Origin of the sequence: Fluoribacter dumoffii NY 23 (genome assembly GCF_000236165.1) — a bacterium.
Lineage (GTDB): Bacteria > Pseudomonadota > Gammaproteobacteria > Legionellales > Legionellaceae > Legionella > Legionella dumoffii.
The window spans coordinates 2,364,500-2,479,842 of record NZ_CM001373.1 but is presented as its reverse complement, the minus strand read 5'-3'; the positions used below and the strand labels follow the sequence as shown (position 1 = coordinate 2,479,842).

Genomic DNA, 115,343 nt, shown 5'->3' with positions numbered 1-115,343 from the left:
GCCCGAAAGCGACACGTTTTGTAGCATAATCTCGAGCCAGTGCAAGGGCACGGCGCATATAACCGACAGCACAACAGGCATTGTAAATGCGCGTGATATTAAATAGAGAGGAAATCTTTTTAACCCCGTCCCCGGCTTCTCCAACGAGTAGGGCAGTGGCATTTTCCAGGGTCAATTCCGCAGTAGGCAGGGCACGAGTTCCTAGCTTTTCTTTTAGTCGATTGATACGGATTCCGTTTAATTTACCCATTTGATTCCGCAGTTCCAGATAAAACAAACTCAATCCTTTACTGCCTTCAGGGGCTCCTTCAATACGGGCAAGGGTCATAGCGATTTGTGAGGTTGTGGCAGAAGTAAACCATTTAACGCCGCTAAGACGAAAATGTGAATTTTCTGGTCTTGCAATTGTGGAGGTTCCACTGACATCGGAGCCGCCTGTACGTTCAGTCATCCATTGGCCCGAGGTCCAGAAGAAATTGGGATCTGAAGAAATTAGATGAGGAAGTGCATGTTTCTTTAATGATTCATCAGCGTGAAGTTCCAATGCACGTGCAGCCCCATCGGTCATGGCGAGAGGACATGTATAAATTGCTGATGAGGGATGGAACAGATACAATTTGGCAAATTGATGTATACGGGAGAAAGCACCGTGCTTACGTTCATACCCTATAGCGATTAGTTTCTCTTGCGCGGAGATTTTATCGAGTTCCTTCCATGCTGGGGATACTTGGATATGGTCAATGCGCTTTCCCCAGGGATCATAAGGTATATGTCGAGGCGGACAAGCTTCAGCCTCTTGGCCCAATTTAAGGATGTCTTCGATAACGCGTTGACCCAGATGATGCAATTCAGGTTGAATTTCGTTCAACATGGAAGAAGGAAGTTTCCATTCCAGATAAGACTTAAGTACCCGATCTTCTTCATATTGATTACCCAATTTCGGGGGAGTTTGAAAAAAATCACGCATCAATCCATTCCTTAGATTGTTTAATTACCTCTATCTTAACCGGCTTAAAGGCAGGGGGCAATCTGCTTTAAAGACAAGATTATTCCCCTAAGTCAAAGGAGTATAGCGGTAGCTTCTCTGAAACCTTGCTAATCATGGTTTTCTTTTTTTCAGGACCTCTAAAACGCCCCTCCTGGCTTAATTGCGAAGTATGCTGCTTAAGTCGGCGTAAATGCCTAATTTTTAAAAGAAAAAGTTAAAATAAATTTGAACTTTTCTCATAAATCTGACAAGGTAAGTGCGGGTTTTTTAAAATGAACTGCACTGAAAAGAAGAAAGGAGTCCAAGGTGAGTGATTCACGTTTATTAAGCAAGGAGTTTGCAGTTGCTGTTGTGATGTCTCAGTTTATTGTTGCTTTACCCGTATATGCGGGAGGCTTTCAGTTAAATGAAACCAGTCCCAGTTTGCAAGGTTCTGCGATGGCCGGCTCTGCAGCTGCTGCTAATGATGTCTCGGCCTTATTTAACAATCCGGCCACATTATCTGCATTACAGCAAAACCAAATATATGTCGCCGCCAGTGAATTTATCCCTGAAATAAGCATGTATGATGGAATGGCTACCCATACTTTTTTTGTTCCCGGCATGCCGCCCTCAGCTATTGTGGGCTCTGTGCAAGGAGACCCCGCAGAACACAACATCAGTAATGCAGTATTCATTCCTCAAGGTTATATGGGATGGCGTACCCCCATCGATAAGTTGACTGTGGGATTAGCCGTAGTTGAGCCATTCTATTTATATAATAAATACTCTGAAGATTCAGTGTTACGCTATGCGTCAGTAAAAACCGAGATTAACTCTGTTGACATTAACCCCTCACTATCTTACCAAATTCATGAAAAATTATCGTTGGGAGCGGGTTTTCAAGCTCAGTATTTAAAAACTATTTTCTCCCACTTTAATGGAATTAATACGGGGATTCCTCCCATTGATGAATTGATTGCAGCAACAGAACCAACTTATTTGAAGAGTGATGGCTGGGGTTATGGCTATACCGTTGGTGCCTTGTATCAAATGGATTCAATGACGCGCATTGGCGTGAGCTATCGGTCAGAAATCTCCACAAAACTAAGCGGCCACGGCGAGCAGTATACGATTATTGGTGATATTGTTCCGTCGCCTGCAAATACCTTTTTGTTTAATAGTGAAACTTCGGTGAGTCATACATTAAGAACACCAGGGGTTTTAACCATCGGTGTTGCTCGAGATATTCAACAATGGACTCTGAAAGCAACGGCCCAGGTGAATTTCTGGGATTACTTGGATGATATTTTGGTTTCAATCCCGGATGCGTATGAGCCTGTTTATAGAGTTCCCATGAAATGGCACAATTCCTTTTTTGGTGCTTTAGGTGCCGATTATCGTTATAACTCTTCTCTGACCTTACGTGGCGGGTTTGCCTGGGATCAGTCACCATTAGACTCTGAAAATCGTAATTCCTTATTGCCTGACTCCGATAAGTATTGGTTAAATTTGGGACTTAGCTATCTGGTAAATAATCATTTTTCCGTTGACGCAGCCTATTCGCATATTTTTATTCATAAACAATCTATAAACACCGCTCAGGTCAATGCAGGAATACCGGGTGTGGATGCACCTTTAGAAATAAATCAGGCCAGTGCCGATTACAAAGGGACAGAGAATATTGTATCACTGGGCTTACGTTACAGCTGCTAAGTCATTATAAGGAGATAATTGAATGTTAGCAAAAATAAGAAAAATGATATTACATGCCAAAACCCAATTGCTGGTGTTGGTCGGTATGTTTACGTTCTGTATTCTGCCTAATAACGCTCAAGCAGTGAAATTTAGTGAAATTACCCAGCTTGTATTTTTTGGTGACAGTTTATCTGATAGCGGTTTCAATAATACCTTTACACTTATCAATGGAACACCTGATAAAGCTCCAACTTTTACAACTTTTAATGGTTATACATGGTCCCAATATGTGGCGCATGATATCCTGGGTGTACCTCTTCTACCTCCAGGTACCTTGTTTCCTTCACTTAACGATAAGATAACCAACAATACAACTCCTCTCTATATTGATCCAAGCCGACCACCGCCACCCACGCCGGTGTTGTTACCCAAGGGATTTAATTATGCTTGTGGTGGTGCCAGGGTTGTCGCGGAACCTGGGGTGAATTTTTATTGGGCTCCATCCATTGCCCGGCAAGTTCAGAACTATTTGGCCACTGTACCCAAAAAGTTGGATCCCAAGGCGATGTTTTTCATTTGGGGCGGCGCGAATGACATGCTGTCAGGGATTGCCTCACAACTTAATCCAATTGCTTTCATGCAATTGATAGACCAAACGACTACTCAAATAGTCCAGCAGGTTGAAGCACTTAGTGCGCGAGGTGCTAAAAGAATTGTAGTATTGTCCTTGCCCAACATCGGAGTGACGCCTTTTATAACCCGATTGGCCGGCACAATAGGTAATCCATCGCTTCCAGCGGATATAAAAAATCTCAGTTTTATGTTTGATTCTTTGTTAAATCAAAAGCTGGGTGCTGTGATGAAGCGTTATAAACACCATGATGTAAAGATTTTGTATTTCGATACTTATATGGCTTTGGATAATCTAATCAGTAATGCACTGGCGGGCAGGCCTACAGTAGTAAATGGGATCTCTTTCTTATTTAAGAATGTTACCGATCCTGTTTGTACCGCTCCATTAGCCATTTTATGCCAGCAAACATCAAACAATTATCTTTTTGCTGATTCAGTTCATCCAACAGATATGGCTCATCGGGCATTATCATTGGAGATCGAAAATAAAATAAAACTATGGGCTTAAGGTTTTTCGTACTCCCCATGCGGTCTTCGGCGTGGTTGTAGAAAGTCTATGTCATTCCCGCTTTAGGCGGGAATGACACATTTACAGGTTGAAATAATAATTCGTACAATTATAAGGTGAGTTCTTTCTTTTCTTCGGAAATATCCATTTTATTCTCTTGTCTGTCTGGGGTTGAGAAAAATCCTAATTGGGTACATGTCGCTTCATAATATAGGCGGGCTCTTTGGTATTGTCGGCATATTACTTCTTGTACTTGGGTAGGCAGTATTCCTATGGTTCCATAGACTTTAACGTTACCCTCAGGTTTTTTGTCAGCGGGATATTGCTTCACGGCCTCTATCGACTCTTGCAGGTCTTTAATAAATTTATCTTCAAAGCGATCAACTAAAGTATGCACATGAGTCAAGCACAAATGGAATCCATCAGGTTTTTGTAGTGAATTCAGTTTCCAACCGCGCTTATCCAGCTCGTTCGCAATAAAATGAGGGTTCAAAGTATCACTCCGGAAACCCAGAACGGACCATTGAGGGTTTCCAAAAATATAGATGTCGCGCTTTCCTGATGCATCAGGTTTATAGAGTTCGGCAAACTTGTCTTGCAGACGTTGGCGCATTGTTATAATACTCCTGGAGATTTCCTGATATTGTTTACGTCCGTAATAGGAGAGAGTGGTATATATTTCTGCAACCCGTGCCCCACTGGTTGAACCGTCTAAAATACCGGGAGTAGTATAAAGCCCGCCTGACCAGTTTAGCGCAGCATATACTGATAAAACAGGGGAGTCTTCACTAAAAAGGCAAACAGAAGTGCCTTTAGGGCAATTACCGTATTTGTGCAAATCTGCTGATATGGAAGTAACCCCTTTCACGCGAAAATCCATAGGAGTTTTAGAAGTCTCCAGAAATGCAGTTAAAAATCCACCCAAGCATGCATCTACATGCAATGGGACACCCAATTCCTGAGCTACCTTCCCTAACTCAGGGATTGGATCATTTACACCATACATGAAAGAGGGAGCTGATCCCACAATTACGGCAGTATTGCCCGAAATGTATTTTCTCATTACATGTGCGTTAACAGCACCGGATTTTGGATCAACTGGAACGGTAATCAATCGGGCACCGGTCAAATCAGCTGCTTTTTTAAATGCTGCGTGTGCTGTTTCCGGTACCACAATTTCAGGATTTTTAATTCCTTTCGCCCGTGCATGAGTGACATAAGCAGCCATGGCTTCAATAATACTTGTCGTACCTCCATGGGTGATAAGTCCATAAGCTTCTTTAGAGCCGCCAAATAAATCCTGGCACCAGCGAATAATCTCAGCCTGCATGGCAACAATCCGTGGCCATTTATCGTGCAGGGGATTGATTAAAGAACTTTTTGCATAGACCTCTTTAAGTAATTCGGTAAGTTCCCGGGGATGAACTGCATAAAGCGCACCTGAATCCTTCCCATCTCCTTCCTTAACAGTAAATCGCCTGGCCTCGTCTCCCTCTTTTATACCAGCAAAATTAAAAAGACATTCTTCCGGAGCTATACCAAATTCTTTTAAAAGGAAAATTGCGGGTGTCTTTTTTTCAGGAATTTTATCTTGGAGGGTCATTTGTGCACGTAATTCCTTTAATTTGTCTTTAGTGTTCTGCAGATCTTTATTCAGTTCCTTATCCAAGTAGGATTTTACTGGTGGTAAATTTTTGCCCAAACTGTAGGCTATGTCAATTAAACGCTGTTTCAAAGTGGTGTTGTTTCGGGAACGATAGGCCTGCGTTATTGTAGGGTACTGTTGCCAAATAAAATAAAGTGCTGCTGTCGCAAAAACGATCTTATGGGCTGGGGTATCTTTAAATGTTTCATCGAATGCTTCAAGTCCACTATTTAGGAGTCCGGTAATGAAAGTAAACATATTTATACATCCTTTTATTTGAATCGGGGCGTGCATATTAAAACTCTTTTAATGATTTATGTCACGATCGGTTTTTGCTTTGAAATAAGAGTCAAGCTACACTGTATTTTTTTATAGGGTAAGTTTTGATGAAATCAAGATCACATAATCTTTTAGCCTGGATTCCCCATCTTTTCTTGTTTTATAAAGAAAAAGTTTTTAGAAAATTATTGCCGATTATTATCTTTATGATCGTTTATGCAGTGATCATTGCTTATTTTTTTGAAAAGGCCACCCGCTATAATTTAGGGCAGTTTCATCTGATTTTCAGCTTTATTCTCACTATAGTTATTGGATTTAGAGTGAATACCAGTTATTCGCGTTGGTGGGAAGGAAGGATTTTATGGGGTTCAATCGTGAATAATTGCCGAAATTTGGGCTTAAAATTCGATGCATTTGTGGGCCTTGATCAATACCCTGAATTTTATGAGTGGTTGAAAAAATTACCCATTATTATTAAATCTCACTTACGAAAAGAGACTAATGAGATTAATACAGAGTTACTGTCTTTGTGTATTCACGAGGCGGAGGGAAAAAATCCGGTACTGTTAGTGACAAAAAAAATGTATCAATTGCTAAATCAGCTACGAAAGGAAAACAAGCTGCACCTGGAACAATACCTAGCCTTGGACATTCATATAGCCAATTTAATTGATATGACTGGTGGTTGTGAACGAATTGCCAATACCCATGTTCCTCCTGCTTTTGCCTTTTTTGTCAAACAGGCATTACTCTTTTATGCAATCATGTTCCCTTTTGGGTGGGTAGATACTTTTGGATTCCTCATTATTCCCATGATGGTCATGATTGTGTATATCTTGTTGGGGTTGGAAATATTATCGGAAGAATTGGAAGAACCTTTTGGTAAAGATGATAATGATTTACCCTTAACCACAATTGCAACAAATATAGTCAAAAATATAGAACAAATAGCTGAACCCTAGAGGAAAGCAATCGGTTTTGTGCATAGACAGGTCAATTGTATCTGCTCTTGAAAAAAGTAGGTACTTGGGTTAATTTTTCAGTAAAAACAATTTATTACCCAATGGGTAAAATTCATTTAAACTGCAACACAGTCCATAGAGCAAACTTCATGTATCCCTGAAGCTGCAAATTCATCATGAGATAAGGAGATTCAAATGATAAGTGAAAATACAACTGTTCGAGAATATTGCCACATCCATCCAAATAAACGTATTTCTTGGACAGCTGTTTTGGCAGGGGCCCTAACTGCTTTAGGCTTGAGTTTTTTATTGAATCTTTTCGGTATCGCCATAGGCTTAAGCGTTTTTAAAACCATGAGTAATGGTTCTGTCTTGGCAGTTATAGGAGGAATGGTAGGAATTATTATTGGGGTGGCGGTGTCTACGCTTGTTGCAGGATTTACGGCCGGTTATCTCGGACGTCTTTACTGCCCCGAACATAATTTGGGAATTATCTATGGCTTTCTTACCTGGGTTGTGGCATTAATCCTTGGGGCTATGCTGGTAGGGCTGTTAAGTCAATCCGTAGCGACGTATACCAATTCCATTTCCCGTACTGTAGTGGCAGTTCCTGTAACAGTGAACCAAATTACCACCCCTGTGGGCACTACTAAAATCTCTTCAGCAATGAAAAATGGCCAGAATGAAGCAGTAGTAGAGGTTAATGTGACGCCTGCAAATCTTACTTCAGGTGCTTTTATCATGTTCACGCTCTTTTTCCTGGGGGCAATCTTCACTTGTGTGGGAGCAAGTTGGGGAATGCGTTGCCAGAGAGATGATGACACTCTTTAAAAATTGATGTACCTGCCTACAGCAATGTAGGCAAAGCTCCAAATTAATTGGAGCAATTAAAATCATAGGGAAATACTACAGAAACACTATTGTCGGGACCATTTAATACGACTTGTCCGGCTTTGAGTACACACTGGCCAATAGCTGGTCCTTGAAATAAAGAAGCAGTGGGGACTGAATATATAGTTGCACTGATGGTTAAAGGAGTTGGAGAACAAGGGATTTTCTCAATAAATTGAGGAGATTTCCCACCCATCAGGGTAAGAGATTTACTTAACCCAAATTCATTGGTCACATTAAATGCTACATTTTGATCCCATTGCACAGGGGGAGTCGCAACAGCAACTTCCACCTTGCAGCTAAAATCCTCATTCGCGTATGCCGGAAGAACGGCACCTAAATTGATTAGAGACAGAGTGGCTGCAATCATTTTTTTTAACATATAAACTCCTCATTGGTTTGAATTAATAGGTCCTAAGCCCATGCAACTTAAGGAATAAAGATCATTTTCAGAGTGATTTATCGAGAAGGAAGTGGATAAAGATTTATCATAAATCAAACATTAAATCCATAAATTTATCAAAATAGTTAATTAATAATTAAAGTGGGTGGGATGGATTGTTAATACGCCTTAAATTTTACTCGCATTTATATTGGAAAGTTTTATGAAACTGATATATTAATTCAATGAAACGTGAGGGTTAACAGTAATAAAAAAGGAAAAAATGGCCACCAAGACCATTCTTAAAGGTTTCCCATGGGCTCGGTATATTCTGGTATTAGTCTTTGGAATAATGTGTATGGGCCAAGCTTATGCCTTTTTACCCACTTCACACAAGCAAATCCATACAAGCTCTCCCTCAGTACAAGTGCAATCAGAACCGGCTCGGGAAATAGTGGTGCTAATCCATGGTTTGATGCGTACATCCCTGAGCATGTGGCCATTAAAAAATTATTTGAAGAGGCAGGGATATGAGGTTTACTCCTACAGTTACCCCTCTCCAAAATACAGTATTCAGGAACATGGGCTTTATTTAAACCAGTTTATAAAAAATTTATTGAAGAAAAACCCGGGTGTAAAAATTAATTTTATCACCCATAGTCTGGGAGGCATTATTACTCGACAGGCTTTATCCGGTTTACCGCAAAAACAATTAAAAAATATCGGGTGCCTTATCATGCTGGCCCCGCCCAATCAGGGATCAAAGCTGGCAAAAATGTCGACCAAAATGTTTCCTATGCTGACGACGCCAATAAAGCCATTGGCTGAGTTGAGCTCTGACCAAACTTCCTATGTACACCGTGTTCCGGTTCCGAACATAAAAATAGGCATTATCGCCGGGCGCTATGATGCGAAAGTTCCTCCTGATTCAGCGCGTTTGCAAGGGCAAAATGAGCCGGTTATTGTGAATTCCAATCATACATTCATTATGAACAACGCCAAAACCAGACAGCTCATCATGAGTTTCCTAAAAACCGGGAGCTTTGCGCAGGTTAGGGAGCGCGGGTTTAAAAATTCCTGATTCCTTTATTTAATTGACGACGGCAAGCAGATTACCCCTGAAAGATTTGGGTAATTAACACATGGTCATTGCCATATCCAGGTCTTTATCTTCAGTATCATCACCCCAATCGTAGTCGGTTCCTTCATGATAACCAATAAGCATTGAAGTTAACGTTCGTACAGCAAAAATAACCGGATGGATGGCAATACTGACTACACTGAGCGCAAAACCTACTAAATCATCGATAAGATTTAAGGTATGGCCTGGTAAACTGGGCCAGGAAAAGGGGTTTAAAAGACAAAAAGGCGTAATGAGTACGCGTAATAAGAATGCACTTAAATCATATAGGGCGCGTCCTATGTGACAGCAAAAGCTGGTAAGGGCGTGAAGATGAAACCCTGCGTTATAATAGGGGTAGAGTTTAAATTCAGCATAAATTGCCGAAGCTGCAATAGAAGTTGCACTAAAAAAAGTACTCAGAATAAGTTCTCCTGAGAAACAACAGACCGCCATCTTATCCCATTTTTTATTTTGAGGCTACTCATCGGAAACTTGGGGCTAGATAAAGATAATAGTGAAGGACTGACGCTGAACCAGACAAAAAACACATGCTCCCTTATTGCACTATTTCCAATTTCGAAACAATTAATTTTAAAAAGAGTATATTCTCAAAAAAGCAAGACCTGTGTAAAATAAGGTCAATCAGATTAAAATTGGGATTATGATATGAAAAATCGGACAAAAGCACTTAAATTTCTTAAACGACTTGAACAATTTATTGTGACCCAATCAAATCCTGAAATAATGAAGCAATTATTATTGGCACTTGGGCTGGATAAACTAACCACGGGTAATGAAGAATATAAATTTTTTGTGCAAACGATTAAAAGAAAAGCAATTGATCTGCAACCGTTAATTACTCAAATCAAATCGGGTATTTTAGAAAATGAATCGGTATGTGCTTTACTCGCTTATATTGAAACAAATGCATTAATCGATGATACTGAAATCGAGAATGCTGCCTCTACAATACAGATGCAAATCAATTTGTTATGCCTTTTAGAGGCAATAACAATTACTATGGCCAATAGTAACGATTTTGCTCATGATATTTACAATCATATAAGGAAACAAAGAGGAGTCGGCCCAACGGGAAATCCTTTTTACAATTTCTTATTTGGAACACCTTCTCACGCAACCTTATTTGAAAGATTAAAGCTGATTTCGATAGATCCAGGGTTAACCAGTATTATATTTCACCGAGTGATGGAAGCAAAACCGGAAACCCAGGCTGATCTGGATAATTTTGTAAATCAAAATCATTTATCTGGATGGAATGCTGATATCGAACTTGCTAATTTTGATGCCGTATCAACAAGTACTTTACCAGCCATGGGAGTCAATATTCTTGAAGCAGTTTGGGAAGACTCTACGGGCAACAATAAAAATACTGGTGGTATTTTAAATGCGCAAGCTGGCTTAGGATTAATTGGTATCATGGAAGAAAGAGGATATACCACCTCTTTTAAATTAGCAGAAACCATTTTACCTAAGGGAGCTACACTTGCTTCAGATCTAGGTTACTCACTCATATCTGAGTTAAAAGTAGATAACTCGGTAAAAAAAGTCTCACAGTTCCATATCGATAAGCAATGGATGGATTTATACAATAGTTGGAATTTATATTTTGTGATTGCCAATATTGATTCCGTATTCGTACCACTTAAATTGTTGATGCCTAGTGTTTTTTCAGCAGAATCAGCAAATTATAAAGAAATCAGAGTACTTACCCTATTTCTTGTTGCCAATCTTTTCTTGAATCAACAAACGGCTACTAATCCACTTTTTTCTAATAATTATTCTTTCCAAAATGGAGCTGCTATTCTAAAAAAATGGGGTGAAATCAATAAAAATCATGCACAAGAGCTATTGCAGCAATTTTGTGCAAAAGAATGCAAAGAGCCTAAGGCCCTATATAACCAGGTACTCGGCGAGCATCCCAATTTAAATTTTGGCTTAAAACTTCTATCGTATTTTCGTGATTCCCATGAGTTCAGACTCACTAAAAAAGCAAAACCAAGTGCATTGAATAATCATTCATTTTTCTCAAGTGATGATAATTTAGAACAAATGGATTCACCATCCCATTCCGTCCTGGATATATAAAAATTCTAAATCGCTTCATCAAATCACTGTCAGAAAGCGGGGGCAAATTAAGTAGCCTCCGACTTTTTTAAAAATTAGTTTTTTCTTTTTTAAGGAGGGAGCACGCTTTCCTTTGTAAACCAGCCATGTTGATGATTTACAAAGCCGTCAGATAGGTCTATACAATCTAAAAGGGCTAAAAGAAGAAAATTCTATGAATATTTTATCTTGTTTGAAAGGTTTTATTGCAACAGTTGATTGTAAAAGCTTTTCCAAGGCAGCGCAAAAACTATACACATCTCCCTCTAAATTGAGCAAACAAATAACTTGGTTGGAGGAGGAATTAAAAGTTACCTTATTAGTACGCTCTACAACCCGATTAATTGTGACTGAATCGGGTCATCGCCTCTATGAAAAGGCTTTACTGCTTCTTGAGAAATTAGATGAAATCAAGGTATTCGCAACTCCTGATCAGTCTGAAGTAAAAGGGGGCATTAAACTCTATCTTACTGTTACTCCCGCAATTCCCTACTTAACCTCATTAAGTATTGAGTTTATGAGACAATATCCCAATATTGAAATTGATATTATTGTAGGTTCGGACACAAAAGAGCTCTATTCCTCTACATTTGATCTGGCTATTTCATTTGATGATGTAAACCATTCAAAACTGGTTTGCAAAAAATTATTTTCAATCCAGAGAAAGGTCTTTGCTTCCCCTGGATATATTGCTCAACATGGACTTCCTCAAACTATCGATGATTTATCAAAACATAATTGTTTGATCAATTCGCTCTATGGCCTTCAAAACAAATGGGTTTTTAATAAAAAGATCATTCATGTCTTTGGAAATTTTAAAAGCAATAATGCGGGTGTTTTAAAACAAGCTGCAGTTGCAGACATAGGGCTTTTATGGGCACCGTATTTTTCAGTTTATGAAGAAATAAGAAATGAGACATTAATTCAAGTATTACCCCACGAATCCTCACCAGATATTAATCTATATGCTATTTCCCCCAAGTACGCAGTGGATGAACAAAAAGTGAATTTGCTCTTGAACTTTTTTTGTGAAAAAGCCTATTCAGAAACAATTGCGGCCTCATTTATTGATGAAAATAAATAAAAATAGTGTCGGAAATCCTGAATAGTTGCCAATCAGGGGGTGAAAGCTAATGCTTGATTAAAGGCTTACTCATGAACATAGGATCGTTACTGACTAATATCTTAAGCCTTATGAACAATTTTTATATCCCCAAATTAGGAACATTCGTGTGAGTTTTCTCAAAAATTAATTCAGAAATTTTTTTACTTAAAAGTTCACGTACTGCTTGTTTTTTTGATTCAGTAGGAAAATCAATCTCTGCAAACAAATTTTGGTATACTTCATGCTCATCACTCAATGAGTTCTGGCAAAAACCATTGATTTCCCGAAGTTTTTGACATAAGTAATGAACCGTATTTCCCTGATCATGAGGTAAAACATTTTGAAACTCATGTTCAAGTTCTGCAGGTGAGGCATAGGTTGCTAAAAGTAATAATGTGTCAAATACTTCAAGACGATTTTTTTTCTCTACTTCATCATTAGTTTGGGAGAAAATATCACGTATTTCATCAATAAATTGTTCTACTTTAGTTTTCACTCCATCGATCTTTTCAAGTAAGTTGTTATTCATTGAATGTCCTAAAAATGCATAATATCTCATTAATTTTCTACCCTATACAGAAAAAACGCAAATTGATGCTCAAAAAGACATGTCGCCTGTATTTAATCTTTCTGACGTTTTAACTTGGACATCAATTATTTGTTCTACAAGTGAATCGATATCCTCATGCATCAGGCATTCTTTCTGAACTGCTTTTAAATTACCAAGGTGCCCATATAATAACAACATTTGTAATAGTGGTTTTTCAGTTTTATTGTCGTGAATTTTATTTTTTAACTGTTCAGGATCGAGAATATCCATAATGAGTTCATTACCTTTTTTGGTAATGGTTAAACAAGGCTGGTTGTTCTCGCCCTCAAGTACTATCTTAAATCCATAGTCCAATACGGAAAACAATGAATCAATCTGATATTCTGGTTGCTTCATTTTCTCTAAAAAGAGATGTTGATCACTTTTTGCTCCTACATTTACGCGGGATTTATTAAAAAAGGAAGCTAAATACATCAAGGAACCTTTGTTTTGATGAATGGTCAGCGTTTTTTCTACGTGAGTATCAACCGTAGCAATTAAAGGAGGGGTTTCGCCACGAGGTACATTAGTATTATAAAAAGCAATAGTAGTGTTTGGGGCACAAAAAATTAATAAATTGAGACTTGCTGTTTTATGCATATGGAGCAAACTGGTTGTGTTCACGTATCGGCCTTTATCCGCCGAACCACTTTCCTCTTGCCTTGCCCGGTCATAACACCGTTTAACTACCTGCGACATGTCATCCAGGCACGCACAGACTACCACCGAATTATTATTTTTTTCTACCAAAGCCTTTTGTGAGGACTTGTAAGTCACCCCATCAATAATAACGTTGGGTCTTTTCTCCTTTTGTGCATGCATCCGCTCTTCAACGAGTTCACTGATCAAATAAGCGCTATCCTGGGTGCGTATAAAAACTTGATCCGTTTCCTGTTGTTCAAATTTCTCGGTGAAGGGCAGATAAATGCCGCGGTAATCATCAGTGGCCAGGGAGACATAGTTTTTTCGCTGTTCTTTTTTAATATATTGGCTAGAAATAGTACTCTTGCCGCTTGCTGCTGGACCTAAAAAAACAAAATCATGATTATCAGCCAAAGGGTAAACTGTTTTTTTCTCAAGTCCATATTCTTTTGTAAAAACATCAAGATTTTTATCCAAAAATTCTGACATCATTTTGTTTAGCATTTTTTTTTGAATTTTATTTTTTTCCATGATTAAACACGATGCAAATTTCAATTCGTATTCGTTACTGTTTTTGTTTAGTGTAGGGTAAATTTTTTCCATTCGGGAATGAGCCCTATGCACGCATTCATTATGTACAATGGGTTGACTGGTTGAATCAGAAACTTCTGACCCTAGATATAGAAGTTTGAGACAGCTTTCTTGAGAGTCTAAAATAGTTTGAAAAAGTTTTTGCGCTAATTCATTAACCTCTTCTGTATCCACTTGATAATCGGTAATTAATCGTGCCGCAATATGCAGCATCAATGCGGTTTGCAATTTAGGCACTAAAACATCGGTTAACCATTCTTCATGAGCTATGTTGGCATGCATCAATTGTTCCTGAATATTACCCTCCATAAAATTGGGCTGTAATATACGGTTATAAGTTTCTTGGAGTTTTCTTTCTCGAATACTCCAACGGTTGAAATCTTTGAGGGTTAAAATATGCCTCATGTTAAAGTGGGCTACAGCCGCCTCCCTTACTTCACTTAATCTTCCGGGAGTTACTTTAAACGTTCCCCCTGGAAGTGCAGTTTTTTCCTCTGGTGGTTTAATTGCTTTTACTTGCTGACTCAACGTTTCGATTTTTAGTATTTTATGTTGTTGATGGATGTTTCGGGTAATCCTGATGCTTTCATATATTTGGGGAGTTAATGAGGCATCAACAGCTGGGGCAGGGTATTCTTTTTTATGAGAATGAAGAATTTCAAGCAATGGCTTTTTATGCGGCAAATGAACGGTTGTCAGATGTTCTTGTCCAGGAGGGCTTGGTAGCTTCACTGAAGGTTTGCTACTTAATGATTTATCATTTTTTTGATTGTAAAAATCAACTCCGGCCGTAATTACTTGTTTGGTAAATCCACTTACTCCTTGAATTTCTCCGTTTAAATTACCGGGTATTACCTCAAGTATTTCATTATGGCGATCATATAAAATGGTCATGATGTAATCTTGAGGATTAACATGAGTGTACGCGATTTCACTTAATTTGGTTTTTCCTAAAATTTCTGCAAAAGGATGTGAATGGAATGACTCTTTACCACGGACAATATAAAGAATTTTAATATCTTTCATTCCGCCAAATTTGATGGCCACATCAAACTGGTCTGTTACCGAACGTGTGCCGTCCACACCTGTTGCAGCCAGGGTAATGGCGGTTCCGGAACGAACTTCATGTTTTTTAAGATTATTTTCTTGTCCTGCTAATAAATGGCCGTCAGCAGTATACTCCCCGGTACGAGTCATTTTTTTGGCAAATAGTGTGGTTTCGCCCAGGGAATCAGTTAAGTGGCCGCCTCTAAAAACTACAGGCGCTTGCGTGATGTTTAATTTATCATTTTGATAACTGTGTAGCGTATGATAGTGATGAACCTCATTTTTAAGATAAGCTGTCACTTGCTTTTTAAGCTGTTCTCTAAAAACAAGAAGAGGGGATAAAACAAACCCTTTTCCATCGGTCAGAAAGGAGTTATTAATTTTATTTTTTACATCACGAACTGCAACATAATTCCTGTCATTAACTAACCCATTAACCAATTCCAATAAGTTCAATTTCCAAATTTTATCTTCATCATTAAAATCTGAAATGTATTGCGTGAGTTTATCGCCGGATGAGTTGAATAAAATTCTTTTGACAAACAGTTCAAAATTACCTGTGGTGGAAGGCAATGGTTCATCCGCTTTCAAAAGTGGAGTTGCACTGTAGAGTTCCTTAACAGTTTTTAAATGGATAATGAGGCGGTTAATTTTCTCATCTAGTTCTTTATCTTTTTGCTGGATGTTGTCATCAAGAGAGGCAATTAAAGCGGTAATTTCTTTCATTAACCCACCTACAGCATCAATCTCTCTCCTGAATTCTTCGTTTATCTCTGCGGGAGCTTTCATTTGCGCTAACCAGAAATTGAGCTCCTGGTTATAGCGTTGGCAAGCTCCTGTCACTATAAAATCCTTGAAGCGCTCCAAATTTCCCTGATGTAACCACTCATAAAGAGTGAATTGGTATCCTTCATCTTTAACCAAATCTATTGCGGGTAAATGAGATAAAAAAAGACTTGTCCCTACATCGCTGTCCAGGAAAGCAATTCCTTTATCCCTTAATGCTGCCGTATGATTGAGGGCAATATCCCCTGTATGTCCCCTTTGGGACGTAATTTTTAAAATATGGGGTAAATGATTTTTTAACTCTTCTTCACTGCTTTTTTCGTCAATGGCAAAATTGCATTCATTGAAAGGGATTGTGGCGCTAATTTCATTACCGGAGAAATCAATTACAGAATATCGTAGCGTATCTTGAAGCAATTCCACATAAAGAATATTTGGCTTGAGTGGTTTTGGTTCTGGTGGCTGGAGTACCAAATCGTAACTAATGGAGTTGAAAAAAGATAAGAGTGTTTGATTATCAATTTCTTTTGGTGCCTCTATCTGGTTACTTTTTAATCTGTTTTTATTAAACTCGGCAGCGAGGTATTGGGTAAATGATGAAAGAAAAAACTCATATAAGGGTTCATTTGCCATAAAAGTAACAAATTGAAAATAATCATCTTCCTCTGTTATTTTTTTGAAATTAGGAAAACTTTTGGTTAATTTTTTTTGGGTAAATAGAAAACGGGTAAATATTTCATCAAATTGCTCAAGGCTGACAATGCCCGCTGTTTTTAAATGTTCCAAGGATAATTCTGCAGATTTGTTTGCACTGATATGTAAGGCTAATTTCTGGACAAATAAAGAGTAGTGAGGATTGCTGTGCAATTTTTGGAGGGCTCTTTGCAAACGCGCTTCATTATATTTATCTATTCCTATGCTTTGAATTAATTCCTCTCGAATGTCAATTTTTTGTTTTTGAGCATCTTGGATAATAACGAGCGCAATTTCAGGAGCAATATTATCCCACTGATAAACTATGCCCTCAGTTGATTGTTGTTGTGAATAGCTGCTGGCTGAAAGATCGATTGCACTACGAAGGGTACGGTGGTACTCGTATCGAGGCAGATCCATGCTCGTCAACGAGTCAAAATTTATACGTTTCTTCGTGTATAATTTGGGCATATATCTTTCAATATGTATTAATACTGAAGAGTAATTTAGCACAATATTATTAAGATTTTATTAATAAGTTCTCTAGTGTGACAGTAAGTGCAATTTATAGACTTTTCTTTGGTTAAATCGAGGAAAACAAAGGCATTTCTCAAATCCAGGCTCTGCTCTGAAATAGGCGCTGCAAATAATTGTTAGGCGGGTGTGGCGATATCTGGTGCATGCATCCCTGCAAGCGACCTTCATATCAAGAAAAATCAGTGAGTTATGGGTATTAACCTCTCACCAGTAATATGGGGGTTTTGGAGATCCGAATGACTTCCTCCGCCACGCTTCCGGTGAGCATGTGATGGAATCCACGACGACCATGGGTACCTATTACAATTAAATCAGCATTCAAATTTTTAGCTTCATCAATGAGTTTTTCTGCAATTTGAGGCTTGGAGGGAATTAATTCACACAGTTTCAATTCAAATTCCAACTTTGAACGACTCAGCAGTTTCTTCATGGAGTTTAAAACGTCCTGCCCTTGTTTTCGAGTCAACTCAACAAAAGATTCACGATCAACATCACCTTCGTAAAGCGTATCAATTATATGAATCACATAAAGTTTTGAATTTTGCGTTTTTGCAACTTTAATGGCTTCTTTTAATGCTAAAGTGGACGCTTTAGTATCATCCACGGCTACCATAATTTGTTTGTACATAGGTAAGACTTCCTTGCCAGTAAGATATAAATCAATAATACATGCGCTAGACCTGCTTGCAAAAAATTCATTTTACTTATCTGGACGCCTAATCCAGTTAATCTGCCATTTTCCAGCGTCTGTACGTTCAAGACAGGTAATAGTGCCCGGGACAAAAGCAACCAGAGATTTTTCCTCATCAAGAACAACAAGTTTACTAACCAACTTACCCAAAAAAGGCATGTGCCCCACGAGCATGATATCTTTTTGTTGTTGGTTTATTTCAGACACTATTGGATTAACATCATCCAGCGGATTTAATCCCGGGTGAATTTCACTCTCCATTAAAGACGAAAAATGGGATGCCAGGATGCTCGCAGATTGTTCGGCTCTGCGTTTACCACTATGAAAAATATGATCAATTTCTGTTTTGTTATGGTCAAGATATTGGCCTAATTTCTCAATATCATTTATTCCTTTTGGGCTAAGTGATTGCTGGGGATCCATTTCTTTATCCAGACTTTCCCCATGTTGCACGAGATATATTTTCATGAAGGTTCCTTCCTCACCGAAAGCCTAATTATAGCCAATTAAAAAACCTGGGTTTCCACTTCCCCCTTAAATCCCACCTTTTAAACCTATGCTCGCCAGTCCATTTTATCGGCTGTCGAAACCTAATTTTTTCAATATCTTTTCAAGGGGGCAAAACTGGGTAAATCCACTTTGAAACAAATTGGCTCCCACAAAAACAGTAATCCAAAGAAAATAGCCACTAAGATAAAACGGGCTTTGCGACACACCAACAGCTAGTGAGAGTAAAATAAAAGCCCCAGCAACTATGCGAACTATACGCTCGGTGTTCATAACTAACTCCCGGCCAAAGATGACGCCACTCCTTCCATCCCAAAATAAAGAAAATGAGTGGATTACTCTAAGTATAGTTGATACAAGAAACTGCTAAAGATTGGCAACCAACCACAACGGGAAAAAACTGGCAACCCGCTCTCCTTTTACTCTGTAGCAATGGTTAAATTCTGTCTAAAACACGTTGAAGTCGTGCTTTAACTTCCTGTGCCAGATGCTTGATTTCTGGTTTGTTAACCAATTGGAGTACGGCATCAGGATCCATAAATTCTATATGGACTTGTTTTGCATCATCCTGTCGGACAACAACGTTGCAAGGAAGCAATAAACCAATGGAAGGATCTGCTTCCAGGGCTTTATGAGCCAGCTCGGGATTACATGCTCCAAGAATTCGATAGGGCGGGATGTCTTTATTGAGTTTCTTTTTCATGGTTGCCGAAACATCAATCTCTGTAAGAATTCCAAACCCTTCTTTTTTTAATTCCTGAGCAATTTGTTCCAGTGCTTGTTCAAATGAGTAGTGGACTACTGTGCCGAATCCGTAAGCATTTTGCATGTCTTATCCCTGGTTTCAATGAATGGATTTAATTATAAAATGATTTCAGGCGAGCTGAAAGATAAGGTTATCATGAGTGGGGATATCCCCTCAAGGCCACGTCATTTATTGATCAATTATGGTCTGTTTATGACATCTGTACACGATTTTACCTGTGGCAAGCTCGATGATTTCGCCTTCAACCCCAGAGTGTTCCAAATCGCATTGCTCACTTAAATGGATTTTTAAAATTTCAATATTTGGTCCTGTGGTTTTCGAGATTATCCGGTTTTCTATTTTAACTCGGGCTTCAAAAGGATCTTTCTGGGTGGGTGAGTTCATATTGATACCTCAAATTCTTCCTTCCTCTATATAGTATAGTGCATCCTTATTTACCCTAGGTGCAAATAACCAGGATCTCCTCTGCTTCATAAAAAAATTAATCAACAGGAACATGGGGTATATCCGTTTTGATTGTACCTCCCCATGAAAGTCTTAACGCATTGATAATGGCAAGTGCATCAATTAATTCTTGAAGGATGGCTCCAGTTACCGGAGTTATAAAACCAACAGAGGCAAAACTCATCCCAATGAAACTGAGTAGCATTCCGCCAATAGCGCTCTGTAATGCGATTTTCCGGGTATTCAAACTTAAGTGGATTAATTCATCCACTTTTTTTAAAGTATTCTCCAGAATTACGGCACCTGCTGCCTCAGATGTGATGTTGCTGAATTGCCCGAACGCGATACCTACCGTTGCTGCAGTAAGTGCTGGAGCATCATTAATCCCATCCCCCATGAACAATGTAGGTGCCTTCTTTCTCTCTTCACGAACTATAGCAAGTTTTTGTTCAGGACTTTGGGAGGCCCGAATTTCTTTCAGATTTAACTGCGAAGCTAAATATTTCACTTCAGATTCACGATCCCCTGATACGAGCATTATTTTTGTAAATTGGTGTGAAGGCGTTAGATGACTGATAAATGATTTTCCTTCTTTGCGTGGTGCATCATGAAAAACTAATGATCCTGCAAATTGTTCGTCATGGATGATGATGCATTCCAACCCTGAACTTTCAGGGGGAAGCTCGCTGACAAATTCCGGACTATGAAGCAAAAACTTATTGCGGCTGGTAACATGAATTCGATGATGATCAATGGTACCCGTTAATCCATGGCCAGGTTTTTCTGAAACATGAATGGCATCAAGCAACTGTAAATGGCGCTCTTTAGCGGCATTGAGGATTGCGGGGGCAAGAGGATGTTTTGAATAACGTTCCAGGCTTGCGGTGAATTGCAAAATATTCTCTTCGGTAAGGTGAGTATTTTTTGCTAAATGAATTGCTGATAATGTGGGTTTACCATAGGTCAATGTTCCGGTTTTATCAAAAATTGCAGTTTCGCAGGTGGGTAATCGTTCAAGGACTGTTGGATCGCGAATTATTATACTTTGTTTGGCGGCCATGGAAATGGCACTAATCAAGGTAATAGGTATGGCGATGAGCAGAGGACAAGGTGTGGCGATGACAATTACTGCAAGAAAACGCATCGCATCCCCTGTGAGAAACCAGGCAGCACATGCAAACAGCAAGGCAACTGGGGCAAAAACCGCCCCAATTTGATCACCTAAGCGCCGTAAAGAGGGTTTTTTTTGTTCTGCTTCTTTAAGTACTCCAACGATCGCTGCATAACGGGAGTCCGATGGTAATTTGCTTGCCTTGATAGTTAACGGAGAATCCCCATTAATGGCACCGGAAATTACCGAAATTCCAGGGGCTTTGGAGATCATATAAGGTTCCCCTGTCAAATAGGATTCATCCATCACCCCATGTCCTTCAACGACGGTGCCATCGACAGGACAAACTTCATAGGGATAAATTACAATGTCATCACCAATACGGATATCGTCTAAAGTGATGTCTTCAAGTTGGCTTTTTGATTTTCGATGCGCTTTGGTAGGCATCCGGGCAGCAAGCGCCATCAAAACGGAAGAAGCCTTACCCATGGCATAGTGTTCCAATACTTGTCCGCCTGCCAACATGAGAATAATAAAGGCAACAGCCAGGTATTCCTGAAGAATGGTCCCTGTGACCAATGCAATGGCAGCCAATGAGTCTGCACCCAGATTGCCCTGAATTAATTTGATGATAATTTGCAAAAATAACGGAATGCCGCCAATGATTACTATGAGCAATAACGGAATTTGCGACCACGGGAGGTTCATTATTTTCATAATGAAGTAGAGAATAATTGCCGCCAATGTGAGAAAAACCAGAATAACTTTCCATTTTGACGCAATTGTGGAAGAGGAGAGGTTCATAGGGTTTTTAATTTTGAGGTTTATATTTTAAATAATAGTGAAGGGGTTAGGGGGATTCAAGAGCTGTATCGCTTTCTTCAATCTGTGAACATATGGACTGGAGAGCGCAGCGTAATCCGGACAAATGGGTGATTTATTCCTAGATTCCGCTGCTGAGGGGCTTACCCTAAAATTCAGTTACATCCGCTTTTATATGCCGCAACCAAACTGTTTGGATTGGAAACAGGCAAGTCGGTATCCCCACTCCACATGATTGCGCCCTTGAGTTGCTTGCTTTTAATAAATTTACATACTGCCTTAACCGTTTCTGGCGATTGATAGCCAATAAACTGTTTGGCAGCTGAGTTGTAAAGATAGGACCCCGTTATGAAAGAGTTACCGTTTTCATCAAGGGAACTTATGTGATACACCTTATAATGAAGTTGATTTATTACTTTATCTACAGCTTTATAGGGAAGCAAACCATCTTGTAGGGAATACTCCGATGCAAAATGACTTGCACCCGTCCAAGGTTGTTCAAAACCGGGAAGCTCGGGTCGTTCACCCGCCTCAACTCCGGAAAAACCTCGTCCGTAGGCAGCTAACCCCACCTGTAATTTTTCTTTAGGCATCCCGTATTCAAGAACTTGTTCTGTTATGGAGTCTGTTCCATAGTTAATTCCAAACTCCTCTTTATGAGAAGTATCCGGTTGTTTTAAATAGGCATGAACTGCTGTATACGGATCACTGCCTTGGGACCAGGGACCATGTAAATCATAGGTCATTAAATTCACACTGTCTGAATAAATTGCAATTTGTTTAAACCAGCCTCCCTCTACCGCTTGATTGATTTTTTCCAAATATTCTTTATTGACGGTAATAGTTACAGAGATATATGCCTCTGTTCCCAAGGTTGTGCGGCTTGCTTTAACTAAATCAAAAAGATGTTTGTAGTCAGCTAATGTCTTTTCATCAGCAGGTAATTGGCCTCCAGTTTGCAGATCAATAGGAGGTTCAAAATCATAATCAATTCCTTTTAAATTTTTAAAATGAGTCATCCAGGATTTAAATTGATTCAAGAACTTATCCTGATTGGCAAAGATCGCAGCAAAGGTTGCGGTGCTAATGGCTTTGTTTTCTATCGTGTTTGCCCCACCTACGGCAATGATGCGTTTTGCTGTATATTTATTTGAATTGATAAAGGCACCAAAACTATTGAGTTGGCCTACACCTTTTTGATCTGTGTAATTAAATAATTCTTTTTGACCGGTATTCCCATTCATTTGGATGGAGGTGCATGCCCCTTCATTGGCTGAACAGAAATCAAGAAACTCTTTAGTTTCGGGAGGTAGAGGGGAGATCCACGAGCCCTCTAAAGGTAATTCGCCCCAAAGATCGGCAAAATGCATCAAACCATCCCAACTTGAGGGAATTTGATATTGAGCCTGGTTTGGATCTTTGCTATTCCATACTTGAAGAAAACTCCAGGCGATCACGTCAGCTTTATTGAATTGTGCGACCATTTCCGGATTGTAAACGTAAGCTAATTGCCCATAGGGGCGACCTATTTTATAAGCGCCGTCATATTCGTAAGGGTTTTGCCCATACATAGACCAGTTAGTAGTATATAAAGTTAAAGATGCATTTGCTGCTACTGGAAACAATGACGCAGTAAGCAAGGTTAGGCGGATCACTTTCTTCAAAAAAGGCATTATGATTCTCCAATGAACAAGAAGGTAAATTTTAATTCTGTTACTTGGAGAGTAACTACTGTCAATTATGACAGGGGTCATAGGATTAATAATTGGTATTCCAATGCTTTGGCCAATGATTGATATTTGTTTTTTGTGCCTAATTTCTTATTGATTTTTTGAATATGGAAGTTGACAGTCCGCTCACTGATTTCAAGCCGCTGGGATATCTCTTTAACAGAGTGTTGTTGTGCAATTAACAGCAAACATTGAATCTCACGCCGGGTTAAATGAAAGGCATCTTTTTCACTGACTTGATCCAACAAATGAGATTGAATGTAATGATAATAGAGGTGTGCTGCAACAAAAAACTCATGTTGTGCTCCATTATCTTGCAAATTACATTGCTGATTTTGCATCTGTACCAATAACAAAATGGCAAAATTATTATGAGGACCATGAATAGGTATTGATAAACCCGACTCGGCGCCAAAAGCGATAGAGTCTTCACGCATTTGTCGCTCTGATTCGCTGGCAGCTTGTGCCAATTGCTGTTTTAAATTCCAATAAATCGGCAAATGGTTGCTGTAAACAAAACTAAGGGTGCTATCGATGCTGTGGTATTGTTCTGCAAGATAATGCTGATGCCATGATTTAAAATTGGCGGAACACATATCATATTTTAAATGATTTGCTGTGTTTGGGTGATAGGCATAATAAGTAAATGAAAAGGTTGTAATCCCTTTTTTACCTAAATAAAAACTCAAAGCGTGATCACATTCTGCAAGAGATTCTGCTTGGACCAATCGTTCCTCTAAGATTACTAACAAGTCAGTCATATTGATTCACCACTTTAAAAGTAATGATGAGAAGCAATATATTTGCTGCACAAATGTAAGCAAAAAAAACCGCATAACCGAGTTGCTGTTCTATCCAACCGCTAAAGGCACCAAAAAAAACAAAACTTAAAGCCATGATCGAGGTACAAACAGCGTACATGGACATAGGTAACTTACTTTTATTGGCTATTCCCAGAAGATAACTCATGTAAGTCCCATTGGCTAAACCCACAGTAAATTGGTTCAACAAAATAACTAAATAAAGCAGCGGGGAAGCTGTTTTAAAAAAGGGCCATAGAAGATAGAGTGCATGGGCAAGAATCAGGAGCACAGTTACTCTTTTGAGGCACTGTGTAAGTGGATATTTAGTGATAAGCAAGCCTGAAATAAAAATCCCGGACATAAGGAACATGCTACCGAAAATTCCATACAGTTGCCCGACCTGATACAAGTTAAGCCCTAAACCGTGTTGATCCAGCAAAAACAGAGGGATAATTTTTTGCATTTGTGCTTCAGAAAAATTATAAACAAAGATGAAGAATAATATGGGATAGATCTTTTTATCTAAAAGCAGTGTCTGAAACATCTGATAATATTTTGTAGGTACTGTCCGAGTATGGAGCTCTTTCTCCGGAATTTTAGCTTTATGGTAAAAGGTGAGAGAAAATCCCAAAACGAACAAGCTGAAAAAAAAGACTCGCCATACATTAAATGCATAATGCAATGCGAGAGCGCCAATAAGAGCTAATAAGCCTCCTTTTATAATCAACCGCCCCATTTGATAAAAGAAACTGCGGAAGGCGACATATTTTTTTTGCTCCTCCTGATTCAAATTAATTATATAAACACCGTCAGAAACAATATCATGAAGCGAGGAAAGAAAGGCAAGTAAGAAAAATCCCAATGCGCTGATTCCAAGAAAACAGGGGGCATCGACACAAAATGCCATGGCCATAAACAGCAGGCTTAAGGAAGCTTGAGCATAAAGGGTTAATTTTTTTTTCGTAGCCCGTTTTTCCAAAAATGGGGAAAATAGCGGTTTAATCGTCCAGGGCAACATAAATAAGCTCGTTAACAAGGCAGTTTCGCTATTGGGAACTCCATACTGTTGGTACATGATGGAGGCAATTAATGTGACTACTACATAGGGTAGACTTTGAAAAAAATAGAGGCTGGCTATCCATTGATAATTTTTTAGGGATATTGAAGAGGACACGAACTAATTTCCAATCTTTTGTTGGTCACATTGTATCATAATTATACATAAATGATAATAAAGAAATTAGAGGTGTGTCACGAATGCTTTGACTGCAAATAACAAAAATTTAAATGTGCAGAGGCCTGGCTTTATGTCGGTTGATATTCCAATCTATCATACTCTTCCAATTCGATCTGCATTCGGGACATGTAGGTCTCCAGGGATTGCTCCTGTTCTTCGGGATGTTGAGTTACTATTCTCTTTAATCGTTCTGAAGCATACATCATGTCTATAGCCCTTACGGGTTTAATTCTGTATTTAAAGCTAATATTCTCATTGATGTAGGAAATGATTTCCTGGATGTTTGCCGGTGTTTTTACTTCAATTATGGGGTTGGCACAATATAACTCGAGATAAATGCTTCCTTTTTCTGAATTGGAGACCCCAGGTTGAAGCAGCCTGGATAGTTTGTACAAATGTTCAGAAAGATTTGTTTTGCCTGAGCGGGCATCCATTAGCCAGGCGGCAAGAGAAAAAGAATTATCTTCCATGCCATAGGCTACATTGGATTGATAAATGTAGCCCATTACGCCTTCTTCTGTTATGTCACAAGCTAACATCACATAGGAATGTCCGGGTATATCAATGCGAATGATCTTAGGTAATTCTTTTTTGATTGCCCCCATGAGCTGATTAATGGAGAAGAATTCACCCTTTCCGGTTATCATAGGGTCGCTAGTCATTATTTTACAAAATGCGTTTGCGATATCACCACATCCCACTGGCGCGAAAATAGCTTCAGATACAGGGACATGCAATATTCCGCTATTTTTCATGGCTAAGAAAATTTTGACGGTGGACTCCAAATCTACCCCGCATAATGCTAAATAGAGCCGGGCATCCGCCACACTGTTAAAACGTTTCTCATAAGCATCTAATACCAGCTTTCGAAAATAGGAATCAAAATCGTCTATCGAAAAACGAGATGTGGAGGGGAAAAAAGCGAGTTTGCTTTGCATGGAAATGGAATAAATTTATATATTGTTATACAATATTGCAACTTTTTACTATTTGTTGCAAGAATCTTAATCAACGAACGTCATCATGCGCGAGCTTAAAAATTTTAGTTTTTTTACCGAAGTTAACACATTCAAGATCCATGCCCAAACGATCCTCAATCGATTGAGGAATCAAAACAAAATAACTTCTTTGGTTCCTGCTATTCAGCTTATTCTTGAGGGAAAATCTGATAATTCCATTTCTTGGGCTGACATTAATACTTTAAATTCTCTTTTGCACCATCCAGAGCGCTTTATCAAAAATATTGATCCGAAGGTTAAAGAAACCATTTATTTTGAAATGAAAGACATGCTGCAGAATTTTCTTACCGAGATTAATAATCAGGAGCTTTCTTACGTTAATTTGAAATGCAATTAAGAGGACTTTTTTTATTTATCATTATCTTCTTCAATCCAGCAATCAGGAGGGCCCCCAGAAGGCGTGGGCCGGTTTGGCAAGGGGGTTGGGTGAAATTTTGCACCTTTTCCACTTCTTGCATCGTCAATAACTTCTTTTTTTCGCTGAGAAGAGATAACCCTGTTTAAGGTTTCCATAAGACTCCGGTTTTTAAATAAGAAAAAAAGATCTTGATCGTGAAGAGCATCGTCTGATTCGCATTTACTGATTACGAAGAGATTGGCATCATTTTTATCATCAAAGCGAGCAATCTCTTTTTTTTCGGGAAAGTTTACGGGCTTGAACATAAGTTGGAATGGAAGTTGGACTAAATTAAGATCGCCATTTCCTTCTGCATATTTGGCATAAGCAACAGAGAGATGTTCTTTATTGAACTCCTCCAATAAATCCGAGTCTTCATAGAGCCGATAAATAATATTTTGTTTTTCCAGAGCCGATTTTTCACTTTTTTTTGCAATAAACAGACGCGCATCGTTTACTTCTGCCAATTCAGCAATAATTCTTTCTTCGCCGCGTGCAAATTGTGCGGTAACCTTATATTGCATCATAACTAGCGCTGCCAAATCTCCTGGTCTCATAAATTATATTAGTCGTTTTTGATGATCTGCACATAACTTTTTCCATCTTCTCCAGTGACAACACCATGGATTTCAGTGGTAAAACCGGGAAGTTCTTCGCCTATATCATCCAACATGAGTAAAAAATCAAGAATTATCTCGCTTTCTTCGGTAATTTGTTCGCCGGGCATAATTAAAGGAATCCCCGGAGGATAGGGTAAAATCATTGCGGCGGAAACCTCATTTTTTAATTGCGAAAGCGGAACAAGTTGTATTTCTTGCCGAATGAGCTTTTGGTATGCCTGATGAGGTGTCATAACCACTTTAGGCAGTTTATCAAATGCATGGTACATCACTCGCGGTAAATTATGTTTTTTCATTAAGTCATGGATGGTTTTAGCTAAGGATTGAATGGACATTTTTTCGTAAAACTCAGGATGTTCCTGGTACAATTGAGGGATTATGTTTTTAACAGGTACGTTTTCATCATAAAGTTGTTTAAATTTATTTAAAGCAGCAAGTAAGGCCATTGATTTGGCGCGAGTAATACCTAAACTGAATAAAAAAAGCATTGAATATGGGCCTGTTTTTTCCACAATAATTCCATGGGAGGCTAGAAATTTTTCCACAATTACTGCCGGGATGCCCCAATCATCCAATTCTTCATTTTTTATTCCTGGCAAAAGGACAGTTACCTTTATGGGATCTAAAAACAAATGATCCTCATCAACATTCTTAAAACCATGCCATTTTTCATTAGGCTTTAAGGGAAAACAGGCTATTTTTTTCTCTGATGCCGGTTGCCATACATCAAAATACCAATTGGAGCTTTGCTTTTTCAGGCGTTTGAGTTCCATGCGAAAATCCAGGGCGAGCTCAATGGCTTCATTGATTAAATCATATCCATGATTACCTGCCATCATTGCGGCAGATACCTCACAGCTTGCGACAATCGGATAAAAGGGGGAGGTACTCATATGCATCATATAATTGGCATTAAGAATGGCTTCATCAAAATGCCCTTTAATATGGATCATGGAGGATTGGCTAAAGGCGGCTAACAATTTATGGGTGGATTGGGTTTCAAAGATTACTTGATCTTTTTGAGGCGTTAGGCTGAGCCCGAATTTTTCAGCGTAGATAGGATGAAAATTGGTGTAAGGAACCCATGCACTATCAAAATGTAAATGTTTTACCCGGAGCTCATTTTGGATGTTATCCACTTTATAGAATATACCATCGTAGGTTGAATTGGTTATCACCGCATAAGTAGGCCAAGCAGTAGCTTCTGGATGCTCCTGAATTTTATTGCGAATTGCTTTTTCCGTATATTCCGATTTGGGTATCCCGCCGAGAATTCCATATGTATTTCGTGTGGGTTTGAGATAAATAGGGATAACATCGACCATCATTAAAAAATGGGCAATTGATTTATGGCAGTTACGATCGATAACTACAGTGTCCCCTGAAGTTGCCGAATACATACCTACTATTTTATTCGAGGTTGAGGTGCCATTAGTCACAATTAAGGAGCGATCACTTTTAAATACATTGGCAATAAATTGCTCGGCCTCATGATGGAGTCCGGAATGGTCAAGCAAACTTCCAAGCTCTTCAATTGAGATGGAAAGATCTGCCCGGAATACATTTTTACCAAAAAAATCATAGAAGGCGGCACTGGTGGGATTTTTTTGAAATGCGCTACCACCTAAATGTCCTGGGGTACAAAATGCATAATTCAATTCATGCACATAATGCATTAACGCTTTTGTAAAAGGAGGTAAAATTTGTTGTTGGTATTTTTCTATGGCAAGAAGTATGCGTTTAAAATCATCATGAGCCAAGTTGGCGTCATACTGCAAAAAGTCTAAATTGAGGTTAAAATCTCCAAGATTAATGTCAATGGAGTCATGCTTGTTCGCCATGGCAAAAACAGGCAGCAACTTGTTATGGTTCGCGAAGAAGTGTAAGTCTTCAAATCCAAAATCATCCCAATCATAAAGGATGCTAACAATTCGAGGATTAAGACTGCTTACATCATAAGCATCTTTTAAGGAAGTACATACAGTTAACTCATAATTTCTCTGCATTAAAAAATCTTCAAGCATGGTGATAAAATGCTTTTTGTATTCTTCAATTTGTTGTGCATATACAATAAGGATATGATTCATAGGTAATCCTTCACCTCCAATAGACCCTAATCGTACTTTAACCCAATATAGAGTAAATGGTACATTTTTTATGATCTTTAAAAGAAGTCGGGTATTTGGTGGAACATAGAATGTAGTTCTTCAGTTCGGAATGCATCTCATTCCAGTCGCCTTGCAGATACTTAGTTCAATAAAATATAAATTTCAGGGTATATGGCAATCGGTAATAAAGTAGTTCAATTTTTGTACTATAATCAAAAATGTCTATGTTGAACTAGAGGTATCCAGAGTGGTGTTACTTTGTCTCGATATTTTAGTTGCATTTGCAGTAAAAAGTTTAATTCAAAAACCAGTTTTAATTCCCTTCACGATTGCTGCTTGTCCTAAAGCGAGTAAAGTAAATTCCAAGTGCATGTATTGCCATGTTGAAACAATGTTTCTAGCTTTTTTTCGGTCTCCCAAGATATCTCGGATCTCATGCAGATGTTCAATTTCAGGAGAGAGGTAATTATCGGCTTTTTTGATTAAAAATTTCAAACCAATACTTTTAAACAAAAAAGATAATTTTTGTGGATTAGAGGAAAAACACTATGGCTATAGAACTGCTTTTAACTAAAATCCTCCACTATGCAGAAGTTCAACCCGAAAAAATCGCTTTAAAATTTTTTGAGGGAGACTATCTCTCTGAAAAGCAACTTAGTTACCGTGAATTAAAAGATAAAATAATAGCTTATTCGCAAATAATTACTGATTATCGTTTTACTAAACAATCCTCTGTACGCCAACAACCCATTTTATTAATTTTTGATTCCAGTCTGGATTATATCGTTTCATTTTTGGCCACCTTACATTCCGGAAATATTGCAGTTACCGCTTATCCACCACGCCAAACCCGTCATTTGGAGCGTCTGTTAAAAATAATTGAGGATTCAAAAGTCGAGCTGATATTGACTACTACGAAAGTTAAAAATTACTGCGACACAAATCATTTTATATTTCCACATGCGGACTTAATCTGTGTGAACGAGCTCAATACAAAATCTTCTATTATTGCCGTTCCATCAATTGCCAAACCGGAGGATATCGCCTTTTTACAATATACCTCAGGTTCTACCGGTTCACCCAAAGGGGTAATGGTCACCCATAAAAATCTTAATGCCAACCTGAATCTTTTGATAGAGTACCTGGGAGAAAATGCGATAAGTACTTGTGTTTCCTGGTTACCCATTTTCCATGACATGGGATTGATTGGTAACACCTTATTACCTTTGTATAGTGGAGGAACTTGTGCTTTTATGGCTCCACTGACTTTTCTTAAAAATCCATTTTTTTGGCTACAAAAAATCAGCGATGAGAAGGGCACTTATACCATGGCCCCTAATTTTGCTTATGATTTATCCATTGATGCTATGGAAAAAGATCCTGCTGTATGTCAGGGGCTTGATTTTAGTTCTGTTTATCACCTGGTTAACGGCGCTGAACCAGTAAAACCTACTACAGTGCGGCGGATTGAAGAAAAATTGCGAACTTTTAATCTGGCACCAGGAACGATGAAAACTGGTTATGGGATGGCAGAAACAACATTGGTCATTACCCTCTATTGCCAGGATCCCGAAGAACGATTTCTTCTAGTTGATAAAGAAAAATTAAGTAATGGTTTGGTGATATCTCATTCTGCTGAGGATAAAGCAGTTGAATTAGTGCGTTGTGGTAAAGTTTCTGACCATTACTCATTAAAAATCGTGGATCCGTCAACCTCCAAGGAACTTCCTGTAAATGTAGTTGGAGAACTTTGGCTGCAAGCAAGTTCAGTGGCTGCAGGTTATTATCGCAATTCAGAAAAAACAGCGGAAATTTTTAATGCCTTTACTGCATGTGGCGAAGGTCCTTTCTTACGCACAGGTGATTTGGCCTTTATAGATGAACAGGATTATTTGGTTATTTGCGGGCGTGTTAAGGATTTGATTATCATTAATGGGCGCAATATTTATCCTCATGATGTTGAATTGGCTTGCTATCAAGCTGATCCTGACTTAATTAAAAATGGTGCAGCTGCATTTTCCATCCCTGGCGAATCTACAGAAGAATGTGTGGTGGTTGCGGAAGTGAACCGGCATCTTGAGCCTGCAAAATATGGTGAAATTCTGGATAAAATAAAAAAAGCGGTTTTTGAAGCAACTGATATCGTCCCTTATGATATAGTGCTGATTCCACCAAAAAAAATACTGAAGACCAGTAGCGGTAAAATCCAGCGTAGCGCCTGTAAGCAAGCTTATTCTCAAGGTCAATTCGATTATCTTGCACGTTTATTAATTCCTGGGGAGACCAGCCGTGAGGAGATTGGCCCAATCTGGGTAACTGAGAATGACAAGGAAATTGTTAACTGGCTTAAACAATGGGTAGCAAATAATACCCATGTTCGTTATCAGGATGTTGATGAACAGCGTGCTTTTTCGGAGTTCGGCCTTACCTCCATCAAATTAGTAGCAATGATTAATGAGTTGGAACAATTTTTAAAGCACAATTTAGATCCATGGCTTGCCTGGGAGTGCCCCACAATTTTCGATTTAAGCCAACATATAGCTCAGAAAACTAACAAAGAGGATCGCTTAGCAGAAAAAAATTATGAACCGATCGCTGTTATTGGCATGGATTGCCGCTTTCCTGGCTCTCGCGAAACCCTGGAAAGTGTGGATGAATTCTGGGAGTTTCTGCAAGGCGAAGAGGATAGCATAAGGCCAATTCCAAAAGATCGATGGGATAATCGGCAATACTATGATGCAGATCCCCACAAAAAAGGAATGATGTATTCTACAGCAGGAGGTTTTTTAACTGAAATTAAGCGATTTGACGCTAAATTTTTTAATATATCTCCCATAGAAGCTGAATATCTGGATCCGCAACAGCGTTTGGCTCTGATGGTGAGTTGGCATGCCCTGGAGGATGCAGGAATTATTCCGGCTGATTTAAAGGGCACGCATACGGGCATTTACCTTGGGATCAGTACTCATGATTATGATGCTTTGATTCAAAAACAAGTTCCCCTGGAAGAATTAACCACTTATCAGGCAACAGGAACCTGTTTTTCTACTGCCGCTGGGCGTATCGCTTATTTCTTGGGAACACAGGGACCGTGTATGGCAATTGATACTGCGTGCTCCTCTTCCCTGGTAAGTATTCATCAAGCGTGTCGTGCTTTGCAGGATGGTGATTGCGATCTGGCCCTTGCAGGGGGGGTAAATGTAATACTTTCACCAATGAACAATATTATTTTTTGTAAAACGGGGATGTTATCACCCAAGAATCGTTGCAGCACTTTTGATAGTGAAGCTGATGGCTATGTCAGAGGTGAAGGCTGCGGTATGGTTGTTTTAAAACGACTAAAAGAAGCCCTTCGCGATCAAGATAAAATTTATGCTGTGGTGCGCAGTAGTGTGGTAAATCAGGATGGAGCAAGTAATGGTTTAACTGCCCCTAATTTACAAGCACAAGTTGAGGTGATGCAAGATGCATTAAAGCTTGCTCGCTTAACTCCCGAGCAAATCACGCATATTGAGGCCCACGGTACAGGAACGGCCTTAGGGGATCCCATTGAATGGGAAAGCATCCGCCGAGCCTATGCATGGGAACGGAAAACACCACTTTATATTACTTCTTTGAAAACCCGAATAGGTCACTTGGAAGCTGCTGCCGGTGTCGCCAGCTTTATTAAAACAGTTTTGGCAATTAAATACGGTCAAATCCCAAGTCATCTTCATCTTAAGCAGTTCAATCCCAAAATTACTCCGCAAGATACCATGCTTGTACCAACAAAAAGGCAAACCTGGCAAGGGGATGAACGTTATGCTGGTGTAAGCTCTTTTGGTTTTAGCGGTACAAATGCGCATATTATCCTGGAAAATGCCCCTTCTTTAGAATCACCACCCGAACAAAAAATGTATCCTTACTCTCTTTGGGTTGTGAGTGCCCGAGATGACAACACCTTAAAAAATTATTTAGAAACCTACCGCGAATACAGCAAAAACACTTCTGCAGATTTTTCTATAATTTGCCGGCAAATAATGGGCCAACGCACCCATTTTGCCAGTCGTGCTTTTATCGTTGCTAAGGATAGGTCTGAGTGGCGGCAATGTTTGGAACAGGGGTAGTGGGAACAGGGTCAAATCACTACCGATAATAAATTGGCGTGGCTATTTACCGGTCAAGGTTGCTTGCAGCCGCGTATGGCAGCTCAACTTTACAACACCTTGCCTTTATTCAAGGTAATTATTGATCAATGTTGTGCTCTCGCTAATCCTTTGCTTTCCTATGATTTGCAAGAAACATTACTCAATACTCCAGAAAACATTAATATTAACCATACCCGCTATGCCCAGCCCGCTTTATTTGTCTATGAATATGCACTGGCCAAATGGTTTCTTTCATTAGGGATTCGTCCGCACGCATTGATTGGTCATAGCTTAGGAGAATATGTTGCCGCTTGCGTTGCTGAAATCATGTCTTTAGAAGATGCCTTGCGTCTTGTTTGTATTCGTGCAGAGTTGATTGCCTCTTTACCTGAGAATGGCGCAATGCTGGCTATAGCCGAAAACGTCGAAAAAACAGAAAGTTTATTAGCGGATTTCCCGGGTTTGGTCATTGCTGTAAAGAATAGTCCACAGCAAACGGTTGTTTCAGGTCCTCGAGAGGTAATTGAGCTTTTAAAAATTTATTGTGCAGAAAACAATCTGCGCAGTACCGCCATAGCTACCTCTCATGCTTTTCACTCACCCCTCATGCAACCTGTTGTGGAAGATTTTTATCAAGAGGCACAAAAAGTAACCTACCATCAGCCTAAAATTGCCTTGATTTCCAATGTTACCGGGTTGGAATTAAAGCCGGAGGAAATGAATGCACATTATTGGTGTGAGCATTTACAACAAACAGTGAATTTTTATCCTGGGGTGCAAACCTTAATGCAGCAGGGGATCAATCTGTATCAGGAGATTGGCCCCAAACCTGTTTTAACCACACAAATTCAGCTGCTTGGTGATTTAACGGTATTGCCCTCGGTTACAAATACAGAAAATCCCTGGCCGAGCTTGCTTGCTGTTTTGGGGGAGCTTTATTTAAGAGGCTGGCCAATTCACTGGCCTGCGTTGTATATGAAACCATTATTTCACATCGAGTCTTTACCCAAATATCCTTTTGCCGGTAAGGATTATTGGCTACCTGCATTCAATCAGCAGCAAGATTCATTAAATGCTCAATGGCGAAAAAATTTATATCACTTGCAGTGGGAGGAAGTGGATTGGCAAACATCTCCTGTTTTTCCCCAAAGTATTGCTCTTATGGCTCGTCAGGAATCCAATATCGCACAGTTGATTCCTTTGTTAAGGCAACATGAGATTACCATCGTGTCGATTGACAGGGAGGCAAAGGAGGAAACTATTTTATCCAGGTTAAGTGGAGTATCGCATGTGGTTTACTGCTGTGACGCTTGTGAAGAGGAGGTTTTATCAGAGACTCATATCCTTACCAGGCTAACGCAGCTATTAATTAAAAATGAGGTGCATAAGCCGTTTATTTTCTTAAATCCCAACTCTTCTGTGGTCGCCAGCTCCTTACTCGCTCTGCTTAAATCCATTAAACAGGAGTACCCTCGTTGGCCTGTACAGTATCGGGAAGCCACTTTTGAGCCAGTTGATGAGAACTGCATTAATATTCTTTTCGGTGAGTCGGAAAAAGATTGGATTGTGCGTTATGAGAATAAACAATATTACTCGCCAAAAATTCTGCCGCTTATGCCTGAATTAATTTTAGGCAACAATACGGTTTACCCTGAATATACCTATTTAATTACCGGGGCTTGCGGTGATATAGGCCAGGTATTAATTGAAGAACTCCTGCAGCAAGGGGTAAAAAATATTGTTGCAGTAGGGCGTCGGAACAATCCGCGGATTTGGTCTCCGGTAATCCAATCGTACCTCAAAAAGGATGCACAAATTCATTATTATTGTTGTAATATTGCCGAAGTGCAGGAGGTCGAAAGACTGATTGCAGAGATTAACAAGCAGTTACCCCCATTGGCAAGCGTCATTCATGCAGCGGGGGTTGCTGTCGATAAACCCTGGCTTGCTGTGCAAAAGACAGATATCAGCCTTATTATGGAAGGCAAGGTCCTGGGGGCTTTGAATTTACATCGTGCAACCGCCGCATGCGAACTTAAAGAGTTCATTTGCATCTCTTCCATTGCCGGCATTTTAGGCAGTCAGGGGCAAGCGGTTTATGCAACAGCGAATGCCTTTTTAGATGCGTTATGTGATTTACGTCAACAGCAAGGAAAACCTGGTTTAAGCTGGATATTAGGCCCTGTAAAAAATACAGGTTTATTCAAAAAGAATGAAGAATCATTAACCAGTTACCTGGCTACATTAGGAATTGCTCCTATTAGCACGGAAGTAGTTCGTGCAGTAGTTAAAGAAAAAATGGGTATTAATAAGATTATTGTTGCAAATTTTTTAAGTGATGATGTGTCTGCAACCCAGGCAAAACAGGTGCATACGGAAACCCTACCTACAAACTCTCTCGACAAAATCCCGGCAACTGGCAAAGGAGAATGTAGTGTAGAAGAGATTCTGTATATGGTGCAGAAGATATTAAAAGCGGGTAAAAATGATTTATTGGAAAGTCATAATTGGTTTGAAGCCGGCATGGACTCGATTTTGGCCACCCAATTGGTGCATCAAATTAATAAAAGGTATGAAGAGAATATAGTATCGTTTAAAGATATATTTCAGTATGCCTCAGCGAAAGAACTGGCCAAACAAATTCAGGAAAGGTTAACTGGTTACAAAAAGCAAAAAAGCACTTCCCCTGCAGCAAATACGATTCCCTTATCATTGCAACAACTAGAAGTATGGAATTACCTTAACAGCTGTCAGGATAAAAGGGCATACCAAATTCCAATGGAAATAAAAATAGAGGGAGCTTTATCCAGAGAACAATTTGAATATGCTCTGAAAAAGACGATTCAACGCCATGATATTTTCAGTTACGGCTTTCACGAAATCTTGCATCAGGTCAATCAACATATTCATCAGGATACGCCTGTTTGTCTTGAATTTAGTGAACATTATGACAGCAGAGAGGTAGCTGAGTTTTTACTTGCTCCCATTGATTTGAAGCAGCCTCCACTTGTTCGCAACCGATTAATTCGTGTGAATGAGCAAGAGCACCGCTGGCTAATCGTTTTTCATCATTTGATTTGTGATGGTACTACAGTGACCGCCTTCATTCAGGAAGTGATGTTCCATTACGACAACCAGGAGTTGGAAGATACACCTCAGCAGTACCGGGATTATGTTTATTGGCAATGGAATAATGTTCTGGATTTGCTTGATGGCAGTCTAAAAGACTACTGGCTCAATCATTTAAAAGATATCCCTTTAAATGTTCCCCTTGCCTGTAGCACCCAATCTCCAATGGAGGCCCGGGTTATTTCAACCAGCATACCTCTTGATAATTTAAATGAGACATTGGCAATTCTTGAGAAAAATAAACTCTCACTAAGTAATTTTATACTTGCCAATTTATTTGACTTGCTCTTTAAGTTCTTTGAGAGAGAAAAACAAGGCATTGTGGTATTTTTTTCCGGACGGGAAGATGGCAATTTCACCTCGGTATTTGGAGATACCTCTAATGATGTTGTAATCACCTCTCATCAAAACAATGATATTTTAAAGCATGCGCAGACTATACAAGAGCAGATTGTATCTCGAATTGATAAGCAATATTTGCGCATGCCGATGCTCCCGGAAAATGGTCTTCAATTTCCAGAAATTTCTTTTGATTTTCAGCGCGGAATTGATGTAAAAGTAACTGGCTCGCAACTTACAGTGACGGCGGTAAAAAGTGGTAATGTACAAAATTATTTGTGGGGAGAAAACCCCAGGATTTTGTCTTTTAAGGCATCGCTTGAACCTTCAGAACTCAAATTAGCTTTAAAATACCGCGCCGATAAAATTAATGATGATGTTGCCCAAACCCTATTAATGCAATGGATGGAATTGCTTGCTCGCTTCATTCCGCAAAAAAATAAAAAAATTAATGAGCAACAGGATAATCTCACCGTCATTAGAGCTTCAATTTTACAACACAACTTGTGGCAGTTATTGAAAACACATCCTGATGGGATGCCGTATTATATTCCCCTTGTTAAAGAGTTAGGAAAAAATTTTGATCTGGCAAGATTAGAGAAAGCGATGCGTGTCTGCATCAGCAAGAATCCCGCTTTGAGAACTTATTTTTCCAGCGAAGGAGAAAAACTCGAGCTCATTCTCACTAGAAAAGAGTTCTCCTTGCCCTTAAAGCAGATAAAAACAGATAATCTCTACAAAACCTTGGGTGAATTATTAATAGAACCTATTGCTCTAGAGAGCCCCCCTTTATTGCGATGGTATCTTCTTTTATCTCCAGAAGAAAAACCCATCTTGTTGATTAGAATTCATCACCTGATTTGTGATGGCTTGTCTGCAGAAATTTTTTTACAACAACTCGAACATTATTTAGAACCTGGGGAAGAAACTGGCGAGGAGCATGACGCAAGTTATTTAAACCATATTGCGGAAGATTATAAAAATTATGAATTAAGACTCAATCAGTATGCAGGTTATTTGTCTTCATTAAATTTTGCAACGAAGCATGAGACATTTTTAGCGAAAGAAAGGTATTACGGTGGGATTGTTTATCAGAAAATAACGCAGGAACATACTAAAAAAATAACTGATTTTTGCCACGCTAATAAAATATCTCTTTATACTTTTTATCTCCATCTGTTCTGTACTGGTATTGCCAGGTTTTCAGGTAATAAGGAAGTTTATATGAGTATTGTCAAATCGAATCGTACTCATCTGCAGCATTATCGTCTCCTGGGGTATTATGCGGATAACATTCCTCTGCTTGTTTCGATAAATGATAACCAACTGATCTCCCAACTACAGGCCTTGCAATTAAAAATAGTAGAGTTGATTTCCCGATTTGAATTTCCTGTTCTACAACAGGATTTGAAGCAAATTAACTACAGGCAGCCTCCATTTCTTTTCAATCAATATTCGTTGAGCGATAGCCTGAAATTTACTCCTGCAGATTATGTGTTTGAAAATATCATTCAGGAAACAAAACAGGTAGCTCTTTGGAATTATCCGAACCCGGAACAATGTAATTTAATGGTAAGAAGTAGTTCTCAGGGGGATATCATGGGATTGATTTTTAATCCGGGATTGATAAATGAGGAGCAAGCTCAAGCCGTGATGAATATGATGATAAGCGAATTGCTGTCCAGGATAAAAGTTAGTTAAAATTCGCCATAGTATGCATGGTGGCATAATCAGAATGTCCTTATCCCTGATGCTGTCCCCATAAGCATAAAGGATTTGGGGGTTATTAATGCACTCGAGAACGCGTCTTAATTTTTCCTCGCTGTTACAGCTTTTTGTAAAAATTTCCAGAAAAAATGTTTCTCGTCAATAAATTTTAAAAAGGGGATAGTGGTATTTTTGTACGTTATGGTCCCATCAAAATCAAAAATGGCTGCAGTTTGCATTTTGTCTGTTTGATTTTGCGTTTCAGGAGTCATAATGAGAAAACCAATAAAGTAACCTCTTTTTAAGTTTAGTAACATTATGAAACCTGCGAGTATGCAACAACTCCCATTAGCTGGGTAAACTTTTGGAAGTACGTAGAGCAATCGCAATAAGAATATAGGTCCAACCACCCACAATCATATCGATTGCAATGAAGGTTCCAATGATCCACAACCCGCTCATAGGCCACTGCAGTAAAATGAGGATACCAAGAATTAAAGAGATTGCTCCTGCAAAAAGGATCCAGCCCCAGCCCTCCATCTCCCGTAACGAAATGGACATGCTGATACGGGTAATACCAATTACGATAAGTGTCCAGGCTAGTAAAGCTGTAATAATTGTAGAGGCTAACAAAGGATCATATAAGATAATGCCCGCTCCAATAAGGTACAATATACCAATGCATATTCCCCAAACGATGCCCTTTGTTTTTTTATACCTAAATGCATCCGCAAGGTGTGAGAGTCCGGAAACCAGAAGTAGGGCTGCAAAAAAATACATGCTCACTATGGTTAATGCCACTTCCATGCCTAAACCAATAAACCCCAAAATTAACAGGAGTATCCCGAAACCGAATAGCAATCCCCGGTGACGTTGCAAAGATTTTACATCGGTGTGATGAACAATATTATGTGTAGCCATGTCAATTCCTTTCGATCATTTCACTTTTAATATAGCTTATTTATACGGTTGATGCCTGCCTGCCCCTTAAATTAGTCCAGAAAACTTACGAATCAGTATGTGCTTGGATAAACGCTTGAATTTCCGGAATAATAATGTTGCGAAATTTCTTGCCATTAAACAATCCGTAATGGCCTACACCTTCAGCAAGATAATATTTTTTCATGGAGTCGGGCAAATTTTTACACAAAGTCAGGACTGATTTTGTTTGTCCAACCCCAGTGATGTCATCGCGTTCCCCTTCAATTGCCAAAATGGAAGTGCTCTTTATATCCTGTAAGCGGACATTATGTCCGCGCGATTTGTACCGGCCAGTGGTCAACAGTTTTTCCTGAAATACCGTATTTATCGTTTGCATGTAAAATTCGGCAGTCAGGTCCATCGTTGAAAAATATTCAAGGTAGAATTTTATTATCTTGAATGCTGCTTCTTTTTGATTTTCCGCATATCGGTCCACTGATTTTTGCAGGGACTCCATATGACGTTGGAAATTCATACTCATAAAACCTGCAAGCTGCATAAATCCTGGGTATACAAGCCGCATGGCACCTGGAAAACGAGAAGGTACAATCGAGATGACATTTTGTTGAAACCAGTCATCTCCCCTGGATGCAGCTAATTCGTTTACTGTGGTAGGTGATTGATTCGTATCAATTGGTCCCCCCAATAATATCGCTGTGCGAGGAAGATTGGGTGAGTTATTGGTTGACATTAAAGCAACCGCAGCTAAAACAGGAACGGTAGGCTGACATACTGCCATAACATTTAAATTGGGTGCCAGCAAGTTTAAGTAAGAAATGATGTATTCAATAAAATCATCCAGATCAAAAGAACCTTCAATCAAGGGCACATCACGGGCATTTTTCCAATCAGTAATGTAGATATCGTATAAAGGCAGTAAATTTCTAACAGTATCCCGCAACAGAGTGGCATGATGTCCTGACATAGGGGCGACAACAAGTAATTTGGGTAAATTTAAATGATTCGAATTAACCTTTTTAAAGCGAATCAAATTGCAAAAGCTTTTTCTGTCGATGAGTTCTTCCTGGACATCGTAATATTCATCCTCGATTTTGACTTCGTTTATCTCAAATTTGGGTTTGTCATAAACATTGGTCATCATATGAAATATATAGGAGTAACCAGCAAGCCTGCGATAATAGCTTGAAGTGGATTCTAATATTTTTTTCAGGGCTTCTTGCCCATCATCCGACATATAAGGAATTTTCACAGGCAGATTAATGTTGTCCGAAATTCTGCGAAAACGTCTCGCCATATTATCGAAATAGTCTGAATAAGGCTGAAGCAGGCGCATATTAAAATCGTAAATATTGTAAAGATAACGATTGTCGAGAGGATTAAAAAACATTTAAGTGCCTCGCAAATTGAGAAAGATACACGAAAATGGTGCATCGCAATAATAAAGTAATACACATAAAACTCTAAAATAGCAAATTCCAGCTAAAATGAGAGCCCAATTTTTTCTATTTATTTAACTTTTTATCCAACACTGGGAATGATAATAATAGTCCCTGATTTCATTTTGAATCTCAGTGGCTGCTATTCCCGCCTCAAATTGAAAAAGAAGTATTTTGGCACTCTGAAGGCGCTGTTGAAGGAGAGTGATCAATGCATGCGAGTTTTTATCTGCTCTTCCGTAAAACTCAGCATGCAAATGGGATTTCAACTCGTCTGCTTGTATTGAGGAATCCAATGTGATGGCGCTGAATGCCTGCGCTAAACTGTCTTCCAATAAATGAGGGTCCAGGGCCATATTTTTTTCTGCCGTAGTAATTGCTTCAGCAAAACCTTCCCGCATTGAACGGCTTAGGGGATCTTCTTGAGACATATCGAATAAATCAGCGATTACTGTGTGAGGTAAAAGTGGAGCAACCAGTTTATCAAAAGGTAAAGCAAAACCATGACGATAATGATCCCGATAGTTCTGCCCAAAAAATGAATAATTTACTTTTTTAGAAGGGGAGAATTCGGGATCATCCATTGCTAAGGTATCCGCATGTCTTCCCTTATAACTTAAAGTTCCACCACAGCCGAAATCAACAATGGCGGCACGTTTCACGTTATCTTTATCTGTACAATAGCCTGAATTGAGCAATTTTGAATTTAATAAATCCCATAAATTAAAAACCAGAGCCACTGCATACAACTGCCCCAGAATTCTGCCTTCTTCCAGTGTCAGTTCCAAATCATCACGTTTAGGTAATTGCTCCCTGTCAAACAAAGGTTCTGTCTTTGTTATTTCCTTTTGGGATAAAAACTCGCAAAAGCTATTAATAAACCTGGAAATCACTGCAATGGATTTATCTTGATCAACATGCAAATAGTTTTCAGGAGCAACTAAAATCCCTTCAAACAATTTTTTTGCCATACGAGGAATTAAAATTTCAAGGAAAGCGCCTTCAAGTTTTATTGAAAAAATATGCTTGCTGGCATCAAAGGAGGGATTTTTCAGTTCTTTTTGGGAAAGATATCCTTTAAATACGTCGTCTATTGTTAACTCATCAGGTTTCTTAAACAGATAATAGGTACCAAACTGATCCCTTAAAATTCTTTTCTGGGTAATTCCCTTTGTTAACGAGGAGGAGATATTATCCGGTAACTTTTCTTTATTCACTTCCACCAATTCAGTATTATGACGAAGCTTAGGCATGATTTATCTCCTCCAAAAAACAAAATAAACGTATTGTTGTTGATTATTTGTTCCATACAAAGATTTATCTTTAAATAAAAAATGCTTTCTTATTGTCATCTTATTACACAAAGAATGGAAAAGGCACTCTTTTAGTTCAGTAAGTTCACGAAGAGGAAATGCGACTTATCAAGAAAAATTTAAAAGATAAAAAATCTTTTAATAACAGTTATATGTTGTCGGAGGTGAAATGGCTGGAAGGTAAAAAAACCTACACATAGTGCCCCCCATTAATATCCAAATTGGAACCGGTAATGAACCCAGCCTCTTCACTTACCAAAAAAGATACCGCCTCAGCAATTTCTTCAGGTTTTCCAAGCCGTCCGACCGGAATGCTTCGATTAATCTTATCAATAACCTCTTTTTTCATAGCAGTGAGGATGGACGTTTCGATGTAACCTGGGGAAATTGTATTTACAGTAATCCCTTTATTTGCAACTTCCAAAGCCAAGCTTTTGGTAAACCCGAATAAAGCTGATTTTGCAGCAGCATAATTGCATTGCCCTGATTGTCCTTTTTGACCATGAATAGATGAAATACTGACAATTCGCCCAAAATTTTGTTCAATCATAAAGGGAAGCAGATTGCGGGTAATATTGAACGTACTTGTTAAATTGGCATCAATTACGTGTTGCCAATGTTGCGGTTCCATTTTTTTTAAACTGATCTCGCATACAGCTCCGGTGTTATTTACCAAAATATCAACGTGACCAAAGCGTTCTATAATTGAACTACTGATTGCTTCACAATCAGAAAAATTCACCAGATTTGCAAAGAGAATTTCAATATCAAAGCCGGATTTTTTTTGGAGTGTTTGCCATTGAAATACTTCTTCTTGACTGCCGTTTTTAAAATAACAAGCAACTACCCTATAATTTGCTGCAAGACGTCTGCAGATTGCAGTACCTATTCCTCCAATGCCTCCGGTGACAACAGCGATTCTTCTCTGCATGCATCCTTCTCCTGATGTAATTATGGCTTATCTTTATACTAAATGGTATATTTTGATATAAATCAGGATTTTATCGTATATGACTAATTAGAGTTTACAAAGCTGAGGTAAACCCTAATAACTTCAAAAAACTCTGTGCGTCACAATAGATAAAAAATAATGCTAAACTTAAATTAGACTGATTTTTGTGATGAAGGAACTGGAGTTTTCAAGAAAACAAAACATTCTCATTTGAATTAAACCGGGGAGATAGCAAAATTGCTGTCTGTGTTATTGTTTTCAACTTTACTCTATCACTAAGGAAATAGAGATGGATTTCACCGATGCAGCAGTTTTTATCGTAGATGATGATCCCGAAATTTGCCAAGCACTTCGCTGGTTATTTGAATCTGTAGATATTCCAGTATCCACTTATGAAAATGCCAAAGATTTTCTGGTTAATTATGATCCCAGACAACAGGGGTGTTTGATTATTGATGTGCGGATGCCCCTTATGAGTGGGTTGGAGTTATTGGAGCATCTTAATGCATCCAAAACTCAGCTTTCTGTTATCATGATTACGGGATATGGTGATATCCCGATGGCTGTAAGGGCTATGAAGGCCGGAGCAACCGATTTTATTCTAAAGCCGGTCAACCATCAGTATTTACTTGAAATTACCCAAAAATGTCTTCAAAAATCTTCCGACTATCCTGTTCAACCCCAGACCGATTTTTTCGAACGTATTGAACGATTAACCAAACGTGAGCGGCAAGTGATGGATTTGGTAATTGAAGGAAAATTAAACAAACAGATTGCTCACGAATTGGATATTTCTATATCTACTGTAGAAGTCCATCGTGCAAATGTAATGCGGAAAATGGAGGCCAAGACTTTGGCTGAGCTCATAAAAATTAATCTCATACAGACTCTTGGTGGTGATAACCCTAACTCTCTTGGCGAAATGCCATAAATTAGTGGTTGGTTCTTTTTTATTGTTTAAAGCTGACTCAGAAAAATCTCATCCCTCCAGCGCGTTTAAAATTGCTTGAAGTAAGTTTTTTAAATAATCAAGATGATAAAATTACTTTTGATTTGGTTAAAAAAAAGTTATTATTTTGATTTTTAAATTTAGAGAAAGAACTTATGTCCAAATTTCCCAATAAAACTTCAGGCGAGCTTCGCCGTTATTTTAATCAGTTTGACTTAGCTCAATTAAAGAAATTGAACAGTTCTTATATACCACATTTCGAGGCGCTGGAACGGCAAATAGAAAATTGTGAGGAAGAAGTAAAAGCTTTAAACGAGCGTTTAAACCTACTTACCCGTCAAAAGCATATGCATGAGCAAACCCGTAGCGAAGTAGAACGTCACGAAGCCATATTTCAGTCTAACTTGAGAAGTGTGCTTGAAATTTCCAGTAGAACAGACCGATATCTTGGAAGACAAGCGGCAGGTGATTCTCCGATGAACCTATATGAATATGAGTTATTTGCTATTAACTCAAATCTTGCAGATGCAACCTTGAGAAAGAAAAAACTGGAAGAAACTCTTGCCGATTTATCCACAAAGAAACAAGCGGCTGTTTCTGAAGTAAAAATTTTAAACGATGTTATCGAAGAAAAGGAGCATTATTTAGCCCCAAGGAACTTTGTGAGGCCTCCTGAACGCATATAATACCTGGCTTTTCAAACAAAGTATTTGGTTTTTAAATCAGGTACTTTGTTACATTGCCTATTGGCTTGGCGTCTATTCTAAAATATCTTCAGTATAAATAAAATTTTCTTTGGCTTTTTTCATTAATATTTTGAATTGCTGCACATGTTTTTCGGTTGTTGTTGCGGAATGTAAAACAAATTCCGAAACACATAATGCAAATATCAGCCTGCGGAGATCCCAAATTGTTTCTTGGAACATATCGACCTTTTTTTTGATTTCCGGGCTAATTTTAACTTCAAGCTTTAAGTTTTCGGCGCTAATGGCAATCGGAGCACAATGTTTAATCACTTGGCCTCGCAATTTTTCAACCAAAATAAAAGTATTAACCTTTTCAGTACGGCATGTGACTATTTGCTGAACTGTATCATTAAAAAAATTGTAAACCATCATTTGATGAAATAAATAAAGCTTTTGCGAATATCGCCATGCTTGAAATAAAAAATAATCGCCCACCAAAACAATAAAAATACCAATCACAGTACATATCCCGCGATTCAGTACCATTTCAAATGGACCTTCCGGGGAATTTGCATCAGTGGTTTGGGCTAAAAGCAAAAAAACAACAATGGTAATAAAAAAAACACTGATGTCATAACGTCTGGTATTCAATGCGGTAACTGCTAAGCCAATGATACCGAAGATAAATACTACCGGGATAAATCGGTAATTTATCTGCATTAAATAGATTAAAGGAATTAAAATTAATAATGCGGCAAAAGTACCGCCAATTCGATGAATGGACCGCCTGATAATAAGTCCAGGTTCAATTCCAGCACTAATCATAATTACCGTAAGCAAAACCCACCATTTGTGGGGAATGGTCGTAAACAGGTAGATCCACATGGCCACCATAAACATAACAGCCAATTGGGTAAAGCGTGCATAGTCAAGCTTCTTTTTTAGCTTTGCCGCAGTAAGCATAATTTATTCCAATGTGCAAAAGCTTTTTGCAAACACTCCCAAATATAATGTTGCAGTTGAGTTTGGGGTTCTATAGGCGAATCCGGGCCCCCACAGGGGGTGTAAGTGTTCATATTCATTCTGAGCAAGTAAAGATTATTCTTGACGCCATACCAGAATAATTCATTTTTTGCTTCATAGTATAAATTGTCCAAGGCATGTTGAATATTTCGTATATTTACCCCCATGCGATATGTTTGCATCGTGTATTTCTTAGGAAGCAATCGCCGGTAATTTCGTACCATTCCCAGGTGGAGAATCTCCTCTCCAGTATGATTTTCATGGGTTTTATTTATGGCAGACACAATATCTTTTTCAAGATATTGAATAAATTTTTGCAGCGCCTTATTCCATATGATTAAGTACATATTGGGAAAAATTCTCAAACAAATTAAGGCAAACGTCATGGACAGGGCAGTTGATGAAATAAATCCATAAGCTACCTCCAAATTGGCTGGAGGTTCCGTACTGAGTACTACCGCTCCGGTAGCAAGCAGTAACATGGCCAGGCTTTTTAATGCATAGAAATATTTTAATACATAGAAGTAAGTGACTGCGAAAACAAAAACAGAAAAAAAGAAAAAAATGCCGCGAAATGGATAGACAAGGTAAAAGGATACACTGATGAGCATCACTGCAATCGCAATAAAAATCAGTAGCCATTCTTTTTCTTTATAAGTAGAAAGAACCGGTGCTTCATACAGGGACAATAGAAAAAAAGGAGAGAAAAAAGCAAGAAAACTGACGGGCTGAAACAACCAATAAACATATACCTCTACAGTAGCAACAAAAAGACATTTATAAAGAGTAATTCTTTGTAATGAATAGGGGTCGACTTCATCAAGCCATTGCTTAAATTTTGATATAGACATAAGCACTGGTTCCAAGACGTAGCGGATATTTGGGATCAGGGTCGGTGATTCGAATAATTACCGGGAGTCTTTGTGGCAGCAAAATCCATTGATTTTCATTGATGACATTTTGCAACTGGGTACGGTTATCTACCAATTGCCTATTAGCAGACCAATAATCCGAATCAATGACTCCATGAAACATTTTTCTCCCTAAATACATCCTCGGGAAAACTAAAACTCTGGAGCCCCTACGTACCCGGCCCAAATCAGTTTCATTAAAGTTTGCCTGGATGTAAATATTATCCATATCCACCAAAGAAAAAAGAGGTTGATTTATATTTACCGGGGTCCCAACACTAAAAAACAAATTCTGGACTATTCCGTTACTTTGCGCATAAACCTCTGTTTGCTCCAAATTGACCTTGGCATTTTTCAAGCGCGCGCGCAGGGATTTAATTTCATTTTCTTGTACGGTGATTTGATGCTGATCAATTTCCAATAATTTTAAAGCAGCATCCCACTTATCTTTAGCTGCTTTGGTTTCTTGCTGAGAATTTTGTAAAGTTATCAGGGAGACAGATTTTAATAGATAACCCTTGTGATATTTTTGATCATCCAATTTAAGTTTAATGTAATTTTTTTGTTCGTTTTCACTGAGCTTGAGATCGCGTTCATAAGTTGCCTTTAATGCAGCGAGTTTTGCCTCTGCACCAGCCAAGTCTGCCCCAAGTTGTTCCAGGGCATAGATATAGGGTTCTTGAAAAACTGTAAAAAGTTTTTGGCCTTTCTTGACCGTATCCCCATTTTGCACATAAAGACTGGTAATATAACCATTAGCAAGAGCGGCAACAGGGCGCACATTATTGACGACAAAGGCATTATCAGTAAAGGGAAACAAGAAAGAAAAAAGATAGATAATTGTCGTTAACAAGCCAATAAAAATGATGATATTAGCCAACGTAACCCAGCGTCTTAGCCGGGAAAACCCTCTTTTGATGCTTATGCGGTATCTGACAAGATGTATCATATATATAGTGCTGTTAAATTATTATTTTTAGGAAGCTATTTACATCTTTTCTACAACTATCGATTATATGCATATCCACCTGCTAAATCCTGGTATAAATTGACCACTGACAGTGCAAGTTCGAGCTTTGCCTGGTTTGCTGAAAGGGCCAGGTTATCTAAATAGATTTTGCTTTGCACTAATTCTTTATAGGAAATTAATCCGGTTTTAAGCAAACCTTGTTGTAATTTGTATTTATGGAGATACTCTTGTTCAGCACGTAAATACATCCTAAATTTTTCATTCATTCGTTTATTAGCGGAAAAATCAGTATCCACTTCTTTTAAAATTCGTTTCACTGTTTTATTGAATTCAGCAATTTTTGCATTATAAGCCCCTTTACTTGCAGCAATTTTACCTAGGGAACTGGGGGTAATAGTCCAATTTACATAGGCATCGGCTGTTTGAGCAAACTTGCTTTGTGGTAAGTTTATATCCCCTAAGAAGTCATCCAGTTGTATCCCTGGGAAAAAATCACTATAGGCAAATTTGATTCCTTCGCGGGAAGCTTTTAATGCGTAGTACGCCATCTTCATATCAGGACGATTATTTAATACGGTAGCAGGTAAACTTCCGGGTTTAAAGCGTGAAAAATTGATTTTTTTGAAATTATTTTTGTTTTTAACTCTACCTGGATTAGTATTAACCAAATAGCGAAGCGCGTTTTCACTAAGGGTAATATTATACAAAACAGGTTTAATTTGCGCGGCCACTAGCCGCTCATCGGTTTGTAATTGAGCCAGGAAAATTTCATTTTCTAAACCAATCTGAATTTCGCCCTGAGCCAATCTTATCAATGATTTTAAATCGTTATCTAATTGCTCGAGTAATTTTAATTGTTCCAATTGGGCAATTAATGTGAAGTATGCGGATGCCACTTGGGCAATTATTGTCAATCGCATCCCTTCAATAGCTGCAAGCCGATATTGAACATTATATGTGGCTTGTTTTTGCTGTGTATAAAGTTTCATAATATTTATAAAATAGTAGGGCCACACCCCAAAAAATGTCCCTGGTGCCCCAAGTGCGGGGTTGGTGGAATAACCAGCAAATATTTGTACTAAAGGAATCCAGCTGAGCTTTACTTGCCGCAATTCGCCTTGTGCTTGTTGTAAGTTTGCCATGGCGATGTGTATGTCCATATTATTATTCAAGCCCGCCTCAATTAACTGATTCAATTCTACATCATCGAATTGCTGCCACCAAGCAAGGTAGGGCATATTGCTAACAGGTTTGTAATCATTTGAACTGGAGGGGAATTCAGCCGGCAAAAGGTTTTGCTGTTCAGTGCGCTTATTGCAACTTAACAACCCTATTGCCAAAAATAGCAAAAACATTAATTTTTTAAACATGTAGGGATCATCGTAGGGGATAGAAAATTTTTTCTCATTTTAATCAGCTTGTTATATGAGATATTATGTCTAATAATCCTTGATAAGTTTAGGTTTAGTCAACTGTGAGCTTCTCATAATAAGATTTTTCCATTATTCATTCCAGGTAGAATCACTTAAATGTTCGTCTAATGCTTTACCTGGGGCACAATCTTTTGAAAAATAGCCATCCTGACGTTTTAGATAAAAATCATTGTAATAATCAAGTGCGTTTTGTTTTGCTATGTCATCAGGGACGCCAAGCAATTTTGCCGTACGGTAGTTTCTTTGCACTGCCTCACATTCGGTTTTCGCTTCATTACGTTCCCCACGTGCATGCATACTTTCATGAGTAAGAATGTTCAGGCTGATAAGCTCTTGCAGGTTGGCTCCTGCAGGATGACGAAGGTAGTCCATCAGTAGTGAACATCGTGGGTATTGAATGACAATGTAACCGGTGTTAGGGTCGGCATGCCCATAAACCCGTGGCTCTTCATCGAAAAGGGTGTCAAATAAAGTATTGCAGTGTACTTTTGCAGGATGATCTTCGGCGAGTTGTCCTGCTATCGCTGTTAATAAATGCTCAAAGCGCCAATGGTGAAATGGAGGCCATGCAAATAACAAAGCAAGGCTTAGAACTACAGCAAGGTATCCTTTGGATATGGGTAGTCTGCCCGTGAGTTCTCTAAACACCAGCCAGAAAAAAAATAAAGAGAGCAGCGCCCAGAGCATAATAGTCCTTTTTAAGATGCCACAAATTGAATTTCACGTACCCGCATAAATCCATATAAATGATATAACATGAATCTCGCTCTAACTACAGATGATGGGAGGTAAGTATTCTCAAGGAGAAAAACCGTCCTTACTCTTTCACTCAAAGTAAGGTAAGGACGGTATTAAAAAGGAATGTTAGGCATGAAGGGTAAGGCTTAAAAATAATCCCTGGAACGAGAAGTTATTTGTCTCATTGGCGGCAATACGTTGAGGACCCATATTTGGAGCTCCGTTTACGCCAAAAGTTAAGCCTGTAACGCCCCTAACGGTATCCATTGCGCTTAGATATTCATTGATTTGATATCCGACTGCAGCAGTCCATGTAGCTGTATTGGTTAGCGTATGGGTATAATCCAGGCCGATTTTCCCGGTAATGTTATTCACTACACGATTACGTTTCGGCCAAGTAAAGCTTATAGTATTTCCCGCCAGAGTAACCTCGGAGGACGCATCCAAAGATCCCGCCATAAGTGCGTAATCAAAATATCCCAACAGGCCAAAACCGCGCCACAAATTGTAATGGCCATCAAGGCTGATCAAAGGACCCGCTCCACTGAATTTGCTTGTAATAAGTCCTGGTGCAGCAAAGGACATATTGTGTTTTACTTGCGCATAACGCACCCCCAAGGAAGGGCGAATACTAAAAACCCCGGAAACATCACTATATTTCCTGCCTGCCTTGACATCTGCCTGATCCACCCTGTAAGTCAAGTAAGCATCGCTAACGAAACCGGGGGTTGGAGGAATGAATACGTCGGTAAATAGAATGGCACCAAAAAATGAAGATCCATTAGCAAAACTATTCACAGCATGGGTTTTGTTTTCCAAGTAAAGATAATTGATTTCGATATTATTGGCCGACATGGGGATATCGTAACCTAAAGTAACGCTTCCAGCCCATTTATAACCTGGGTCAAAGGGTTTGCTTTGAGCCTGGGTTCCACCAGGAACGGTAAATAACCAGCTGTCAGTCACCAGACCTATGCCTGTTTCACTGGGTTGTACGTAATAGCCAGTACCGCCCACATAAAGGCCGCCAGGGCTTTTAAAAGCACAAAGCATACTCGAACATACAGGTCCGTCTTTGTCTATGTATTTAGGAAGCGGCGCTGCTGAGGCACTTGCAACAAAAAGACTTGTAGCAATCAATGGAAAAAACTTCAATGTCATCATTTACTCCTTGTTAAATTGACGTGCTACATTACTTTTTTTTTCAGTCCGAAGCAATAAGATTATATTTAAAATTTATAGGGTTAGCGGAAATTAAATAAAGGAAAAAATGTTCAATCGAGGTGATCCAATGGGAGCATGGTGGTATCACAAATGGTTCTCAAAATAAAACTGGATTGGACGCTGGTTACCCCATTAATCCGTGTGAGTTTGTCTAACAAAAATGATTGATATGCATTAAGGTCTGGTACAATGACTTTCAATACGTAATCTGCAGATTGTCCGGTAATTAAATAACATTGCACTACCTCAGGGAGGAAACGGACCGCTTCTTCAAACTGATGCATGACAGCGGGTTGATGGCTGTTTAAACCAACTAAAACAATCACGGACAACTTCAAACCCAGTTTTTCAGGTTCAAGCAAAGCAACTTTTTTTCTTATGTACCCATTATCCTCCAATAATTTGACGCGCCGAAGACATGGAGAGGGCGATAAAGCCACCATTTCTGCAAGCTCTTGATTGTTAATTTGGCAGTTTGATTGAAGGAGATCAAGGATTTTTTTATCAGTACGATCCATAACAACTAAAATTACATAAATAATTTATATTTTAGCATTTTATTCTAAAAAACCAAATTAATGTGAAATAAAAAGATAAATATCTTTCCTCAGCGCTTATCTTTGCAATAAAATTTCAAAACAAATAGATTAGAATAGATGATGCATAAGTTATAGTCATTGTGCGTGTTTTAGCCGCTGGATTTTTTAAGGATTTTTATGTCTACATCACGAGTTATTGCCTGGTTTGTATGGATTATTGCCTCAATTTTTTATGCCTACCAATATATTCTTAGAGTAATGCCTAGTATTATGATGAATGATATAACCGCGCAATTTCATATAGATGCGACAGTTTTTGGGCAATTTTCGGGAGTTTATTACCTCGGTTATTCTTTGATGCACTTACCAATTGGAATTTTGTTGGATCGCTTTGGCCCCAGAAAAATAATGACTTTATGCATTCTGCTTCCTGTTGTTGGCTTGTTGCCGCTGCTTTTTTCAGAACACTGGGTTTATCCGCTTATGGGAAGAGCATTGATTGGTATTGGATCTTCTGCGGCAATTTTGGGAACATTTAAGATAATACGGATGACTTTCAAAGAGCAGCATTTTTCCCGGATGCTAAGTTTTTCAGTCATGATAGGGCTTATCGGTGCCGTTTATGGGGGAGGTCCTGTAAGCTATATGTGCCAGGCTATGGGATATAAAATGGTAATTGAACTATTTATTGTTATTGGCCTCGTCCTGGCTTGTGTGACTTATTTGATTGTCCCTGATGAGAAGCCTACTTATCACACCTCGGTAATTGCCAATATCAAGACAGTGTTTGGCAATAAAAAAGTAATTTTGCTTTGTTGTTTTGCCGGCTTGATGCTCGGTCCTCTTGAAGGGTTTTCTGATGTATGGGGAGCGGGATTTTTAAAACAAGTATACGGTTTGAATTCAGCAACAGCAAACTATTTGCCCTCAATGATTTTTCTTGGAATGTGTTTTGGTTCGCCCATTCTGAGTTTAATCGCGGAAAAAACCGGATATTATTTAGGGACAATCATTGCTGCTGGAATCACGATGTGCCTGGTATTTACCGCACTCGTAGCGGGGATTCTCACCGTATCCAGCATCACAGTGTCTTTTATAATTGTTGGAATGTGTTGCGCCTATCAGATTTTGGCGATTTATATCGTTTCTACTTATGTCCCGGAAAACTTGGCTGGACTGACTACAGCTATTGCCAACATGATTATTATGATTTTTGGCTATGGGTTCCATACCGTTATTGGATATCTAATCAATGAGCATGGAGGGATTCGTGAAGCAGGGGCATTTGTTTACGGGATAGGAGTGATTCCGGCGACTCTGGCAATGGGAGTTATCGGTTTTAGCATCATTGCTTACCGAGAGAAGTATGCTCTATCTAAATACCTTCCTGCAGGCAGTCCGGGTTAAATGAATTCCGGATGAGACATAGTCTTATCCGGGTGGTTTTAATCCATCTCCCATTTTACTATTTTACCTTCTAGACAATTACGTTTGGACTTAAATCTGATGAGAAAAAAGCCTTTTTTTTGCATCTAAAATTATCATATTGCATTCAAGAAGAAGCCTATTTGAGAATGGCAAAAATTTTCTTTATCAGCTACTATTTTAAGTGGAACCAACAGGTTACCATTTATATTGCAAAACAAGGGGCCGTTAGCTCAGCTGGTAGAGCAGGAGACTCTTAATCTCTTGGTCATAGGTTCGATCCCTATACGGCCTATCAAAAAGTTATGGTTTTCTTAAAATCTCACCCATACTATCCATGTAAAATAAGAGGGAATTTATCAATGCAATTTTAAAATCGTTAGGATTCATATTTCGTTTATTCGTAATCTAAAAAACCTATTTTCGATGCACCTCTCATGTCAATGAAAAAAGATGTTTCTAATTAAAGTGGAAACCAGGTTTGGTAAGTGAGAAAGAGGTGATTTTTTTCAATTTAGATTAAGAGAAACAGGATTTGTTTGTTTGGAATACAAGATTTGATACTGAGGGGTTTTAGGGTGAAGTATTACGAACCGAACAGCCGAGCTGGTAAATGATTATGGGAAAATTATTCTATAATCAAGGTTAACAGGAAATTATAAAACAAGGAAAAATATTGTGCCTTGTCAAAAATGTGATTTAACGACACCCTATCATCTGGCAGGAACTTATCATTTGCTCATCTCAGCTCCGCGAACCCATTCTTATTCAAAGTTATTAAATTACCTGGCTGAAGATAATTATGATGTCAAAATAAAAGACGGTGCAATTATTGAGCTTATCTTTTCCGCAGAGGAAGCACAAGGGATAGGTCATGTTCTGGAGCGGTGTTTCTCACAGGTTGAACTTGAAGACAGCAAAGCTGTCTTATTGCCGATAAATATCACAGATAAAAGAATAGAAAAAGTTCTACATTATACTCACTCACTAAAAGAGATTGTCGGGTTGTGTTTATCACAATGGCTGGTTGGACTTATTGAAAATCACGGACTGTCAACTTTTTGTCAATCGATAGTCCATAATAATACACTTGAACCTTATGGTTTTGAGTGCTTATTAAGGGGGAAACTGGGTAATAGTATCATACCTGCATCAGATATATTCGGGGCGGCAAAATCTAGTGGCATGCTGTTTTTATTAGATAAGATGGCCCGTATATGCCATATTGAAAATATGAGTAAAATTGATATTTCTGATAAAAAAATTTTCATTAATTTCAACCCAACAGCAATTTATGATCCTGTTTTTTGCTTAAAAACAACAAATCTTGCCTTAAAAAGAACTTCTATTAAGCCCACACAAATTGTGTTTGAAGTCACTGAAAGTGACGAGGTTAAAGATAAAAAGCACTTGTTAAAAATAATGAATTATTACAGGGAGCAAGGTTACAGTGTTGCTCTCGATGATTTGGGTTCTGGTTATAGCTCTTTAAATTTACTTACTGAGTTACAACCTGATTACATCAAACTGGATCAAGAATTAATTAGTCAAATTCATGCAAATAAATATAAGCAAATCATATTGGAGAAAATATGTGAAATGGCTAAAAAGCTCAAGATAAAAATAATCTCTGAAGGGGTCGAAACAAACGAGCAACTGCAGATTATTAAAAATTATGGCATTGATTTTTATCAGGGTTTTTTATTTGATAAGCCTATGCCCTATGAAAAAATACCCGAATATTATAAAGTGAATAAATAATTGCTCTCTCCTTGATACTGAAAAGACTTTACCTTGCATACGCCGCTCAAGGGGCGATATAGTAAACATCTAATCCTGATATTTTGTATCTCATTTGCAATAAAATGGCTGGGGCGTGTGCTCGTTTTCAATACATTCACTCTGCTCCACCTGTTCTTGCCTTTTTTTCATCCAAATTTTATGACGTGCTTCAGCCTGTCTTTTTAGTGCCCATGCAAAATGTTTTGATTTATCAAAGAAATTAAATTGGCTCAATTCTTTAATATTGAGATCGGTAACAGGGTTGATACATACTTTTTTGGTTAGTGTATTGCGTACATGGGAAGATTGATACCACATCCCCCCAAGATGGCTGTATTTTTTTCTATCCAGTGCAGGGCCGCACAGGGTCCCTGCATAAAAATTAATGAATCCATGGAACAAGATTAAGTTCTGACTGAATTTTTCTGCTATAGATTTCTGATTACCCATATTGTTACAAAAATAAAGCTTAATCGTAAGAATTTGATGATGCAGGTAAACAAAATCATTATTAAAACGCTCAGCTAGTTTATCAATGCCAAGGTGGGTAGTTTGCTGGGTAAGAGGAAAATGGCTTGCCAGATGAAAATACTCGAGTAAATCATTTATCCCGTGTGCGAGAACATAGATTTTAAGGATTTTGTCCTCCAGTAATTTATAATTAATTTTTTTACCATGTTGAATAATAAGTATATTTTGATCCTTGAGTGTTTCCTTCCAATCCATGGCTTTGGGTATTAAATCATTTTCTTCACTGAAGGGGATATATAAAATGATCATGAATTATTCTCTTCTACTTTCCTTTTGTTTATAATTCGGACATATTAAGAAAGGGGGATTTCATCATTTTGATGATAAATTGTCTACACAATTCTAATTGCTCAAGAGAAACAAATTCATTTGCCCGATGCGCTTGTTCAATACTCCCTGGACCACAAACGATAGTAGGAATTTGCGCTTGCTGGAATAATCCTGCCTCCGTAGCATAGGCAACTTTTAAATGTTTTTCATTTTGACAAATGGACTGGGCAGCACGGACAAGGGGTTCTGAGATGGGGGTATCCAATCCGGGTGCTTCGGAAATCGTTTCCAAAATGACTTTTGTGTTTTTTTGTTCCTTGTGTAGTGCAGGCAGCAATTGAGTGTCTATATAATCGACAATTTGTTGATGGAGTTCATGCGGATTATCAACTACCAGGTTCCTTATTTCAAAAACAAACTCACACAAAGCGGGTATTGTATTATAAGCATTTCCCCCGTGAATAAGGTTGGTGGACAGCGTTGAATAAGGTACATCATAGGCCTCGTCCCTATGCCCTTGGGCTTTGAATTGGCAGGCAATGTTGCGGAGATAGCTAATGAATGATGCGGCATGCTCTATTGCATTACACCCTTGGGGAGTTAATGATGAATGTGCTGCTACTCCATGAATTTGACATCGATAGCATTGGATCCCTTTATGGCCTATTACAGGTTGCATGGAAGTAGGTTCGCCGACAATGCAGGCTTTGGGTTTATAGTTTAATTTTACCATCCTCTCGATAAGACTTGGCGCGCCGCGACAGCCAATTTCTTCATCATATGAAAAAGCGAAATGTACAGGAAACTGCAGATGAAGTGCTTTTAATTGGGGAATGAGACTCATGGCAACTGCGATAAAACCTTTCATATCACAAGCGCCTCGTCCATATATTTTTCCCTCTCTGATTGTTGCCTGAAAGGGATCGCTATCCCAGGTTTGTCCATCAACAGGAACTACATCGGTATGGCCAGACAAAATAAGACCCCCATTGAACCTTCCATGACAATCAGGGATTGAAGCAAGCAAATTTGCTTTAGGTGCTTGTTCATCATGAATTAAAATAGGGTTAATTTGGTAATCAGTAAAGGCATTAGCCAAGGTTTCTATCAAGGATAAATTGGAGTTACGTGAGGTAGTGTCAAACGAGATGAGCTTTTTTAACCAATCCAGGGCATCCATAATACTCCTTTTGAGGCAAGTGAGCTGTCATTGGGATTATACATCGTTATTAACGTGCAAATCATCAGTTGTAAATAGGAAACCATACTCCTTCATCGTGAAATTTCGCAAGGGTTGTCTAAAATCAAAATAGGAATTTGGAATCCGTAGGTGCCTGTGTGTGCGTCACTGCTCAGGTATTGAATTACTATAGGACATAATTATGAAAAAAATGAAGGCCGTACAAGTCAGTAAATCGGGTGAGTGGGAAACCATTCAAAAAGAGATGGTGATGCCCTCATTAAATCAAGTGCGTATTAAAGTTGAAGCATGCGGTGTATGTCATTCAGATGCTTTTGTGAAAGAAAATTTATGGCCTAATCTTCTCTTTCCCAGAATTCCTGGTCATGAAATTGCGGGTGTAATTGATGAGATCGGAGCTAATGTGACTCATTGGAAACCGGGACAACGTGTGGGGGTAGGCTGGGCGGGGGCACGCTGTGGTTACTGTCATCCATGTCGTCATGGAGATTTTATTTTGTGTGAGCACCATCAAATTACAGGCTTGGACTATGATGGTGGATATGCAGAATATATGATCGCACCTGTAGAAGCACTTGCTGCCATTCCAGATGAGCTTTCATTTGCAGAAGCTGCACCATTAATGTGCGCAGGCATAACCACTTTTAATGCATTAAGACACAGTGTTGCACGTGCGGGGGACTTGGTCGCAATACAGGGAATAGGGGGGTTAGGCCATCTGGCAATTCAATTCGCGCACAAAATGGGATTTAAAACAGTGGCTCTTTCCAAGGGTGCGGACAAAAAAGACCTTGCAGAAAAATTAGGCGCTCATATTTATATAAATACAGACGATAAAGACGGTGCTCTTGAGTTAAAAAAATTAGGTGGGGCTCGCGTTATTTTAGCAACCGCACCGAGTGGTAAAGCAATCTCCCCCTTGGTTGATGCCCTGGGTAATAAAGGAGAACTTGTCATTGTAGGAGCTTCTAGTGATCCAATTCAGGTAATATCGACGCAACTTATTGCCGCTAATCGTTCAATAAAAGGTTGGCCATCTGGCAGCGCTATTGATATAGAAGAAACTTTACAATTTTGTGCATTGGAGGGTATTCGTCCGATGATTCAAGAGTATCCGCTTGCAGATGCAGCTAAGGCTTACGACGGAATGATGACCAATAAAGTACGTTTTCGTGCAGTAATTAGGATGCAATGAAAGTTAAATTAAATGAAAGGAGAATCTTGTTCTATACTTAAATATAGTTTTGCAATTTTTTCAGGGAGTGAAATTATCATGAATAAATTATTACTCGCGTTTTTCTCGCTTATCTTGTTCAGTGCAAGTTCCTATGCCGACAAAATCGTGATTACTGGACAACCAGTTATTTTGGAAAAGCAAGGCGATGTCTATTATGTGCCCAATGATTACAAAACAACGGCATCTTATTACTATGTAACTGTAGAAGGGGCTCAGCGGGTATGCTATATAGAGAAACAACCGCAATTAACGGCCTTGGACACTTCGACTCTTGAAGTAAATTACAATGGATCCACGTTGACTTGGGTTTGTTATCCTTTTGACACCAATTATTTTCAAACCCCATAAAAACGGTTTATAGCCATTTAAGTAAAGCGGAACAAAATGGTTCCGCTTTTTCTTGCTTTCTATTTCAAAACTTAACGCGATAACATGAGGGTGTTTACTACTTCCTGAAGCACTTTTAAGGGAATAGGCTTAGTCAATATTTTATTCATTCCAATACTTAAATATTCTGTTTTAGCCTCTCCGGATGTGTTGGTAGTCAGGCCGATAATGGGTATCGGTTTCTTCTGCTTTTGTTCTTCCAGATTACGGATGCTCTGAACGAGATTTTTACCTGAACTACTCGGTATCCCCACATCGGTTATGATTAAATCAAAATCGTTTGATTCCAGTAATTCGATTGCATGTTCTCCATCAATTGCTGAATAAAACTGATAACCGGCTTGTTCTACAACGTTTTCAATCATATGAAGTGAAATGATATTATCTTCCACAAGAAGAATGAGCGGTGACTTGGCTGAGGGAGGTTCTTGTTGTGATTTGGTTTCCGGGAGCTCACAGGAAGGACTGAACTCATTGTATCCAATTTTCATGGTAAGGGTAAAATAAAAAGTGGCACCTTCCCCAACTTCACTGGTTAAATTGATTTCGCCGCCCAATAGGCTTAGGTATTTTTGTGCAACATGAAGTCCAACCCCATAACCGCTGTGCTGACTTTTATAAGAAGGGATTGCACGAAAGAATCGATCAAAAATCTTGCGCTGTAACTCACGAGGAATACCTATGCCGGTATCTATCACACTGAAACGCAGTTGAGTGTAGCTAATTTCCTGGGAAAGTGTTTCTACTTTAATGGTTACCGTACCGTTGTCTGTAAACTTAATCGCATTGCCAACCAGATTTAGCAGTACTCGGTGCAATTTTGTCCCATCCGTAATCACGGTATTAGGTACTGTCTCATCAATTTCAATATTTAATTGAATTTTTTTCATTTCCAGGGTGGGTTGTACGAGATGTGCAATATCCTTGATATTCTTGCGTAATTCGAATAACTCTTCACGGACATCATTTTCCCGGAGATTATCTGCTGCAACAATTTCCATGACCCCGTTGAGTAAATCAAGTAATTTTTCTCCACTTTCATGAATCCAGCGGGCGTATTGTTTTCTTTCGGGATCTTCAGCTGTCTCCTCTAACAGCCTGGACATCCCAACTATGCCACTTAACGGAGTATGGATATCATGGCTCATATTTTCAATAAATTCAGTTTTTGCCTGATTTGCTACCTCAGCGTTTTCTTTAGCCCGACGTAAGGCGACTTCCATTTTTTTTCGTTCGGTGATGTCCAGAGAAATTCCCAACACGCCTATAGTTTCATTATTTTGATTGCGTAAAGGAACTTTTTGGGAATAATAAATGCCCATCCCGTTGGCCATAACGGCATACTCTTCAGCAGTATGGGGAATACCTGTTTCCATGACTAATTGATTGAGTTTATTTAATTCTTCTGCCTGATCCTTCCATGGCATATCATAATTAGTTTTCCCAACAATATCTTTTCTTGACTGCAAACGCGCATTTTCAGCTTGTAAATCGTTACAACCCAAAAATACATTATTTTTATCCAGCCAATAAACATGACCCGGCATTAAGGCGATAATATTTTCATAATAATCGTGCGCCGCCTGCAATTCATTTTTAAATTTTAATCTTTCTTCCTCAAGAGAAAATTTTAATTGATTAATTTCGGCATCTTTTTGATTAATTATACTGTGTAAATCTTTTATTTTATCAGAATCCATTTTTCACCATGTAAATGTACTTAATATTAAACACTGTTCTAATTAAGTATAATTTGATTATTTAACTGACAACGCGTTCTTCTGGAGTTTAAGTGAGCTTATTATAAACTATTTATAAAAAAAATGGTTATTTTTTTTTCAAAATGAATTATACTATTGCTATATTTTTGGTCTGGCCATTCAAATCAGTTCATGTTTAATGGCTGCCATGGGTAACTAAGTACGTCATACCAATCCATTTGAGTAGATTAAAGTAATAGTTAGCGTACTTATAAGATAAATATTACGCTAAGGAATATTAGATGCCAAAAGTTAGAGGTTCGAAAACCGGTAAGTATGTTACCGCAACATTTGATTCAAAAGATAATAGTAAAAGCCGTTTCCCCTCATTAAAAACAACAAAAGATTTGATCCTTTTAAGCATTAAAGGAAATGAATATTGTGCAAATGAATATTTAAAAGCCATTGTGCAACAGGCAGTAAAAACGCATGAAACTGATGAGTCGTATTCTGGAGTAAAAGGGAAGGCTACATTTTTAATTGCTGATGAAATTTATTGGCATAATCTCAAAAATCCCTCTACTGTTAATGAAAATGAACTTAGAGGTAAAGCCCTACAAATGGGGGAGACTTTTTTTGAAAGTAATGTAACTGCTTTCCTGGCTCCTTTGGATATTGATCCCGTAGTTTTTATTCAAACCCATGCTGACAAATCCGTGGATGAAAAAATCCAGATCATTAATCAATTAGCACTACAAAAAGGAAAGAATTTTGAGATTATCCGTTGGCGTGATTGGATAGAGCAAAATAATTTTCACACAAAGCTCCCAGAAATTATGCCTCTTTATAATTCTGTAGAAGGTCTTAAATTTGCTATAGACCAATCCGTAACTGAATTTGCAAGGCGCCATGCCAATGATGAGGAAGGAAGTTTAGACCTTTGGCTTGCACGTTCTCGCGGCTATCTTGAACACGAAAGTCCTTCTATCATGTTACAGGCGGCGAGTCTGGGGTATAACTTTGTAATTTATCCAGGAAGTGTTCTTCCGCCATTTTTAGCAACAAAGGAATATTTTATAGTTGACAACCATGTGCCGCGCATCGAGAAAGGCAAGAGTATCCTGGAAGAATGTACCCATGATAAACATTGTCTTCATGTCGATAAACCTGCTTCTTTAGTCAATTGGCTGGAAGTTAATTTCGAGAGAAGGGATGAATTGGTGCCTCGTTCTCGTCGAATTAGCCCTGAGGGAAGGAACAAATTTAAAAAAGGTGACAAAGAAAGCACTTTGACTCTTGGAAGGCCTTCAATGCCCAGGATAAGCAGGGAGGGGATCACTTTTTTCAGTAATTCCCAGGAAACAGCACCTGCAGCATCTTCCGATTTGCAACAAGGGAATAATTCTACAAGTGGTGTGTCGGAGTTGACTGCTGAAGGACTAGAACATAGGTTGACACAAGTACCTAAAGACGAATTTATAGCTTCTTCAATATCGCAAGGAGTTGGTAGGGCTCTGCAAAATGAATTTTTATCCTGCAAGAAAGGTTTAACTGATCCAAGAGTGACTTCAGCCCCTCTAGCTAAAGTATTTGAGGGTATTACCCAAGGAGTTTTAGCTGCAGATATTCCTCTCTCTGAGAAAATTACAATTTTGAAAGCACTTATAGAGCCCTTTACGACTAACTCTCATTCAGCGAATATTTCTCCAGTGGAATCTCCCTCTGCAGAGATGGTTTTTTCAAAGTTAAGTGTGGCCTAGCTTTTTGCCCATAGTAATTTAAACTATGGGCTTTTATTTACTACCATCAATAAGTGGAATTTATTGCAACATCTCAGAATTAAAAACCTGTCCATTAATAATAATCTTCTGGTTTTCAATTTTGAATGACACTACATAATCATTACCTTCAGTCTTTAAGAGCCCTTTACTTACTAAATCCTGGACTAGTGTGTCTGCATTTTTCGCCGTATTATTATCTGAATCCATTGAAGTTTGCTCAGATTGGGTAATCGATGCAGGTGAAGATACGGGATTAGTTTGTTCATTGTCATTAGATTGTTCATTATTAGGAGACTCATTTTCCAATAATGCTTTGGCAATGGCCTTGACCGTTGCCATCGGTGCCCTAAAGGTTCCTTCACCATATATTTTTTGTATAATTTGCGATAAATCATTACTTTCATTTTCCGGTACTGCTATTTTAAAGTTACCTGTAATTTTTCCATCAGGCACATCCAGATTCATTTCTGAAAGTTCTATCATTGCTCCCTTGGCAAGGAGTTGCGGCAGCTCACTCATGAAGGACAGTGTGATCATATTGGGATCACTGTTATTTTGGATCATGCTGAATTCTTGCTGATTAATTTTCGCTGCAATATTGGGGTCCAAATTCCTTATACTCAAATGGAGCGTTCCTGGTCCATAATTGTGGTTATTGGTAAACAATTTTTGCAAAGACAGTTTAAAATGAATGTCCATTACCCCATGATTAATATCAGAACGTGCCAGAAAATTAAGTCCAGACAGTTCGAATAACTTATTACCCGCTATACTGATTGCTATTGCATTAGAATTAAAGTGCGAGTGCCCTGTCCATAACCAGTCCTGATAACGTTTTAGTTTAAAATCATAGTCAATTGCACCAATTTTAAAAGTCACGTTATTCTGAGGTTTGGATGGGTTGTTAGCAGCTCCGTTTAATCCTGCTAATTGAAAGTTTCCATCAACAAGATCAAGGTTTGAGGAAACACTGAGCAATGAAGTTAGTCCCTGCCATGCGAGTTGAAAGTCCCCTTCATTTTCTCCAATCTTACCTTCTATGGCCAAGGAAGGCAGTGTATAACGAAACAGCGTTCTGTTTAGGTAATTAATAAATGCCTCATAATGTGTTTCAGGTTGCGTTGTAATCAACCCCACTCCAAAACGAATGCCGTAATTTGTAAATATAAATGGCCCATGTTTAATGAGGAGTGGAATATCTATATCAAAATCTGCTGGAGGCTCTGTTTGGGGTTGCCCATTTTTATCGGTTATGGTTTGCGCAGGAATATGCATTTTGATTGACAAGATGGCCTTTGATGAAAACCAGCCGCAGTGGTATTGATGCAAATGAACATTAAAAGCGGAAGATTTTGGTATTGAATTTATATTCTTGTTTAAGGTGCTTTTAATTGAAAAACCAATGGCATAATAAGCCACAAGGATGAGTGCCACCAAAACAATGAAGAAACCAGTCCATTTTTTCATGAGTATTCTTATTGAAATTTCCCTTTTAATATTATGTAGCCTAAAAATTTTATTTTGTAAATTAAATAGATATTTATCTTTCGGGTAAGCGCCGCTCATAACTACAGGAATAAGACCAGGACACTCTGGTCTTATTCATTAGCACGTAAAATTGAAACAATTACCTGAGGATTCCGGAATGAGTTTAGGAATAGAGGGAGTAAAGAAGGAATGGCGGATAACTCCTCCCATATATTTCCGATACCCCTCAGATTCCTGTAAATTTTTTTGAAAAGCTTTTAGATGAGTGAGTTTGAAATGAATTCCCTGCTCCAGCATTTCATTGAACTCAGGATCGTCCTTGCTGGAATATAACTCACCTAATTCCTTCCATAGTTCTTCAGTAAGCGCGGATTTTATTGTTGACCAAAGGGGTTTTATATCACGTTCCAGCAGTAAAAATAATTGCAGTAACTGCTTGTACTCTTCCGCTGTCTGCGGATAGGTGAATGGTTCCAAATAATTCATTGCTATCTGCTCAATAATTTTATCGCGCCGGGAAGATACGGCATAATCCAATGCTTTTTCCAACGATAAAAATTCATCAAGCTCCGGTTCATATACCAGGATCTCACTTCGTTGCAAATCATAAAACCAGCCATGAATAGTGAGTTCATTTCGTTCCAATTTTTTAGCAATGAGCGGATAAGATTTTAAATGCTCCATCTGTGCCAGGACGTTCAACATAGTTGCTTTTCTTACTTTTAAATGAAAATCCTTATCCTTAGAGTCTTTGGCCCCATTAATTTTTTCTAATACAGAATGTGAATGTTTAAGCCAGGAGCCTAATTCAGGAATGAGTTCATTCACACTGGGGGTTAATAAACCCTCCATGGCGCCACAATGAGAATGGCCGCAAATAATAATATCTTTTATACTGGGGAGTTTGTTCAAAGCAAACATGAGTGCTGCTGCTTCACTTGAACCAACGCCGGAAGGGGGAATGATATTCCCTACATTGCGAATGAAAAATAAATTTCCGGGCTCTTTGTTTGGCACCAGGCGTGAATCAGAGCAAATAACAAATAGTGTCTCAGGTTCTTGAACTGGCCTGAAGCCACCTTCCATTTCTTTAAATAATCCCTCTTTAAATTTTGCAAGTTTCATCAGTTTACTTAACATACGTGCTCCCTATAAAGGTGAATTAGAGAATGCTGTAACACACATGTTCAGAGCAAGCATTCCGTTTTTTTATGCTATAAAATAATTTATTATTTCATAATCGTCAATTTATATAACAAAACTGTAAAGAAGTCGCGATTCAATTTTGGTGTTTTTCTTTAATCAATACTATATTTAAATATTAAGAAATTTAGTTAAGGGATATTTTTAATGGAATTCCCGGGCGTGACGGGTGAACAAATAGAACAAAAGCTCATAGTCCAGTCATATAAACATTATTACATTTTAATAATTGCTGATTTTGTAGCAACTTTTCTCTATGCTGCGATCATTTGGAATAATACAACCCGGAAACTTCCCATAATTATATGGGTCCTGGTCATGTTTATCTTCAATCATGTGTTGCGAGGTTTATTTTTATTTTATTATTACCGCCAAAACCCAACGGATAGTTCATTTAATTCCTCATTTTGGAAAAAATATTTTATATTGAATAACTTGCAATCCGGTATTTTATGGGGTTTTGGAGGCCTTTTATTTATTTATGTTGCCGATCCCATTCATCGCATGGCAATTTTTGTTTACCTTGTTGGGTTATTGGCAGCGCCTGCTGCTAAATTATTGACAATGCATAGTGCTTATGTCGCTTTTATGTTACCTATTTGGGTCCTCTTGCTTTTTTTATCGACATCCATCACTCCTTCTCTTTCCGTGATCTTATTTGTTGCGATATGCCTTTTTCTATTCACTTTGGTATATGCCACGAATCAATTAAGTCAATTTTTAATGAAATCCATTTACCTGGAAGTATACAGCTCAAATCTTTTATCGGATTTAAGACGCAGTGAAGAAAGGTTTCGCAATACCATTGAAAATGCACCCATAGGCATGGCTATTGTTTCTCCTGCAGGAATGTGTATTCATGCCAATCGTACCCTGCAAGAAATACTAGGTTATAGTGATGACGAATTACGTAACAAAAACATGCTCGAAATTACTTATCCAGATGATTTGGCCATGACTAAAGATGCTATGAACAAACTTCTTAGTGGGGAACTGCGTATTTCCCATATGGAAAAACGTTATATACGAAAAGACGGCAATATTATCTGGGGGATGGTTAGCTCGACTTTAATACGAGATGAACAGGGGGAACCATTAAATTTTATTATTCAAATGAAGGATGTAAGTGATCGGGTCCAGAATGAAGAAAAAATGCGTCAGTTGAATGAAAAAACAATGGAAACCTTAAATGAATTAAAATTACTCGAGCATGATGAAAGTTTGTTAAATAAGTTAAATCGTTCTCTGCAAATTTGTATTACAGCTGAAGAAGCCTATCCCCGCATCAATTTAATTGCCCAGGATTTGTTCCCCGACTTAAGTGGGGGTTTATCGATTTATAATAAAACAATCAATCAAATGGAAACTGTAGTTCAGTGGGGTAAAGAGCAAATATTACCGCAAATGTTTCCCACAATAGACTGTTTTGCAATCCGCGAAGCAACAACTCACGTAGTTGATGATCCTCATAAAACAGTACCTTGTTCACATTATCAGTCGCCTCCTCAAGGCGGATATATGGCATTACCCCTTATGGTTCAAAATGAATTAATTGGAGTGATCCATTTAACTGCAGCAAAAGACAAAAAGTTAACTCAACATCAACAAGACATGGCCAATTCTTTTGGGAATATTGTCAAGCTTGCTATTGCCAATATCAATCTGCGTGTTTCATTAAGTGAACTGTCTTTGCATGATCCATTAACCAATTTATATAATCGAAGATATTTAAACGATATTTTATCAAGGGAATTGATTCGAATTGCCCGTGAGAAAAAGTCATTATGCGTGGCGATGCTGGATATTGATAATTTCAAGATTTTTAATGATACGTACAGTCATTTAGCCGGTGATGAATTACTCAAAGCGATAGGGAAGTTATTAAAAGATACGTTCCGGGAAAGCGATATTTCTGTTCGTTTCGGGGGAGAAGAATTTGTAGTTGTTTTATTAAATACCACTTTAGATAAAGCCATGAACAAAATGGAGGAGCTTCGCGAAAAGATAAAATCGCTAACCCTTTATTTTAAGGGCAGCCTTTTGAAAAATGTTACCATTTCAATTGGGGTAGCAGAAGCCCTTAAAGATGGGGCTTCCATAGAGGAGATAATAAAGGCTGCTGACCATGCACTTTATGCCGCAAAAAAAGCAGGTAAAGACAGAGTTGAAGCCTACAGTAATAACTCGTAATTACCTCATTAAAACCATGCTAAAGTGAGGTGTGCTGTTAAATGTTCATTGTACTTATTCCCGGGGGTACTGAATCTCCGAGTTCCCCATTATAAGTTTTAACGAGAAGTTTTTTTATTTCTGGACAGGGGATACCCGTAATGGTGCCAATGTCCAATTGTTTCCCTATAAAATCAATTAAGTTGTTTATTGTGTTTTGCAATTTGGCTTTATCATTCATTAGCAAACTTTCCAATTGTGTCGTTAACTCTCCAATTGCATCAGAGAAAAGAGCTTTCGTTTCCGATAGGGTAATATTTTGTAAAACAGGGCTTGGGGGGGCATGGCTGAAGGATTGATAAGGCTCCAACAATGCCCTGTGCACAGTAAACAAATTTTTTATTTTATCTATAGCTCTGTCATGAGTGGCATGGATTTTAATCACCTGGTGATATAAATCAAAAGCTATGACGATCGCATTTCTTTTTTGAATCCCCTGCACTTTAAATATGGAGAAATGATCTGCTATCAGACACAGCAAGTTTGCTAAAAATTTTGGATTGCTTGAGTCTTTTATTATAGTTGTTAATGCCAACTCAAAGGCTCTACCATGAGCTAACTCGTCTATTGAAGATGTTGAGGGGGAAGTAGTAGGAGCAAAAAAACCATGCTGAGAGACAACGCCAAAAGGGTTGGGCGATACACTTGTGCATACTGATGAAAGACTAAGTCTTGTGCTGACTTTGTGACTGGATGCTGAAGAAAAGTCTGGAAACCCAGGTGCAGGATTTTCAACCGTCTCCGGTATTGCATCACCCTCTGGTATTGTATCCCCCTCCAGAAACTCGGGTGCATAATCCATGGAAGCTTCTATTTCCTTCTCCATATCAGCCGGGACACAGATCTCATTGGGCTCGTCTATTTTATCTGCTTCAGGTTCTTCTAAAAGATCACCCATTTCATCTTGAATTTTTTCAGGTACCAGACTGATTAATTCTTGCAGATCCTCGACGATAGGATTTTCTATATCTTCCTCCCCGAGTGTCGCATAAAGTGTTTGACATTCTAAAGTCAGTGCATCGATATTTTTATGATGAACAAGTGCTACTCGGATGACGTAACTGAGCAACTCAAGCTTTTTCAGGGACGACTCGATTGTCATCTCCAGAAGTTTATGATTCTTGATGTAGTCAGACATTTCCTGAAGTGAGTCGGTATTTCCCTCCTTTTTATATTGGAGCTCGAGTAAATTTAGAAAACCGAGGCTACTCGAGAGTTTGGGTTTGTTCTGTGTTTTTAGCTGAAAACTAATGGCTAATCTCATCCATTCAATCGCTAAAGGGAGCATATTTTGTTCGAGAGGGCTGTCTTCTTCCTCATCCAGGCTATCCGCTAATTCATCGCTTACGTCCTCACAAACCGCAGCAAGCGTTTTATGAACACCAACAATCACTTGATCCTTATTGCTATATGGGTAAGACAGGCCTGACAGGTGTTCCTCATGAATTAGTTCCATTTCACACAGCATGCTGAGAATTCCCTGCCAATATTTTGAGACAGCCTTAAAGTTCGAATCTTGGGCTTCTCGGCGTATGATCATAAGTTTAGTAGAGAGAATTTCGGAGAGGACATAAACTAGGGCATCATAATAATCGATATGTAAAAAAACTTTGGATGCAGCATGCAAGTTTAAAGTTTTTAACGCTTCTCCATAATGTTTAAGCGCTTCCTCATAATTTCCTTCGTTATATGCTTGATCGCCATGTTGCTGTCGGAAGGTATTAAAATAAAATCCCATGATTATCGCCTGAAATAAAAAATGATAATTGTATCGAAGGATTTTTTTTATTCAATAAGTAAATATATATTTCAAAAGTCAAGCAATATCCCTAGGTATGACCAATTAAAAATTTTTATTAGGAGTAGTAATCTGCACATTATTTTGAAATGATTAAACATAAATAACCTAACCTATGAAAATCTGATGTCATACAGCAACATGTTGGATAGTGAAAATAACTCCAATGTACCTGGCCGGGTTTACTTCCGTTCGGATACAAGATTGCCGAAAGATATTTTAAAAGAAGGTTTTGTTCCAAAAATTAAAGCATTTGGGAACAATTGGTGGAAAGAGGCAATTAAGTCCCGAGGTTATATCGACAATCGAGGAATTGACAATAAAGCTGTAGATGCTGATCCTGCGGTGTGCATTTGCATGAGTACCAAGCCTGAGAGTGCAGCAATTTTTCCACTCAATATAGAAGATACTTATATTTATGCCATTGCGCTTCCTGATTTTACAAAAATCGAATATAGTGAATTGGGGGGCGGACAAGTAAATTTGTTACGAACACCCAATACCCCAACTGACACTACAGAAGTAGTTGTTGATTTAAATGAACTCCAGACCGTTCAAACTCGAAATATTAATGAGTTTTTTAAGTCCTCAATGACCTTCAGCGCGGGTTGGCCACTTCATGCTTACGAAGCCTTAGCTTATCAGGTATTGCCTCATTCCATTATCGGCGCGATTAAATGCATCAGAAAAAATTCAGAAGAACAATTAGATGGTTCATCTATAAGTAAGAAAATCATGCTTGCAGGGGACTTCATAGAAAATCCCAGTTTTTGTAATGCGCAATTATTAAAAGTGGGAGCAAGTCATCGAATTCGACATGCCGTGATCGACTATAGTGCACAAAAAAACCAGGCGATCCAGATTATGAATGAAATGAAGCAAAAAAATGAGCATCAGACACCTAATATCTACTATGGATTTGGAGGCAAAACGTTTTAATTCTTAAGAGTGATTGGGCTGGTTTACAGCTGAGTCTCTTATCTCTCACTAGGGTTAAATAGAGACACTCTGCTTCGATGGCACTCCATCCTTTTTTATTGGTGCATCCATAACCTGGTTGAAAATACGTTTTGCAAGTCGTTTTAACGGTACATGATTGGTATTGGTTAGGATGATAATACTTACTTTGTCATCAAGATGACGCTCAATCCAGCTGCTGTAACCTCTAATCCCGCCATTTTTAAAGGCAATGCGTTTATCATTAACAGAAGTGATTTGCCATCCCAAAGCCCACGCCCAATTTTTATGGCCGGCGGGTTTTCCATTTTTTAACAAAACCGGGGTCCACATTTGTCGGTATGCTGCAGGGGTCAAAATTTTTCCAGCAGACAGAGCATTATCCCATTTTGCCATATCACTAATGTTTGAGACGATTCCCCCTGATCCACCCATTTGTTTCCAGGGTTTTTGATTCTGATTGGGGACAATTTTTCCCTGGTGAAATTTGTATCCTGCTGCTAAATTTGGCGGCAAGAGAGAATCCGGTATGCCGGTCTGTTCCATACCCAAAGGATTAAAAACAGTAAGGGATAGATAATTGATTAAGGGTTGATGGCTCACATTTTCAATGATCCGTCCTAGTAGGGCATAACCAAAATTATTATAGGTTATTGCCGTTCCTGGTGGAAATTGCATGGGTTTTTGAGCCAATTCATTCCATACCTTCATCCAGGGTAGATGGGGTCCCTGATGTTGGGGAATACCACTTGAGTGGGAAAGTAGTTCTCGAACAGTAACATTTCTCCACTGCTGTGGTGCTTTGCGGACATAGGCCAATATCGAGTTATCCAGATTGATCTTACCCTCCTGCACTAAGGTCATCAGCGCAAAAGCAGTGATGACTTTGGAAACCGACCCAATTCCAAATAAGGTCTCGGTATTAACAGGATCATTTGTTTCGATATGAGCATAGCCATACCCTTTTATAAGAAAAGGCTTGCCATCTTGGAGTACTGCAAGGGCCAGTCCGGGCACATGATTATTCTGCATAAATTCAGTAACTATATTGTCAATTTTTTGCTTTGTTATTGCCAAAGCGGCATTGGCAATTTTCACTGGAACAAGTAATGTCCAACAAAAAATAATTATGAAATTTTTTTTAAACATGCTTATTTGCCCCGTAATCCCTTTTGCAAAAAAGATATCACTACTATTAGGGCTTTGACAAAGAGAAAAGTACCCTAAGGTACTTTTCTCTAAAATATTATTGGAGATAGGAGAATTTAGGATCGTCGCTATGGTCGAATAGATAAGGTTTTTGGACAATCTCCGAAATTTGCTTTATCGCTCCCTGCATGTTGTGGTTTGCACAATAATTAACGATATATTTGGTTAAAAGATCTGTATCTTTTTTATCATGTATTGGATGTTTGCCATGTGAAACGTCAGATGCCAAGGCTGTAAGTGGACTACTCTTATGTTGGGCCTGTCTCAAGTAGGTTTGAACAATGGGCTGTCCCTTTTTCAATTGGGATTGATAATACGCTGAAATTACTTGCAAGTCTTCCTTAATCTTACACACGTCACCGAACAAAGTAGGGTAAAGCCTTTTTTCTATTATGGCTTTTTGTAATCTGGCAAAGCGAGAATCGAGATCGTCGATAAATTTTTGATTATCATTTATCCTGGAATTTGAAAGGGCATGAGAAGTTAGAACACTTTCGTCTTTACTCACTAATTGTTTAAAATTAAATATAATTCTTCCCATATTCTCTACATCATTATTATGAGGATCGCTTAATAAAGCAAAAGCTTCTTTGCTTGTTTTAGGGATAGGTTGTGGTTTATAAAATTTCGTTTGCATGATGTATCTCTCTTTTATTGGTGTTCCACATTGAAACAAGGTGGCGAAATATTACACCAAAACACAGTAATATGTCAATAATTTGAACAGAGTGATTTTAATTTGCATTGACAATGTGCAGTGAAACAGGGATGAAAGGAAAGAAAAAAATCTCCTCATAATTCCCGTGGACATGCCACGGGATATAAGAAAAAAGTAAGGAAGAATTGAGGTGCTTTCTCGGACATTATCTCAAGGTTCCCTTAAAAAGGGTTCGACAATTGACAGCCCAGACCAAAACATCCCATGCTGCTTGGTGGAGGCTTTTTGCAAGTCACTGGCCCGAAAGTAATGGAATAAGGAGGGGTCGCAGTAACTGCAGTGGCTGTAGTGGTACAGGATTGTCCGCTTGTGGGTGAAGAAACAGTAATTTTGGCTCCTTGATAGATTAGGAATTGTGGCCATGGCGTTACGGAATTGATGTTGGGGGCTAAGCCAGAATTAGCAGGGATTGAGGCTTTAACCGCAGGATGTTGCCCCGAGGAATAAGTAATTTGTACTGTAAATGATGGTTGAGTTGGCGGTGTTGTCCCAAAGATGGTTAAGAGGGTACCTTTGGTATAACCCTGGCATCCACTCGCTGACACCATTTTATTATTGGGAACCAGACCCGCAGCTTTTTGCATACAACCTGCATTAAATAACCCGTAATTTTGTTCTGCAGTTGGACCCGCCTTGGTTGGTTCATCGTAAGCCTCAAATGCCAAAACCCCCATTTTATATCCCGATGTTTGCAAAAAATTGCTGGCGCCCAATTTATAAAGAGTTTGGAAATAAGCAGAAGCATTTGCCACGGATGGAGCGCATGGACCCGGAGAATTGCATGCATATCCAGTCGTAGTACCGGCTGTTGCCCATCCTGTTTCTGCTGCCAGCAAGACACGACCCGCCGTATAAAATGGTTGCGGATTAGCAAAAGGTAAGGCCGGGGGGGTTGTTGAACCTACAACCTTAATATAATCCCAAGCTAGAGAATTGGTAGGTTGCACTCTTGAACTTAATGGGGGTGTCCATATTGCGGCTGTTGCGGGAGATACGCCGAATTGAAAGGGGTAAGGATCATAGGCTAAGGGCGCGGTGGGAGAATATGAGTTAATTAATGTTTGCATGTCAGCGGAAATTGCAGGACTTGGGGTGACAAAATTCCCACTAAGAACTGCGGAGCCTACAGGAGTGGTTATGCCTCGAGCAGCAAGGTTTGCCCGCAAAATCGACACGGCAGTCGTGAGGTAAGAAATATTTGAAGTTCCCGTGCATGGGGGGACCGTATCTCCTGCATTACAATAATTTTCATGTCCTGCTAAAACAAGAATGACAGTATTGTTGAATACTTCCGGACTAACCTGTTGAATGACCGTGTTTAAGGTAGCGGCTGCACAAGGAATATATTTTTGAGCGCCTAAAGGACATCCAGGGTAATTGGTATCTTGGGGAAGCTGAGGGATTACAGCTTCATAAATGACTTTCATTCCCAAAGCATTTGCCTGCTTAATAAGGTCTATCCAGCTGTAAGGTTCTGTTTGATATGAGCGAACAGTAGTAAATCCAGCGTTTTGCAGTTGCTGCAGCTCTGCGTAAACATTTGTGGCTGCCGGATTATTCAGTGTTCCGGTATAAAAAACATCGTGAAAATTAAAGGGGTAATTATTACTATAGTGGTTAGGATTGTAATCGACACCTATCAATTGGTTAAATGAAACATCCCGTACCGTAATTGATGTAGAGAGAGTATTGGAACTAAGGTTACCTATTAATTCAGCTGCTAAAGTGAATGAGCCATTTGCAGGTGAATTGAAAACTCCGGTAATACTGCATTGTTGACCACTTGCTAACGATCCGGTTGTTCCTGAGGGAATACAGCTGTTACTCGTAATTGAAAAATTAGGATGGTTTGGATTGTTATTTAGAGTGATTTTTTGGGTAAAATTTGTTGTCGTTGCCTCATAATTCGTAAATGTAAAGGTCACGGTATAATTTGTATTTGTAAATCCCTGGCTTGGTAAAGGTTGTGCAGAAGGGAAATTGGTTGTTCCTAGAAGACCTGCTGGATTTGTTGTTGCATCGGTTGTTAATGCGGGTTGAACATGCACCACATTATTGTCATATCCACCATATGCCAGTAGAACAGTTTTTCTGCCGCTGCTATTTGGCGTCAGGGTAATGCTGTAGGTGCAACTTTCCTTAGGCTGTAATTTTTTGCCTGTACATTGATCCTTGTATTTAAATTCAGCTTCGGTAGCCGTGCACTCCTGGTTAGGAGAGCTACAAAGGATCGGGGTGACCTGGAATGGTTTTCTAAAAGTAAAAGGAAGATTATTAGTAAAAGTATATGTTGACGTGACGCTTCCGCCTTGTGTGGAAATGTTTGAGGGGAAAGGTTTGTCTAAAGAATACAGGACAGGATTACCCGCAAGGGCCTGATTCAACACAAAAAACAAAGTATTTGCCATTATGAATCGATTCATTTTACACTAATTTCCTTTGTCAGTAGTAATAAAATCACAATAAGAAAAATATTCTCGTTTAGGGAGTTGCTTATTTTTTTACAAGACTGCTTTTTTTAATTTCTTTTATTATCAAGAAGATAAGTAATACTAAATAATGTCCCCGGAATTTACCACATATAAATCTTTAATCATAAATGAGACACAGATCTTTTTTTCTAGCTTGGCCGTGAAAATTTATGAAAGAGATGTCCATAAAATGTTCTCTATGCTATTATTCGCGCCTTTTGTTTTGAGATGATGGTGTTTTAATGGCACAGGAAAAAAAAGAAAAAAAGACGCTTTGGGATGCATATTCCTTTAGTATGGGTTACACAGCAATGACTACATTAGTAGGACATCCAGCAGAGCGATTGAAAGTAGCAATTCAAACGAACCTGTCCCTGAGTTCCTATTCCGTAACAAAGCAGTTTGCAAGTGCCAGTTTAAACCATTTCTCTACGGGCTTTTTGTCCTGTGTTATTCGTCAACAAGGAAAAGTAATATACCGGCCTTTATTGATAACCCATATGCCGAAAGAGGTAGATAAACTGCAGTATCCCATGATTGTTGGAGGTGTAGTCAAGGCAACCATTGCGAGTTCTTTTGATACTCTTGTCGTTAGTCCGATAGAAAATATCAAAACAGTACAAATGAAAACTGTTGCGAATCAGGAAAAACCCATCACCCCTATGCAAGCAGCACAAAATATTTATCAGAAAAGGGGATTGCCGGGCTTTTTTGCCGGTAGTGCCGCAACGCAGGGGAAGGCTTTCCCCAGTTGGTTTTATTTGTTTATGACGTATAATGCAATGAAGTCGAAACGTGAGAAACAATCATTCTTGTCAACGATTTTTTGGGCTACAGCCGCTTCAGCCCCGGTTGCTTTGGCAACAACACCCCTTGATGTAATCAAGAGCCAACAACAGGCTTGTACTAGTGGCTCCAGGCACTCAATTGGGGAAGTTACGTCACAAATATACAAAAACTATGGAGTAAGCGCTTTTTTTAAAGGATTTAATTGTCGTTTGGTTCATAAATCATTGTCGACAGCAGGTGCATATATGATTTTAGATATCGCCAATAAAATGTAATACAGGATTTATTAAGAAAGGGATTGATGAGGTTATGAATAAAACGATGCATGATGAACAGGAAGCTTATAGAGTTGTTGCGCAATTTAATGATTTAAATGCTTCACGGGCACCAATATCTGATTTTCTCCCCATAGTCGATGCTGAAGATTTAATTATAACCTTACGAGGCAGCGATATAGTTTTTCGGGGTATTGCGGGTTTTGCTGAGCACCAGATAGGCAAGCTAATTTATTTTGATCAACAATTTGAATGTGAACTCGTAGGGAGCGAAATTCAGGGAGATCAGATAATTTTGAGCACCAAAGGAGCATGGCATGCACGAATTTGGCAATCACCTGCTGCCTTCAGCCAACAGCTAATCGCCGATTTAGCCCACACTTGGACTCTGAAAAAAAACCACCAGGCAAAATACATTATTCTCATACATATTTGCGAACATTTTAAATATAGGGATGGGTTTTCTCCTCATGATATGGTAGAAGATTTCCATCTTTCACTGAACTAATCATCGGTTTTTTTGTGAAACATCTACTGTTTTTTTATATCAATTAATCATTTTAAGTGGACAAGGAGTTTAAATGAGAAATAAGTTTTATTTATTTGGATTAATCGCGGGTATTTTAAGTACTGATGCAGTAGCAGGAACTATGGGGGAGCCTGTTGCGCCTTTTAATTATGTTGCTGCGTTGAGTATTGGCCCCGTATGGCCAACAGGTGGGGATTCCCAGACTTTTTATTTGGCAGAAGGAATTGAGAAAACCTATGATGCGAACAACAATACAAATGCTCTCGCTGATTTTGAGGTATTCCTGGGTTTGCAACGCTCATTGACGCCCACATTTCTGGGGCAATTAGGTATAGCGGTTGCTGCAACTACTGATGCTCGCCTTACTGGTGATATTTGGGATGATGCCGATCCGGAATTTGATAACTATACCTACAGTTATAAAATCCAGCATACCCATGTGGCATTAAAAGCAAAATTATTGGCTGAGATGGGATTTATGGTAATGCCTTGGGTAAGTGGCAGTGTGGGTGTTGGTTTTAACGATGCTCATTCTTTCGACAATACTCCCAAGATTTTTGAAGCTGTGGCTAACCCCAATTTTAAATCACATACCGAAACAGCATTTACCTACACCGTAGGTGCAGGAATCCAAAAAGAGTTGAATCAAAATTGGCAAGTTGGCGTGGGTTATGAGTTTGCGGATTGGGGTAAAAGCAAACTGGCTCGTGCACCTGGTCAGACCCTCGGTGATGGATTAAGTTTAAATCATTTCTACACTAATGGGGTTATGTTCAACCTCACTTTTGTAGCATAAGACAAGACCAACGAGAATCGGGCTGTTCATACAGCCTTTTAAAGTCTGGGGAGGCAAGGCATTTAAACGCGAAATACCGGTTCAAAAAACTGCTTTACGAACCAGACTCCAAGATTAATCCATGGGATAATTGCAAAAATTTTTGACGCGAAAGAGAAAGAAAAAAAATCATTTATTGCCAGGAAAAAACCGAAAATATTATTCAATTTCAAACAAGGAGGGCTGGTGATAATCCTTATCTGCCAAAGGAAGGGCAAAATGAACTCCTATCCCAAGAAGTCGAATAGGTTTGGATTCATGGGGAATAATTTTTTTAAATAATTCGTTATAACGTTCCAAATTAATTTGGGTGCTTTTAATTTCGGCTGAAACTAATTTGAAATCACTCATTTTTATCTTGATAAACTGATTTTTTATCAACAAATCGGCCGCATTTTCCTTGATTCTAACAATTAAGGATTGATATAGCTCACTGATTACTCTCATCGCTTTTTGAGGATCATGAATATCGTATTGGAAGGTTTTTTCAACGCTTAATGATTTGCGCAAGCGATTGGGTTGCACTGGGCGATTATCAATTCCCCGGGCCTGATAAAACAATTGTTGCCCCATTTTTCCAAAGTGTTTGATTAAAAACTCCAAAGGATATTCCTGTAAATCATTACAAGTAAAAATATTCAGTTGATTTAGTTTTGATGCAGTGACTTTTCCTACCCCAAATAATTTATTGACGGGAAGAGTTTTAATAAATTGCTCTACGTGCTCGGGGGTAATGACGAATAAACCATTAGGTTTATTCCATGCACTTGCTATTTTTGCTAGAAATTTGTTAGGTGCGACGCCAGCAGATGCTGTAAGTTGGTGTTGTTTAACAATTGTTTCTCGAAGCGCTTGCGCGATATAAGTAGCACTACCTTGACAATGGGAAGAATGCGTGACATCCAGAAAAGCTTCATCAAGGGATAAGGGTTCTACCAGATCAGTAAATTGCCGAAAGATACTGTTTATTGATTGCGATACCTCTTTATATTTAGGCATGTTTACCGGCAATACAATTAAGTCAGGGCATAAACGCTGTGCCACAGCAGTTGGCATTGCTGAATGTACCCCATATTGACGAGCAATATAATTACACGTGCACAGGACGCCGCGTTGGTTTGCTAAACCGCCTACGGCAACAGGTTTATTGTTTAATAAAGGGTTGTCTCTTATCTCAATGGCTGCATAAAAGCAATCCATATCAATATGAATTATTTTTCGGGACATAAAACTATTCAGTGAAAAATGATAGGTATAATGAGCAAGTATAGCTTATACGGTACCATTAAACAGCGCTCCTCCAGGAAGCACTCTACTCTTAAAGTTCATTTTTTAGCTGTTGTTTATTGTTGGATTCATCACCCAAAAATTGCAATTCGACCTGTTTTCTGAATTCTTTATACAGTTTTTTCTGGTTCACGCCAAGGAAGGTATGGAAAATTCCTTTTTGGGGTTTAAGTTTGCTGTCTAATAGGGATAATAACAATGGAAATTCATCTTTTTCCCAAGAATTTTCTTGTGCCAGGTATTCCTTAACATGAGTCAGGCATTGTTGATAATGCTTTTTATTGCTCAGGTGAGGGGAGAGTCGATAATAGTGTAATAAGACTGCGTGCGTTTTATCAAGAACTTCTTTTTTGAATGTGGGTTTGAAATGGAGCTCAGAAAAACTGGAATCAATTTCTGTTTGTTTTACTTCCCTGGAAAGACGTTTAAATGCCTCATCCAAATTCGCCTCAGATTTGATGGCCATTTCAAGTTTAGGGAGTAGAAGCAGACGTTTTTGAGGATGGATTATAAAACATCGTATCAGTTCGTCCAGTTGATAGGGAACTCGATGGACGTTAATTGTCGAACAATCACCAACAGTACGTTTTTTCAGATCCTGCATCACAAATTCTAATGGAATTTCAACAGTGTTGGAATAAACGACCCCGTCATTTAAACCTTGATGAAATAGGATATCTTTTAAGGTATTTGCAGTTTTTTGCTGTCCTGTTTTATCCAGGTATGCCAACGCTTCACTGACAGTTTTTATAGATTTTTCAGGAAAATTCTGTTGTTCCATTTCAAAAATTAATTCTACCAAGGTTTGTCTTCGTCGAAAACTTTGAGACATGGCGTAGTTGGTGATGATTTGCGCTATGCTGAATGTGGAAGGGTATGAAGCATCACCCAATCCACCAAGCAAGTCTTCAAAGGATTTTTGATCCAGATTTAAATCCCGGTAATCTTCTGTTTCGGAAATTAAATGGGTTGCCAATTCACCCCAGATACCATCCGTCATTGAAACAATAATATCACCTTCAGTTAATGCAAGTGTTTTCCTGATAAGTACATTATCTTTATTAGCAGTTGAGGAAAACATTTGTACTGATGAGGGTGTCCAGGTATTAAAACCTCGGTAAATGTGGCGCGCGCATAAAGAATTTTTGATCTTGTGATGCTTGTCCATAATGACAATCAAGCCATCGCCTATATTGGCAAATTCGCCAGAATAATGTCCTTCTTGCTCATGTTTGTAAGTAAAAGCCGCCATTGAAGCATGAGCATCATAGTCTTTATGCTTTGAAGAGGTAGATGATCCAATTGAGGCTAATGTTGTTTCCATGTTTTCCTCAGAGCCCAAAAAAGCTTCACAACACCAATGTGATACTTTATGAATTTCTTTATCTTCTTCTGGATCGCCCGCTCCGCCCCCCAAACCATCATTAACGGTTACTCGTGCGCCATTAATAACTCCGGTTTTATCTGTTGTAACACATACCCCTGAACTATCGAGTATTCTATCTTCGTCTATATCCTTATCTTGATGAGAAAGGCTTGAGCCGATAACAATCGCACTATTATGACTTTGATTTACAGAATAGAACCTGTCTGATATAAAAGTGGATAGTTTTTTTGAATGATCTTTTGCCACCGAATGGGAAAAAATAATTTTTTTGCCAGTGATAACTTTTTCTCTCATAGTAATACTCTGTTTAATCCGTTCTGGGCCTTCTAAAGAAAATAGTAAAAATCCTCTTTAGAAATAGTTTTTACCTGCACCGTTTTTTTAATGAAACTCTACTTGCGAATCCTTTAATAACTCTTTATTTACCTCTTCTTGAATCAAGAATTTCCTTAGTAGCAAGAGGAAATTAAAAACAAGCTATTATGTCATAAAATAAAAAAAACAGGAAATATTTAAAACATAATGAGCTATTATTATAAATAATGGTGCGCGCTTTTTGAGTGTTTTATGCCAAATTTACCCGGGCTGATTTTTCTGAAGGCCTACCCTCCTGAGCAAATATGGAGATTATTGGTCGATGGGCGTTTTTGGGCAAAAGAACATGGCTGGCAAGGCTATGAATCCAGGGAAAGAGGTTCAATTAATGCAGCGTTAGAAAGTTTATGTTCCATTGCATTAGCAGTAAATCAAGATGATGAAGAATTTGAATTAAGTGTTCGTTTAATAAAGGAAATTCATAAAAAATGTGGAAGAAAGGTAGAAGAACTAGAAGATAAAAGTCCTGGTGAAACCAGGACGGATGAGCCTGTTTCCTTCGGTATTCCTGCAAGTCGTGCCTCAATAAAAGGAATTGAAGAATTTCTCCAGCTGTTTTTTCTTATTAAAGGGGGGGCGCAGTTCGGTCCTGGAAAGCAAGGACCTTTTGGACCTGGGTTTGACTTCGACTATTTTGAAGGTTTGCTCCCGGAAAAAATACCTGAGCTCGCAAAAAAAATATACGAAGACATGAGTGCGAGCGGGCACAATAACACGACTCATTTTTTTCTTGCTGTAAGAAAAAATGTTGATCTTTTTTTGGATGCAATAACCCAATCCTATAATAGGGAAATCAAGAACGCCAAAACACTGGATGAAAAACTTGAAGTGATAGCCAAACACATCCGCCAATACGAAGTATTGCATCCTTTTAAAGATGCAAATGGCAGGACCTTTGTCAATAATTTATTAAATATCCTGCTGATGCAACAAGGATTACCCCCAGCAACCTTTTTTGAACCTAATGTGTTTGATTTATACAGCAATGATGAGCTCGTAGTTGTTATTAAAGAAGCTATGTTTAACACCCTGCAAGTCATTGAAAACAATAAAAAAGGTATTTCCTTATATGGATATAGAGATACCCTGGAAGACAAAAGCAAATTTCTGGAGATGCTCGATAGCCCTTCTTACAAGAAAATTCAAGGGATTGACTTATCCCATGTAAATGAGAACAAACTATTAAAGAGAACTAAAGCCTGCCTTGATTCTTTAAACGGGAAATTACCCCTCCATAGAGCGGCAATTTATTCAAATGATCCTGCTGAGGTAAAAGAGTTAGTATCAACCAATGAGTCTCGAATTGATGAACAGATAAAACAAGGGGCACCGCCAATTTTTGTGGGTAAAACCCCTGCTCATTTAGCAGTAATAATGCAAAATATGATAATGATTGATGAACTTATTGCTAAAAAAGCAGATTTATCAATTCAGGATTATGATGGGAAAACGATTCTTCATTATGCTGCAGAATCCGGAAACATGGTCATAATGGGAAAAATCTTAACAGTTCTACTTCATCAGAAAAATGCCCTGGAGGTCCTACAACTGAAAGACCATGAGGGAAAAACAGCCTTCCATTATGCGGCTGAATTTGGAAGTCCGGAGTTAGTCTCTGCCCTAACTTCCACTGATATGATTGAAATAAATGAGGCAGATAAGGGTGGGGCATCCCCAATAGTTTTAGCGTATAAAAATCATAAATTGCATACCTTCGAAAAATTACTCGATTCAGGCGCAAAGATTAGTAAAGAGCTTTTAAATGAAATAGTGATCCGCAAAGATAAAGACACATTAAAAAAAATTATTGCGAAACATGAGAAACTGCTTTTAAGTAAAGAAGTGTTCGAGTTTGCTATTCGTCTGGGAAGTATAAGTTTAGTTAAAAAATTTTTAAAAGCCGGGATGGATATTAATCTCCCCATTACCAATGATAATGGAACCCCCTTGATGATGGCTATTGGAAATGGGGATTTAAGGTTAACTAACTTTTTATTGAAGAGAGGGGCTGATACAAATCTAACAGATAAGCGCGGATATACTGCCTTGCATTATGTTTTTTATGCGAGCCCAGAAAACAGATTGCACATGATAAAAAGCATTCTGAAGTATAATAAGAAAGTAATTGATACACCAAGTGAGATGAAGCAACCTCCACTATTTAATGCGATTGCAGTAAGAGATTTCAAGGCCCTGGCTCTCCTGTTAGATATGGGGGCGAGGGTTGATTACGAAAGTGTAGAAGGAAATAATATATTACATTCTGCCTTGACTGTATGTGATATTTCTATGATCCAGGAAATTGCATCCAGGGATAATAGGCTATTCCACAAAAAAAATTCTGAAGGAAGAACACCCTTTCATCATGCACTCAATGAATTCTCCAGGTTCCGGTATTCTCAAGATCATGAAATTAAAATGATAAAAATATGTGATTTCCTTTTTAAGGAACGAGTAGATTTGAATACAGAAGATGCAAAAGGAAAGACTATATTAGACCAGGCTTTATCAAGCCGTTATTATGGATTATGCGTGAAATTGTTGAAAGCAGGGGCTCATACCAATATTTCTGCAGCTGCAGATTTTCTCAAGATGAGCGAGGCAGATTCTATATTAAAAAATCCAGTGAGATTTAAGAAAGAATTGGGGACGATGCTCGATGAAAATCCTTTAATTGCAATGAGCCAACTCAATGATTTGTATATCCACATTAAACTCAATCAAATCAGGACCCCTAAAAATTATCTTCCACAGGGGGGAAGATTATTTTTTAAAGGAAAGTCAGAGGATGAAAAAGCCCACAATGAGACCTTATCTGTATTAAAAGAACTCTATGATACTAAACTTAAGGAGCTGCTCGATAACTACCAGGGTCAGGAAGAAGGTTTTGCAAAAAAACATCAAGCAATTGATGAAAATTTAATCTACTTAATAAAAAATCAAGCGCTTTCTAAAAAAATAGTAAAACCTTCCAGCCAGATTGTTGAAGGCGAAACTTATAAAATAAAATGGTAATTCTTTCCAGGTTGTTTACCTTAGGGAAAATAACCGCAAAATTTTTAAAAATGTGTGAGTCAAGACTGTTTTTTTATTTTTTATTTGTATAAGATAGCAACGTCTAATTCTTTACGTTATCCAAGTTCTGTGGATATTTATTCCGACCGTTCCAAGCCATAATTTCCCATACCTTGCAAAAGATCCTTGATCTACATGGGCTATCTTTCTTCCTAAACGAAATCTCAACCTTAAACTTATTCACATTTTCTGTGGATAAGTCTGTTTATAGTCTGTCAAACTTTCTGTAAAAATAGAAAATAGGGGGGTGATGAATCATTCTTCAGAGTGATTTTTGATTATTTGGAGGGCAGGCATTTAGTTCAATCAGAAGAGTAGAGGTGATGTTGCCAATTCTTAATGGTGAGATGCCGGTTTTTTTCTCAACGCTTTGAGTTCGCTGTGTTTCGATTTTTCATCCAAAATTTTTTGTTTGGCTCGTCTTGAACGCCTTTTCTTTTGGCGTTTTAATTTTTCGTTTTTTTGTTGTTCTTTGGTTTTCTCATCAGTTACCTGGGAATGTAACTTTTCACAAAGCCTTATTCTTGCAAAATATCGATTATCTTCCCGGCTTCTTGATTCCTGGCATTTAATTTCCAGGCCTGAAGGGATATGCTTTAAATAAACGGTTGAGGCAGTTTTATGTAGCTTCTGTCCTCCTTTGCCGCTGCCGATGATGAATTTTTCAATGAGATCTGTTTCATGGACCTGTAGTTTCGCCATAAAATCAGATAATTTCTCCCATTTTTCTTTATTAACCATAAAGCTTTTTTTCTTAATAAGTAAAGATTAAAAATTGAATTTTTCTAAATAGTACACCAAATTCAAAATTCAGTCTTTCTTTGTCAAGAATGAGCTTGAAGGGTTGGGTATGGGGTTAAAACAACAGGGCAAGGCTGGGTAGTTAAACCCCAACCTTGGAATAAGATTTTAATTAGATGGAGAATCAATGAATTCATCATCATCTGATTCATCGGGAGATGCCAGGAACTTGTCTTCATAATCTATAACAAAACCTGCAAAAATTCGGATGATGCGATCATCAATTTTTTCAGGATAATGAACAGAGACGCTCCATGTTTTATCGCCAAAATTTCTGTTGAGTTCAGCAATTGGATGTGGGTTGTTTGCTGAGGCTAAAATGACGAATCGGTCAAAAGTGGGATTTGCATAAGCAAAACCAATCTCAGTTGCTTTTCCTGACTCATCATAGTCATATATAGTAAATTTAGCAGACTCAAGGGTTGCCAGATTTCCATCGATAAAACCAATTTGCACCCCGCGAGTATCATAGATATCTATTTCCTTTGCCCAGGGATATAAAGAACCTAAAGAAATGATTCGAGTAATACCTGTAGCTTGCCATCCATCTTTATTGGATAAATCATAGTTTGTGCGGATTCGAAATGCGCTCTTTTTTATTGAACCGGGATATGTTTCTCTTTGAGGTGATTTTATCTGATATATTTCTGAAAACTTATAAATATCCTTTGTCATGACAAAATCATAAGGGTGATCTTCGTGAACACCGTAACTATTAGCTAGAGCTGCATAGGTTGTAAACAGGATAAACAGAAATGATCCCAATAATTTACGCATTATATGACCCCTTAGTTAAAAAAATTTGGCGATGCCCAAATGGCACCCAAAGCAAAATAAATAAAAAAAATAAATAATTCAATGTTTTTTTTACATTTTGAGAATTAGGTGTGCAGTAAATCCGATTTTAATTAGAGCCAATTTTTTCCCGGGGAGGTAAATTTTTTAGCCTCCCGCTAGTGGCGATGCTCTCTTGAAGCGTTTCTTAACAGCACCCGAGGAGGCAAAGTATTTATTTGTAATCAAAAATGGCGTGATTTTGAGGAGCATTTGCAGGGCTTTCCTCCAAGCTTTCAGGTTGTTCCATTTTTTTAGGAGCCGGGTCTAAAGAGTAAGGAGTGCTTTTACTGGTATTAGTCTCAAAAAAACGGTATTGAACCAGGCTTGAATGATGATCCTTTTTGTTGTCATCATTATTTTTTTCCTGAATTTCTCCCTCTTCTGAAAGTGATATGAGATCGATTTCTTCTTGTACTTCATCATATCCTCGATTCATTAGCGGCATTTTTTCTGTTAATGCAGAAATCTTCAAATTGAGTTCAGTACGTTCGTCTTTGAGCCGCCTAAGCTGTTTACTTAACTCTTTTTTCTCTTTCTTTTTAGTTGAAGAGTCTTGTTGTTGTTTTTCTATAACATCAATTTTGTTTTTTAGATTCAAGGATTGGTCCAGCAGGTTTTTCATCGAAACACTCACCATCTTTTTTGAAGCTGATCTCATATGTTCCAATTGTTCACGAATCGAATGATTGGTATTTGCCAAATTTTCCAATTTATCAGCATGACGTTCTTTAAACTCTTGATCCCATTTTTCATCAATAATGTAATTTTCCAATACAGATGTTAATTCACTTAAAAAACCACTCAGGCTTAGAAGGTCTGTAGACGGGAAGAGTCCAAAATCCTGGGTTAACCTGGGAGCCATAATTATCGCAAGATTATGAGGCGTCATGAGATTGCTTTCTTGAAATAGGCCCGCTTGATGCATTAAATAGCAGTAATGATAGAGAATTTCTCCTGCACGCTGATGATCGGCTCGCTTGGAAAGTAAGAGTTTATCAATAAAATTATCAAATAATTGCTTCGCTTCTTTTGTAATGTCTTTTGTCTGTTGGGTGTTTAATAACAGGTTCAAATTTTTAGAAAAATCAATCAGCAGGTTATCTCGGGGATCGATAAGGGTTCGATTTTTAACAATGGCTGGGATCATTCCTAATACGTCATGGAGATGATCGGTAATTACTTTATCTTTTTTTAGAACGTAATCACTTAAAACCTTCACACTAAACTGTTCACTAATGAGTTGATCAATTAATTTTGCTGTTTCCTCTTTTGCTCCCGCTACCCGAAAAACCCCAGGTGTACCTAATAATGCTGGATGTTGTGTTACTAATTGAATAATCGAGCGGAACACATTTACTATTATTTGGGTATTATAAGGACCAGGCATTTAAATTCTCCGAAATTTTAAACGAATAACACTTAGGCTTTGGTTCTAATTATTTTCAAATAAAGAGCAATTTGAGACGAGTTTGTTTTGGTTTATCTGGTTTTTCAGAGCAGATAATCCGTATAACTATATAAAATGCAGAGTTGATTTACAACGAAGGACTGTATTGAATAAATTGAGGTTTACTTGAATAGGAGGGCCATAGGTTGAGCGCAGCCGCCATTTTAAAGAGGTTTTGGCCCTAGTACCAAGAACTATGAATTTAAAAATAGAAGTAATGATTTCTGCACATGCATTCTATTTTCACTTTGCTTAAAAATTATAGAAGCAGGGCTATCCGGTAAGGTCACGGATACTTCTTTTCCCCGTTCCATGGGCATGCAATGCATAAATACCGCTTCTTTTTTTGCATGGGACATTAAGGACTCATTGACCTGGAATCCCTGAAAAACTTCATTGTTTTCCTGATCTTCAAAGCCCATACTAGTCCATACGTCAGTGTACACTGCATCGACATTTTTAACTGCGGTTTCAGGTTTGGAAAAATTATAAATCATGCCTGGCTTTTTGCTTTGTGCCTGCGCAACAATTAAAGCATCAGGCTGACGGGATGCAGGACAACAGTAATTGATTGTTATTCCTAATTGAGGCGCAAGCAGCATCAGACTATGCAAAATGTTATTCCCATCACCGATATAGGCAAGGGTGAGGCCTGCAAATGAACCGAATTGTTCCCACAGAGTTAATAAATCTGCCATAATCTGACAAGGATGGTGTAAGGCTGAAAGACCGTTGATTACAGGGACTTTCGCATAAGCAGCCATTTCCTGTAAAATCTCATCAGCATGGGTTCTTACCATAATAAAATGGGCATACCCATTTAGTACTCTGGCCATATCGGCTGGTGTTTCCTGTTTTCTTGTATTACCTACACTTTCAATGGCTATTCCGCCCATACTCTGAATTGCCATTGCAAAACTTAGGCGCGTTCGGAAAGAAGGTTTTTCGAAAATCATAGCCAGACTTTTATTCTCCAAAGCTTGACTATAGAGTGATGGGGTTTGTTTCAGGGCTTTGGCGTTCTTGAGGACAATGCTCACTTCTTCTGCGCTTAATTCGGTTCCAGTGAGAAAGTGCCTTAATTTTTTACTCGAGGAGGTACTGATTCCGTCGTTTGGATTGGTTGCGGCCACAAGGTTAGTTTCAAAATCAAATTGGGCCTGCTGTAAATTAATCACAAAGGTATTGGTTTTGACTTCACTAAACGGCAAAGTATGAGTCATTTCTGCTAAAGGGTTTTTATTGGAAATTGGAAGGGTCATTCATAGCCTCCTTATTAAATCAATATATGTTTATGCTTGATGCAACGATTTATTCGCTGATCTGGATGTCTCCAAGGATGTCGAAACGGCTCAAACCCTTTCTTTAACACCACAGTTAAATCCTGGATGAATTTATTCATAATGAATCCTTAAGCCAGATATCTTGCAGTTTCTGGATTTCTCCAGTTGCCTTAAGTTTTTGTAACGCTTTATTAATGTGAGGGAGTAATGGAGACCCTTTTTTAACGACTAGCGCATACCCATAATCTGACTTGCCCAATACAGAATAGGAAAGACCTGCATGTTTTTTGCTGTAGATCTTGCCTTGGGCTTCATCCATCAAAATGACATCCACATGTCCTGCAGCTAATGCCTCAATTGTTTGATTGTTGTTATCAAAAGCAGTAATTTGCACTTGAGGATATTTTTGTCGTAACCAAATCTCCATCATACTGCCGAGCTGTACCGCTACATTTTTTCCTTTAAGTTGATCCGCTGATTTAACCGGATGATTGGCTGGGTACACTGATGCCATGCCTTCAAAGTAATAGGGGTCAGAAAAGTCAAAATTGACTCTTCTCGCATCGGTGATGGTAATTGTCGCTATAGCAATATCATCTTGCCCGGAGCTCAAGGCGGGGAGAACGGTGCTGAATTGCATGTTGTCAAACACAGCATTCTTTCCGAGCTCCTTTGCAATCAATTTTGCCAAATCAATATCGAAACCTTTGATTTCACCATGTTCTGTATATTCAAATGGTGGATATTCTGCTGATGTGGAAAAACGTAAATAATTCTCATCGTTTTTTCTATCGCAAGATGAAATGGGAATTATAATGGCAATTGCAAAGACAATAAAACTGAAAAATCGAGGCATTTGAATTTGTATTCATTAAATATCCATAACGTGAATATATTTGTTTTTGACGCACGTGTCAAATCTAAAATGAATTCAATTTCATTTTTTTGAATATAGGTTCAATAAGACTATCTACCAACAGGGCTATTACCTGGGCATTAAGGATGTTTCATATAAAGAAAAATCACCGGTTGAACCAGAAATGCAGCTGATAATCTGCATCAGCCCTAACATGCAAAATCAAATTGCCTCCACGCTTCATATAAAACAACTGCAACGGCATTGGAAAGATTTAAACTTCGATTATTTTCCCTCATAGGGATGGATAGAGAAGGGTACTTTTTTAAAATCTCTTGCGGTAAGCCTCTGGATTCTGGCCCAAATAACAAAACGTCATCCGGGGTGTAGTGAACTTTCGAGTAGCATTTTTTTGCTCTCGCGCTAAATGCAAAAATATTTTTCTGATGATGCTGGTGAATAAATGTTTCCCAATTTTCATATTGGGCAATAGAAGCCCATTCATGATAATCCAGTCCAGCACGTCTTAATGCCTTTTCCTCTAAGGAAAACCCCAGGGGATGTATTAAATGCAATTTTGCTCCGCTATTGGCGCATAAGCGGATGATATTTCCTGTATTTGGAGGAATTTCAGGTTGATACAATGCAATATGAAACATAAATTTTGTAAATGAGTAAAAAAGTACCCTGGAAAAGAGGGTGCATGAGTATTTTTGAATTATAGCGCTAATCAGAAGTGTAAAACAAACTCAGCTGATCAAAAAAATATCCATCATTCAGGGAGCATATTTATTTTTTATGATTGCCAATCCGCAAAAAGGACAGTTCTTTTACATGCTTTTGAGTGGGTAAAAACTGGATACTCCATAAAGCAATTGCCGCATTGCTGTCCACTAGAAAGCGACCGTCCGCAAGCAAAAGCGGGTTGTTATTTACAGTAATAAGATAATTATCAGTGAACCAGTTAAATAGTTTAAAATCACGCAGTAATGAAGGGGAGTCACTTACATAATCAGGTAATTCCTGATAAGAAAAAGAGGGATAACTTTGTTTTAATTGAGTCTTTGATTCTTTGTTAAGAGGGGTTAAAACATCGATGATTTCCAGATGATTTGCATTTAAGGCAATGCCTCTCCATGCTGTTGAACTTAATAATTGCGGAAAGGCCCTAACTTTCATGGGGTTTACTCCTAGTTTAGCAAGTTCTGTGCGAACGGCGGTAAGAGCCCGTTGATGTTGAAAAATATTAAAGGCCAAAAATAAACTTACCAGTGCTAAGCCAATGATAACGGGTTGCCTTTTATTAAAGATGAGTGTGGCTATAATTCCTAAACATAAAGGAACGGTTACAAATGGATCAATTATAGAAACAATATCCCAACTTACCCTGATTTCTGAGAATGGCCAGAATAAAACAGTTCCATAGCTGGTACAGGCATCCAGCAGGCCATGAGTTGCATATCCAATTAAAGCTGCCAGGAAAGTAAATTGCCAATTGCGTCGAAAGCGTTTGAAAATGAGCAAAACTAAAGTACAAAGTATCGCCCCTGCCGGGATAAAAGCCAGGGAATGGGTAAAGTAACGATGATAGAGAAAAAACAGCATGGGATTGCCGGCTTCACGTATGAATATATCCAAATCAGGTGTCATGGCTACTAATCCGCCTACAATCCAGGCATTCTGTTTATCTTTTTTATACAAAATTGCCTGAGAGCAAGCTGCGCCTAAAACTGCGTGGGTTACTGGATCCATTTTTTCCCTTGGAAGAAGCATCTTAATTTAGAATAACTTTATTTAAAAACCCTGTCATTGAGAAAAGTCCTAAAATCGGCTATTTTGTGAAACCACTTTTTTAAGAGATACCTTTATTATTTAACAACTTATGTATTTCCTGCATTTGAAGGCTAAGAACGCAGGAGCAGCAATTATTTAATTTACTCTGCCAGGGATATTTATGATGAGACAAAAACCAGCGGATTTTTTCCCGCCCTCTTTTTCCATACGTTCTTTTTTTGTAGCTTTAAGCTCAGTAATTCTGGTTTCCACTACTGGATATGCCAAAGCTAATGAATTACCTTCCCCGTCAAAGCAAAAACCTTTAAGTTGGTTCCATCCTTTTGTTATTTTAACGGGTGGTGTCGCTGCAGCCAAGACAGGACATTCACAAACGATAACTAGGGAAGGGGATTTTACAATTTATCAATACACGTCTGATCATTCGCATTCAAATCGAATGTTATGGGGCGGATCCCTTGGTACCGAAATTCCGCTTGCTTCACAATGGGATTTACAGCTGGGTATTGGTTTTTACAGGCCTAATGATTTTTCAGGCAGTGGTATCTTGTTGCAAGGAATCGATGAGCAATCAACTGATGAGTTCGCCTATAATTATAAAGTAAAGACCAGCCAACTCTTTTTTGAGGGGAAATTATTACACTCTATTAAGGAAATTTTTCACCCCTACGTATCCCTTGGGTTGGGGGCTGCGTTCAATAAGGCTTCTGATTATGAAGTAGAGGTGCCGCCCTTCCTAACCTTTACCCCTGAGTTTGAGGATCATAACACCAGCAATTTTGCCTACAGCCTTGGCCTAGGTATGGATTTGGACCTGGGTAAACATTGGCGTTTAGGTATCGGGTATCGTTATGTGGGCTTGGGTGATGCGGATTTTGGTAGGGGAACCCTTGATGATCTGCCGTTCACCCCGACCCTGACATCAGGGCATCTTTACCTGCAGGAAGGTATTGTTCAAGTTAGTTATTTAATTTAGGAATTTACAAATGAAAAAGAATAAAAGGATGACCTCTTTCTTTCTGTTTATCGCGGCCACCTCGTTAAGTACTGTGAGCTATGGGGTTGCCTACAATGTGGTACCCAAGGCAGGAACTGTATTACCTACCCAACTGGTGACAGGAAATACTGCAACAGCATTATACACAATAACTAATAACACCCGACGTACCCTTCCAGGCGGTTTTGTTAAATACTTACCGCTCAATGTTACTCAAGTCGTCACCGATACAAAGTATCCTGATTTATGCGGCTTAAATTTTACATTGGCTGCAGGTGCCAGTTGTACGTTGAAACTTACGGTTTCTGGGGCAGTGAATCCACATGATCCGGATCCCAAACATCATATTTTTGTCTGTAGCCCTAATGTTCCTGCTTGTGCAGGAACAAACCAACCCCTGAATGTTAAAGCTTTGGAGGCTACAGTAAAAGGGAGAGTGCAAAGCGGCATTAACTCTGCAATCCCGCTTGTGAATGCTAATGTCACTATTTACAGCGTCAGTTCGACTTCTGCAATACCTATCGGTTCTGGTACTACGAATAGTTCCGGGCAATTTTATATTTATGTCCCTCCAGAACAAAGATCTAAAGCAAAGTCATTTTATGCAATCGCGCGATTGGGGAATAACACCAAATTGGCAACGATAATAGGTGGGACTCTTCTACCGGTTATCACCATTAACGAATTGACAACAGTAGGTGCGGCTTTCTCAATGGCACAATTTTTTAAGAACGGGGAAATTATTGGTTCGTCTTTGGGGTTAAAGATTGCCTCAGGGATGAATGATAATCTGGTTTCACCGGTTCTAGGTACTTTATCGCAAGTGATTAAAGCCTCGCCCAATGCTGATCAAACCAATACGATGCGCTCCCTCAACAATTTATCTAATTTGATTGCATCTTGTGTACGAAATTCGAGTGCTTGTACGTCGCTCTTCTCACTGACCAAAATCAATGGTTTTTCGCCTACCAATACCTTGGATGCATTGTTAAATATAGCCCATTATCCAACCAATAATTTAGCTGGTATTTTTATTCAATCAAATCTGCTTTCTCTTTATCAACCTACTTTAAAACTTAAACCTGATGCCTGGACTCTAGCGGTAAAATTTAATAATTCAGGCAGTCTGGCTGCACCTTTCGGCGGGCCTGCCAAAACAGTTTTTGATAAAAACGGTTATGCGTGGATAACGAATAATGTGATTCAAGGTACGCCCGATTCATCGCAATGGCTTATTGTTTTAAAGCCAAATGGCCAACCTGCGGATGGAATGAATGGAACTCCCACATCTCCCATTTTTGGCGGTGGCCTTTTAGGAAATGCGTTTGGAATTACTATTGATACAAGAGGGGATATATGGACAGGAAATTTCGGGTGGGGAAGTTGCGCTAACTGTTTACCTCCGGGAGGCGAGGGGAGTGTATCTCAGTTTTCCCCCACAGGTATCCCAATTTCAGGCTCCCTTGGCTATATTACAGCTTTATACAGGGTTCAAGGTACTGTTTCTGATAGGAATAACAATATTTGGATGGCCAGTTATGGTAATGACCGTATAGTCGTTTATTTAAATGGGGATCCAAATTCTGTAATATATTACCAGGAGCCTGCCAACAGTGGACCTTTCGAAATAGCTATTGCTCGAGATGGCTCTGCATGGGTGAGTAACAGCAAATCGGGTGCGGGTACAGGTTCTGTAATAAATAAATACATCATTTCTGGTAACCAACTAATAAAAACCCTGGACGTCCAGTTACCACCTGGTAGCTCTACCAGGGAAATTTCTTTAGATTCGCAAGGCAATGCCTGGGTAGCATCTACAGGAGATTCCACAATTTATAAAATTGACCCTAGCGGAAATTTTGTTGCTTACAATAATCGAGGGGGCATATCCGGTCCATGGGGGGTTACCGTAGACGGCGACGATAACATCTGGGTAGCCAATTTTGAGGGGAACGGCTTACCTCCTAAATATTCAATTTCTAAACTGTGCGGAATTAATACAGCCAAATGTCCTTCAGGACTAACTACCGGGGATGCCATATCTCCTTCCATAGGGTATACCTTACCAAGTGCCGGCAGTCAGGTTCTGCTCGCAGATGGTACTCCGCTTAATGGAGCAGGTGGACCTCCCAGTTTTAATCCTTTAATGCGCTTAACCCATGCTATTTCTGACCAGGCTGGAAATGTATGGTGTGCAAACAACTGGAAGCCGCTTCCTTATAGTAATAATTATTTTAATCCCGGTGGGGACGGGATGGTGGTATTTATAGGACTTGCTGCACCACCTAAAAATAGTTAATGCTTTTTCGAGGCCGTCAAATGGACAAGCGTAGGAATAACATTCTGCGCTTGTTTTTAGACAGTTCTTCTCCTTTATAGAAAATTACACCGTGGGAGAGGCGGGCTCCTTGTGGTTTTGCAGACAAGGTAAACTCATATGATGTACATAAATGATTTTCCTGAAAAGGAGAAATTCGAGAGCGGTGCTTAAGAGGAAAACTCCCCACTAAATTCTATTAGTGGGGAACACATGTTATTTACGAGAAGTTTGCCCACCTTTTTTACGATCTGCATCGCTTAAATGATGGCTAGTACCTGTGCTCTTACCAGGAGACGATATGCTGCCTTTTTTATTTAAATCTGATTTTTTTCCTGGATTGCTCGATTTATTTTTCATTTTAACCTCCTTATATTAATGAAATATAAATTTAATGAAGTATAGATAAGTATAGACCATTTTTTTCGAGTGTTTAATTCACGTAATTTGCACCCTATTAACACTTATACCTGAGCCCTTGGCCGGTTTGAAATTAAATGCCTTAGGTGAAGAAAAAATGGAGTTCTTCAACCCAGTTGCTATAGTTAACTTAACTGGTTTTTTTAGATTGAACTTCAAAATTCCTGTTTCTAATAAATAAAAGCGGCTTATGAATAAAGAGATAACCAGCTCTTTAATGTATGTAAAAAACATTCAGGGCATCCAGAGAAGAAAGCAGGGTAGGTCTTTTGTATATTATTCTCCTGCAGGAAAAAAAATAACCGATCCCAAGGTTTTAGAGCGTATAAAAACCCTGGCCATTCCCCCTGCCTACACCAAAGTATGGATTTGCCCTTACGAAAATGGTCATATTCAGGCTATGGGGCGCGACAGTAAAAACAGAAAACAATACATTTACCATCCCCTGTGGGTTAAACTGCGGGAAAATGTAAAATTTAGGTCTTTACTGGATTTTGGCCGCTCTCTTTCCTCTTTAAGAAAAAAGATAAATGAAGAAATAAAGAAACCCCCATCACTTGATAAAAATCAAATCATCTGCTCTGTCCTTTTTTTAGTCGATAATTATTCGGTCAGAATAGGAAATCAGGTCTATGCTAAAAAAAATAAAACTTTCGGGGTGACTACCCTTAGAAAAAAACACATGCAGCATAAAAAAAAATCAGTGACTTTTAAGTTTTTAGGTAAAAATAAGCATCTCTGGAATTTTGAAGTGGAAGAGAAAAATGTGGTGAAAATTCTGAAATGTTGTGGGCAAATCCCCGGATATGAAATCTTTAAATATTATAAGGAACATCAAGAACTTGGAGTGGTTACTTCCCAAGATGTCAATGAATATTTGTATGCTGTGACCCAGCATCATTTTACAGCAAAAGATTTCAGAACCTGGATTGCTACCCGGGAATTTTTTTCGCGCGCTTTAAAACTTCTGGAAATAAAAAATCTGCGCATGAAACATATTAAAAACAGTTTGTTGGAGGTTGCCAATCTCTTAGGCCATACTCCCACTATTTGCAAGGACAGTTATATTGCTCCCCAAATTTGGGAATGGCTCAATAATGGAAAATTGTTGCAATGGAAATATAAAAATAAAAAATTCATTCAAAATAAAAATTCGGAGGAGATACTGCTTCTTTGGTTAGAAACAGTCTATTCCTCCGCAAGTCAAAATGATAAATTTCCAAAGTATTCTTAAGGGCAATTAAATTGGTTGACTCCTTCCATCGCTACTTGAGTCAGCGTACTTTCAATGTTAGATCCGAACCAGTTCTTCTCCAATGTGTTTGACGGCGTCCAGTATGGCTTCAAGTTCTGCTGTTGTTTTTTTGACGAGATTGGAACTTAAATCAAGAAAAATGGGTTTGGTTTTTTTTTATTCCGAGATTATTTGGTCGGTTTGTTTATTTATTTAAAAGATTCAGGCGCATGAATAGTTTTCCTGTGTGAATAGGGTTTATTGAAAGCAATACTCATTGTCTTGGCAGGAGTTTAAAATAAAATCATTATTATTAAATTTTGCACATATTATCATTGTTTACGCACAGGGGCAGCCTGGAATACCTTGAAAACAATTAATTTTTAATCACAAATTAATTGAATGAACCTATACTTTTTATGTGGAATTAATGTAAATTTAAAAGTTATGAGAAAATTTAATTTAAAAATCAACACCCCAACTCATGCCAATTTAGCTCGTTTTTTGCAAGAAGAAGGATGGAAGCCAAGCAAGTTTTCTGCACTGGCCTCAGTCAATGAAAAATGGCTCCAGTTTTCAACCTTGGTTAGCAATACATTAGAATATAAACATCTTCTCGCGTCCTTTTTACAGGCAAATCATCTGGGATATTTAATGCCCGAAACCTTTTATATCGATGATCAGATTTGGCCCATTGTTCTAGACGATATTACACATTCCCCATATGCCCACTTGCCCTGGATATTAAAGCCATCGATGTTAAATAATGGACAGCATATTCATATCTTTCATGACTTAAACTCCATTGAATCTCATTTCCTTTCCCATCAGCGCATGGGCGGCCCTCAGGTTTTGCAACGCTATATCGTCAAACCGCAATTAATTCAGGGGCCTGAATTGGGTCATAAATTTTCTATTCGGGTATTGTTGGTTGTGTCCACACATATTGGCTCAGCACTATTTCCCAGCGGTTATTTGAATATTGCTTTGAAACCTTATCAGGAAAATAATTTCAATCAACTGGAAGCCCATCTCACCAATGAACATCTCAGTGATGAACGAATGAACGTAGTTCAACGGCTAAGTGATGAAATAGTGATTTTTCAGCAATACAAAATGGAAATTATTTCTACCTGTCAACTTTTATTAAAGGCATTGAAACAGCAATTTGTTCCTGTTTGGCAAGATAAGCAACCCCGTATTGCTTGTTTCGGCGTTGATTTTATGGTGGAAGCAAAAGGTAATAAGCTCTGGTTGTTGGAGGCGAACCATGGGCCTTGTTTTCCCGTCGATGATTCACATCCCTTATTTAATAGTTTGTATCGTCCTTTTTGGCAGCAATTAATCAAACGGTTTATTGATCTGGAACCTTCAATTTTTATCTCATTAGATTAAAAAATGAGAAATTTTTTTTAACATCCAAATCAAAAATTTACTTACACATGAGCAATGTCCCTTTTAAATTTTCATCAGTTTTTGCAACAGAATAATCCATTTTAAGATTGAAATTGATTGCTGTTGTTATTAAGATGTAAAAGAATCGACATACCGTTGATACGATTTTTTTTATTTTTCCCATTGTACTTAGTTATAAAGACTGCATTAGATTCTCTTCTAACATTTTGTGAGTATAGATTTTTATTTTCATTATTGTTACAGCGCGCATAGAAGATAATGAGATTTATTGTTCCGGGGGGCTAAATTGATTCATTGAGTTAATCAACCGAAACTTATTGCGAAAGGACTTATTTCTGAATAGATAAAAAATAATAAAAAGGAATTTTAATTATGTTTCATCGAGTTCATCATCCTAAAGCCCAGTATGCTAAAAGACTTAGTTGCAATTTGTTGGCCAATTCCTTTCAAGCTTTCTTGTAAATTCAAATCTATTTAAATCTAGAAAAAAGGAAGTTATCTTGTGTAAAATCTATAAACACCACGGGGTATTTTATTTTTTGTTGGTACTCCTTTTATTTTTTAAAAATGCATTTTCCAGGGAAGTGGATGATATTGAATTAAAAGTGACTCAATACATTGATAAGAGTTGGGATTTATTAACTCGGAAAGATTGGCTGCAATCGAGTTTTGATCCTAAATTATCAGTAGATGAACTTATAGTTTATTTACCTCCGGGAGAAAACCTCAAAGAAGTCGAAACAAAAAATCCAAAAATAGCAAACCATGTAAAATTCGCTTATTTATCTAAGGATGCTGTGCGGGTTAAAAAGCATGGGCTCCTTTATCTCCCTTATCCTTATGTAGTACCCGGAGGACGATTTAATGAGATGTATGCTTGGGATAGTTTTTTCATTGAGCTGGGACTGCTTGAAAATAAGCGGTTTAGTCTTGCCAGGAATATGGTGGACAATTTAATTTATGAAGTAATAAATTATGGGATGATTTTAAATGCCAACCGCACGTATTATCTGGGAAGAACCCAGCCTCCATTACTCACGGAAATGATATTGGCGTACTATGGTAAAGTCCCAGATAAGGATTGGTTAAAGTCTACATTGCCTGCAATTGAAAAAACTTACTGTTTGTGGACAACAGCACCGCATGCGATTCCGCATATTGGCTTATCCCGCTATTATTCAGGCGGGGAAGGGCGTACTCCTGAAGAATCTCCCTTGTATTACCAAAAAGTATTAAATTATTTTAAAACCCACGAGGTCTCGGATTATGATAAAAAGCTTTTTTATGACGGCACAAAAAATCGACTGACGAATTATTTTTTTATTGCCGACAGAACTATCAGGGAGTCTGGCTTTGATATTACTGCAAAATACGGACCATTTGGGGCAGGTATTCTGGATTATGCACCGGTAGATTTGAATGTTTTATTATACCAAATGGAATGTGACATAAAAAAAATACATGAACTATTAGGTAGTAATAAAGAAGCAAGCAAATGGCAGATGCGTGCACAAAGACGTGCGGACAATATAAATCGTTATTTATGGGATGAAGCGACAGGTTATTATCTGGATTACAACTTTAAAAAGAAAAAACGAAAGCATTATCCTTTTGCTACCACCTTTTATCCTTTATGGGCAGGAATAGCTTCCAAAGCCCAAGCTGCTGCCGTAGTGAAACATTTACCCGATTTACTCATGAAAGGCGGCATTGTAACAAGCACAAATGATTCGGGATTACAATGGGATGCACCTTTTGGTTGGGCTCCCTTGCAATACTTTGCAGCGATTGGCCTTGAGAAATATGGTTACGAGCAATATGCCATGGAAGTTGCCGCAAAGTTTATAAATACCGTAAATAGGGGATTTGAAAAGGATCAGGCTATATTCGAAAAATATGATGTGCATGCTATCAATACGCAAACTGATAATAAAATTAAGTACAGTTATAATACCAATGAGATTGGATTTGGTTGGACAAATGGCGTGTACCTGATCCTTTCAAAATATCTTAAAAAACATTGCGAAGTATGTTAAAGGAAAAAGATAAAGGTACTTTTAAAAACTCTAAAATCCGACTTGAACTTTCTGAAGGTAGCAGATGGATTACTGGATAAATCAATATCCCTGCGCCTTATTTTAAGGTATGTTTATTTAATAGAGTGATATCGGTAGAAACAATGACCATTTATTTTTTATTTGGTAAGACTGGCTCGGGAAAAAGTTATGTAGGCAGACTGCTCGAAAAGCAGAACATTCTCCATATTGATGGAGATAATCATATCACCCCAAGAATGTTAGACTGTTTAATTGAAGACGAACAAATGACTCCCGATATGATAGATGAATTTGTTGTTGTTCTGATTGATGTAATTAAAAACCAAAAAGAAAAAAATCCAACGCAGAGTTTCGTTATCTCCCAAGCGATGTATCTCGACAAACATCGGCTTAAGCTATTAAATGCCATACCTGATCTTAAATTTGTAATGATCGATGTTGCACCCAGGGTTCGCGAAAATTTCATTACCAGCCGCTTTCAAAATAAAGAAAGTAAAGTAAGTCCGCGATATGCCAAAGAAATGGATAAATTTTTTGAGACTCCTTCCCACGAAATAATTCTGTTGCAAAATAATCAGCAAGCAGATGAACTTCTGCTCCAACAAATCCAAGAAAAAATGCCAGCCCTTTTTAGTCATGTAGTGGAAAATGAATTAGATTCACATCTACAACTGGACTTCTATTAAATCCAGTTGTTGAAGGGGGATGAACCGGCCTTGGACTTGATATCCATGCAGTTGTTCCTAATATATTTGCTAAATAAGCCTGTTTTTATGTAGGAGAGGTTTTCGATTTTCCTAAATAATTAAAACCTTAGATCCGGGATTTGCTTTGACCCATTGAGCTACATATTCAATATAACTATTTTTGCCAACAGCAATACATCCACGCGTTGAATTGGGTAAATTGTTTAACCAACTTATTAGCCCAGAGTTTTGAGTTGGTCCATGGATACCTACATCTCGCCCAGTATACCCTGCCGCCCGTTGCTTGCTGGTTGGATAAAGAATTGGAATAAAGACTTTAAATTGACTGGATTTTCGAGGATAGGCTAATCCATATAAACCAATGGGGGTCTTATTATCCCCCGCCTTCTTTTTACCGACGCCTCTATATCCGAGAGCTACTTTAAAGGATTTGACTACTGTTCCCTTTTTACAAATATTTAAAACTCGCTTTGCAGTATGTACATTGATTCCGTTTGCTAAAGGACAAGTCCCACTAGCAAATAAAGCGACGGGGAAAAAAATAGAGAACATCAAAATAAATGCTTTAATTTTCATATAAGTAAACTAAATTTGCCAAAAATGGTCAATAATTATTCCATAATATTGGGTTTATGCATAGGGCAACAGGTTAAATTTTTACCACATACCTTGCGTGCAAAAATACAATTCGAGCTAACCTATTGTTTTAAAGAGGATTATTTTTAGGTTCCTATGACATTGATATATTAATTTGTCCACTTGCACTGGGGCTAATTAGAGCAAATAAATCCTTTTAAGGGACAATCCTGGCTTTATTAACGAGACCTGAACGCAGCCGGTCCTATAAAAACGATTGTGCAGTTTTATCCTATAACCAGGTATACTATTAGTGGAATACACAGGGAGGTTATATGACTTTTAATTTTAAGGATTTTTAAAAGACAAAGGTTGCCCCCTTTCCAAATAACGGTTTACCTGGAAAGAAATGGCAGTAATGCCGATTAGTAACCTTGATGAGCATTTACCCGAGTTCTAATTATTTTAATGAATGGTTTGGAGCTCGATGCCCTGTGTTGATGTCATCTCATGTTTTAACGCTCTCATCAATTAGCGGCAACAGCTGAGACCTCATAATGATTCAAAGTTAAATGTTCTTTCCCCTTTATACCCATAACCGGAGTATTTTTTAGGGATTACATGTATCACAATATTGAGGATCTGCTGATTCCAAACCGTCGTTTCGAGGACGGGTGCTGCGATAATCGCATTGGATGCAGCCCCATATTTCTTGCTGGTATAAGGAAGTTACAGAGCCACATTCCTTGCAAGCAAGACGACCGGAGCGTTCTTTAAACCCAAAACCAGGAGTACAACAACTAGGACAACAACATAGGATTCGCTCGACTAACTTTTGAGCGAGAACAGAAATTGCAGACATCCTTGTTGGGTTCATCATGGCTCTCATATCCGTTGCAAGTAGGAGCTCCTTAGTTTGTTTAAACCCAAGATGCAAGGCATTCTCGAGCGTCTTGATGTCTTTAATCCCTTTCGCAACAACGGTTTTGTCGCTGTCAATTTGCAGGGTTACTGCATGCTCGGGAAAACCTGCCTTTTCTAAAAAATCGTTGAGCTCTGTTTGAGGGGTTATGGTCATCACGCGGTAATTTGTTTTGGGCGTAATATATTGCTCTGCAATAATCCAATTGTTTTTGCGATCTAAAAACACCATAATTTCATGGTCACTGGGAATAAATGGAAACGCGGGATGAGGGCCAAAACTTCCCTCGCTCGCAATTGCCAGGTCGTACCCATAATGTTCTGCAGCGCGTCTTGCTTTTAAAACACAGGTATCATAGGCACTTAATGTCCTTGCTATTTCACCAGTAAATGTACCAAATTGGTCGGTATCAAATTCGTGCACATCAAGTGTGCACGAGAGTCTATCAAAAAATACACTGGAAATAGCCTTTTCTTTCTCATGTTTTGAAGCAAGTAAAATCGCTTTATTCTGATAATGCATGCTTAGGCTCCTGTGATTGAGTGAAAATAATCCATTCGCGCCACACTCACATCGGAGACAAACATAACCCCCGAATTCTGTTTAAATAAGGTTTTCATTCCTAAAGCGAGGGTTGCAATTACCTCTTCTGGAGCGACGGCTAGAAACATAATGAGTGAAGCCCTGTCATTGAATAATATTTTTCCTTCATGAAATCCATTATGGCCTTTACCTGAGATGTTTCTCAATAAAGTAAACCCTGTGACTTGCGCTTCTTCCATCATCGAGGTCACCAGCTGCTCATGCTCGCCAGAAACTATGATTTCTATTTTTTTCATGGGATGCAGGTTAATGCCAATATCTTTTCGTTCTTGAACTTTAATTACTTTCATTTTTTTCTCCACGTTTTAGTTGGCTAAAATCCAATTGCCTGTTTCATTCAGTTTGTAGGCTAAACCATTACTCGGATCAATGAGGACTAGATGAACCCATTGATTCAAAAACAAAGTTTTTAAAATCGCTTGCCGTTGGATGATGTTGGAAACGACTTCTTGTGGTGCGTAAACTAAAGCGAGCAAGCGTTGTGGCTGATGGTAAGGGCTTTCATCACTGCTCATCACGGACTGTAGGGGTAAGCCATGCATTAAATCGCTGCCATTACCTTGCATGATGCCAATTTTCCCTGTGACATTATGGGTGATCTTACTGCCGCTTCCGTAGGCAACATTATCAAGGGTTGAAAACAAATACTGGGTATTAATCCATTGGGCAACCACCATGGGTGCAGTAAGAATCGTTTCAAGGTAGGTTCCTTCAGGGTCTTGTTGCCAATCGTAAGAATGCAAGAAACATCGACCATCAAGATTGATGTTTTTGGTTAGTGTGCGTGGGGCAACAATAAAAGCAGCATTGCGGGCAAGACCCCATTCAGGTCGTGTTTCAGACCAATCCTGACTTCTTCGCCGAATGTCTTTTGCTGCATTCGTTGAGTTTAATTTTCGACATCTTTCTAAATTATTGTTGCTCCTTGCCTCTTCTAAATCCGCAAGTAACTGGTTTAACAGAGTGGGATAAATTACTTTGCTTGTTTTAAGATTATAAATTTCAATGGTGTCGGTAGTGGTATTGTGAAGCGCACCATAAAATACTGTGTCTAGAGGAATATGAATGCCTTTATCCTCTAAAGCTCTTCGTACATCTGTTTTATTAAGAATCGCGGCTAATAATTTAGCATTCATACCCCCATGATTCCCGCCACAGGCACCACAATCCAGAGCTGAAGCATAAGGATTATTTGCTGTAGTACTTCCATGGCCGCAAAGAATGATGAGTTTTGCAAAATCTGAAGTGAGCCCCATGAGTCTTAATACAGTTTCTGCATAGTCAATCTGCTCGCTTAGGGCAATTCCATGTGCCAAATCGGTCTCATCTAATTCAAATGAAGGTTCTGTTTGGATTTTCGGGGTAAAGTAATGGTTTAAAGTTTTACTGGTTTGCCTGGTAAAACTTGGAGCAAGTGATTGAAATAACATCTTCAAGCCACACCAGGCGCCAAGGGTTTCAGCTAAGGCAAAAGGTGTTGCAACATTATATTTTAATTCTTGATAGATTTTGCTTAGGCTGGATTTTATTTCTCTCCCTTGCTGGTATTTTTCTATGGAACTCGCATTTGCAGCACTTGGTTTTTCATCAATACGATAACGTGGCTTCAATAATACAGGGCAGCAATCTTTCATTTTACCACTCTCAAATTCCTGTACGCGGATAGGTAAACCAAAAAAGCCTGCAAATCCTAGAGTTTGATAATTGCCTAATTTTTCTATGGCCCGTCGGATGGGTTCGGAGCGTACATCAATACAAAATACCAGTTGTGCCTCGGCTCTTTGGGTCCTGACTGCCAATCTCTTGACCTCAGGCAAAATTGTTTGTAGCAATGCCTGTTCATAATTTTTTTCATTTTCTTTTAAGTGCTCAAGAACTTCTTGAACCAAAGAACCATCTTCTTCGTTTTTTTTTTCTTGGGCTGCTTCGGGACATAGCAAACAGGTAATCACCAGGCGGACCGCAAGAAAATCAGTTAATGTAACTGGTTGTTTGTCTCCTGCCGTTGAATTTTGCCAGTGAGTTTTCCATTTAACAAAACCAGCCCAACCGGGTAAATGGAGGAAGGTTTGGGTGATGAATTCTTCTGCTTTTTCTTTAGGTACCTGAAGTTTTTTCAGGCAAAGAGTAATCGCTTCTTCAGCAGATTCAGGGAGGTTCAATAACCACTGTTTTACTTCTTTTTTATTCTGATGAAGCGTTTTATCAAAACTAGCTAATTTTAAGAATCCAAAATAAAATCCTTTGTCACGATGCGGCATTTCTATAACCCCTTGTCCTGCATCGAAAAAACCTCCACACCATTTAATCATGTGCAAATTAACATTTTCTAAAGCACGATTGCGTGGAAATTCTTTTCTTCGAAACCCGCCTTTTGCTATGGCTTGCTCAAAAGTTTCTGCCTCAAATCCTTGGAGAGGATTACACGCTATAAAAGTTTCTAGCGGCCAAACGGGGGCAATCTTTTTGGCGGCATTGTCCACCAATGCCCGCACTTCAAGTCTCGTGTTCAGGGCTTTGACTGAAGTATTTGTGTTTTTAGAGAGATCTTGTATTTTTTCTTCGTTTACTATTTCTCTTGCTGTACTCATGTTCACTCCTCAGGATAATTAGTATTTGTAATCAGATCGAAATGCGGTGAGAGTTTTTGCGGAAGGCTGGCTTTGGTTGAATAAATTCATATAGAGCCAGCACCAGAAATTGGACTCTTTTATTCTTTCCAGTACTCCAAGGTTAAGCAGAAGCCAGGGCAATATGAAAAGAACTAAAGTACTCAGATGCAGCATCGATAATTTAGGTAAGTAAAGCGGGATCAGATTAGGAAGCAGCGTTTCAATCAGGTGTATACTTGCACCATAAATCAAACCGGTTAAGGAACTCGCCAATAATCCGATTATTATATTTTTGATAGACAAATGAGTGTTGATCAGCGTCAACATCAGTTGAGTTCCTGCAATGAATGCAAATGCCAGTAAGAAGGTGGTTGCTTGTAGAGATAAAACAGGCTTATTGGTCATGAATGCAAAAACAAGCATCCCCAAAAAACCGCTAATACTTGCAATTAAGAAAAGGAGAGGAGGGTATCCATCGACTTTGAGTTTGTTACTTCGTTGCGCAATGACTGAACCTGAGCTTAAAAACAAATATGCCTTAAATAAACCATGCCAACACAAGTGAGCAACAGCAGCAGCAAAAAGTCCCAAACCACATTGCATCATCATAAATCCCATTTGCGCCAGTGTGGAACAGGCAAGCATTCTTTTGATGTCATACTGCATGAGCTTCCAAAATGTTCCTAAAAAAGCTGAAACAGCGCCAAGAACAAAGATAACCATGAGGAAACTAGTGGACGCTGCAAAGAGAGGCGCAAACTTTACAATAAGGATTCCACCGCCATTCACAAGACCTGCATGCATCAGAGCAGAAACAGGAGTGGGCGAGTTTAAAGAGCTCATAAGCCAGCGATGAAAGGGCCAAATGGCGGACTGAGTTAATGCGGTGAGCGTTATCAAAGCCATGGTTGCCGCAAAAACAGGTGAATTGATAAATTCTTTTACGTTTAAAGCTTGAATAGAGGCAGTTTGAGTATTTAACCCGATTAAAGTAAAGGCTGCCAGTAAACTGAGACTTCCCACCAATAAGGTATTTAGCGTGAGCCAACCTGAGTTTTTGGCTGCAATCCATTCTTTTTTGTGAACCATCAATGTAATAAGGAAAAGGTTGCTTAACGACCAAGAAAACCAAAATAGAAAGAGGTTATCTGCAAGAACCATGATCACAGCACTCAACGTAATGGCTGCCAAATTTAAAAAATAACGTGAATAGAGCCGGTCGCCCTCCATGTACTTTAGGGAAAATCGATGAACGATAAAGCTCACCAATAAAATCAGACTACATAATAACAAACTTAGGGTGTTAAAACTCAGAAGCACATAAGTCACAGGTTTTTTTGATAAGCTCAAATAACTGAGTAAACCAATACTGATTATCAATCCAAAACCAATAAATCGACTTGCCCAAGAAGCCGCAGAGACAGCTCGTCTCTTGATGCTGCAACAGTTTATGAGCAGAGCAAGAGTTGGACATACCAGAAGCGCACCATAGAAAAAAATTATTGTCTTATTCACAGTATTCCTCATTAGAAATTGTTTTGTTACAATGAGAATATATAAGATAAACTAATATAAGTGAAATTAATAATTTTTATGATTTTAATTAGGAATTCTAATGAGTCTTGATACAGTAACCTTGCAATGCTTTTTGGCGGTCGCAGAAACGCAGAGTTTTACCAAAGCAGCACTTCGAGTAGGGCGCACCCAATCTGCGATTAGTCAGCAGATTGCAAAACTCGAACAGCTGATTGAAAAACCATTAATTCTTCGTGGCCGTGAGTTATCTTTGACTCCTGATGGAGAGATTTTTTTAGGGTATGCAAAGAGAATTTATGAACTTCATCGTGAATCCCTGGATCGATTTAAAGCGCCAGAGCTGCATGGGGAGCTTCGTTTTGGTTTGCCTGAGGATTTTGCTTCAATGATTTTATCCGATGTGTTAGTGGAGTTTTCACGCCTTCATCCGCGGGTGATGCTCAATGTTGAATGTGAGCTAACTCTTAATTTAATTGAGCGCTTCGATAAAGGTGACTTTGATTTGATTTTAATCAAAACCAACCAGAGAAATCAAATTGCTGAGGGTGTAAATGTTTGGAATGAAACAGTTGATTGGGTGGGTAAGAGGGAACTGCTGACCCATTTCAACAAAAAATCCCCCATCCCTCTAGTCCTTTCCCCGACTCCGTGCGTTTATCGCGGTAATGTGATTGATTGTTTAGACAAGCACCACTTAAACTGGCGTCTGGCATTTAGCAGCCCCAGTTATGCTGTGAAAATGGCTGCTGTACGCGCAGGATTAGGAATTACTGCAATACAACGGAGCATGATCCCAAATGATCTTGACCGCCTTGATGAGGATTTTTTACCTAAGTTGAGTGATATTCATGTATCCTTGTTAAAAAGAGAAAAACACAATAAGGCTATTGAGTCGCTTGAGTTTTTTATCCTGAAAAAATTAAAACACTGATGTTCTTAAAAAAGAAAGGGACTAGGAAACATGAATTCGATTAAGGATGTTTTAGATAAACCCACACTTTTATCCATTGCACTCATTAGTTTGGTAGCCAGTCTATTAACTTTGAGCATTCCAATTGCAGCACAAACATTAATTAACCTGATTGCCTTTGGAAAACTGCTGCAGCCAGTAGTTACTTTAAGCTTTATAGTGCTGATTTTAATGTTGGCACTGGGCGCATTAAATATATGGCAAACGATCATCTTGGAGGTAATTCAGCAAAAACTGATGGTGAAGATAAGTCTAAATCTCACAAAACAATTCACCAATCTCTCTTTGGAAAATTTCTCAATACACAATGGGCCGGAGTTGGTTAATCGTTTCTTTGAGGTAGTAACCATCAATAAATCACTTTCGAGCCTTTTAATGTATGGTGTTAATTTAGGACTTCAACTTTTTTTTGGATTATTACTTCTTCTCTTTTACCATCCATTATTCCTCATCTTTGATGGGTTTATAATCCTCAGCATCCTATTGATAGTTTTCATTCCCTACCGTAAAGGTCTCGCCAGCGCAAAAGAAGAGTGTGCTCAGAAGCATCAGGTAGGCTCCTGGCTCGAGGAGCTTTTAACCAATCGGTTTCTGTTTCGGTTTAGCAAGTGTAGTCATTATGCTACGTTCCAATCAGATAAGCGATTAGTTTCCTTTTTACATATAAGGAATACTCATTTTAGGCAGCTGATAAAGCATCAAATTGGATTTTATGTGCTTTCTGCGCTATCCAGTTGTCTTCTTTTAGGACTAGGCGGGTATCTCGTTATTAAAAATCAACTCAGTTTAGGCCAGTTGGTGGCTGCTGAAATTGTCCTGGGTGCATTGATTTATGCATTTAAGCGCTTTGGCGTACTTCTAGAAAATTATTACGATTTAATTGCCTCAGAAAGTAAGATTGACACAGTGCTTAATTTATCAGTAGAGGAAATTAAAACGGACCTTAATGCTCTATTTTTGCCGATGAAAACGATAGAAATTAAATTTCCAAATCAGATGCTGGCAACTGCCGCTTTGGAAAAACCTCTGTTTATTTATTCCCAAGATGCAGAAAGTTGCAAAACTTTTTCTGAGTCGTTTCTGGGGTTTGGAAAAAAATATTCCATGGACATTTTAGTGAATCGAAGTTTGTGTAATGAAGCACATCGGGCAGCACTTCGTCAATTCAGTTTATTGTTGCAAAAACCTGAGTGTTTTGCCGGAAGTATTTATGATAATTTGGTACTCAACCATAAGAATACACCTCTAAAAATAATTATTGAGCATTTAAAATATTTCGGGCTTTCTGAAAAAATAATGCAGCAGCCTCAGGGGCTAAAGACGATTATCTATGATTGGCAAAGTGAGTTTACAGAACTTGAGCTTATTGCCCTTATGATTATTCGTGCGGTCTTGCTCCAACCGCAGTTAATCATAATTGACAGGATGTTTGATGGATTAGAGAAAGAAAAAAGCGAACTCTTCATCGCCCCATTGCTTAACTTAAAAAATACGATTTTGATTTTTGTTACTCAAAATCAGGAGTTTAAAAAAATGACAAACCATGTGGGGCTTTTATGAAATTACATGCTTATTCAATGATAAAAAAACTACCCCAGCCTCAAAGAATAGCAAAAATTATTTTTATTATTGCCTTGGTTATCACTCTATTTTTAGCGTTTACGCCATGGCAACAGTTTGCACTTGGCAACGGCAAAGTGATTGCATTTTCTCCGACCGAGAGGCTTCATACAGTGAATTCTCCAATCAATGGGCGAATCAAAAAATGGTATGTCGATGAGGGGATGAGTGTAAAAGCAGGAGATCCCTTAGTTGATATTACTGACAACGATCCCAAGTTATTGACACGATTAGAGTTAGAAAAAAAAGCAATTGCCCTGCGAATAGAGGCAGCAGAACAATCGATTGTGGCGGGGAAATCTAATCTTGAGCGCCAAAAAAGATTGTATCAACAGGGTATTAATTCAAAGCGTCAATATGAATTGGCACAAATTGAATATTCCAAATACCAAAGCGAGTTAGCGCAAGCAAATATTGACATGGTGGATATTGACGTTCGTATCGCCCGCCAGCAATCACAACTTATAAAAGCACATGTAGCAGGAGTAATTTTTAAACGATTGACAGGGCAGGAGAGTGTGGTAGTTAAAGCTGGCGATGTTTTGGCACAAATCATTCCCCAGACTCAATCACGAGCTGTGGAACTTTGGATCGACGGCAATGATATTCCTTTTGTTCGAATCCATCAAAAAGCTCGATTGCAGTTTGAAGGATGGCCTGCGATCCAATTTAGGGGCTGGCCTTCAATTGCTGTAGGAACTTTTGGGGGTACTGTTTCATTTATAGATCCTACAGACAATGGTACGGGATTATTTAGGGCAGTCATTGTTCCAGATGAGCCTTGGCCACAACCACAATTTTTAAGACAAGGCGTACGGGTACATGGATGGGTTCAATTAGGGGAAGTGCCATTATGGTATGAACTGTGGCGTCAATTTAATGGTTTTCCGCCCGAAAGTACTTCAGAGAAGACTCAGAAATGAAGGGATATTGTACTTGTATGAGATTTAAGAATCAGTTTATTTTAGGATTATGTTATTTACTCCTTTCTTCCGTATGTAGTGCAAGTGAGACAGATAAATTAACTTTGCATAAGGTATTGCATAGAGTAAATCTTTATTATCCAAAAATTAAAATTGCACGTTTGGAAATTACCAAAGCTCAAGGTACTCATTTGAGTGCGTTGGGAAAGTTTGACCCTTCTCTTGATGCAAGCACCCGATCACAACCTGCCGGTGGCTATATTAACAATTATGGCGATACCCAGCTGACTGTTCCTACCCTTTATAATGGAGTCAAATTATTTGCTGGTTATCGAAATGGGAATGGAAATTGGCCCATTTATTATCAAAATTACTTAACCAATTCAGGCGGGGAATATCGAGCAGGACTTTCACTGCCTTTGCTTCGGGATCGATTAATTGATAAGGAGCGCACCAATTTATTAACTACCGCGGAGTCGATTGAAATGAAAATACACGATGCGGAAGCGGTAAAAATTAAAATTTATCAGGAAACAATCAAAGCCTATTGGCAATGGGTTGAAGCGGGATGGCAATTAAAAACATTCAGACACCTGCTGGAATTGGCCAAAAAGCGACAACATGCTATTGAGCAGCAGGCAAATCAAGGTGACCTTCCGAAACTTGCGATTACTGAAAATTTGCAACAAATAGTCCAGAGGGAGCAATTACTCAACCAGGGGAGAATGATATTTGAACAGGCTGGAATTAATTTATCATTGTACTATCGGGATGCACAAGGAAATCCTCTAATCCCAACCGAAAGTAATCTTCCTTCGCAGGTGTTAAATAATCCAAGACAGTTGTCCCCAGGTTTATCGCAGTTAACACAACATCCCTCCCTTAAGAGACTTCAAAATTATTCAAGAATCATCAGGCTTAAGCGAGATTTAGCACAAAATGAGTTGTTGCCTAATTTGGATGCTACCGCATACACGTTTAAACAAAATGGGACTGGAGGATATCCTTTGCTCATCCCTGAAGCAGCGTTTGTAGGAGTTTCTTTCAAATTTCCTGTACTTCGAAGAGAAGCAAAAGGTAATTTAATTCGTACTCAAAGTGAGCTGTATCAGATAAGAGCGGAAAAAAAGTTGCTGTATGATCAGCTTAAGAATGAACTTACTAATCTTTATATTGGGATAAGAAGAATCCAGCAGCAGGTAGCTTTCCTAAAAAAGGAATACCATTTGGCGCTTAAGGTGCAACACGGAGAGACACAAAAATTTCATGCGGGGGATAGTACATTGTTCCTGGTGAATCAAAGAGAGCAGGTGACTACTCAGGTGCAGCTTAATTGGATAAATGCCCAGGTACAACAGGAGGAATTAAAAGATCTAGTGCGTTTCTTTTCCTCTACTGAACTTGGAAAGTGAGATAAATCAGGATGAATGCATGCCAATAGCAGTTATTATTCTTTTTATAGTTTTAGTTGCTATTGCTTTGCGACGTCTAATCAAGATGATCATCCCAATTTGGGCAATTATGGCAATTGGTGCCCTGGCATCCGTTGTATTTCAACAAATATCCCCCTTTCATGCACTCACTGCAATCGAACCCGAAGTCATGTTTTATTTATCTGGTGTATTCTTGATTTGCCAGGCAACTGAGGAAAGTGGTTATTTGGAGCGCATAACTGATGGAATTTTTTTTCATGCGACAACGGGAAAACATGCTTTATTGATTATTATTTTTGTCCTTGGTTTCAGTGCCGCTTTATTGATGAATGATACTATCGCCATTGTGGGTACCCCCATTATTTTACAATTATGTAAATCACAAAAACACATGGTAAAACCCTTACTTTTTGCTTTAGCATGTTCAATTACTATTGGTAGTGTTGTAAGCCCAATAGGCAATCCCCAAAATTTACTTATTGCCGTAAATGGGGGTTTATCATTTCTTAATTTTATTAATCCATTGATAATCCCGACACTAATTAATTTAATTATCGCTTATTTCTATCTTTATCTTATTTACAGGCATCACTTAAACAAGCCTATTGAAAAACCAAACGCTGGCGCGATTAACCATTATCCAACAGTAATGCTTGTCAGAATAAGTTTGCTTATTATGTTATTTTTAGTAGCTGCTAAAATAACAACTGATATGATGCACACATCGCTGCGCATTAACTTTAGTTATATTGCTCTCATTGCTGCCTTACCGGTTTTATTAAGCAATCAGCGATGGACACTGTTAAAAAAGTTGGATTGGGGGACGCTTATTTTTTTCGCAAGTACGTTCATACTCACACAAAGTGTATGGGATAGTGGTTTTTTTCAAGAAACCATAACTCATTTCCACTTAACTGTAACCCAAATCCCCGTCATTCTTGTTATCAGTATTATCCTGAGTCAATTTATCTCGAACGTTCCTTTAGTAGCTTTATACTTGCCTTTATTAATCAATCATCATGCAATGGATCCGCAGTATCTTGCGTTAGCAGCAGGTAGCACCATTGCAGGCAACTTTTCAATCCTAGGGGCTGCAAGCAATGTCATTATCATTCAAAATATGGAGAAGCGGGGAGTGAAAGGATTTGGATTCCTTGAATTTATAAAAATAGGTGCCCCCCTGGCTTTAATGAATGTTTTAATCTATACCTGTTTTCTTTACAGCTGAATCATAAAAAGCCCTACACAGTTTTAGTTACGTATAGTCCAAATTTGGTCCATAGGCACAGCAAAATGCCTTTTGTATGAGGCGTTAAAAAATTATCTTCCTTGCCCAAGTAAGTTTTTTGTTCGGCAATGGTCACTTTGTATACATATTATTTTTTTCTTTGTATAATTATTACAAAAATTTACTTAAATGATACATTTGAAGAGGTAATCCTAGAAATGAGTCATTATTTATATATCCCTTTTAGAAAGAAAGAAGTGCCGCCAAATTATAAAAAAATCATCGAAGAATGGTTGTCATTAGAAGAAAGGCAAGAGAGCAAAATTACAGTCTGTTATTACGGTGAAAAAAAATTAAAACAATTACCCTTAAACAGCAAAATTTCTGTGATATTTCCGGGCAAGCCTGGCAAAAAATCCCCCCTTCATGGAATTGAGGCTGTGGCAACTGAAACGTTAAGATTTTTTGAAAATTTGTCCTTGCACTTAAGGGTCACTGATGAGAGCAAAAATTCAATCTTGATTCCCGAAGTAGCCGATAAAATGCAAGAGGATGGTTTGCTTGATGCGTTTGATGGCCGACTCCAGATTAAACTTATTTATCTTGATGCAAACGCAAAAGAAGCATCTATAATGACCAGTTCATTTTTAAACTCACTCAAAAAGTACAAAGAACATGAGAGAGGGGCAATTAAACTTCAATTCCTCTCCAATAATCCAACAACAAATGCAAATTTGGATCAAACTCATAAAACCAAAAAAACTAAATTAGAGTCATTCAGAGAACAAGCTGAGCAGGGTAGGCACTGTATTTATAACCTCAAAGAGCATTATCCTAAACTTTCACTTGGTGAAGTGGCTCATGTAATTAGAGATTACTATCAGTATAAATCGTCAAGATGCTGTGGTTTATCGGGTTTGCTCAGTTTAAATTGGCTCTTTTCAAGTACTGAAAGTAAGGAAGCCATTAATTATCTCAGTAATGATCAAATCTCTGATGTCGATAGATTTGCTTATGCTTCCCGCTTCCTAAAACGCTACAAGGAAAATCATTTAACACAGATTCTTGCACCCGTACTTGAAAAAGCATTAATACAACACGAATCAAATTGGGAAACTGAACTTCACTCTCGTGCATTACAGTTTGAGCTTTGAGATTTTTGTTATTTAGAGTACTGAATAAAGAGATGTTAGGGTGTAGCATCAGATAAATTAATTTTTACTGAAATTATCGATTGAATTTGCAGCGAAAATGGATGCATGCTGTAAAGTTTCTTGCATCTCTATTAAATTTTTAGAGAAGTTGTTAAATTAGAAGATTACCTATTGCGTGAGATTTGAATGACTGTTGCACTAGTCTGGTTTCGATACGATTTAAGATTAAACGATAATCCTGCATTTATCGAGGCTTGCTCACATCATCAGTTTGTGATTCCTCTGTACATTTATGATGGAAAAAATAGTGTTTCAGGAGAGGCCCAGGACTGGTGGCTTCACCATAGCCTTACGTCCCTTAGCGAATCTTTAGCGCAACTTGGATTGAATCTCATTCTTCGCAAGGGCGATCCCTTTGAGATCATTTCAGATTTGGTTAAGAAACTTTCCGTGAGTTCAGTCTATTGGAATCGCTGTTATGAGCCAGCTGCTATTTCACGTGATAAAAAGATTAAAGCAGCTTTGTTGGAGCGGGGAATTGAAGTACAAAGTTCAAATGGAAGTTTGTTGCATGAACCTTGGACGATTAAAAATAAAAACGGCGATTACTTCAAAGTGTTTACTCCCTACTGGAAACACTGCAAACAACATCTCAATATTCAACCGTCTATGTATTTGGAGAATCGTCCAGCTGGAATTGAAGTGCAAAGTGAAGTACTTAAGGATTGGAAATTATTACCCGCCATTAACTGGGCCGCACAATTTAGTGAGTATTGGACCCCAGGAGAGGCTGGGGCGCAACAAAAACTTCATGAGTTTATCGAGCATCATCTTAATGATTATAAAAAAAATCGAGATTTTCCTATAAAAAATGCGACTTCGCGCTTATCACCTCACTTGCATTTTGGCGAAATCAGCCCCTGGACAATTTTAAGGGCAATAGAGCTTGCAAAGCTTAACCCAAATTGTGATTTATCCTCAGCTGATCATTTCCTTTCAGAATTGGGGTGGAGGGAGTTTTCAGTATATCTTCTTTATCATTTCCCCAAACTTCCTTATGAAAATTTCCGAAGTGAATTTGATGCGTTCCCCTGGCATAATGATAAAGAATTACTAGCCCGCTGGCAAAATGGCTTAACCGGCTACCCAATAATTGATGCAGGAATGAGGGAATTATGGGCAACGGGCTACATGCATAACCGTGTCCGTATGATTGTTGCTTCATTTCTAACAAAGGGGCTGTTGATTGATTGGCGTTTAGGTGCTGATTGGTTTTTAGATACCCTTGTTGATGCAGATTTAGCAAATAATAGTGCGAGTTGGCAATGGGTGGCAGGATGTGGTGCAGATGCAGCACCTTATTTTCGTATTTTCAACCCAGTACTCCAAAGTCAAAAATTTGATCCGGATGGACATTATATTCGTCATTGGGTTTCAGAACTTTCTCATTTGCAAAGTCAATACATCCATGCACCTTGGGAATCTGCTGATTCTGAGCGCATTTATTTAACTACTCATTATCCCAAGCCGATTATCAATCATCATGAGGCAAGAACAAGAGCGCTAAAATATTACAATCAGTTAAAAAAGAAGTAAAAAATAAAAAGGAATAACATCATATCGGTACACTTTCCTTTTTTTTCGCGAGGATTGATATAAATATGGAGAGAAGATTTTGAGCAAACAAAATGTGATTAAACTGATTATTTGGATTTTATGTTTTCAGTTGATAGGATTTTTTTTAGGAATAATGACACAGGCAAACATCCCGTCCTGGTATAATGGTCTTCATAAATCAACTTTAACTCCACCCGGATGGGTTTTTTCTCTCGTTTGGTCACTGTTATATGCACTTCTTGCGATTGTTGGATTCATGTTATGGCAAAATCGCAGCAAGCCCCAAATTAAAACGATACTTAATCTCTATCTAGTACAACTCATCATGAATTGGGCATGGACCCCTCTGTTCTTTCATCTGCATTGGATAGGATTCAGTTTTTTATGGATATTATTGATGATTGGCTTGAATGCACTCATTATCCTAAAGGTTAAAAATATTGAGAGAGTGGTCGGGTTGCTCTTAACCCCCTATTTTTTGTGGCTCATTTTCGCCAGTTACCTTAATGGGGTAATATGGTTTCTTAATTCACAGGTCTAGAGACGCCCTGAATCTAAATATGCGAAAACTTCTTGTACTTTATTATGAATGCCTTCTTTTTTGTCAGGATCCATCTTTTGCCAATTCATATAAGCATAGTGAAGCCGAGGATTATCTTTGAGTTTCTCTTCATGTTGTTTAAGAAAGTTCCAGTACAATGAATTAAAGGGGCAGGCTTTTTCTCCCAGTAAATCATTCGGGTTATAAGCGCACGATTTACAAAAATTACTCATGCGCTGGATGTATTTTCCACTGGCAGCATAGGGTTTGCTTGCCATCAAACCACCATCGGCATAAAGCGCCATGCCTAAAGTATTAGGAAGTTCTACCCACTCATAGGCATCTGCATAAACAGCAAGATACCAGTCACAAACTTGTTGCGGATTTATGCCTGCAAGTAAGGCAAAATTCCCGGTTATCATGAGTCGTTGAATATGATGCGAATAAGCCTCTACCGAAGTTTGGCGCACTACTTCCTTAACACAAAACATTTTAGTATCCGCTCCCCAGAAAAGGGCAGGTAAGTCTCTTGTTGCATGAAAGTGATTCATTTCTTTGTAAGCAGGCATAAAATGCCAATAAATACCGTGATGTGGTTCAATTGATTTAGACACTCCAGTTAAGAGAT

At 38.5% G+C, this 115,343-nt stretch carries 93 protein-coding genes and 1 tRNA gene (1 of these 94 cut by a window edge); 38 read left to right on the top strand and 56 right to left on the bottom strand.

Translation table 11 applies throughout. The features are described 5' to 3' along the window. Window positions 1-967: the 5' portion of an acyl-CoA dehydrogenase family protein gene (locus tag KYQ_RS11145; protein WP_019350084.1), read on the bottom strand. The gene continues 731 nt to the left of window position 1, outside the view; 967 of the gene's 1,698 nt are visible here — the first part of the coding sequence; the start codon lies at window positions 965-967; its stop codon lies beyond the left edge, outside the window. A 327-nt stretch (window positions 968-1,294) separates the two neighbouring features. Here KYQ_RS11145 and KYQ_RS11140 point away from each other — a divergent pair, with 327 nt between their 5' ends. Together KYQ_RS11140 and KYQ_RS11135 are read left to right on the top strand one after the other, a co-directional pair. Beyond that, a complete protein-coding gene (locus tag KYQ_RS11140; protein ID WP_010654348.1) occupies window positions 1,295-2,683 on the top strand; it encodes an OmpP1/FadL family transporter in 1,389 nt (462 codons plus the stop codon). 22 nt (window positions 2,684-2,705) lie between these two features. Continuing rightward, window positions 2,706-3,806, top strand: coding sequence for an SGNH/GDSL hydrolase family protein (locus KYQ_RS11135; protein ID WP_019350083.1), 1,101 nt, complete (start codon window positions 2,706-2,708; stop codon window positions 3,804-3,806). A gap of 109 nt (window positions 3,807-3,915) precedes the next feature. On the opposite strand, the gene KYQ_RS11130 is transcribed toward KYQ_RS11135, so the two are convergent. After that, complete coding sequence (locus KYQ_RS11130) at window positions 3,916-5,709, bottom strand: pyridoxal phosphate-dependent decarboxylase family protein (RefSeq protein ID WP_019350082.1); 1,794 nt, start codon at window positions 5,707-5,709, stop codon at window positions 3,916-3,918. Window positions 5,710-5,837: 128 nt separating this feature from the next. On the opposite strand from KYQ_RS11130, the gene KYQ_RS11125 reads away from it, so the two are divergent. Then, window positions 5,838-6,692, top strand: a complete 855-nt coding sequence (locus KYQ_RS11125; RefSeq protein ID WP_010654345.1) for a bestrophin family protein — start codon at window positions 5,838-5,840, stop codon at window positions 6,690-6,692. Between the two features lie 195 nt (window positions 6,693-6,887). Beyond that, the gene (locus KYQ_RS11120) at window positions 6,888-7,523 is read left to right on the top strand and encodes a hypothetical protein (RefSeq protein ID WP_019350081.1); all 636 of its coding nucleotides are present in this window, start codon (window positions 6,888-6,890) and stop codon (window positions 7,521-7,523) included. A gap of 43 nt (window positions 7,524-7,566) precedes the next feature. Here KYQ_RS11120 and KYQ_RS11115 read toward each other — a convergent pair whose 3' ends face one another. Beyond that, the gene (locus KYQ_RS11115; protein WP_010654343.1) at window positions 7,567-7,965 is read right to left on the bottom strand and encodes a hypothetical protein; all 399 of its coding nucleotides are present in this window, start codon (window positions 7,963-7,965) and stop codon (window positions 7,567-7,569) included. Window positions 7,966-8,248: 283 nt separating this feature from the next. Here KYQ_RS11115 and KYQ_RS11110 point away from each other — a divergent pair, with 283 nt between their 5' ends. Then, window positions 8,249-9,046, top strand: coding sequence for an esterase/lipase family protein (locus KYQ_RS11110; RefSeq protein WP_010654342.1), 798 nt, complete (start codon window positions 8,249-8,251; stop codon window positions 9,044-9,046). Between the two features lie 54 nt (window positions 9,047-9,100). Here KYQ_RS11110 and KYQ_RS11105 read toward each other — a convergent pair whose 3' ends face one another. Beyond that, entirely contained in the window at window positions 9,101-9,541 is a 441-nt protein-coding gene (locus KYQ_RS11105; protein ID WP_010654341.1) for a hypothetical protein, read from the bottom strand. Between the two features lie 213 nt (window positions 9,542-9,754). Between KYQ_RS11105 and KYQ_RS11100 the strand changes: the two genes are divergently transcribed. Both KYQ_RS11100 and KYQ_RS11095 read left to right on the top strand, forming a co-directional pair. Further along, window positions 9,755-11,194, top strand: a complete 1,440-nt coding sequence (locus tag KYQ_RS11100; protein ID WP_010654340.1) for a hypothetical protein — start codon at window positions 9,755-9,757, stop codon at window positions 11,192-11,194. A 193-nt stretch (window positions 11,195-11,387) separates the two neighbouring features. Further along, on the top strand, window positions 11,388-12,296 hold the full coding sequence (locus KYQ_RS11095; RefSeq protein ID WP_010654339.1) for a LysR family transcriptional regulator: 909 nt from the start codon (window positions 11,388-11,390) through the stop codon (window positions 12,294-12,296). Window positions 12,297-12,417: 121 nt separating this feature from the next. On the opposite strand, the gene KYQ_RS11090 is transcribed toward KYQ_RS11095, so the two are convergent. The 12 genes from KYQ_RS11090 to KYQ_RS11035 form a co-directional block, all read right to left on the bottom strand. Then, window positions 12,418-12,846, bottom strand: a complete 429-nt coding sequence (locus KYQ_RS11090; protein ID WP_231294548.1) for a hypothetical protein — start codon at window positions 12,844-12,846, stop codon at window positions 12,418-12,420. A gap of 69 nt (window positions 12,847-12,915) precedes the next feature. After that, a complete protein-coding gene (locus tag KYQ_RS11085; RefSeq protein ID WP_019350080.1) occupies window positions 12,916-17,136 on the bottom strand; it encodes a zeta toxin family protein in 4,221 nt (1,406 codons plus the stop codon). 262 nt (window positions 17,137-17,398) lie between these two features. Next, window positions 17,399-17,830, bottom strand: a complete 432-nt coding sequence (locus KYQ_RS11080) for a universal stress protein (RefSeq protein WP_019350079.1) — start codon at window positions 17,828-17,830, stop codon at window positions 17,399-17,401. A 72-nt stretch (window positions 17,831-17,902) separates the two neighbouring features. Next, window positions 17,903-18,361, bottom strand: coding sequence for a phosphohistidine phosphatase SixA (sixA, locus tag KYQ_RS11075; protein WP_010654335.1), 459 nt, complete (start codon window positions 18,359-18,361; stop codon window positions 17,903-17,905). A gap of 105 nt (window positions 18,362-18,466) precedes the next feature. Continuing rightward, window positions 18,467-18,673: a YgaP family membrane protein gene (locus KYQ_RS11070; RefSeq protein WP_010654334.1), complete on the bottom strand. Its 207-nt coding sequence runs from the start codon at window positions 18,671-18,673 to the stop codon at window positions 18,467-18,469. Between the two features lie 163 nt (window positions 18,674-18,836). Further along, complete coding sequence (locus KYQ_RS11065) at window positions 18,837-19,229, bottom strand: DUF302 domain-containing protein (RefSeq protein ID WP_019350078.1); 393 nt, start codon at window positions 19,227-19,229, stop codon at window positions 18,837-18,839. A 105-nt stretch (window positions 19,230-19,334) separates the two neighbouring features. Next, a complete protein-coding gene (locus tag KYQ_RS11060; protein ID WP_010654332.1) occupies window positions 19,335-19,550 on the bottom strand; it encodes a hypothetical protein in 216 nt (71 codons plus the stop codon). Between the two features lie 97 nt (window positions 19,551-19,647). Then, window positions 19,648-21,525 (bottom strand): heavy metal translocating P-type ATPase, encoded by a 1,878-nt coding sequence (locus KYQ_RS11055; RefSeq protein ID WP_010654331.1) that lies wholly within the window; start codon window positions 21,523-21,525, stop codon window positions 19,648-19,650. 173 nt (window positions 21,526-21,698) lie between these two features. Next, window positions 21,699-23,216 (bottom strand): glycosyl hydrolase family 18 protein, encoded by a 1,518-nt coding sequence (locus tag KYQ_RS11050; RefSeq protein ID WP_019350076.1) that lies wholly within the window; start codon window positions 23,214-23,216, stop codon window positions 21,699-21,701. A gap of 77 nt (window positions 23,217-23,293) precedes the next feature. Next, window positions 23,294-24,034 carry a helix-turn-helix transcriptional regulator gene (locus KYQ_RS11045; RefSeq protein WP_010654329.1) on the bottom strand — a complete coding sequence of 247 codons (741 nt, stop codon included), beginning with the start codon at window positions 24,032-24,034 and terminating at the stop codon, window positions 23,294-23,296. After that, window positions 24,027-25,250: an MFS transporter gene (locus tag KYQ_RS11040; protein WP_010654328.1), complete on the bottom strand. Its 1,224-nt coding sequence runs from the start codon at window positions 25,248-25,250 to the stop codon at window positions 24,027-24,029. The genes KYQ_RS11045 and KYQ_RS11040 overlap by 8 nt, the downstream gene beginning before the upstream one ends. A gap of 131 nt (window positions 25,251-25,381) precedes the next feature. Beyond that, on the bottom strand, window positions 25,382-26,251 hold the full coding sequence (locus KYQ_RS11035; RefSeq protein WP_010654327.1) for a hypothetical protein: 870 nt from the start codon (window positions 26,249-26,251) through the stop codon (window positions 25,382-25,384). Between the two features lie 85 nt (window positions 26,252-26,336). Between KYQ_RS11035 and KYQ_RS11030 the strand changes: the two genes are divergently transcribed. Then, complete coding sequence (locus KYQ_RS11030) at window positions 26,337-26,669, top strand: hypothetical protein (RefSeq protein WP_010654326.1); 333 nt, start codon at window positions 26,337-26,339, stop codon at window positions 26,667-26,669. Between the two features lie 11 nt (window positions 26,670-26,680). Here the strand turns inward: KYQ_RS11030 and KYQ_RS11025 are convergent, their stop codons facing one another. The 3 genes from KYQ_RS11025 to KYQ_RS11015 all read right to left on the bottom strand — a co-directional run bounded on the left by KYQ_RS11025 (window position 26,681) and on the right by KYQ_RS11015 (window position 29,952). Then, window positions 26,681-27,256, bottom strand: coding sequence for a hypothetical protein (locus tag KYQ_RS11025; protein ID WP_010654325.1), 576 nt, complete (start codon window positions 27,254-27,256; stop codon window positions 26,681-26,683). A gap of 38 nt (window positions 27,257-27,294) precedes the next feature. Further along, window positions 27,295-29,436 (bottom strand): lysine decarboxylase LdcC, encoded by a 2,142-nt coding sequence (ldcC, locus tag KYQ_RS11020; RefSeq protein WP_019350074.1) that lies wholly within the window; start codon window positions 29,434-29,436, stop codon window positions 27,295-27,297. Window positions 29,437-29,757: 321 nt separating this feature from the next. Continuing rightward, window positions 29,758-29,952, bottom strand: coding sequence for a hypothetical protein (locus KYQ_RS11015; protein WP_231294547.1), 195 nt, complete (start codon window positions 29,950-29,952; stop codon window positions 29,758-29,760). A gap of 53 nt (window positions 29,953-30,005) precedes the next feature. On the opposite strand from KYQ_RS11015, the gene KYQ_RS19535 reads away from it, so the two are divergent. Both KYQ_RS19535 and KYQ_RS19530 read left to right on the top strand, forming a co-directional pair. Then, window positions 30,006-33,563 (top strand): beta-ketoacyl synthase N-terminal-like domain-containing protein, encoded by a 3,558-nt coding sequence (locus KYQ_RS19535; protein WP_019350073.1) that lies wholly within the window; start codon window positions 30,006-30,008, stop codon window positions 33,561-33,563. Window positions 33,564-33,596: 33 nt separating this feature from the next. Continuing rightward, complete coding sequence (locus KYQ_RS19530) at window positions 33,597-38,753, top strand: SDR family NAD(P)-dependent oxidoreductase (RefSeq protein WP_256596256.1); 5,157 nt, start codon at window positions 33,597-33,599, stop codon at window positions 38,751-38,753. Between the two features lie 107 nt (window positions 38,754-38,860). Here the strand turns inward: KYQ_RS19530 and KYQ_RS11005 are convergent, their stop codons facing one another. From KYQ_RS11005 to phbB, 5 genes are all read right to left on the bottom strand, one after another. Further along, the gene (locus KYQ_RS11005; RefSeq protein WP_019350071.1) at window positions 38,861-39,076 is read right to left on the bottom strand and encodes a hypothetical protein; all 216 of its coding nucleotides are present in this window, start codon (window positions 39,074-39,076) and stop codon (window positions 38,861-38,863) included. 31 nt (window positions 39,077-39,107) lie between these two features. Beyond that, the gene (locus KYQ_RS11000; protein ID WP_010654320.1) at window positions 39,108-39,680 is read right to left on the bottom strand and encodes an HdeD family acid-resistance protein; all 573 of its coding nucleotides are present in this window, start codon (window positions 39,678-39,680) and stop codon (window positions 39,108-39,110) included. An 85-nt stretch (window positions 39,681-39,765) separates the two neighbouring features. Beyond that, the gene (phaZ, locus tag KYQ_RS10995; RefSeq protein ID WP_010654319.1) at window positions 39,766-41,088 is read right to left on the bottom strand and encodes a polyhydroxyalkanoate depolymerase; all 1,323 of its coding nucleotides are present in this window, start codon (window positions 41,086-41,088) and stop codon (window positions 39,766-39,768) included. A 123-nt stretch (window positions 41,089-41,211) separates the two neighbouring features. Next, window positions 41,212-42,390: a hypothetical protein gene (locus tag KYQ_RS10990; protein WP_010654318.1), complete on the bottom strand. Its 1,179-nt coding sequence runs from the start codon at window positions 42,388-42,390 to the stop codon at window positions 41,212-41,214. Between the two features lie 250 nt (window positions 42,391-42,640). Continuing rightward, entirely contained in the window at window positions 42,641-43,381 is a 741-nt protein-coding gene (gene phbB, locus KYQ_RS10980; RefSeq protein ID WP_010654317.1) for an acetoacetyl-CoA reductase, read from the bottom strand. A gap of 310 nt (window positions 43,382-43,691) precedes the next feature. Between phbB and KYQ_RS10975 the strand changes: the two genes are divergently transcribed. Beyond that, entirely contained in the window at window positions 43,692-44,333 is a 642-nt protein-coding gene (locus KYQ_RS10975; protein ID WP_010654316.1) for a response regulator transcription factor, read from the top strand. Window positions 44,334-44,506: 173 nt separating this feature from the next. Continuing rightward, window positions 44,507-45,037 carry a coiled-coil domain-containing protein gene (locus KYQ_RS10965; RefSeq protein WP_019350068.1) on the top strand — a complete coding sequence of 177 codons (531 nt, stop codon included), beginning with the start codon at window positions 44,507-44,509 and terminating at the stop codon, window positions 45,035-45,037. A gap of 72 nt (window positions 45,038-45,109) precedes the next feature. Here KYQ_RS10965 and KYQ_RS10960 read toward each other — a convergent pair whose 3' ends face one another. The 7 genes from KYQ_RS10960 to KYQ_RS10930 all read right to left on the bottom strand — a co-directional run bounded on the left by KYQ_RS10960 (window position 45,110) and on the right by KYQ_RS10930 (window position 51,854). Then, a complete protein-coding gene (locus KYQ_RS10960) occupies window positions 45,110-46,000 on the bottom strand; it encodes an FUSC family protein (protein ID WP_010654314.1) in 891 nt (296 codons plus the stop codon). After that, complete coding sequence (locus tag KYQ_RS10955) at window positions 45,979-46,911, bottom strand: hypothetical protein (protein ID WP_010654313.1); 933 nt, start codon at window positions 46,909-46,911, stop codon at window positions 45,979-45,981. The genes KYQ_RS10960 and KYQ_RS10955 overlap by 22 nt, the downstream gene beginning before the upstream one ends. Further along, window positions 46,892-47,920, bottom strand: a complete 1,029-nt coding sequence (locus KYQ_RS10950) for an HlyD family secretion protein (protein ID WP_010654312.1) — start codon at window positions 47,918-47,920, stop codon at window positions 46,892-46,894. Before KYQ_RS10950 ends, KYQ_RS10955 begins: the two co-directional genes overlap by 20 nt. A 56-nt stretch (window positions 47,921-47,976) precedes the next feature. Then, window positions 47,977-49,311 (bottom strand): TolC family protein, encoded by a 1,335-nt coding sequence (locus KYQ_RS10945; RefSeq protein ID WP_010654311.1) that lies wholly within the window; start codon window positions 49,309-49,311, stop codon window positions 47,977-47,979. Window positions 49,312-49,443: 132 nt separating this feature from the next. Continuing rightward, on the bottom strand, window positions 49,444-50,061 hold the full coding sequence (locus KYQ_RS10940; RefSeq protein ID WP_010654310.1) for a hypothetical protein: 618 nt from the start codon (window positions 50,059-50,061) through the stop codon (window positions 49,444-49,446). 177 nt (window positions 50,062-50,238) lie between these two features. After that, a complete protein-coding gene (locus KYQ_RS10935) occupies window positions 50,239-51,276 on the bottom strand; it encodes an Lpg1974 family pore-forming outer membrane protein (protein WP_231294546.1) in 1,038 nt (345 codons plus the stop codon). A 110-nt stretch (window positions 51,277-51,386) separates the two neighbouring features. After that, complete coding sequence (locus tag KYQ_RS10930; RefSeq protein WP_010654308.1) at window positions 51,387-51,854, bottom strand: Lrp/AsnC family transcriptional regulator; 468 nt, start codon at window positions 51,852-51,854, stop codon at window positions 51,387-51,389. Window positions 51,855-52,052: 198 nt separating this feature from the next. Here KYQ_RS10930 and KYQ_RS10925 point away from each other — a divergent pair, with 198 nt between their 5' ends. From KYQ_RS10925 to KYQ_RS10915, 3 genes are all read left to right on the top strand, one after another. Beyond that, entirely contained in the window at window positions 52,053-53,282 is a 1,230-nt protein-coding gene (locus KYQ_RS10925) for an MFS transporter (RefSeq protein WP_010654307.1), read from the top strand. A gap of 240 nt (window positions 53,283-53,522) precedes the next feature. Continuing rightward, window positions 53,523-53,595, top strand: a tRNA-Lys gene (locus tag KYQ_RS10920). A 383-nt stretch (window positions 53,596-53,978) separates the two neighbouring features. Further along, window positions 53,979-55,061, top strand: coding sequence for an EAL domain-containing protein (locus tag KYQ_RS10915; protein WP_010654306.1), 1,083 nt, complete (start codon window positions 53,979-53,981; stop codon window positions 55,059-55,061). 90 nt (window positions 55,062-55,151) lie between these two features. On the opposite strand, the gene KYQ_RS10910 is transcribed toward KYQ_RS10915, so the two are convergent. Together KYQ_RS10910 and argE are read right to left on the bottom strand one after the other, a co-directional pair. Then, window positions 55,152-55,862 carry a hypothetical protein gene (locus KYQ_RS10910; protein ID WP_010654305.1) on the bottom strand — a complete coding sequence of 237 codons (711 nt, stop codon included), beginning with the start codon at window positions 55,860-55,862 and terminating at the stop codon, window positions 55,152-55,154. 28 nt (window positions 55,863-55,890) lie between these two features. Beyond that, window positions 55,891-57,063 (bottom strand): acetylornithine deacetylase, encoded by a 1,173-nt coding sequence (gene argE, locus KYQ_RS10905; protein ID WP_010654304.1) that lies wholly within the window; start codon window positions 57,061-57,063, stop codon window positions 55,891-55,893. A gap of 202 nt (window positions 57,064-57,265) precedes the next feature. Between argE and KYQ_RS10900 the strand changes: the two genes are divergently transcribed. Then, the gene (locus KYQ_RS10900) at window positions 57,266-58,279 is read left to right on the top strand and encodes an alcohol dehydrogenase (RefSeq protein ID WP_010654303.1); all 1,014 of its coding nucleotides are present in this window, start codon (window positions 57,266-57,268) and stop codon (window positions 58,277-58,279) included. Between the two features lie 78 nt (window positions 58,280-58,357). Next, window positions 58,358-58,669, top strand: coding sequence for a hypothetical protein (locus KYQ_RS10895; protein ID WP_231294545.1), 312 nt, complete (start codon window positions 58,358-58,360; stop codon window positions 58,667-58,669). A 71-nt stretch (window positions 58,670-58,740) separates the two neighbouring features. Here the strand turns inward: KYQ_RS10895 and KYQ_RS10890 are convergent, their stop codons facing one another. Beyond that, window positions 58,741-60,408, bottom strand: coding sequence for an ATP-binding protein (locus KYQ_RS10890; RefSeq protein ID WP_010654301.1), 1,668 nt, complete (start codon window positions 60,406-60,408; stop codon window positions 58,741-58,743). A gap of 302 nt (window positions 60,409-60,710) precedes the next feature. Here KYQ_RS10890 and KYQ_RS10885 point away from each other — a divergent pair, with 302 nt between their 5' ends. After that, on the top strand, window positions 60,711-62,168 hold the full coding sequence (locus tag KYQ_RS10885; protein WP_010654300.1) for a hypothetical protein: 1,458 nt from the start codon (window positions 60,711-60,713) through the stop codon (window positions 62,166-62,168). Between the two features lie 60 nt (window positions 62,169-62,228). Here KYQ_RS10885 and KYQ_RS10880 read toward each other — a convergent pair whose 3' ends face one another. Both KYQ_RS10880 and KYQ_RS10875 read right to left on the bottom strand, forming a co-directional pair. Next, window positions 62,229-63,656, bottom strand: coding sequence for a YdgA family protein (locus tag KYQ_RS10880; protein WP_010654299.1), 1,428 nt, complete (start codon window positions 63,654-63,656; stop codon window positions 62,229-62,231). Between the two features lie 138 nt (window positions 63,657-63,794). Further along, window positions 63,795-64,817: a carbonic anhydrase gene (locus KYQ_RS10875; RefSeq protein ID WP_010654298.1), complete on the bottom strand. Its 1,023-nt coding sequence runs from the start codon at window positions 64,815-64,817 to the stop codon at window positions 63,795-63,797. Window positions 64,818-65,027: 210 nt separating this feature from the next. On the opposite strand from KYQ_RS10875, the gene KYQ_RS10870 reads away from it, so the two are divergent. Further along, window positions 65,028-67,070, top strand: a complete 2,043-nt coding sequence (locus tag KYQ_RS10870; protein WP_010654297.1) for a GGDEF domain-containing protein — start codon at window positions 65,028-65,030, stop codon at window positions 67,068-67,070. Window positions 67,071-67,107: 37 nt separating this feature from the next. On the opposite strand, the gene KYQ_RS10865 is transcribed toward KYQ_RS10870, so the two are convergent. Continuing rightward, window positions 67,108-68,847, bottom strand: coding sequence for a hypothetical protein (locus KYQ_RS10865; protein ID WP_010654296.1), 1,740 nt, complete (start codon window positions 68,845-68,847; stop codon window positions 67,108-67,110). 186 nt (window positions 68,848-69,033) lie between these two features. On the opposite strand from KYQ_RS10865, the gene KYQ_RS10860 reads away from it, so the two are divergent. Beyond that, a complete protein-coding gene (locus tag KYQ_RS10860; protein ID WP_010654295.1) occupies window positions 69,034-69,846 on the top strand; it encodes a hypothetical protein in 813 nt (270 codons plus the stop codon). 54 nt (window positions 69,847-69,900) lie between these two features. Here KYQ_RS10860 and KYQ_RS10855 read toward each other — a convergent pair whose 3' ends face one another. The 3 genes from KYQ_RS10855 to KYQ_RS10845 form a co-directional block, all read right to left on the bottom strand. Next, window positions 69,901-71,013, bottom strand: a complete 1,113-nt coding sequence (locus KYQ_RS10855; RefSeq protein ID WP_010654294.1) for a serine hydrolase domain-containing protein — start codon at window positions 71,011-71,013, stop codon at window positions 69,901-69,903. Between the two features lie 97 nt (window positions 71,014-71,110). Further along, entirely contained in the window at window positions 71,111-71,710 is a 600-nt protein-coding gene (locus tag KYQ_RS10850; protein WP_010654293.1) for a hypothetical protein, read from the bottom strand. 242 nt (window positions 71,711-71,952) lie between these two features. After that, on the bottom strand, window positions 71,953-74,214 hold the full coding sequence (locus KYQ_RS10845; RefSeq protein WP_010654292.1) for a hypothetical protein: 2,262 nt from the start codon (window positions 74,212-74,214) through the stop codon (window positions 71,953-71,955). A gap of 290 nt (window positions 74,215-74,504) precedes the next feature. On the opposite strand from KYQ_RS10845, the gene KYQ_RS10840 reads away from it, so the two are divergent. The 3 genes from KYQ_RS10840 to KYQ_RS10830 all read left to right on the top strand — a co-directional run bounded on the left by KYQ_RS10840 (window position 74,505) and on the right by KYQ_RS10830 (window position 76,651). Beyond that, window positions 74,505-75,326: an MC/SLC25 family protein gene (locus KYQ_RS10840; RefSeq protein WP_010654291.1), complete on the top strand. Its 822-nt coding sequence runs from the start codon at window positions 74,505-74,507 to the stop codon at window positions 75,324-75,326. Between the two features lie 34 nt (window positions 75,327-75,360). Further along, window positions 75,361-75,834 carry a hypothetical protein gene (locus tag KYQ_RS10835; RefSeq protein ID WP_010654290.1) on the top strand — a complete coding sequence of 158 codons (474 nt, stop codon included), beginning with the start codon at window positions 75,361-75,363 and terminating at the stop codon, window positions 75,832-75,834. A 73-nt stretch (window positions 75,835-75,907) separates the two neighbouring features. Continuing rightward, window positions 75,908-76,651, top strand: a complete 744-nt coding sequence (locus KYQ_RS10830; protein ID WP_010654289.1) for an outer membrane protein — start codon at window positions 75,908-75,910, stop codon at window positions 76,649-76,651. 198 nt (window positions 76,652-76,849) lie between these two features. Here the strand turns inward: KYQ_RS10830 and dinB are convergent, their stop codons facing one another. Next, on the bottom strand, window positions 76,850-77,917 hold the full coding sequence (gene dinB / locus KYQ_RS10825) for a DNA polymerase IV (RefSeq protein WP_010654288.1): 1,068 nt from the start codon (window positions 77,915-77,917) through the stop codon (window positions 76,850-76,852). Window positions 77,918-78,008: 91 nt separating this feature from the next. Continuing rightward, window positions 78,009-79,658 carry a hypothetical protein gene (locus KYQ_RS10820; RefSeq protein ID WP_010654287.1) on the bottom strand — a complete coding sequence of 550 codons (1,650 nt, stop codon included), beginning with the start codon at window positions 79,656-79,658 and terminating at the stop codon, window positions 78,009-78,011. Between the two features lie 273 nt (window positions 79,659-79,931). Here KYQ_RS10820 and ankX point away from each other — a divergent pair, with 273 nt between their 5' ends. Then, window positions 79,932-82,754 carry a Dot/Icm T4SS effector AnkN/AnkX/LegA8 gene (gene ankX, locus KYQ_RS10815; protein ID WP_010654286.1) on the top strand — a complete coding sequence of 941 codons (2,823 nt, stop codon included), beginning with the start codon at window positions 79,932-79,934 and terminating at the stop codon, window positions 82,752-82,754. A 396-nt stretch (window positions 82,755-83,150) separates the two neighbouring features. Here the strand turns inward: ankX and KYQ_RS10810 are convergent, their stop codons facing one another. The 7 genes from KYQ_RS10810 to KYQ_RS10775 form a co-directional block, all read right to left on the bottom strand. Further along, window positions 83,151-83,555, bottom strand: a complete 405-nt coding sequence (locus tag KYQ_RS10810; protein WP_010654285.1) for a peptide chain release factor family protein — start codon at window positions 83,553-83,555, stop codon at window positions 83,151-83,153. A 168-nt stretch (window positions 83,556-83,723) separates the two neighbouring features. Next, a complete protein-coding gene (locus KYQ_RS10805) occupies window positions 83,724-84,392 on the bottom strand; it encodes a hypothetical protein (RefSeq protein WP_010654284.1) in 669 nt (222 codons plus the stop codon). 232 nt (window positions 84,393-84,624) lie between these two features. Beyond that, window positions 84,625-85,839, bottom strand: a complete 1,215-nt coding sequence (locus KYQ_RS10800) for a Rho GTPase-activating protein (protein WP_010654283.1) — start codon at window positions 85,837-85,839, stop codon at window positions 84,625-84,627. Between the two features lie 254 nt (window positions 85,840-86,093). After that, entirely contained in the window at window positions 86,094-87,161 is a 1,068-nt protein-coding gene (argF, locus tag KYQ_RS10795; protein ID WP_010654282.1) for an ornithine carbamoyltransferase, read from the bottom strand. A gap of 136 nt (window positions 87,162-87,297) precedes the next feature. Beyond that, window positions 87,298-88,038 carry a substrate-binding periplasmic protein gene (locus KYQ_RS10785; RefSeq protein ID WP_010654281.1) on the bottom strand — a complete coding sequence of 247 codons (741 nt, stop codon included), beginning with the start codon at window positions 88,036-88,038 and terminating at the stop codon, window positions 87,298-87,300. A gap of 209 nt (window positions 88,039-88,247) precedes the next feature. Further along, entirely contained in the window at window positions 88,248-88,697 is a 450-nt protein-coding gene (locus KYQ_RS10780; RefSeq protein ID WP_010654280.1) for a tRNA (cytidine(34)-2'-O)-methyltransferase, read from the bottom strand. Window positions 88,698-88,827: 130 nt separating this feature from the next. Beyond that, a complete protein-coding gene (locus tag KYQ_RS10775; protein ID WP_010654279.1) occupies window positions 88,828-89,790 on the bottom strand; it encodes a metal-dependent hydrolase in 963 nt (320 codons plus the stop codon). Between the two features lie 202 nt (window positions 89,791-89,992). On the opposite strand from KYQ_RS10775, the gene KYQ_RS10770 reads away from it, so the two are divergent. Both KYQ_RS10770 and KYQ_RS10765 read left to right on the top strand, forming a co-directional pair. Further along, entirely contained in the window at window positions 89,993-90,808 is an 816-nt protein-coding gene (locus KYQ_RS10770) for an outer membrane protein (protein WP_019350064.1), read from the top strand. 10 nt (window positions 90,809-90,818) lie between these two features. After that, on the top strand, window positions 90,819-93,128 hold the full coding sequence (locus KYQ_RS10765; RefSeq protein ID WP_010654277.1) for an NHL repeat-containing protein: 2,310 nt from the start codon (window positions 90,819-90,821) through the stop codon (window positions 93,126-93,128). Between the two features lie 234 nt (window positions 93,129-93,362). On the opposite strand, the gene KYQ_RS19155 is transcribed toward KYQ_RS10765, so the two are convergent. Then, on the bottom strand, window positions 93,363-93,506 hold the full coding sequence (locus KYQ_RS19155; protein ID WP_019350063.1) for a hypothetical protein: 144 nt from the start codon (window positions 93,504-93,506) through the stop codon (window positions 93,363-93,365). A gap of 250 nt (window positions 93,507-93,756) precedes the next feature. Here KYQ_RS19155 and KYQ_RS10750 point away from each other — a divergent pair, with 250 nt between their 5' ends. The 4 genes from KYQ_RS10750 to KYQ_RS10735 all read left to right on the top strand — a co-directional run bounded on the left by KYQ_RS10750 (window position 93,757) and on the right by KYQ_RS10735 (window position 98,959). Continuing rightward, window positions 93,757-94,800 (top strand): DNA topoisomerase IB, encoded by a 1,044-nt coding sequence (locus KYQ_RS10750; RefSeq protein ID WP_231294544.1) that lies wholly within the window; start codon window positions 93,757-93,759, stop codon window positions 94,798-94,800. A 447-nt stretch (window positions 94,801-95,247) separates the two neighbouring features. Next, window positions 95,248-96,195, top strand: coding sequence for an ATP-grasp domain-containing protein (locus KYQ_RS10745; protein ID WP_010654274.1), 948 nt, complete (start codon window positions 95,248-95,250; stop codon window positions 96,193-96,195). Window positions 96,196-96,716: 521 nt separating this feature from the next. Then, on the top strand, window positions 96,717-98,252 hold the full coding sequence (locus KYQ_RS10740; RefSeq protein WP_010654273.1) for a trehalase family glycosidase: 1,536 nt from the start codon (window positions 96,717-96,719) through the stop codon (window positions 98,250-98,252). A 143-nt stretch (window positions 98,253-98,395) separates the two neighbouring features. Then, window positions 98,396-98,959, top strand: a complete 564-nt coding sequence (locus tag KYQ_RS10735) for a hypothetical protein (RefSeq protein ID WP_010654272.1) — start codon at window positions 98,396-98,398, stop codon at window positions 98,957-98,959. Window positions 98,960-99,070: 111 nt separating this feature from the next. On the opposite strand, the gene KYQ_RS10730 is transcribed toward KYQ_RS10735, so the two are convergent. The 5 genes from KYQ_RS10730 to KYQ_RS10710 form a co-directional block, all read right to left on the bottom strand. After that, entirely contained in the window at window positions 99,071-99,556 is a 486-nt protein-coding gene (locus KYQ_RS10730; protein ID WP_010654271.1) for a L,D-transpeptidase family protein, read from the bottom strand. 610 nt (window positions 99,557-100,166) lie between these two features. Further along, on the bottom strand, window positions 100,167-101,000 hold the full coding sequence (locus KYQ_RS10725; protein WP_010654270.1) for a DUF6671 family protein: 834 nt from the start codon (window positions 100,998-101,000) through the stop codon (window positions 100,167-100,169). Between the two features lie 2 nt (window positions 101,001-101,002). Beyond that, window positions 101,003-101,371, bottom strand: a complete 369-nt coding sequence (locus KYQ_RS10720; RefSeq protein WP_010654269.1) for a P-II family nitrogen regulator — start codon at window positions 101,369-101,371, stop codon at window positions 101,003-101,005. Between the two features lie 15 nt (window positions 101,372-101,386). Next, on the bottom strand, window positions 101,387-103,672 hold the full coding sequence (locus KYQ_RS10715) for a DUF2309 domain-containing protein (protein WP_010654268.1): 2,286 nt from the start codon (window positions 103,670-103,672) through the stop codon (window positions 101,387-101,389). An 18-nt stretch (window positions 103,673-103,690) separates the two neighbouring features. Further along, on the bottom strand, window positions 103,691-105,220 hold the full coding sequence (locus KYQ_RS10710) for a proton-conducting transporter transmembrane domain-containing protein (RefSeq protein ID WP_409365747.1): 1,530 nt from the start codon (window positions 105,218-105,220) through the stop codon (window positions 103,691-103,693). 88 nt (window positions 105,221-105,308) lie between these two features. On the opposite strand from KYQ_RS10710, the gene KYQ_RS10705 reads away from it, so the two are divergent. The 8 genes from KYQ_RS10705 to KYQ_RS10670 all read left to right on the top strand — a co-directional run bounded on the left by KYQ_RS10705 (window position 105,309) and on the right by KYQ_RS10670 (window position 114,715). Then, the gene (locus KYQ_RS10705) at window positions 105,309-106,160 is read left to right on the top strand and encodes a LysR substrate-binding domain-containing protein (RefSeq protein WP_010654266.1); all 852 of its coding nucleotides are present in this window, start codon (window positions 105,309-105,311) and stop codon (window positions 106,158-106,160) included. 30 nt (window positions 106,161-106,190) lie between these two features. Further along, window positions 106,191-107,759: an ABC transporter transmembrane domain-containing protein gene (locus KYQ_RS10700; RefSeq protein ID WP_010654265.1), complete on the top strand. Its 1,569-nt coding sequence runs from the start codon at window positions 106,191-106,193 to the stop codon at window positions 107,757-107,759. Then, a complete protein-coding gene (locus KYQ_RS10695) occupies window positions 107,756-108,742 on the top strand; it encodes an HlyD family secretion protein (protein WP_010654264.1) in 987 nt (328 codons plus the stop codon). Before KYQ_RS10700 ends, KYQ_RS10695 begins: the two co-directional genes overlap by 4 nt. 17 nt (window positions 108,743-108,759) lie before the next feature. Beyond that, window positions 108,760-110,154 (top strand): TolC family protein, encoded by a 1,395-nt coding sequence (locus tag KYQ_RS10690; protein WP_010654263.1) that lies wholly within the window; start codon window positions 108,760-108,762, stop codon window positions 110,152-110,154. Window positions 110,155-110,173: 19 nt separating this feature from the next. Then, window positions 110,174-111,403: an anion transporter gene (locus KYQ_RS10685; protein WP_010654262.1), complete on the top strand. Its 1,230-nt coding sequence runs from the start codon at window positions 110,174-110,176 to the stop codon at window positions 111,401-111,403. A 128-nt stretch (window positions 111,404-111,531) separates the two neighbouring features. Next, a complete protein-coding gene (locus KYQ_RS10680; protein ID WP_010654261.1) occupies window positions 111,532-112,557 on the top strand; it encodes a hypothetical protein in 1,026 nt (341 codons plus the stop codon). Between the two features lie 186 nt (window positions 112,558-112,743). Further along, window positions 112,744-114,153: a cryptochrome/photolyase family protein gene (locus tag KYQ_RS10675; RefSeq protein WP_010654260.1), complete on the top strand. Its 1,410-nt coding sequence runs from the start codon at window positions 112,744-112,746 to the stop codon at window positions 114,151-114,153. 79 nt (window positions 114,154-114,232) lie between these two features. Beyond that, window positions 114,233-114,715, top strand: coding sequence for a TspO/MBR family protein (locus KYQ_RS10670; protein ID WP_010654259.1), 483 nt, complete (start codon window positions 114,233-114,235; stop codon window positions 114,713-114,715). Here KYQ_RS10670 and KYQ_RS10665 read toward each other — a convergent pair. After that, window positions 114,712-115,343 (bottom strand): cryptochrome/photolyase family protein (locus tag KYQ_RS10665; protein WP_489886121.1); only part of this gene is annotated, 632 nt, incomplete at its 5' end. The genes KYQ_RS10670 and KYQ_RS10665 overlap by 4 nt on opposite strands.

Excerpts from the sequence above, each read along its gene's own strand:
- KYQ_RS10950 (WP_010654312.1), bottom strand. The coding sequence starts at position 47,920 with ATGATACATCTTGTCAGATACCGCATAAGCATCAAAAGAGGGTTTTCC.
- KYQ_RS11110 (WP_010654342.1), top strand. The coding sequence starts at position 8,249 with ATGGCCACCAAGACCATTCTTAAAGGTTTCCCATGGGCTCGGTATATT.
- KYQ_RS11135 (WP_019350083.1), top strand. The coding sequence starts at position 2,706 with ATGTTAGCAAAAATAAGAAAAATGATATTACATGCCAAAACCCAATTG.
- KYQ_RS10865 (WP_010654296.1), bottom strand. The coding sequence starts at position 68,847 with ATGGGATTTTATTTTAATACCTTCCGACAGCAACATGGCGATCAAGCA.
- KYQ_RS11120 (WP_019350081.1), top strand. The coding sequence starts at position 6,888 with ATGATAAGTGAAAATACAACTGTTCGAGAATATTGCCACATCCATCCA.
- dinB (WP_010654288.1), bottom strand. The coding sequence starts at position 77,917 with ATGTCCCGAAAAATAATTCATATTGATATGGATTGCTTTTATGCAGCC.
- KYQ_RS10710 (WP_409365747.1), bottom strand. The coding sequence starts at position 105,220 with ATGAGGAATACTGTGAATAAGACAATAATTTTTTTCTATGGTGCGCTT.
- argF (WP_010654282.1), bottom strand. The coding sequence starts at position 87,161 with ATGACCCTTCCAATTTCCAATAAAAACCCTTTAGCAGAAATGACTCAT.
- KYQ_RS11000 (WP_010654320.1), bottom strand. The coding sequence starts at position 39,680 with ATGGCTACACATAATATTGTTCATCACACCGATGTAAAATCTTTGCAA.
- KYQ_RS11050 (WP_019350076.1), bottom strand. The coding sequence starts at position 23,216 with ATGCCTTTTTTGAAGAAAGTGATCCGCCTAACCTTGCTTACTGCGTCA.
- KYQ_RS10770 (WP_019350064.1), top strand. The coding sequence starts at position 89,993 with ATGATGAGACAAAAACCAGCGGATTTTTTCCCGCCCTCTTTTTCCATA.
- KYQ_RS10690 (WP_010654263.1), top strand. The coding sequence starts at position 108,760 with ATGAGATTTAAGAATCAGTTTATTTTAGGATTATGTTATTTACTCCTT.
- KYQ_RS10810 (WP_010654285.1), bottom strand. The coding sequence starts at position 83,555 with ATGGTTAATAAAGAAAAATGGGAGAAATTATCTGATTTTATGGCGAAA.
- KYQ_RS11060 (WP_010654332.1), bottom strand. The coding sequence starts at position 19,550 with ATGAACTCACCCACCCAGAAAGATCCTTTTGAAGCCCGAGTTAAAATA.
- KYQ_RS10725 (WP_010654270.1), bottom strand. The coding sequence starts at position 101,000 with ATGCATTATCAGAATAAAGCGATTTTACTTGCTTCAAAACATGAGAAA.
- KYQ_RS10730 (WP_010654271.1), bottom strand. The coding sequence starts at position 99,556 with ATGAAAATTAAAGCATTTATTTTGATGTTCTCTATTTTTTTCCCCGTC.
- KYQ_RS10705 (WP_010654266.1), top strand. The coding sequence starts at position 105,309 with ATGAGTCTTGATACAGTAACCTTGCAATGCTTTTTGGCGGTCGCAGAA.
- KYQ_RS11035 (WP_010654327.1), bottom strand. The coding sequence starts at position 26,251 with ATGCAAAGCAAACTCGCTTTTTTCCCCTCCACATCTCGTTTTTCGATA.
- ldcC (WP_019350074.1), bottom strand. The coding sequence starts at position 29,436 with ATGAATCATATCCTTATTGTATATGCACAACAAATTGAAGAATACAAA.
- KYQ_RS10925 (WP_010654307.1), top strand. The coding sequence starts at position 52,053 with ATGTCTACATCACGAGTTATTGCCTGGTTTGTATGGATTATTGCCTCA.
- KYQ_RS10940 (WP_010654310.1), bottom strand. The coding sequence starts at position 50,061 with ATGCTCTGGGCGCTGCTCTCTTTATTTTTTTTCTGGCTGGTGTTTAGA.
- KYQ_RS10910 (WP_010654305.1), bottom strand. The coding sequence starts at position 55,862 with ATGATCATTTTATATATCCCCTTCAGTGAAGAAAATGATTTAATACCC.
- KYQ_RS11005 (WP_019350071.1), bottom strand. The coding sequence starts at position 39,076 with ATGTTACTAAACTTAAAAAGAGGTTACTTTATTGGTTTTCTCATTATG.
- KYQ_RS11130 (WP_019350082.1), bottom strand. The coding sequence starts at position 5,709 with ATGTTTACTTTCATTACCGGACTCCTAAATAGTGGACTTGAAGCATTC.
- KYQ_RS10785 (WP_010654281.1), bottom strand. The coding sequence starts at position 88,038 with ATGCCTCGATTTTTCAGTTTTATTGTCTTTGCAATTGCCATTATAATT.
- KYQ_RS11125 (WP_010654345.1), top strand. The coding sequence starts at position 5,838 with ATGAAATCAAGATCACATAATCTTTTAGCCTGGATTCCCCATCTTTTC.
- KYQ_RS10945 (WP_010654311.1), bottom strand. The coding sequence starts at position 49,311 with ATGTTTAAAAAATTAATGTTTTTGCTATTTTTGGCAATAGGGTTGTTA.
- KYQ_RS10830 (WP_010654289.1), top strand. The coding sequence starts at position 75,908 with ATGAGAAATAAGTTTTATTTATTTGGATTAATCGCGGGTATTTTAAGT.
- KYQ_RS11065 (WP_019350078.1), bottom strand. The coding sequence starts at position 19,229 with ATGCAAAATGCTTACGGATTCGGCACAGTAGTCCACTACTCATTTGAA.
- sixA (WP_010654335.1), bottom strand. The coding sequence starts at position 18,361 with ATGAAAATATATCTCGTGCAACATGGGGAAAGTCTGGATAAAGAAATG.
- KYQ_RS10775 (WP_010654279.1), bottom strand. The coding sequence starts at position 89,790 with ATGGATCCAGTAACCCACGCAGTTTTAGGCGCAGCTTGCTCTCAGGCA.
- KYQ_RS11055 (WP_010654331.1), bottom strand. The coding sequence starts at position 21,525 with ATGAACCTCTCCTCTTCCACAATTGCGTCAAAATGGAAAGTTATTCTG.
- phaZ (WP_010654319.1), bottom strand. The coding sequence starts at position 41,088 with ATGTTTTTTAATCCTCTCGACAATCGTTATCTTTACAATATTTACGAT.
- KYQ_RS10780 (WP_010654280.1), bottom strand. The coding sequence starts at position 88,697 with ATGTTTCATATTGCATTGTATCAACCTGAAATTCCTCCAAATACAGGA.
- KYQ_RS10890 (WP_010654301.1), bottom strand. The coding sequence starts at position 60,408 with ATGGATTCTGATAAAATAAAAGATTTACACAGTATAATTAATCAAAAA.
- KYQ_RS11105 (WP_010654341.1), bottom strand. The coding sequence starts at position 9,541 with ATGGCGGTCTGTTGTTTCTCAGGAGAACTTATTCTGAGTACTTTTTTT.
- KYQ_RS19155 (WP_019350063.1), bottom strand. The coding sequence starts at position 93,506 with ATGAAAAATAAATCGAGCAATCCAGGAAAAAAATCAGATTTAAATAAA.
- KYQ_RS11085 (WP_019350080.1), bottom strand. The coding sequence starts at position 17,136 with ATGCCCAAATTATACACGAAGAAACGTATAAATTTTGACTCGTTGACG.
- KYQ_RS10960 (WP_010654314.1), bottom strand. The coding sequence starts at position 46,000 with ATGCTTACTGCGGCAAAGCTAAAAAAGAAGCTTGACTATGCACGCTTT.
- phbB (WP_010654317.1), bottom strand. The coding sequence starts at position 43,381 with ATGCAGAGAAGAATCGCTGTTGTCACCGGAGGCATTGGAGGAATAGGT.
- KYQ_RS10750 (WP_231294544.1), top strand. The coding sequence starts at position 93,757 with ATGAATAAAGAGATAACCAGCTCTTTAATGTATGTAAAAAACATTCAG.
- KYQ_RS10975 (WP_010654316.1), top strand. The coding sequence starts at position 43,692 with ATGGATTTCACCGATGCAGCAGTTTTTATCGTAGATGATGATCCCGAA.
- KYQ_RS10800 (WP_010654283.1), bottom strand. The coding sequence starts at position 85,839 with ATGCCTGGTCCTTATAATACCCAAATAATAGTAAATGTGTTCCGCTCG.
- KYQ_RS10935 (WP_231294546.1), bottom strand. The coding sequence starts at position 51,276 with ATGATGACATTGAAGTTTTTTCCATTGATTGCTACAAGTCTTTTTGTT.
- KYQ_RS10900 (WP_010654303.1), top strand. The coding sequence starts at position 57,266 with ATGAAAAAAATGAAGGCCGTACAAGTCAGTAAATCGGGTGAGTGGGAA.
- KYQ_RS11095 (WP_010654339.1), top strand. The coding sequence starts at position 11,388 with ATGAATATTTTATCTTGTTTGAAAGGTTTTATTGCAACAGTTGATTGT.
- KYQ_RS11070 (WP_010654334.1), bottom strand. The coding sequence starts at position 18,673 with ATGAACACCGAGCGTATAGTTCGCATAGTTGCTGGGGCTTTTATTTTA.
- KYQ_RS10880 (WP_010654299.1), bottom strand. The coding sequence starts at position 63,656 with ATGAAAAAATGGACTGGTTTCTTCATTGTTTTGGTGGCACTCATCCTT.
- KYQ_RS10855 (WP_010654294.1), bottom strand. The coding sequence starts at position 71,013 with ATGTTTAAAAAAAATTTCATAATTATTTTTTGTTGGACATTACTTGTT.
- KYQ_RS10875 (WP_010654298.1), bottom strand. The coding sequence starts at position 64,817 with ATGTTAAGTAAACTGATGAAACTTGCAAAATTTAAAGAGGGATTATTT.
- KYQ_RS10695 (WP_010654264.1), top strand. The coding sequence starts at position 107,756 with ATGAAATTACATGCTTATTCAATGATAAAAAAACTACCCCAGCCTCAA.
- KYQ_RS10845 (WP_010654292.1), bottom strand. The coding sequence starts at position 74,214 with ATGAATCGATTCATAATGGCAAATACTTTGTTTTTTGTGTTGAATCAG.
- KYQ_RS10850 (WP_010654293.1), bottom strand. The coding sequence starts at position 71,710 with ATGCAAACGAAATTTTATAAACCACAACCTATCCCTAAAACAAGCAAA.
- KYQ_RS10955 (WP_010654313.1), bottom strand. The coding sequence starts at position 46,911 with ATGTCTATATCAAAATTTAAGCAATGGCTTGATGAAGTCGACCCCTAT.
- KYQ_RS10720 (WP_010654269.1), bottom strand. The coding sequence starts at position 101,371 with ATGAAAGTAATTAAAGTTCAAGAACGAAAAGATATTGGCATTAACCTG.
- KYQ_RS10895 (WP_231294545.1), top strand. The coding sequence starts at position 58,358 with ATGAATAAATTATTACTCGCGTTTTTCTCGCTTATCTTGTTCAGTGCA.
- KYQ_RS10820 (WP_010654287.1), bottom strand. The coding sequence starts at position 79,658 with ATGAGAGAAAAAGTTATCACTGGCAAAAAAATTATTTTTTCCCATTCG.
- KYQ_RS10700 (WP_010654265.1), top strand. The coding sequence starts at position 106,191 with ATGAATTCGATTAAGGATGTTTTAGATAAACCCACACTTTTATCCATT.
- KYQ_RS10840 (WP_010654291.1), top strand. The coding sequence starts at position 74,505 with ATGGCACAGGAAAAAAAAGAAAAAAAGACGCTTTGGGATGCATATTCC.
- KYQ_RS10765 (WP_010654277.1), top strand. The coding sequence starts at position 90,819 with ATGAAAAAGAATAAAAGGATGACCTCTTTCTTTCTGTTTATCGCGGCC.
- KYQ_RS10835 (WP_010654290.1), top strand. The coding sequence starts at position 75,361 with ATGAATAAAACGATGCATGATGAACAGGAAGCTTATAGAGTTGTTGCG.
- KYQ_RS11045 (WP_010654329.1), bottom strand. The coding sequence starts at position 24,034 with ATGACTGACTTGTTAGTAATCTTAGAGGAACGATTGGTCCAAGCAGAA.
- ankX (WP_010654286.1), top strand. The coding sequence starts at position 79,932 with ATGCCAAATTTACCCGGGCTGATTTTTCTGAAGGCCTACCCTCCTGAG.
- KYQ_RS11030 (WP_010654326.1), top strand. The coding sequence starts at position 26,337 with ATGCGCGAGCTTAAAAATTTTAGTTTTTTTACCGAAGTTAACACATTC.
- KYQ_RS11115 (WP_010654343.1), bottom strand. The coding sequence starts at position 7,965 with ATGTTAAAAAAAATGATTGCAGCCACTCTGTCTCTAATCAATTTAGGT.
- KYQ_RS10680 (WP_010654261.1), top strand. The coding sequence starts at position 111,532 with ATGGTCACTTTGTATACATATTATTTTTTTCTTTGTATAATTATTACA.
- KYQ_RS10715 (WP_010654268.1), bottom strand. The coding sequence starts at position 103,672 with ATGAGTACAGCAAGAGAAATAGTAAACGAAGAAAAAATACAAGATCTC.
- KYQ_RS11090 (WP_231294548.1), bottom strand. The coding sequence starts at position 12,846 with ATGAATAACAACTTACTTGAAAAGATCGATGGAGTGAAAACTAAAGTA.
- argE (WP_010654304.1), bottom strand. The coding sequence starts at position 57,063 with ATGGATGCCCTGGATTGGTTAAAAAAGCTCATCTCGTTTGACACTACC.
- KYQ_RS11100 (WP_010654340.1), top strand. The coding sequence starts at position 9,755 with ATGAAAAATCGGACAAAAGCACTTAAATTTCTTAAACGACTTGAACAA.
- KYQ_RS10930 (WP_010654308.1), bottom strand. The coding sequence starts at position 51,854 with ATGGATCGTACTGATAAAAAAATCCTTGATCTCCTTCAATCAAACTGC.
- KYQ_RS10990 (WP_010654318.1), bottom strand. The coding sequence starts at position 42,390 with ATGCCTAAGCTTCGTCATAATACTGAATTGGTGGAAGTGAATAAAGAA.
- KYQ_RS10745 (WP_010654274.1), top strand. The coding sequence starts at position 95,248 with ATGAGAAAATTTAATTTAAAAATCAACACCCCAACTCATGCCAATTTA.
- KYQ_RS10860 (WP_010654295.1), top strand. The coding sequence starts at position 69,034 with ATGTCATACAGCAACATGTTGGATAGTGAAAATAACTCCAATGTACCT.
- KYQ_RS19535 (WP_019350073.1), top strand. The coding sequence starts at position 30,006 with ATGGCTATAGAACTGCTTTTAACTAAAATCCTCCACTATGCAGAAGTT.
- KYQ_RS10685 (WP_010654262.1), top strand. The coding sequence starts at position 110,174 with ATGCCAATAGCAGTTATTATTCTTTTTATAGTTTTAGTTGCTATTGCT.
- KYQ_RS10965 (WP_019350068.1), top strand. The coding sequence starts at position 44,507 with ATGTCCAAATTTCCCAATAAAACTTCAGGCGAGCTTCGCCGTTATTTT.
- KYQ_RS11025 (WP_010654325.1), bottom strand. The coding sequence starts at position 27,256 with ATGATGCAATATAAGGTTACCGCACAATTTGCACGCGGCGAAGAAAGA.
- KYQ_RS10870 (WP_010654297.1), top strand. The coding sequence starts at position 65,028 with ATGGAATTCCCGGGCGTGACGGGTGAACAAATAGAACAAAAGCTCATA.
- KYQ_RS10675 (WP_010654260.1), top strand. The coding sequence starts at position 112,744 with ATGACTGTTGCACTAGTCTGGTTTCGATACGATTTAAGATTAAACGAT.
- KYQ_RS11080 (WP_019350079.1), bottom strand. The coding sequence starts at position 17,830 with ATGTACAAACAAATTATGGTAGCCGTGGATGATACTAAAGCGTCCACT.
- KYQ_RS10735 (WP_010654272.1), top strand. The coding sequence starts at position 98,396 with ATGACCATTTATTTTTTATTTGGTAAGACTGGCTCGGGAAAAAGTTAT.
- KYQ_RS10805 (WP_010654284.1), bottom strand. The coding sequence starts at position 84,392 with ATGCGTAAATTATTGGGATCATTTCTGTTTATCCTGTTTACAACCTAT.
- KYQ_RS10885 (WP_010654300.1), top strand. The coding sequence starts at position 60,711 with ATGCCAAAAGTTAGAGGTTCGAAAACCGGTAAGTATGTTACCGCAACA.